Annotated in this window: 103 protein-coding genes, 1 tRNA gene and 1 pseudogene (1 of these 105 cut by a window edge); 53 read left to right on the plus strand and 52 right to left on the minus strand. The window is 60.0% G+C overall.

The genetic code is table 11. From position 1 onward, the window contains the following. Both ACM6J5_RS06465 and ACM6J5_RS06470 read left to right on the plus strand, forming a co-directional pair. A partial coding sequence (locus tag ACM6J5_RS06465; protein ID WP_414928029.1) for an Ig-like domain-containing protein occupies window positions 1–3664 on the plus strand: 3664 nt, incomplete at its 5' end. A gap of 44 nt (window positions 3665–3708) precedes the next feature. Continuing rightward, a complete protein-coding gene (locus ACM6J5_RS06470; RefSeq protein ID WP_150673737.1) occupies window positions 3709–5223 on the plus strand; it encodes a TolC family protein in 1515 nt (504 codons plus the stop codon). Window positions 5224–5249: 26 nt separating this feature from the next. Here the strand turns inward: ACM6J5_RS06470 and ACM6J5_RS06475 are convergent, their stop codons facing one another. Together ACM6J5_RS06475 and ACM6J5_RS06480 are read right to left on the minus strand one after the other, a co-directional pair. Next, complete coding sequence (locus tag ACM6J5_RS06475; protein ID WP_095945030.1) at window positions 5250–6008, minus strand: slipin family protein; 759 nt, start codon at window positions 6006–6008, stop codon at window positions 5250–5252. A gap of 2 nt (window positions 6009–6010) precedes the next feature. Beyond that, window positions 6011–6544 (minus strand): NfeD family protein, encoded by a 534-nt coding sequence (locus tag ACM6J5_RS06480; RefSeq protein ID WP_414928030.1) that lies wholly within the window; start codon window positions 6542–6544, stop codon window positions 6011–6013. A 197-nt stretch (window positions 6545–6741) separates the two neighbouring features. Between ACM6J5_RS06480 and ACM6J5_RS06485 the strand changes: the two genes are divergently transcribed. Both ACM6J5_RS06485 and ACM6J5_RS06490 read left to right on the plus strand, forming a co-directional pair. Continuing rightward, window positions 6742–7203 (plus strand): aminoacyl-tRNA deacylase, encoded by a 462-nt coding sequence (locus tag ACM6J5_RS06485; RefSeq protein ID WP_095945028.1) that lies wholly within the window; start codon window positions 6742–6744, stop codon window positions 7201–7203. Window positions 7204–7333: 130 nt separating this feature from the next. Beyond that, window positions 7334–7579 (plus strand): DUF2789 domain-containing protein, encoded by a 246-nt coding sequence (locus ACM6J5_RS06490; RefSeq protein WP_095945027.1) that lies wholly within the window; start codon window positions 7334–7336, stop codon window positions 7577–7579. 4 nt (window positions 7580–7583) lie between these two features. On the opposite strand, the gene ACM6J5_RS06495 is transcribed toward ACM6J5_RS06490, so the two are convergent. Both ACM6J5_RS06495 and ACM6J5_RS06500 read right to left on the minus strand, forming a co-directional pair. Then, window positions 7584–7865, minus strand: a complete 282-nt coding sequence (locus tag ACM6J5_RS06495; RefSeq protein ID WP_095945026.1) for a type II toxin-antitoxin system RelE/ParE family toxin — start codon at window positions 7863–7865, stop codon at window positions 7584–7586. Beyond that, window positions 7862–8140 (minus strand): antitoxin of toxin-antitoxin stability system, encoded by a 279-nt coding sequence (locus ACM6J5_RS06500; protein WP_095945025.1) that lies wholly within the window; start codon window positions 8138–8140, stop codon window positions 7862–7864. Before ACM6J5_RS06500 ends, ACM6J5_RS06495 begins: the two co-directional genes overlap by 4 nt. 199 nt (window positions 8141–8339) lie before the next feature. On the opposite strand from ACM6J5_RS06500, the gene ACM6J5_RS06505 reads away from it, so the two are divergent. The 7 genes from ACM6J5_RS06505 (at window position 8340) to ACM6J5_RS06535 (ending at window position 15889) form a co-directional block, all read left to right on the plus strand. Beyond that, window positions 8340–8768 carry a MarR family winged helix-turn-helix transcriptional regulator gene (locus tag ACM6J5_RS06505; RefSeq protein WP_191628414.1) on the plus strand — a complete coding sequence of 143 codons (429 nt, stop codon included), beginning with the start codon at window positions 8340–8342 and terminating at the stop codon, window positions 8766–8768. Further along, window positions 8765–10837 (plus strand): FUSC family protein, encoded by a 2073-nt coding sequence (locus ACM6J5_RS06510; protein WP_414928031.1) that lies wholly within the window; start codon window positions 8765–8767, stop codon window positions 10835–10837. Before ACM6J5_RS06505 ends, ACM6J5_RS06510 begins: the two co-directional genes overlap by 4 nt. Then, window positions 10834–11043, plus strand: coding sequence for a DUF1656 domain-containing protein (locus tag ACM6J5_RS06515; protein WP_007987399.1), 210 nt, complete (start codon window positions 10834–10836; stop codon window positions 11041–11043). The genes ACM6J5_RS06510 and ACM6J5_RS06515 overlap by 4 nt, the downstream gene beginning before the upstream one ends. Then, window positions 11040–11927 carry an efflux RND transporter periplasmic adaptor subunit gene (locus ACM6J5_RS06520; RefSeq protein WP_414928032.1) on the plus strand — a complete coding sequence of 296 codons (888 nt, stop codon included), beginning with the start codon at window positions 11040–11042 and terminating at the stop codon, window positions 11925–11927. The genes ACM6J5_RS06515 and ACM6J5_RS06520 overlap by 4 nt, the downstream gene beginning before the upstream one ends. After that, window positions 11924–13372: an efflux transporter outer membrane subunit gene (locus ACM6J5_RS06525; protein WP_414928033.1), complete on the plus strand. Its 1449-nt coding sequence runs from the start codon at window positions 11924–11926 to the stop codon at window positions 13370–13372. The genes ACM6J5_RS06520 and ACM6J5_RS06525 overlap by 4 nt, the downstream gene beginning before the upstream one ends. A 93-nt stretch (window positions 13373–13465) precedes the next feature. Next, on the plus strand, window positions 13466–14101 hold the full coding sequence (locus ACM6J5_RS06530; RefSeq protein WP_095945020.1) for an NADH:ubiquinone oxidoreductase subunit N: 636 nt from the start codon (window positions 13466–13468) through the stop codon (window positions 14099–14101). Window positions 14102–14383: 282 nt separating this feature from the next. Further along, window positions 14384–15889 (plus strand): YdgA family protein, encoded by a 1506-nt coding sequence (locus ACM6J5_RS06535; RefSeq protein WP_414928034.1) that lies wholly within the window; start codon window positions 14384–14386, stop codon window positions 15887–15889. Between the two features lie 66 nt (window positions 15890–15955). On the opposite strand, the gene ACM6J5_RS06540 is transcribed toward ACM6J5_RS06535, so the two are convergent. After that, a complete protein-coding gene (locus ACM6J5_RS06540) occupies window positions 15956–17485 on the minus strand; it encodes an FAD-dependent oxidoreductase (RefSeq protein ID WP_414928035.1) in 1530 nt (509 codons plus the stop codon). Between the two features lie 139 nt (window positions 17486–17624). On the opposite strand from ACM6J5_RS06540, the gene ACM6J5_RS06545 reads away from it, so the two are divergent. From ACM6J5_RS06545 to ACM6J5_RS06560, 4 genes are all read left to right on the plus strand, one after another. Further along, the gene (locus ACM6J5_RS06545) at window positions 17625–18185 is read left to right on the plus strand and encodes a YbhB/YbcL family Raf kinase inhibitor-like protein (protein WP_414928036.1); all 561 of its coding nucleotides are present in this window, start codon (window positions 17625–17627) and stop codon (window positions 18183–18185) included. Between the two features lie 42 nt (window positions 18186–18227). Then, window positions 18228–18497, plus strand: a complete 270-nt coding sequence (locus ACM6J5_RS06550; protein ID WP_223530029.1) for a hypothetical protein — start codon at window positions 18228–18230, stop codon at window positions 18495–18497. Window positions 18498–18616: 119 nt separating this feature from the next. Next, window positions 18617–18916, plus strand: coding sequence for a type II toxin-antitoxin system Phd/YefM family antitoxin (locus ACM6J5_RS06555; RefSeq protein WP_414928037.1), 300 nt, complete (start codon window positions 18617–18619; stop codon window positions 18914–18916). After that, entirely contained in the window at window positions 18913–19221 is a 309-nt protein-coding gene (locus tag ACM6J5_RS06560; protein WP_414928038.1) for a type II toxin-antitoxin system RelE/ParE family toxin, read from the plus strand. Before ACM6J5_RS06555 ends, ACM6J5_RS06560 begins: the two co-directional genes overlap by 4 nt. 131 nt (window positions 19222–19352) lie before the next feature. Here ACM6J5_RS06560 and ACM6J5_RS06565 read toward each other — a convergent pair whose 3' ends face one another. The 4 genes from ACM6J5_RS06565 to ACM6J5_RS06580 form a co-directional block, all read right to left on the minus strand. Further along, window positions 19353–19682, minus strand: coding sequence for a hypothetical protein (locus ACM6J5_RS06565; protein ID WP_095945016.1), 330 nt, complete (start codon window positions 19680–19682; stop codon window positions 19353–19355). 61 nt (window positions 19683–19743) lie between these two features. Further along, on the minus strand, window positions 19744–20274 hold the full coding sequence (locus ACM6J5_RS06570; RefSeq protein WP_095945015.1) for a DUF5384 family protein: 531 nt from the start codon (window positions 20272–20274) through the stop codon (window positions 19744–19746). 10 nt (window positions 20275–20284) lie between these two features. Continuing rightward, complete coding sequence (locus tag ACM6J5_RS06575; protein ID WP_095945014.1) at window positions 20285–20794, minus strand: hypothetical protein; 510 nt, start codon at window positions 20792–20794, stop codon at window positions 20285–20287. Between the two features lie 251 nt (window positions 20795–21045). Continuing rightward, window positions 21046–21122, minus strand: a tRNA-Arg gene (locus ACM6J5_RS06580). Between the two features lie 349 nt (window positions 21123–21471). Between ACM6J5_RS06580 and gabD the strand changes: the two genes are divergently transcribed. The 3 genes from gabD to ACM6J5_RS06595 all read left to right on the plus strand — a co-directional run bounded on the left by gabD (window position 21472) and on the right by ACM6J5_RS06595 (window position 25723). Continuing rightward, the gene (gabD, locus tag ACM6J5_RS06585; RefSeq protein WP_095945012.1) at window positions 21472–22914 is read left to right on the plus strand and encodes an NADP-dependent succinate-semialdehyde dehydrogenase; all 1443 of its coding nucleotides are present in this window, start codon (window positions 21472–21474) and stop codon (window positions 22912–22914) included. A 184-nt stretch (window positions 22915–23098) separates the two neighbouring features. After that, window positions 23099–24376 (plus strand): 4-aminobutyrate--2-oxoglutarate transaminase, encoded by a 1278-nt coding sequence (gabT, locus tag ACM6J5_RS06590; RefSeq protein WP_007994487.1) that lies wholly within the window; start codon window positions 23099–23101, stop codon window positions 24374–24376. Window positions 24377–24511: 135 nt separating this feature from the next. After that, window positions 24512–25723 (plus strand): response regulator, encoded by a 1212-nt coding sequence (locus ACM6J5_RS06595; protein WP_095945011.1) that lies wholly within the window; start codon window positions 24512–24514, stop codon window positions 25721–25723. 125 nt (window positions 25724–25848) lie between these two features. On the opposite strand, the gene ACM6J5_RS06600 is transcribed toward ACM6J5_RS06595, so the two are convergent. Together ACM6J5_RS06600 and desA are read right to left on the minus strand one after the other, a co-directional pair. Then, window positions 25849–26838 (minus strand): GGDEF domain-containing protein, encoded by a 990-nt coding sequence (locus tag ACM6J5_RS06600; RefSeq protein ID WP_150673729.1) that lies wholly within the window; start codon window positions 26836–26838, stop codon window positions 25849–25851. A gap of 285 nt (window positions 26839–27123) precedes the next feature. After that, complete coding sequence (gene desA, locus ACM6J5_RS06605; protein WP_095945009.1) at window positions 27124–28308, minus strand: delta-9 fatty acid desaturase DesA; 1185 nt, start codon at window positions 28306–28308, stop codon at window positions 27124–27126. 146 nt (window positions 28309–28454) lie between these two features. Here desA and dibA point away from each other — a divergent pair, with 146 nt between their 5' ends. The 6 genes from dibA (at window position 28455) to ACM6J5_RS06635 (ending at window position 34679) form a co-directional block, all read left to right on the plus strand. Then, on the plus strand, window positions 28455–30374 hold the full coding sequence (gene dibA, locus ACM6J5_RS06610; RefSeq protein WP_414928039.1) for a phosphodiesterase DibA: 1920 nt from the start codon (window positions 28455–28457) through the stop codon (window positions 30372–30374). A 185-nt stretch (window positions 30375–30559) separates the two neighbouring features. Then, window positions 30560–30742, plus strand: a complete 183-nt coding sequence (gene oscA, locus ACM6J5_RS06615; RefSeq protein ID WP_007975618.1) for a sulfur starvation response protein OscA — start codon at window positions 30560–30562, stop codon at window positions 30740–30742. Window positions 30743–30810: 68 nt separating this feature from the next. Next, window positions 30811–31824 carry a sulfate ABC transporter substrate-binding protein gene (locus tag ACM6J5_RS06620; RefSeq protein ID WP_150673727.1) on the plus strand — a complete coding sequence of 338 codons (1014 nt, stop codon included), beginning with the start codon at window positions 30811–30813 and terminating at the stop codon, window positions 31822–31824. 161 nt (window positions 31825–31985) lie between these two features. Further along, on the plus strand, window positions 31986–32804 hold the full coding sequence (gene cysT, locus ACM6J5_RS06625; protein ID WP_007972956.1) for a sulfate ABC transporter permease subunit CysT: 819 nt from the start codon (window positions 31986–31988) through the stop codon (window positions 32802–32804). A 12-nt stretch (window positions 32805–32816) separates the two neighbouring features. Beyond that, on the plus strand, window positions 32817–33686 hold the full coding sequence (gene cysW, locus ACM6J5_RS06630) for a sulfate ABC transporter permease subunit CysW (protein ID WP_008045439.1): 870 nt from the start codon (window positions 32817–32819) through the stop codon (window positions 33684–33686). Between the two features lie 3 nt (window positions 33687–33689). Then, window positions 33690–34679: a sulfate/molybdate ABC transporter ATP-binding protein gene (locus ACM6J5_RS06635; protein WP_414928040.1), complete on the plus strand. Its 990-nt coding sequence runs from the start codon at window positions 33690–33692 to the stop codon at window positions 34677–34679. A gap of 89 nt (window positions 34680–34768) precedes the next feature. On the opposite strand, the gene ACM6J5_RS06640 is transcribed toward ACM6J5_RS06635, so the two are convergent. Beyond that, window positions 34769–35287 (minus strand): DUF962 domain-containing protein, encoded by a 519-nt coding sequence (locus ACM6J5_RS06640; RefSeq protein ID WP_095945005.1) that lies wholly within the window; start codon window positions 35285–35287, stop codon window positions 34769–34771. 83 nt (window positions 35288–35370) lie between these two features. Here ACM6J5_RS06640 and ACM6J5_RS06645 point away from each other — a divergent pair, with 83 nt between their 5' ends. From ACM6J5_RS06645 to ACM6J5_RS06655, 3 genes are all read left to right on the plus strand, one after another. Next, the gene (locus ACM6J5_RS06645; protein WP_095945004.1) at window positions 35371–36057 is read left to right on the plus strand and encodes a Crp/Fnr family transcriptional regulator; all 687 of its coding nucleotides are present in this window, start codon (window positions 35371–35373) and stop codon (window positions 36055–36057) included. Window positions 36058–36172: 115 nt separating this feature from the next. Then, window positions 36173–36421 (plus strand): helix-turn-helix domain-containing protein, encoded by a 249-nt coding sequence (locus ACM6J5_RS06650; protein ID WP_095945003.1) that lies wholly within the window; start codon window positions 36173–36175, stop codon window positions 36419–36421. Continuing rightward, complete coding sequence (locus tag ACM6J5_RS06655) at window positions 36414–37646, plus strand: type II toxin-antitoxin system HipA family toxin (protein WP_414928041.1); 1233 nt, start codon at window positions 36414–36416, stop codon at window positions 37644–37646. Before ACM6J5_RS06650 ends, ACM6J5_RS06655 begins: the two co-directional genes overlap by 8 nt. Here ACM6J5_RS06655 and ACM6J5_RS06660 read toward each other — a convergent pair whose 3' ends face one another. Next, window positions 37647–38651: an AraC family transcriptional regulator gene (locus tag ACM6J5_RS06660; RefSeq protein WP_095945001.1), complete on the minus strand. Its 1005-nt coding sequence runs from the start codon at window positions 38649–38651 to the stop codon at window positions 37647–37649. A 100-nt stretch (window positions 38652–38751) separates the two neighbouring features. Here ACM6J5_RS06660 and ACM6J5_RS06665 point away from each other — a divergent pair, with 100 nt between their 5' ends. Beyond that, a complete protein-coding gene (locus ACM6J5_RS06665; protein WP_414928042.1) occupies window positions 38752–39825 on the plus strand; it encodes a fatty acid desaturase in 1074 nt (357 codons plus the stop codon). 131 nt (window positions 39826–39956) lie between these two features. On the opposite strand, the gene ACM6J5_RS06670 is transcribed toward ACM6J5_RS06665, so the two are convergent. The 3 genes from ACM6J5_RS06670 to ACM6J5_RS06680 are packed head-to-tail and all read right to left on the minus strand — an operon-like array spanning window position 39957 to window position 43993. Next, window positions 39957–41567 (minus strand): arylsulfatase, encoded by a 1611-nt coding sequence (locus ACM6J5_RS06670; RefSeq protein ID WP_095944999.1) that lies wholly within the window; start codon window positions 41565–41567, stop codon window positions 39957–39959. A gap of 15 nt (window positions 41568–41582) precedes the next feature. Further along, window positions 41583–42398 (minus strand): ABC transporter ATP-binding protein, encoded by an 816-nt coding sequence (locus ACM6J5_RS06675; protein WP_095944998.1) that lies wholly within the window; start codon window positions 42396–42398, stop codon window positions 41583–41585. Then, window positions 42395–43993, minus strand: coding sequence for an ABC transporter permease (locus ACM6J5_RS06680; RefSeq protein ID WP_414928043.1), 1599 nt, complete (start codon window positions 43991–43993; stop codon window positions 42395–42397). The genes ACM6J5_RS06675 and ACM6J5_RS06680 overlap by 4 nt, the downstream gene beginning before the upstream one ends. A gap of 403 nt (window positions 43994–44396) precedes the next feature. Here ACM6J5_RS06680 and ACM6J5_RS06685 point away from each other — a divergent pair, with 403 nt between their 5' ends. Beyond that, a complete protein-coding gene (locus ACM6J5_RS06685; protein ID WP_414928044.1) occupies window positions 44397–45410 on the plus strand; it encodes an ABC transporter substrate-binding protein in 1014 nt (337 codons plus the stop codon). A 125-nt stretch (window positions 45411–45535) separates the two neighbouring features. On the opposite strand, the gene ACM6J5_RS06690 is transcribed toward ACM6J5_RS06685, so the two are convergent. Beyond that, window positions 45536–46456, minus strand: coding sequence for a LysR family transcriptional regulator (locus ACM6J5_RS06690; RefSeq protein ID WP_150673702.1), 921 nt, complete (start codon window positions 46454–46456; stop codon window positions 45536–45538). Window positions 46457–46639: 183 nt separating this feature from the next. On the opposite strand from ACM6J5_RS06690, the gene ACM6J5_RS06695 reads away from it, so the two are divergent. Then, window positions 46640–47560: a TauD/TfdA dioxygenase family protein gene (locus ACM6J5_RS06695; RefSeq protein ID WP_414928045.1), complete on the plus strand. Its 921-nt coding sequence runs from the start codon at window positions 46640–46642 to the stop codon at window positions 47558–47560. A 133-nt stretch (window positions 47561–47693) separates the two neighbouring features. Next, window positions 47694–50054, plus strand: coding sequence for a TonB-dependent receptor (locus ACM6J5_RS06700; protein ID WP_414928046.1), 2361 nt, complete (start codon window positions 47694–47696; stop codon window positions 50052–50054). A gap of 53 nt (window positions 50055–50107) precedes the next feature. Here the strand turns inward: ACM6J5_RS06700 and ACM6J5_RS06705 are convergent, their stop codons facing one another. Next, window positions 50108–50419, minus strand: coding sequence for a hypothetical protein (locus tag ACM6J5_RS06705; RefSeq protein ID WP_150756841.1), 312 nt, complete (start codon window positions 50417–50419; stop codon window positions 50108–50110). Between the two features lie 374 nt (window positions 50420–50793). On the opposite strand from ACM6J5_RS06705, the gene ACM6J5_RS06710 reads away from it, so the two are divergent. From ACM6J5_RS06710 to ACM6J5_RS06735, 6 genes are all read left to right on the plus strand, one after another. Then, window positions 50794–51603, plus strand: a complete 810-nt coding sequence (locus ACM6J5_RS06710; RefSeq protein ID WP_414928047.1) for an energy transducer TonB — start codon at window positions 50794–50796, stop codon at window positions 51601–51603. A gap of 44 nt (window positions 51604–51647) precedes the next feature. Further along, window positions 51648–52373, plus strand: coding sequence for a MotA/TolQ/ExbB proton channel family protein (locus ACM6J5_RS06715; protein ID WP_150673698.1), 726 nt, complete (start codon window positions 51648–51650; stop codon window positions 52371–52373). 1 nt (window position 52374) lies between these two features. Further along, on the plus strand, window positions 52375–52776 hold the full coding sequence (locus tag ACM6J5_RS06720; protein WP_414928048.1) for an ExbD/TolR family protein: 402 nt from the start codon (window positions 52375–52377) through the stop codon (window positions 52774–52776). 288 nt (window positions 52777–53064) lie between these two features. Next, window positions 53065–53646, plus strand: a complete 582-nt coding sequence (locus ACM6J5_RS06725; RefSeq protein ID WP_095944989.1) for an alpha/beta hydrolase — start codon at window positions 53065–53067, stop codon at window positions 53644–53646. A gap of 55 nt (window positions 53647–53701) precedes the next feature. Further along, window positions 53702–54625: a sigma 54-interacting transcriptional regulator gene (locus tag ACM6J5_RS06730; protein ID WP_095944988.1), complete on the plus strand. Its 924-nt coding sequence runs from the start codon at window positions 53702–53704 to the stop codon at window positions 54623–54625. Window positions 54626–54874: 249 nt separating this feature from the next. Continuing rightward, window positions 54875–55657 carry a MetQ/NlpA family ABC transporter substrate-binding protein gene (locus ACM6J5_RS06735; protein WP_150673696.1) on the plus strand — a complete coding sequence of 261 codons (783 nt, stop codon included), beginning with the start codon at window positions 54875–54877 and terminating at the stop codon, window positions 55655–55657. A gap of 312 nt (window positions 55658–55969) precedes the next feature. Here ACM6J5_RS06735 and ACM6J5_RS06740 read toward each other — a convergent pair whose 3' ends face one another. Next, entirely contained in the window at window positions 55970–57139 is a 1170-nt protein-coding gene (locus ACM6J5_RS06740) for an AAA family ATPase (RefSeq protein WP_095944987.1), read from the minus strand. Between the two features lie 176 nt (window positions 57140–57315). Between ACM6J5_RS06740 and ACM6J5_RS06745 the strand changes: the two genes are divergently transcribed. From ACM6J5_RS06745 to ACM6J5_RS06755, 3 genes are read left to right on the plus strand one after another with little or no spacing between them, the layout of a single operon-like run. Next, on the plus strand, window positions 57316–58419 hold the full coding sequence (locus ACM6J5_RS06745; RefSeq protein ID WP_095944986.1) for an efflux RND transporter periplasmic adaptor subunit: 1104 nt from the start codon (window positions 57316–57318) through the stop codon (window positions 58417–58419). After that, window positions 58416–59480 (plus strand): efflux RND transporter periplasmic adaptor subunit, encoded by a 1065-nt coding sequence (locus ACM6J5_RS06750; RefSeq protein ID WP_095944985.1) that lies wholly within the window; start codon window positions 58416–58418, stop codon window positions 59478–59480. The genes ACM6J5_RS06745 and ACM6J5_RS06750 overlap by 4 nt, the downstream gene beginning before the upstream one ends. Beyond that, the gene (locus ACM6J5_RS06755; RefSeq protein ID WP_150673695.1) at window positions 59477–62527 is read left to right on the plus strand and encodes an efflux RND transporter permease subunit; all 3051 of its coding nucleotides are present in this window, start codon (window positions 59477–59479) and stop codon (window positions 62525–62527) included. The genes ACM6J5_RS06750 and ACM6J5_RS06755 overlap by 4 nt, the downstream gene beginning before the upstream one ends. A 107-nt stretch (window positions 62528–62634) precedes the next feature. On the opposite strand, the gene ACM6J5_RS06760 is transcribed toward ACM6J5_RS06755, so the two are convergent. The 13 genes from ACM6J5_RS06760 to ACM6J5_RS06820 form a co-directional block, all read right to left on the minus strand. Next, a complete protein-coding gene (locus ACM6J5_RS06760; RefSeq protein WP_095944983.1) occupies window positions 62635–63264 on the minus strand; it encodes a class I SAM-dependent methyltransferase in 630 nt (209 codons plus the stop codon). A gap of 184 nt (window positions 63265–63448) precedes the next feature. Continuing rightward, window positions 63449–63805, minus strand: coding sequence for a DUF6124 family protein (locus ACM6J5_RS06765; RefSeq protein ID WP_095944982.1), 357 nt, complete (start codon window positions 63803–63805; stop codon window positions 63449–63451). 471 nt (window positions 63806–64276) lie between these two features. Continuing rightward, window positions 64277–64921 carry a methionine ABC transporter permease gene (locus tag ACM6J5_RS06770; protein WP_095944980.1) on the minus strand — a complete coding sequence of 215 codons (645 nt, stop codon included), beginning with the start codon at window positions 64919–64921 and terminating at the stop codon, window positions 64277–64279. Next, window positions 64911–66032, minus strand: coding sequence for a methionine ABC transporter ATP-binding protein (locus ACM6J5_RS06775; protein WP_414928049.1), 1122 nt, complete (start codon window positions 66030–66032; stop codon window positions 64911–64913). The genes ACM6J5_RS06770 and ACM6J5_RS06775 overlap by 11 nt, the downstream gene beginning before the upstream one ends. Window positions 66033–66034: 2 nt before the next feature. Next, a complete protein-coding gene (locus ACM6J5_RS06780; protein WP_414928050.1) occupies window positions 66035–66844 on the minus strand; it encodes a MetQ/NlpA family ABC transporter substrate-binding protein in 810 nt (269 codons plus the stop codon). A 130-nt stretch (window positions 66845–66974) separates the two neighbouring features. Continuing rightward, on the minus strand, window positions 66975–68333 hold the full coding sequence (locus tag ACM6J5_RS06785; protein WP_095944977.1) for an LLM class flavin-dependent oxidoreductase: 1359 nt from the start codon (window positions 68331–68333) through the stop codon (window positions 66975–66977). After that, entirely contained in the window at window positions 68333–69526 is a 1194-nt protein-coding gene (locus ACM6J5_RS06790) for an SfnB family sulfur acquisition oxidoreductase (RefSeq protein ID WP_414928051.1), read from the minus strand. Before ACM6J5_RS06790 ends, ACM6J5_RS06785 begins: the two co-directional genes overlap by 1 nt. Window positions 69527–69564: 38 nt before the next feature. After that, window positions 69565–70797: an SfnB family sulfur acquisition oxidoreductase gene (locus tag ACM6J5_RS06795; RefSeq protein WP_414928052.1), complete on the minus strand. Its 1233-nt coding sequence runs from the start codon at window positions 70795–70797 to the stop codon at window positions 69565–69567. 223 nt (window positions 70798–71020) lie between these two features. Further along, on the minus strand, window positions 71021–71785 hold the full coding sequence (locus ACM6J5_RS06800) for a hypothetical protein (RefSeq protein ID WP_414928053.1): 765 nt from the start codon (window positions 71783–71785) through the stop codon (window positions 71021–71023). 481 nt (window positions 71786–72266) lie between these two features. Beyond that, entirely contained in the window at window positions 72267–73022 is a 756-nt protein-coding gene (gene tcyN / locus ACM6J5_RS06805; RefSeq protein WP_095946397.1) for an L-cystine ABC transporter ATP-binding protein TcyN, read from the minus strand. 4 nt (window positions 73023–73026) lie between these two features. Next, a complete protein-coding gene (gene tcyL, locus ACM6J5_RS06810) occupies window positions 73027–73692 on the minus strand; it encodes a cystine ABC transporter permease (RefSeq protein WP_046040764.1) in 666 nt (221 codons plus the stop codon). Beyond that, window positions 73692–74492, minus strand: a complete 801-nt coding sequence (tcyJ, locus tag ACM6J5_RS06815; RefSeq protein WP_056726933.1) for a cystine ABC transporter substrate-binding protein — start codon at window positions 74490–74492, stop codon at window positions 73692–73694. The genes tcyL and tcyJ overlap by 1 nt, the downstream gene beginning before the upstream one ends. A gap of 302 nt (window positions 74493–74794) precedes the next feature. Next, window positions 74795–75787: a D-cysteine desulfhydrase gene (locus tag ACM6J5_RS06820; protein WP_095946398.1), complete on the minus strand. Its 993-nt coding sequence runs from the start codon at window positions 75785–75787 to the stop codon at window positions 74795–74797. Window positions 75788–75977: 190 nt separating this feature from the next. Here ACM6J5_RS06820 and epsC point away from each other — a divergent pair, with 190 nt between their 5' ends. Further along, window positions 75978–76904, plus strand: a complete 927-nt coding sequence (gene epsC / locus ACM6J5_RS06825; RefSeq protein ID WP_150673687.1) for a serine O-acetyltransferase EpsC — start codon at window positions 75978–75980, stop codon at window positions 76902–76904. A gap of 371 nt (window positions 76905–77275) precedes the next feature. Continuing rightward, a complete protein-coding gene (betT, locus tag ACM6J5_RS06830) occupies window positions 77276–79231 on the plus strand; it encodes a choline transporter BetT (RefSeq protein WP_414928079.1) in 1956 nt (651 codons plus the stop codon). A 9-nt stretch (window positions 79232–79240) separates the two neighbouring features. Here betT and ACM6J5_RS06835 read toward each other — a convergent pair whose 3' ends face one another. Together ACM6J5_RS06835 and ACM6J5_RS06840 are read right to left on the minus strand one after the other, a co-directional pair. Next, window positions 79241–79501, minus strand: coding sequence for a hypothetical protein (locus ACM6J5_RS06835; protein ID WP_095946417.1), 261 nt, complete (start codon window positions 79499–79501; stop codon window positions 79241–79243). Window positions 79502–79647: 146 nt separating this feature from the next. Beyond that, window positions 79648–80388: an SDR family oxidoreductase gene (locus ACM6J5_RS06840; protein ID WP_414928054.1), complete on the minus strand. Its 741-nt coding sequence runs from the start codon at window positions 80386–80388 to the stop codon at window positions 79648–79650. A gap of 119 nt (window positions 80389–80507) precedes the next feature. Here ACM6J5_RS06840 and ACM6J5_RS06845 point away from each other — a divergent pair, with 119 nt between their 5' ends. Then, window positions 80508–81398: a LysR family transcriptional regulator gene (locus ACM6J5_RS06845; protein WP_414928055.1), complete on the plus strand. Its 891-nt coding sequence runs from the start codon at window positions 80508–80510 to the stop codon at window positions 81396–81398. Window positions 81399–81532: 134 nt separating this feature from the next. Beyond that, window positions 81533–82570, plus strand: coding sequence for an L-glyceraldehyde 3-phosphate reductase (gene mgrA / locus ACM6J5_RS06850; protein ID WP_414928056.1), 1038 nt, complete (start codon window positions 81533–81535; stop codon window positions 82568–82570). Window positions 82571–82699: 129 nt separating this feature from the next. On the opposite strand, the gene tauD is transcribed toward mgrA, so the two are convergent. The 7 genes from tauD to ACM6J5_RS06885 form a co-directional block, all read right to left on the minus strand. After that, window positions 82700–83542 carry a taurine dioxygenase gene (tauD, locus tag ACM6J5_RS06855; RefSeq protein ID WP_150673682.1) on the minus strand — a complete coding sequence of 281 codons (843 nt, stop codon included), beginning with the start codon at window positions 83540–83542 and terminating at the stop codon, window positions 82700–82702. Between the two features lie 144 nt (window positions 83543–83686). Continuing rightward, window positions 83687–84520 carry a taurine ABC transporter permease TauC gene (tauC, locus tag ACM6J5_RS06860; RefSeq protein WP_414928057.1) on the minus strand — a complete coding sequence of 278 codons (834 nt, stop codon included), beginning with the start codon at window positions 84518–84520 and terminating at the stop codon, window positions 83687–83689. Continuing rightward, a complete protein-coding gene (gene tauB / locus ACM6J5_RS06865; protein WP_095942241.1) occupies window positions 84517–85311 on the minus strand; it encodes a taurine ABC transporter ATP-binding subunit in 795 nt (264 codons plus the stop codon). Before tauB ends, tauC begins: the two co-directional genes overlap by 4 nt. Window positions 85312–85326: 15 nt before the next feature. After that, window positions 85327–86304 (minus strand): taurine ABC transporter substrate-binding protein, encoded by a 978-nt coding sequence (gene tauA / locus ACM6J5_RS06870; RefSeq protein WP_414928058.1) that lies wholly within the window; start codon window positions 86302–86304, stop codon window positions 85327–85329. 247 nt (window positions 86305–86551) lie between these two features. Next, a complete protein-coding gene (gene gshA / locus ACM6J5_RS06875; protein WP_414928059.1) occupies window positions 86552–88135 on the minus strand; it encodes a glutamate--cysteine ligase in 1584 nt (527 codons plus the stop codon). Window positions 88136–88422: 287 nt separating this feature from the next. Then, a complete protein-coding gene (locus tag ACM6J5_RS06880) occupies window positions 88423–88806 on the minus strand; it encodes a PaaI family thioesterase (RefSeq protein ID WP_414928060.1) in 384 nt (127 codons plus the stop codon). Next, window positions 88806–91130 carry a Tex family protein gene (locus ACM6J5_RS06885; protein WP_095942245.1) on the minus strand — a complete coding sequence of 775 codons (2325 nt, stop codon included), beginning with the start codon at window positions 91128–91130 and terminating at the stop codon, window positions 88806–88808. The genes ACM6J5_RS06880 and ACM6J5_RS06885 overlap by 1 nt, the downstream gene beginning before the upstream one ends. Before the next feature lie 361 nt (window positions 91131–91491). Here ACM6J5_RS06885 and ompR point away from each other — a divergent pair, with 361 nt between their 5' ends. Together ompR and ACM6J5_RS06895 are read left to right on the plus strand one after the other, a co-directional pair. Beyond that, the gene (gene ompR, locus ACM6J5_RS06890; RefSeq protein WP_046040787.1) at window positions 91492–92232 is read left to right on the plus strand and encodes a two-component system response regulator OmpR; all 741 of its coding nucleotides are present in this window, start codon (window positions 91492–91494) and stop codon (window positions 92230–92232) included. A gap of 115 nt (window positions 92233–92347) precedes the next feature. Further along, the gene (locus tag ACM6J5_RS06895; RefSeq protein WP_095942246.1) at window positions 92348–93661 is read left to right on the plus strand and encodes an ATP-binding protein; all 1314 of its coding nucleotides are present in this window, start codon (window positions 92348–92350) and stop codon (window positions 93659–93661) included. 156 nt (window positions 93662–93817) lie between these two features. Here ACM6J5_RS06895 and rimK read toward each other — a convergent pair whose 3' ends face one another. Together rimK and ACM6J5_RS06905 are read right to left on the minus strand one after the other, a co-directional pair. Further along, on the minus strand, window positions 93818–94723 hold the full coding sequence (gene rimK / locus ACM6J5_RS06900) for a 30S ribosomal protein S6--L-glutamate ligase (RefSeq protein WP_007972871.1): 906 nt from the start codon (window positions 94721–94723) through the stop codon (window positions 93818–93820). After that, window positions 94720–95181, minus strand: coding sequence for an ATP-dependent zinc protease (locus ACM6J5_RS06905; RefSeq protein ID WP_080925313.1), 462 nt, complete (start codon window positions 95179–95181; stop codon window positions 94720–94722). Before ACM6J5_RS06905 ends, rimK begins: the two co-directional genes overlap by 4 nt. A 234-nt stretch (window positions 95182–95415) precedes the next feature. Here ACM6J5_RS06905 and ACM6J5_RS06910 point away from each other — a divergent pair, with 234 nt between their 5' ends. From ACM6J5_RS06910 to ACM6J5_RS06925, 4 genes are all read left to right on the plus strand, one after another. After that, on the plus strand, window positions 95416–95823 hold the full coding sequence (locus ACM6J5_RS06910) for an RNA-binding S4 domain-containing protein (RefSeq protein ID WP_095942247.1): 408 nt from the start codon (window positions 95416–95418) through the stop codon (window positions 95821–95823). Between the two features lie 363 nt (window positions 95824–96186). Further along, window positions 96187–97089 carry an Hsp33 family molecular chaperone HslO gene (gene hslO, locus ACM6J5_RS06915; protein WP_095942248.1) on the plus strand — a complete coding sequence of 301 codons (903 nt, stop codon included), beginning with the start codon at window positions 96187–96189 and terminating at the stop codon, window positions 97087–97089. Window positions 97090–97269: 180 nt separating this feature from the next. Next, on the plus strand, window positions 97270–98811 hold the full coding sequence (locus tag ACM6J5_RS06920) for a phosphoenolpyruvate carboxykinase (RefSeq protein WP_095942249.1): 1542 nt from the start codon (window positions 97270–97272) through the stop codon (window positions 98809–98811). A 315-nt stretch (window positions 98812–99126) separates the two neighbouring features. Beyond that, complete coding sequence (locus tag ACM6J5_RS06925) at window positions 99127–100419, plus strand: hypothetical protein (protein ID WP_172435300.1); 1293 nt, start codon at window positions 99127–99129, stop codon at window positions 100417–100419. A 156-nt stretch (window positions 100420–100575) separates the two neighbouring features. On the opposite strand, the pseudogene ACM6J5_RS06930 reads toward ACM6J5_RS06925, so the two are convergent. The 6 genes and pseudogenes from ACM6J5_RS06930 to ACM6J5_RS06955 form a co-directional block, all read right to left on the minus strand. Then, window positions 100576–101474, minus strand: a pseudogene (locus tag ACM6J5_RS06930) (EamA family transporter). 43 nt (window positions 101475–101517) lie between these two features. Then, window positions 101518–101871 carry a DUF1493 family protein gene (locus ACM6J5_RS06935; RefSeq protein WP_414928061.1) on the minus strand — a complete coding sequence of 118 codons (354 nt, stop codon included), beginning with the start codon at window positions 101869–101871 and terminating at the stop codon, window positions 101518–101520. Further along, a complete protein-coding gene (locus ACM6J5_RS06940; RefSeq protein ID WP_414928062.1) occupies window positions 101868–103145 on the minus strand; it encodes a type II toxin-antitoxin system HipA family toxin in 1278 nt (425 codons plus the stop codon). The genes ACM6J5_RS06935 and ACM6J5_RS06940 overlap by 4 nt, the downstream gene beginning before the upstream one ends. Further along, window positions 103142–103633: a helix-turn-helix domain-containing protein gene (locus ACM6J5_RS06945; RefSeq protein WP_095942253.1), complete on the minus strand. Its 492-nt coding sequence runs from the start codon at window positions 103631–103633 to the stop codon at window positions 103142–103144. The genes ACM6J5_RS06940 and ACM6J5_RS06945 overlap by 4 nt, the downstream gene beginning before the upstream one ends. A 204-nt stretch (window positions 103634–103837) precedes the next feature. Beyond that, window positions 103838–104134 (minus strand): hypothetical protein, encoded by a 297-nt coding sequence (locus ACM6J5_RS06950; RefSeq protein ID WP_414928063.1) that lies wholly within the window; start codon window positions 104132–104134, stop codon window positions 103838–103840. Between the two features lie 403 nt (window positions 104135–104537). After that, window positions 104538–104828, minus strand: a complete 291-nt coding sequence (locus ACM6J5_RS06955) for a hypothetical protein (RefSeq protein WP_095942255.1) — start codon at window positions 104826–104828, stop codon at window positions 104538–104540. A 331-nt stretch (window positions 104829–105159) separates the two neighbouring features. Here ACM6J5_RS06955 and ACM6J5_RS06960 point away from each other — a divergent pair, with 331 nt between their 5' ends. The 3 genes from ACM6J5_RS06960 to ACM6J5_RS06970 all read left to right on the plus strand — a co-directional run bounded on the left by ACM6J5_RS06960 (window position 105160) and on the right by ACM6J5_RS06970 (window position 109146). Continuing rightward, the gene (locus ACM6J5_RS06960) at window positions 105160–107094 is read left to right on the plus strand and encodes an ATP-dependent DNA helicase RecQ (protein WP_414928064.1); all 1935 of its coding nucleotides are present in this window, start codon (window positions 105160–105162) and stop codon (window positions 107092–107094) included. A gap of 232 nt (window positions 107095–107326) precedes the next feature. Beyond that, complete coding sequence (locus ACM6J5_RS06965; protein WP_414928065.1) at window positions 107327–108553, plus strand: 3-hydroxyacyl-CoA dehydrogenase NAD-binding domain-containing protein; 1227 nt, start codon at window positions 107327–107329, stop codon at window positions 108551–108553. A gap of 170 nt (window positions 108554–108723) precedes the next feature. Continuing rightward, the gene (locus ACM6J5_RS06970) at window positions 108724–109146 is read left to right on the plus strand and encodes an acyl-CoA thioesterase (protein ID WP_414928066.1); all 423 of its coding nucleotides are present in this window, start codon (window positions 108724–108726) and stop codon (window positions 109144–109146) included. A 66-nt stretch (window positions 109147–109212) separates the two neighbouring features. Here the strand turns inward: ACM6J5_RS06970 and ACM6J5_RS06975 are convergent, their stop codons facing one another. The 3 genes from ACM6J5_RS06975 to fdhD all read right to left on the minus strand — a co-directional run. Then, on the minus strand, window positions 109213–109701 hold the full coding sequence (locus tag ACM6J5_RS06975) for a glycine zipper domain-containing protein (RefSeq protein ID WP_095942259.1): 489 nt from the start codon (window positions 109699–109701) through the stop codon (window positions 109213–109215). A 326-nt stretch (window positions 109702–110027) separates the two neighbouring features. After that, entirely contained in the window at window positions 110028–112376 is a 2349-nt protein-coding gene (locus tag ACM6J5_RS06980) for an FdhF/YdeP family oxidoreductase (RefSeq protein ID WP_414928067.1), read from the minus strand. Beyond that, window positions 112373–112498, minus strand: the end of a protein-coding gene (gene fdhD / locus ACM6J5_RS06985; RefSeq protein ID WP_095942261.1) for a formate dehydrogenase accessory sulfurtransferase FdhD. The gene runs 714 nt beyond the window's last position; the window shows 126 of its 840 coding nt (coding positions 715–840); its start codon lies beyond the right edge, outside the window; it ends in the stop codon at window positions 112373–112375. Before fdhD ends, ACM6J5_RS06980 begins: the two co-directional genes overlap by 4 nt.

A 112498-nucleotide genomic window follows, 5' to 3' on the forward strand; every position in this document is an offset into this window, starting at 1 on the left:
TAGCGGAACCACGGATTCGAACAACTACACTGTCGACAGCCAACGTCCGACCGCGACCATTGTCATGGTCGATTCAACCCTGAGTGCCGGCGAAACGACGCAGGTAACCATCACCTTCAGTGAAGCCGTGAGCGGTTTCACCAACGCGGATCTGAGTGTTCCCAACGGCACGTTGAGCGCGGTGAGCAGCAGCGACGGCGGCATCACCTGGACAGCAACGTTCACGCCGACCTCCGCGATCAATGATTCGACCAACCTGATCACCCTGGACAACACCGGCGTCACCGACCTGGCGGGCAACACCGGCACCGGCACGACCAACTCCGCCAATTTCACCATCGACACCGTGCTGCCGACCGCCACCATCGTGGTCGCCGACACTGCCCTGAACGTCGGCGAAACTTCGCTGGTGACCATCACCTTCAGCGAGGCGGTGAACGGTTTCAGCAACGCCGACCTGAGTATCGCCAACGGCACCCTGAGCGCGGTGAGCAGCAGCGATGGCGGCGTCACCTGGACGGCAACCTTCACACCGACCGCCAGCATCACTGACGCCACCAACCTGATCATCCTGGACAACAGCGGTGTGCAGAACGCCTCCGGCAACGCGGGCAGCGGTACCACCGATTCGAACAACTTCGCCATCGACACCCAGCGCCCGACCGCCACCATCGTGGTCGCCGACACTGCCCTGAACGTCGGCGAAACCTCGCTGGTGACCATCACCTTCTCCGAGGCGGTGAGCGGTTTCACCAACGCCGACCTGACCATCGACAATGGCACCTTGAGTGCGGTGAGCAGCAGCGACGGTGGCATCACCTGGACGGCTACCCTGACACCGCTGACCGGTATCGCCGACACCAGCAACCTCATCCAGTTCGATAACAGCGGTGTGCAGGATGCGGCGGGCAACACCGGCAGTGGTGTCACGGACTCGAACAACTTTGCGATCGACAGCCAACGCCCGACCGCGACCATTGTCATGGCCGACACCGACCTGCGTCCCGGCGAAACGACCCTGGTGACCATCACCTTCAGCGAAGCGGTCAGCGGTCTGGACAGTTCCGATCTGAGCGTCGCCAATGGCAGCTTGAGCGGGTTGAGCAGCAGCGACGGTGGCGTTACCTGGACCGCGACGTTCACGCCGATCGCCGGCATCACCGACACCACTAATTTCATCATCCTGGACAACGCCAATGTCACCGACGCGGCAGGCAACGCCGGGAGCGGGGTGACCAACTCGGCGAATTACCTGGTGCAAACCAGCGTGCCGACCGCCAGCATCGTGATCGCCGACACCGCGCTCAAGGCTGGCGAAACTTCTCTGGTGACCATCACTTTCAGTGAGGCAGTCGGCGGATTCAGCAACGCCGACCTGACCGTCGCCAACGGTACATTGAGCAACGTCAGCAGCAGCGACGGCGGCATTACCTGGACGGCGACCTTTACGCCAACCTCAAGCGTTACCGACGCCAGTAACCTGATCACGCTCGATAATAGCGGCGTGGCCAATGGGTCGGGTAACGCGGGGTCGGGCACCACCGACTCGAACAGTTTTGCCATCGACACGGTGCTGCCGACCGCCACCATCGTGGTCGCCGACACAGCGCTGAGTACCGGCGAAACCTCATTGGTGACCATTACCTTCAGCGAAGCGGTGAGCGGTTTCGACAACGGTGACTTGACCATCGCAAACGGCACCCTGAGCAATGTCAGTTCCAGCGACGGTGGGATCACCTGGACTGCCACCTTCACCCCGACGGCCGACATCACCGACACCAGCAACACCATCGCGCTGAACTCGGCGGGCGTGCAGGATGTAGCCGGCAACGCCGGCAGCGGCACGGTCAACTCCAATACCTACGCCATTGATACCCAAAGCCCGACCGCCACCATCGTGGTCGCCGACGGTTCGCTGGTGGCCGGTGAATCGTCGCTGGTGACCATCACGTTCTCCGAGGCCGTGAGCGGTTTCGACAACAGTGACTTGACCATTCCCAACGGCACATTGAGTGCCGTGAGCAGCAGCGACGGCGGTGTGACCTGGACAGCGACCTTCACGCCCACCAGCAATGTGAAGGACACGACCAACCTGATCAGCTTGAACAACGCCGGGGTGTTCGACCTGGCGGGCAATGCCGGAACCGGCATCAGCAGCTCGGCTAACTTCACCATCGATACCGTGCTGCCGACGGCCACCATTGTGGTTGCCGATTCGCAACTGGGCATCGGCGAAACCACCACCGTGACCATCACCTTCAGTGAAGCGGTGAGCGGTTTCGACGTATCGGACATCAGCGTTGCCAACGGCGTGTTGTCGAACCTGAGCAGCAGCGACGGCGGCGTGACCTGGACCGCGACCCTGACGCCCACCGCCAATATCAACGACGCAACCAACCTGATCGTGCTCGACACCGGTCGCGTGCAGGACGTTGCCGGCAACGTCGGCGCAAGTATCGCCATCTCCAACAACTACGCGCTCGATGCGACCCGGCCGACGGTGAACATCGTGGTTGCCAACCCGAACCTCGGCATCGGCCAGACCACTACGGTGACCTTCACCTTCAGCGAGGCCGTCAGCAACTTCGATCTGTCCGACCTGAGCGTGACCAACGGCGACCTGAGCAACCTCGGCAGCAGCGATGGCGGCAAGACCTGGACGGCGACGTTCACGCCGACAGCCAATGTCACCGACCCAAGCAACTTCATCGCCCTGGACACCCGCAACGTCACAGATCTGATGGGCAACACGGGCAACACGGTGGCGGTGTCGAACAATTACACCCTCGACAGCGAACTGCCGACCGCCACCGTGGTGATCGCCAATCCGAACCTGGGCGTGGGCCAGACCTCGCAGGTGACCATCACCTTCAGCGAAGCGGTCCGCGGTTTTGATTTGTCCGACATCAGCATTGCCAACGGCACCTTGTCCGACCTGAGCAGCAGCGACGGCGGCAAGACCTGGACCGCGATGCTGACGCCGACGGCCAACGTCAATATCGCCAGCAACGCGATCAGCATCGACCGCGCCGGTATCAGCGATATGGCCGGTAACAGTGGCAGCGGCGTGAGCCAATCCGACAACTTTGTCATCAACACGGTGCCGACCTCATCGGTTGTCGTCGTGACGGTAGACCCCGAGTTCCAAAGCAGCACCCCGGTGACGCTGCCCGATGTGCCCAACGTGCCGCTGCAACCGACCATTTTCACGCCTCCGACGGGCAACCTCACTTCTCCTTTGACCTTCCAGCCGTTGTTCGAGCAACGGGTGATCGGCAACGGTATCCGGCCGTTGGGCGATATTTTCATGAACCACGGGGCATTGACCCCGAGTTTCATCGCACAGGTTTTCAGCAGCACTGACGGCGGTGGCGACGGTTCGGGGAATGGTTTCCTCGGTTTCGGTGGCGGTGACGGCGGTGTATTCAGCACCAGCACGCTGTCGAGCCTGTTCAATCAGGACAGCAGTAGCGAACGCGATTCGTTGAACGCCTTCGGCAGTCAGTCGATCAAGTCCGGCGATGTTTCCCAGGGCCTGCGCGGGGTGTTTGGCGCACCGACCCTGGGTCAGCAATTGCAACAGCTCAAAGACAACGAGCAGCAGCAGGTCGCCAACCTGGCCGCCGCTTTGAAACTGGCCGGTATCAGCGAAATGCAGGCCTGAAGAGAACTTTCACTTTTGATGCGGCACCCAGGGGCGATGCAAGGATGAATAGAAGTCATAAGTTGTTTGGAGCCAGTCTGCTGGCACTGGCGATCAGCGGATGCGCAGTCACCAGTGAGCCGATCGAACGCAGTGTCAGTGAACAGCGGGCCAAAAGTGACCTGCAAAACATGTACAAGGGGCAGGAACCTCTTGGCGGCCCTTTGACCTTGCACCAGGCCATGGCCCGTGCGGTGAAGTACAACCTCGAAGGCCGCTTGAAAATCATGGAGGAAGCCCTGGCCAAGCGTCAGCTCGACCTCGCCAGTTTCGACATGCTGCCGCGCATGGCGCTGGACGCCGGATACGTGGGCCGCAACAACGTCAACGCCTCCAGCAGCCAGAGTGTGCGCACCGGCACACAGTCCCTGGAGCCTTCGACCTCCCAGGACCGCGATCGTGATGTAGCGGACCTGACCATGGTCTGGAACGTGCTCGATTTTGGTGTCAGTTACATCAGCGCCAAGCAGCAGGGCGACCAGCGCCTGATCGTTCAGGAACGCCGGCGCAAGGTGATCAACACCATCGTCCAGGACGTGCGTTCGGCGTATTGGCGGGCGATGGCCGCCGAACGCCTGCTCACGCAGATCGACAGCCTGATGGCGCGGGTTGAAACCGCGCGCAACGACAGCCAGAGCATGAGCCAGCAACGCATTGGCGATCCGGTGCAGGCCCTTGGTTATCAGCGTTCGTTGATCGAAGCGACACGCCAACTGGAAGAACAGCGCCGTGCCTTGTCTTTGGCGAAGACCGAACTGGCGACCCTGATCAACCTGCCGCTGGGGACCGAGCTGACCCTGGCGACTGATAACGGTTATGAAATTCCCGAACTCAAGGTCGATCTGGCCACTCTCGAACAGGAAGCCCTGACCAGCCGCCCGGAACTGCGCGAGCAGGATTACCAGGCCCGCATCAGCGCGGCCGAGACCCGCAAAGCCATGTTGCGCCTGCTGCCCGGCCTGGAGTTTTCCGCTGGCGGACATTACGACAGCAACTCGTTCCTGGTGGAGCAAGGCTGGGCCGATTACGGCGTCAAAGTGACCTGGAACCTGTTCAATGTGATCTCGGCTCCCGCGGCGATCGACGTGGCCAAGGCTGGTGAAGAAGTCGCTACCGCGCGCCGTCAGGCGATGTCGATTGCGGTGCTGGCGCAGTTGTATGTGGCCAATGCCAATTACCGCGAGGCCTTGCGCCAGTTCAAGACCAATCAGCAATTGTCGGACATCGACGGGCAAATCGTCGGTCAGTTGCGCAATCGTCACCAGGCGGACGGCATTGGTGAACTGGATCTGATCCAGGGCGAACTCAACACCTTGCAGGCCGACCTGCGTCGAGACCTGTCGTACGCCGACTTGCGCAACGCCTATGGGCAAATTTTCGCCAGCGCCGGCCTCGATCCGCTGCCGGATCAGGTGCAATCGACGCAAGTCCAGTCGATCGCCACGGCCTTGGCCAACCGCGAAGCGGCTTGGGCGGCGGGTGATATTGCGGTCCCGGTGGCTCATGCCCCGGCGCGTTGATCTGAGGACGCAAACGGCGGAGGCTGTCAGGATTTCGACGACAAATCCGCCATGCCCTTGAGCAACTCGATCGGTAGCGGAAAGACGATGGTCGAGCTCTTGTCGCCAGCAATCGAACTCAGGGTCTGCATGTAGCGCAGTTGCATGGCCCCCGGTTGGCGGCCAAGCATTTCGGCGGCCTGCATGAGTTTTTCCGAGGCCTGCAATTCACCCTCGGCGTGAATCACCTTGGCTCGCCGTTCCCGTTCAGCTTCGGCCTGTTTGGCGATGGCACGGATCATCGATTCGTTGAGGTCCACGTGTTTGATCTCGACGTTGGCGACCTTGATGCCCCAGGCATCGGTCTGGGCGTCGAGTACTTGCTGGATGTCCAGGTTCAAGCGTTCGCGTTCGGCCAGCAGTTCGTCCAGTTCGTGTTTACCCAGCACCGCCCGCAGCGTGGTTTGCGCCAATTGGCTGGTGGCGGCCAGGAAGTCCTCGACCTGGATGATTGCCTTCTGTGGATCGAGTACGCGGAAATACAGCACCGCGTTGACCTTGACCGACACGTTGTCGCGGGTGATCACGTCTTGCGGCGGCACGTCCAGCACCACGGTGCGCAAATCGACCCTGACCATTTGCTGGACCACCGGAATCAGCAGGATCAGGCCAGGGCCCTTTACCTGCCAGAAACGCCCGAGCTGGAACACTACCCCGCGCTCGTACTCGCGCAGGATGCGGAACGTCGACCCCGCCAGTGCGATGATCAACAATAGCAGCGCGACAAGACCCAATTGCAAACCCATGACTATTCTCCGCCCGGCGCCGCGTCAGCCGCGGCCACTTGCAGCAGCAAGCCCTTGCGCCCCACCACCCGTACCTGTTGTCCCGGTTGCAGCGGCGTTGCGCTGAGCACTTGCCATCGTTCTCCTTGCAGATGAACCCAGCCGCCACAGGCGTTGCCGAGCTGTACTGAAATGACCGGCGTTTCGCTGCCGACCAGCCCGGCATCACCGCTGACAGTGTGGCGCGGTCGGGTCTTCAGGGCGTGATACACCAGGTAGATCAGCAACAGTGCGCTGATCAGTCCCAGGCCGATCATCAACGGCACGGGCACTTCGGTATTGGACAGGATCACCGCGCCGATCACGAACATCACGATGCCGCCCAGGCCGATCACGCCGTAATTGGGCAGGGCCGCCTCGGCGATCAGGAACGCGATGCCGAAGGTGATTAACCAGATCCCGATGGGGTTGGGCACCAGCACCACAACCGTGTCGGCGGCGCAGACCGATCCGCTCAACGCCAACAGCAACGCAACTGCACAGCAACGCGTGTTCACTTGACCCTCCGGGAGAGTCTTGGGTAGCTCTGTAGACAGTTTAGTTGACCGGCGAGTTATATGAATTTTGCTCAATTGTCGTCGGTGGCCGATGGGCGGATTTCCCGCCGGAACGCGTCAGCGGGCCTAGACTTTCAGTACCAAAAGAAGTGTTAACCAGCGTCCGTCAGCGGTTGTTGCGGACACGGAGGTGCATCATGCGTATGGCAAGAACCGTGCAGCGAAGCCTGGAAAAGGCTAAATGCGAATATGACATCGTCAGCCACCCACACTCGGCCAGCAGCCTTGAAACGGCGCGGGTCGCAGGTATTCCTGCCGAACGGGTGGCCAAATCGGTGATCCTCGACGATCACCATGGGCATTACCTGATGGCCGTGCTGCCCGCCAGCCGTCACCTGGACCTGAGCAAAGTCCGCAGCAGCGGTGAGTGGCAGGTTTCCCGCGAAAGCAACCTGGCGCACCTGTTCGATGATTGCGAACGCGGCGCCGTACCGGCGCTGGGTGAGTCCTATGGGTTGGAGGTGGTCATCGATCCGCTGCTGACCCGGCAGAAAGACATCTATCTGGAGGCCGGCAACCATGTCAACCTGGTGCGCATGGACATGCCCGAGTTTCTGAAAATGGTGCCCCATGCCGAGGTTCGGGAGTTGAGTCATTGAGTTTTTTTCGTCAGTGCTGACGTCATCGCGAGCAGGCTCGCTCCCACAGGGAGAACGCATTTTCCTGTGGGAGCGAGCCTGCTCGCGATGACCGCGCAGCGGTCCCTAAATTGGTCATCAGGAGTTCGTCATGGAAAGCCCAACCCACAACCTTCCTTCCCTGTTCAAGCAACTCGGCCTGCCGGACGACGCCGAAAGCATCGATAAATTCATCGCCACCCATTCACCGCTCAAACCGGAGTTGCACCTTGCGGATGCATTTTTCTGGAGCCCCAGTCAGGCGGAGCTTCTGCGTGAGGAGATACTTGACGACGCGGATTGGGCGGAGGTGGTGGATCAACTGGATGTGCTGTTGAGGAAGGGGCGGGGGGTGTGAGTCGTCATCGTCCGGGCGGCCACTGTCGGGATGTATGGACCAGGGCGAGTATCCAGATGGCGTCCAGTCCCTGTTCATAAACAATGCGGTAACTCTGATGTGGAATCAGCTCGCGAGTGCCTGAAATGATCCCGGCTGGGCCGCTTTCCGGGTATTGGGCAAGCCGGGATAGCGCATCGCTGAACCGGTTGTCCATGTCGATGGCTGCCTTCGGGTTAACGGCATGCAGGTAATCCCAAATGTCTGCACGGTCCTGTGCTGCTTCTTTCGTCCATATTATTTTCATTCCTGTAGCTCGGCCCGCCTGCGCCTGGCAGCGAACTCTGCTTCGATTTCATCATTTGTCAGCCCGTCGCCGGCGCGCATCGAAGCGCGTGCGGTGTCGACCTTGCGCTGCAGGAATGCTTCGTACTCGCGAGACTCCCGTTGGGTTTGAACAAACTGACGCATCATTTCCCGGACGATCTGCGAGGCGGGGCGATGAGCGGCTTCTGCCTCGGCCATGAACTGTTCACGCAATTCAGACTCAAGTTTCATTGTAAAAACGGCTTGTTTCGACATGGCTGTCTTCTCGATTGTCGTACTGACAAAGTATATACATCTTCAGTATGGAGTCTGGTTCATCCCCTATGGCTTCGCGACGGATGGAAGCCAATATGTTTCAAAACTTGACGGAAAATCCTCTCCAATGCAATATTGATAGTTAGCAAACTAACAGTGTGTATTTCCCCTCGTGCCGAATAACCTCGACGTTCTCCAGATGAACATCAGCAGCGCCATGGTGGTGGCCGCCAGGCATTGGCGCAAAATCTGCCAGACCACGCTGGCCAACTATGGAATCTCCGAAGCCTGCGCCGTTCCGCTGTTGATGATCGGGCGTCTGGGTGAAGGTGTGCGCCAGGTGACGGTGGCCCAGGCAGCAGGGATGGAGAGCCCGTCGCTGGTACGCCTGCTCGATCAGTTGTGCCATGGTGGCTACGTCTGCCGCACCGAAGATGCACAGGACCGCCGCGCCAAATGCCTGAGCCTGACCGACACCGGTCGGGAGCTGGTGCAGGCGGTCGAAGTGGAGCTGGTGCGCTTGCGCCACGAAGTCCTTGAAGGCATTGCCCCGAGTGACCTGGAAGCTACGCTGCGGGTATTGAGAGCATTTGAAGCGGCCACGCCGCCATCGGTGGCCAACTCTTGAACGGATTTTTCTCGGGCATGCCCCCGGCGCGGGACTGGTTCTATGGAGTCCGCACCTTCGCCGCTTCAATGATCGCGCTGTACATCGCCCTGCTCATGCAAATGCCGCGTCCGTACTGGGCGATGGCCACGGTGTACATCGTTTCCAGTCCGTTTCTCGGCCCTACCAGTTCCAAGGCGCTGTACCGGGCGGTCGGCACCTTTATCGGCGCTGCGGCGGCGGTGCTGTTCGTGCCGATGTTCGTGCAAAGTCCTTACGTACTGGTGGTGGTGATTGCGCTGTGGACCGGGACGCTGCTGTTTCTGTCCCTGCATTTGCGCACTGCGAACAACTACGCCTTGATGCTCGCCGGCTACACCTTGCCGTTGATTGCCCTGCCGGTGGTGAACAACCCGCTGGGGGTGTGGGACGTGGCTGAAGCGCGGACCGAAGAAATCTTTCTCGGCATCGCCGTGGCGGCGGTGGTCGGTGCGATGTTCTGGCCCCGGCGTTTGGCGCCGGTGTTCAATGATTCGGTGAACAAATGGTTTACCGATGCATCGACCTACAGCCTGCGCTTCCTCAGCCGCAACGTGCAGCCTGAAGAGGTCAGCGCGTTGCGGGCTTCCATGGTCGCCACGTTCAACTCCCTGGAGTTGATGATCGGCCAGTTGCCCCACGAAGGCTCGCGTCCGCAGACAGTACGCAACACCAAGGAATTGCGCGGACGGATGATTCACCTGCTGCCAGTGATCGATGCCCTCGACGACGCGCTTTATGCCCTGGAACGGCGTACTCCTGAGCTTGTGGACAAATTCGCGCCGTTGCTGGTCGCCACCACCGAATGGCTCGAGCACAAGGATGCCGATCTCGACCGCTGGCAAGCCCTGAAGGATCAATTTGAGGCTCTGCAACCGGCTCCCGAAGCGCTGGATGACCGCAAGCAACTGCTGTTCTCCAACGCCATTTATCGTCTCGGCGAGTGGATCGATTTGTGGCAGGACTGCCGCAGCCTGCAATATGCCATCCAGTGTGAAAGCCAGGACAGCTGGCGCGCGGTGTATCGGCACTGGCGGCTGGGGCGACTGTCTCCATTCCTGGATCGCGGCCTGATGTTTTATTCCGCGGCCTCTACCGTCACCGCGATTATCGTCGCTTCGGTGCTGTGGATTCTGCTCGGCTGGACCGATGGTGGCAGCGCCGTGATTCTGGCGGCGGTAGCGTGCAGTTTCTTTGCCTCGATGGACGACCCGGCACCGCAGATTTACCGGTTCTTTTTCTGGACAGCGATGTCGGTGGTGTTCGCCAGCCTTTATCTGTTTCTGGTGCTGCCCAACCTGCATGACTTTCCGATGCTGGTGCTGGCGTTTGCCGTGCCGTTCATTTGCATCGGCACCCTGACGGTCAAGCCGCAGTTCTACCTGGGCATGCTGCTGACCCTGGTTAACACTTCGTCGTTCATCAGTATTCAGGGCGCTTACGACGCGGACTTCCTCAGTTTCGCCAACTCCAACCTGGCCGGTCCCATGGGGCTGCTGTTCGCGTTCATCTGGACGCTGATCGCCCGGCCGTTCGGTGCCGAACTGGCGGCCAAGCGCCTGACCCGTTTCAGCTGGCGTGACATCGTCAGCCTCTCCGAGCCGGCGACGTTGTCCGAGCATCGGCTTCTGGGTATACGGATGCTCGATCGGTTGATGCAGCATCTGCCGCGCCTGGCCATGACCGGTCAGGACTCCGGCGTGGCGCTGCGGGAAGTGCGGGTGGCGCTGAATCTGTTGGACCTGCTCGCCTATACGCCCCGGGTCCTTGGTGTGCCGCAGGTGCTGCTGCGTCAGGTGGTGGCCGAGGTTGGCGAGTACTTCAAGGCCTGTCTCAAGGCCGGTGAACGCTTGCAGGCACCGAGCCCGTTGCTGATGACCCTCGACCGCACGCGTCGCGCCCTCAGCGGTGCCGGCGATGATGAAACCCGTCGGCATCTGCTGCACGCCCTGAGCGGCCTGCGCCTGGCACTCTTGCCCGGCGTCGAATTCGTCGGTGCCGCCGAGCCCGAAGAACCGCTTCCCCATGGCATTGATGGAGCGCCTTTATGATCGGTGACCTGGATCTGAGCGGGGTGTTCCTGCCCACGCTGCTGGTGCTGATGGGCATTACGTATGTGTTGTACCTGTTGGTGCACGGGGTGCTGACGCGCCTGCACTTTTACCGTCTGGTCTGGCACCGGGCATTGTTCAACGTGGCCCTCTACGCCTTGCTGCTTGGCGCCGTGGACTCACTCAGTCGATACCTGATGACATGAAAAAACCGTTTCTAACCCTGGGTCGCGTGGTGTTGACCCTGCTGATCGTGACCTTCGCCGTTGTCGTGGTCTGGCGCATGGTGATGTATTACATGTTCGCGCCCTGGACCCGCGATGGGCACATCCGTGCCGACATCGTGCAAATCGCGCCGGATGTCTCAGGGCTGATCCAGCAAGTGGAGGTGCGCGACAACCAGCTGGTCAAGCGCGGCCAGGTGCTGTTCAGCATCGATCCGGACCGCTTCAGGCTGGCCCTGCGCCAGGCGAAAGCGGCAGTCGCCGACCGCGAAGAAACCCTGGCCCAGGCCCAGCGTGAGGCCAAGCGGAACAAGGGGCTCGGCAATCTGGTGCCGGGTGAACAATTGGAAGAAAGCCAGTCGAAAGTCGCCCGCGCCCAAGTGGCCTTGATGGAAGCCCAGGTGGCGGTGGACAGCGCGCAGCTCAACCTCGACCGCTCGGTGATCCGCAGCCCCGTGGACGGCTACGTCAACGATCGTGCGCCACGGACCCAGGAGTTCGTCAGCGCCGGGCGTCCGGTGTTGTCGGTGGTCGACAGCAACTCGTTCCATATCGATGGCTATTTCGAAGAAACCAAACTGAACGGCATTCATATCGGCCAAAGCGTCGACATCCGGGTGATCGGCGACAATGCACGCCTGCGCGGGCATGTGGAGAGCATCGTCGCCGGTATCGAAGACCGCGACCGCACCAGCGGCAACAACCTGCTGCCCAACGTCAACCCGGCCTTCAGCTGGGTGCGGCTGGCCCAGCGGATTCCGGTGCGGATCGCCTTCGACGACGTGCCGGAAGATTTCCGCATGATCGCCGGGCGCACCGCTACGGTATCGATCATCGACGATCAGAAGCGGGAGCTGGCGCAATGAGCAAGGCCTCGGGTTTGGCGGTCGCCGGGTTAGGCTTGCTGCTGTCGGCGTGTCAGATGGTTGGGCCGGATTATCATTTGCCTGAGGAGGCGGCTGTCCATCGTCCAGACTTCCAGGGCAATCTGGCGGTCGACGGTAAAACGGTGGTGTCCGCGCCGGTGCCGGCCGATTGGTGGCGCCTGTACAAGGACCCGCGACTTGACCAATTGGTGCAGCAGGCCATGGCCTCCAACACCGACTTGCGCGTGGCGGCGGCCAGTTTGTCGCGGTCTCGTGCGCAGGTTGATGAGGCGCAAGCGGCGGGTGGCTGGAGCGGCGGCGTGCAGATGGGCGCCCAGCGCTTGCAGGAGTCAGGTCAGGCCTTCCTGCTGCCGGAAAAAGTGCCGGTGGCCAACATCGGCGATATCGGCATCAGCGCGTCATACCAGTTCGACCTGTTCGGCACCTTGCAGCGCGGCATCGAAGCGGCCAAGGCCAATGCCGATGCGACGCAGGCCGCCGCCGATACTGCACGCATCACCGTGGTGGCCGACGTGGTTCGCGCTTACACCCAGGTGTGCGCGGCCAATGAAGAGCGGGAAATCGCCCAGCATTCACTCGACCTGCAAGCCCAGAGCACCACGCTGATCCAGCGTCTGCGTGATGCCGGGCGTGGCGACGAAACCCAGGTCACCCGCTCGCAGACCCAATTCAAATCCCTGCGCGCCGACATGCCGCGCTATGAAGCCGCTCGTCAGGCCGGGCTGTATCGCTTGTCGATGTTGCTGGCCAAGCCGGTGGACCAACTGCCGGCCGGCACCGCCACCTGCGACGAGCTGCCAAAAATCGTGCAATTGATCCCGGTGGGCGATGGCGCCGCGTTGCTCAAGCGTCGTCCCGATGTACGGCAGGCCGAGCGTCGGCTGGCGGCCGCGACGGCCGGCATTGGTGTCGCCACGGGTGAGCTGTACCCGAACATCAGCATCGGCGCGACCATCGGTACAGTCGGTATCCTGGATGATCTGGGCGATCCGTCTACCAACCGCTGGGGCTTCGGTCCGTCGCTGACCTGGAACGTGCCGACCAACGGCGCCCGGGCGCGCATCCGCGAAGCCGAAGCGGTGACCCAGGCGACCCTGGCGCATTTCGATGGGGTGGTGCTCAACGCCATTCGCGAGACCCAGACCGGCCTGGCCCAGTACACGGCATTGCTGCAGCGCCGCGACGCACTGGCGGACGCCGAACAATCGGCAAAACTGGCGGCCGACCAGACCCACCGCTTCTTCCAGGCCGGCCGCGCCTCGTTCCTGGCGGACCTGCAGGCCACCCGTACCTACATCGACGTCACGGCGCAACTGGCGGCCGCGAACACCCAGGTTGCCGCCAGTCAGATCGATTTATTCCTCGCCTTGGGCGGCGGATGGGAAAGCGGACGAACGCAAGCGTCGAACTCCGGCAAACCCTGAGGCCGTTGCTATGCTTTGAAGTGTTGGAGGGACGCCCCGTGCGAAGCGTCCTTTCTTCGCACAAGGCTCGCGCAGGTCAGGGGGAAACCAATAATGAAAAACCCTTATGCTCTCGGCTTCTGGTGCGCCATCGTGGCATTGGTGCTGCTGTCGGCCGCCTATTTCTACGGCATCATGCTGGCCCACCAGATCGACAAGGCTCTGGTGTTCCTCGACAGTGCCGTCGCGCTGATTGCGGTGATGTCCATTGCGGTAGTGGCCTGGGCCTCGGTCCAGAACCAACGCATCAAGAAAAGACAACTTGAACAAGGCAAGACCCTGGTCCTGATCTGGGATACCAAGGTGGCGTTGCGTCGTGTCGAAACGGTGTTCGACCGCTATTTCTGGGGCAGTTACTGGCAACCGGGGCGCACCTTTCAGGAAGTCATGGGCGAATTGACCGGCACGCCGCTGGAAAAAAGCCTCGAAAATCTGAAAAAACAATGCCTGGCCCTGGATCGGCAGGTGGCTGATGACGGTCGGCACTGGCTCAGTAATGCCCGGGAACTGGCCGATGTCGCCACGGCCATGGCCCGCGAGCGCTATCAGCTGGACGTCTGCGACCCGCGTGCGGAGGTGACGGGCGGTGCGGTGATCAACCGCGACTTCGAAGTGCTGGTGTACACCTGGACTGCGCGGCTCAAAAGCTTCGATCATCAATTGGATGAGATAGAGGTCCAATACTCTTGAGTTGATATGGGCTGTTCGATCGCCATCGCGAGCAGGCTCGCTCCTACATTGGAATGCATTCCCCTGTAGGAGCGAGCCTGCTCGCGATGGCAATTGCATTGACTGCGAATAACTCCAGCCTCGCGAACACCCTCCAAGACACTCTTTCACCTTTAATCATTGGGCCGTTCGTCGCGCCCGGTGCTAATCTGCTATTCACTTTCAACGCAGTCGAGCCGCAACCCGTCATGGGTTCAGGGAAGACGACCTCACTTTCAACAACGGACATTGAACGGGTCATACATGAATAAATCAGCAGGCGTGCTACTCGCAATTGTTGTTGCAATCGGTGCCATCAGCGCAGGCGGAGCCTGGTTCACCGGCACCAAAATCGAAGGTGTGCTGAACACCTCGATTGCCGATGCCAACAAGGAATTGCAGGCGGCGATGGTCGGTTCCAACGGCACCGCGTCGCTGGAACTGGTGTCGCTGGACCGTCATGTATTCAGCAGCACCGCGCACTATCGCCTGAAGGGCGAAGGCGAAATGTTCGGCGAAGCGCCGGTCGAGTTGCTGTTTGTCGATCACATCGAACACGGCCCGTTGCCGTTCTCGCGCCTGATGTCGCTCAAGTGGCTGCCGGTCCTGGCGACCAGTCACTACGAGCTGGAAAAGACCCCGTTCACCGAAAAGTGGTTTGCCGCCGCCAAGGACAAGTCCCCGCTGACCGGCGTGGTCAATATCGGCTATGACAACGCTACCAATGGCACCTTCGAGTTGCAGCCGTTGGAAATGGCCCTGGATGACAAGTCGAGCATGAAGTTCTCCGGCTTGAGCATGGACGTCGACGCCAGCGCCAAGGCGCAAAAGGTCAAGGCCAACGGCTACATGGACAGCCTGAAGGTGACCACCGTTTCCGAAGACCTGGCGCCGGTGCAGGTTGAGTTGAACGGCCTGACCCTGGCCAGCAACCTGACAAAAAGTACCTACGGTTTCTACACCGGCGAGAACGTCGTTGAACTGGCCAGCGGCAAATCGACCTTCGGCGTCAAGCAGTCGGTGCTGGACTTCAAGAAGTTCGAAATGAAGAACCTGACCGAAGAAAAGGGCAGCAACGTCTCCGGGCGTGCCGATTACAAGGTCGGCGACGTGTCCCTCAACGGCAAGACCATTGGCTCCGGTGCGCTGGCCATGAGCCTGAAGAACCTCGACATTCCGGCCACCCTGTCGTTGATGCAGGTTTACCAGAGCAAGCTGCAGCCGTATGAAAGGGCGGCGGCCGAAGCGGCGGCGGCCGGCCTGCCGGCGCCGGAGCTGAAACTGACCGAAGCCGAAGAAGCGCTGCTCAAGTCCAGCCTGGAAAAACTGCTGGCGGCCGGACCACAAGTGGCCCTGGAAAACCTGTCGTTCAACACCGCCAACGGTGAGAGCCGCGCCAATATGGTGCTGGACCTGACCAAGCCGCAAGCCATCGATCTGCCGACTGATGAACTGGTCAGGCAGCTGATCGCTCTGCTGGACTTCAAACTGCAAGTGTCCAAAGCCATGCTGGTCGATGTGCTCACCGTGCAATCGCAAATCGACGGTCAGACCGACGCCAAGCTGATTGCCGACCAGGCCACCGCCACCGCGGACATGTTCGGCAGCATGGCGGTCGGCAGCCAACTGGCAAAACTGGACGGCAATAACATCGTCACCAACTTGCGTTACGCCAACAATCAGGTGGACTTCAACGGCCAGAAAATGACCGTCGAAGAGTTTGCCAGTTTTGTGATGAGCAAGTTCGCAGATGCCGGTGCCACCGAATAACGGCGACTGCTAACCCTGCAACGCCCGGCCTCTGCATCGCGCAGGGGCCGGGCGTTTTGCTGTCCTCTAGGGAACGTCACGGATCAGGCGCCATGCCTCTTCCCAGGGCAACGGTTGTTTCATTCGCTCGGCGAGCATCGCCATGGCCCGGTCCATCTCGCAGGCCACCGCCGCCGACACCACACCGTTTTTTCCGTACAGGCCTATGAACGGTGGATCGTAAGGGTCGCCCTTGAACTCGACTTCGTCCCAAGCCTCGGCGTGGCCGAGGTAGTCGTAGGTTTTACCGAAATGCCAGGTCCAGAAAAACGGCACGTCGAGGTAATGCTCGTCACCGCCCAGCATGTTGGCTGCGGCGATCCGCGCCTGCTGTTGGGCCAGTCGCCAGTGTTCGATGCGCAGGTGTTGGTGGTTCAGCGGGAACGTTGCAATATCGCCAGCCGCCCAAAGATCGTCTGTCACGCGCATTGTGCCGTCGACACGCAGCGAGTGATCCTGCTCTTGCGGCAACCCGGTAAAGGCCGCAGTGGCTGGCGTGACGCCGATGCCGACCAGCACCAGATCGGCCGCCAAGCGTTGGTCGTTGTCCAGGCGCACGGCTTCGACCTTGTTCGTCCCTTCGATCCGTACCGCATTGCCCCGGGTATGAAACACGACGCCATTGGCTTCATGCCGCGCGCGAATCGCCTTGCCGACCGTGTCACCGAACTGTTTGGCAAACGGCACTTCGTGGCGGGCCAGCACGGTCACGTGCAGGCCAAGCTGGCGCAGGGACGAGGCAGACTCCATGGCAATGAAGCTGTCGCCGATGATCACCACCCGCTGGCCGGCGCTGGCGCTGTCCAGAATCTGTTGCGCATGGGCTTTGGAACGCAGGACGAACACTTGCGGCAGTTCGGCGCCGGGCAGTGTCAACGAATTGGGTACGCCGCCGGTGGCCAGCAGCGCGGCGTCGTATGTCAGTGATCGGCCGTCAGTCAGCCGCAGCGTCCGGTTTGGCGCGTCCAGGCTTGCCACTTCGCCTCGCAGGCGCTCGATCCGCTGCGCGTGGTAAAAATCCTCGTCGCGTAGCGGTGGGACTTCGTGCATCGGCATCTCTCCGGCGATCACGTATTTGCTCAGCGCGGTACGGTCGTATCCGGCATCGGCTTCGCGGTCGATCAACAGCAACCGGCCGCCGAAACCTTTCTCGCGCAAACACGCTGCCGCTGCCGTGCCTGCGGCGCCAGCGCCGACAATGATGAAGGTTCGTGGATCGTCGGCCGGTGGTGGGTGGGCACCTGGCATCGGCTGATCGCCGACCCAGATGTCGCCGTCACGGACTTCGAGGGGATAGCGCTTGAGGCTGTCCAGGGCTGGCGGTTCACACAGCCCGCCATCCTCGACTCGAAACTGCGCCTTGTGCCACGGACAGGTCAGGCGTCCATGACAAATCGCCCCGTCCGCCAGCGGGGCTCCGGCGTGCGGGCATTCGGCCTGATAAGCGCGCAATTGTTCACCAGCCCGCAACAGCAGGATCTTGCTGTCCTGGACCTGCACTTCCAGACCCCGGTCTTCGGGCACATTGGCGACACGCGCAACGCGATGCAGAGTCATGATCGCTCTCCAGACAGACGTTTCACTTATGAGTCTGGTACTTATCGCGAGGTTCAGCCAATTGCCCCTGCCACGGCGTTAACGGTCCGGCTATAGTTTGCACGCCGACGACGGCCCAACACGCACAAGGTGCTCCGGTATGCCCCGATTGACCTCAATGAACCCTTGGCTCGCGGCCTTGGCAGTCGCCCTTTGCGTGCAGTTCCCGGCACAGGCCCAGGAACGTTTCACCCTGAACATTCCCGGGGTTTCCGATGACCGTCTGTTCACGTCGGCCGCCGCCAGCGATTCCGCCGGCTGTGGCGGGCATAACATTTCCCCGGCATTGAACTGGAGCGCCGGCCCGGCAGCCACCCAAAGCTACGCCATCGTCATGCACGACCCGGACGGCCAGAAGGGCCAGGGCATCGATCAGTGGGTGCATTACGGCATCAAGGCCGGCATCCACCAGATCCCGGCCGGCGCCGGGAGCAAACCCGGCCTCGAAGGTGTCGGCGGTACCAACAGCAAAAACACCACCGGCTACATTGGCCCCTGCCCACCCGTTGGCGACAGCGCGCACCACTACATCATCCAGATCTACGCCCTGGACCTGGCCCCGGACGCCTTGCCCGTCGGCCTGACCCGTGCGCAGCTGCTGGAAAAAATCAAAGGCCATGTGCTGAAAAACAGCAGCGTGGTGCGGCGCTATCACCGCTAACCGTTTTCAGGAATAAACTGAAGTGCGCAGCGCTCGGGGAATTTGGCATCCCGACCCGAAAGCGCGCACTATCAGGCCATAGCCGATGCGTTGGAGGATGCCGTGGCAAAAAAAATCGACCGCATCGCCCAAATGCTCAACTGCCCGCAAAAGGGCGAGGAACTGCGGCGAGCGATTACCGAGAGTCGCAAGGATTTTCTGCTGAATCAGCCGGAAGAAGACGTTGTTGAAGACGACGACCTTGAAGAGGAGTTTTTCGAGGACGACGAGGACGATGATGAGTACGACGAGTTCGACTGGACGACAGAGTGAAAAAAAACCGCTTCGGCGGTTTTTTTGTGGGCCAGGACAGCGCCGGTTGGAGACTCGTTGACCCCCGTGTAGGGAATGGAGCACTATAAGGTACTTTTTTTCGTACCTTTGGAGCCGTCATGGAGCAGCTTCTTGCAAGCCGTTCGGTCAGTATCACGGAGCTCAAGCGCAGCCCGAGCACTGTCATCGAGCAAGCTGGTTCCGAGCCTGTTGCCGTGCTCAACCACAATCGCCCTGCCGCCTATCTTTTACCGCACGCGGCCTATCAACAGCTGCTGGATCGGCTACACGCGGCCGAACTTCGTGAAGCCATTGCAGCCAGCCGCAACGATCCGCGTCCGGCCATCGCTGCCGATACCGTGTTTGCCGAGCTTGATGCGCTGATTGATGAGGTAGCAGCCGAGCAAGGCCGTCCATGAGGCAATTGTTTTTCTCTGCATTGGCACGGGACGATCTGCTGCAAGTCGCTCGTTTTATCGCCCGAGACAACCCTGAACGGGCCCGGACGTTTGTGCGCGAGCTACGCACGCAGTGCACGCGATTGATCGATCAACCGAACCTGGGTGTTGCAAGAGACGATTGCGCCAAGGGATTGCGAATGCTCCCCCATGGCCGATATCTGGTTTTCTACTGTTTGATGGACAATGGGATCAAGGTCGAACGTGTGCTGCATAGCGCGAGAGACATTGGCCGGCTGTTTGAAAAAAACAGCATTGATCATTAGGCGCTTAGCCCTTAAACACACACACACACAAAAGCCCCAGATCTTAAGACCTGAGGCTTTCTCGTTTCTACGTATGGCACCCAGGCGAGATTCGAACCCACGTCCCCCTTTCGGAGCCGTACTTGCTAGTGTCAGAGCCCATTAGGGAGAAATTTGGTTGCGCCGCTGACATCATCGATTTTCTTGATGCGAAAGGCTTTCAGGCAGGTTTCGTCGCGGGTGTTGGCGTCAGAGCAAAATTGCTTGATGAAGTCGGCAAAGACCATGTCCTGGCCATTAACGGTGAGGACGCGCTTGTAATATTCACCATTGATGCCCTGGGCTTGACGACTGGTCGTCATCTCCTGGTCCACCACCAGGCGTCCGTGCAGGTCGACAGCTGGAACCTGGGCTTTGGGATCTTCTTTGGAGCAGGCGCTCAGGAGCAGTCCCGCGGCAATCAGCGTACATAAACGCAGCATATGAATTCATCTCTGATAACGGATGCCCCGGACCGGGGTCCGGGGGCGATCGATAGGAAGATTACTCGCCGAACAAGCGGCCGGAACGGTTGACTTCAGCCTTGCCGGAGTCTTCCAGCAGAGACTTGGCACCGGAGGTCACATTGCGTGCCGAGTCGGCTTCAGACTGGATCACATCGGTGCGTGCCGCGCTATCACGCAACTCCGCATCGATGTAGTCGTTGGCGCGTGCGGTGCGCGCGCGCTTGGCCTGCAGTGCCAGGCGGCGCTCTTCCAGCTCCAGTGCGCGCAACTCGTCTTCGAAGCCTTCTTCACGGGTTTGAACACGCTTATGTTCAACTTCTTGTGTCTTGCGCTGCTCCAGGGCCCTTTGTTGCGCCGCTTGCTGTGCCGCCGCCCGCTGCCGACGATCAGCAGCGCTGCGAGCTTCCTCACGTGCCCGGTCGGCTGCCGCCTGGCGCAGGCGTTCGGCCTCAGTGGCTGCTTCAGCCTGTTTGGTTTGCTGTTCGATTTGATACAGATTGTCGAATTGGCCTGCCAATGTCGGCATGGCGAGCAGTGCGAGGACCGAACCCAGAACGATATGTTTCATGTCCGACCCCTTAGCTTTTCTTGGGTTCTGGACAGGTCGCATTCGGCTGAATGCGTGTTTCGTTGGAGATGGTCATCACCATCAGGGAAATTTCGCCAACCTTGAACTCACAAGGGCGACCCACCTGGGCAGAAGTGTAGATCTTGCCGCTTTCCGAATAACCAATCAGCACGCCCGGTACCAGAGTGGTGTCATTGACCATCGAACCCGCCATGGCGCCTGCAGCGCCACCGGCTACACCGCCGACAATGGCCGTGTCGGTGTTTTTAGTGTTGCCCAGTGCGGCACCACCGATCAGACCCAGTACCCCGCCCGCCATCATGGCTGCTTTTTTGTTCTTTTCGTTGCTGACTTTGATCTTGCTCGGCGAGATCGTAAGGATTTTGACAGTTTTAGCTTCCTGCTGAGTGTTGACCTGACTGGCGTCGAACACATCTGCCTGATACTCCTCACCGCTGGTTTGGCAACCAGCAAGAACGGCAGCAATCGAAAGCACCAGGCAGCGTTTTAACATCATCATTTCTAATATCTCTATGAGCGTAAGAAATCCCGAAAGGGACAGTCCATTGTGATTTGAGGCAATGTGCCATCATTTTAATCAAACTCAAGAAGATAAGGCCAAGGAAACTTTGGATTGGGATTGGATAGATCGAATACATCGAGGTAAGGCGATTCAGCAACGGCTGAACGGGGAGGTGTGAAATTCATGAAAACGACACCCACAAAAAAGCCCCAGACCCATAAGGCCTGAGGCTTTCTCGTTACAAGGTATGGTGCACCAGGCGGGATTCGAACCCACGACCCCTGCCTTCGGAGGGCAGTACTCTATCCAGCTGAGCTACTGGTGCAGCGGGCGCCATGATACGCATATGCACTGCGGGCGTCCATGCTGCTGAATCGCCTGCGTTTTTTCAAAGCTGTAACGCGCGTTTGCTACGTTGATCAGAAAAAATAGGCAAAAGCGTCGTTTTCGTTCTTTTTTTCGAACAGGCTATTGTCCTTTACCCCCTTTGATCCTAGGATTCGTTTGAGATTTCAAACGCTCTTGTCTGGGTGCTGAACCGCACGATTTGAATCAGTGCGCTTTTTATGTGCTTCAGCCCGGTGAATGATTTCCCTGACGGCAGCCTATCGAGGCGCCTTTCTACAATCATAATTTGCTCCGCATTCGTTGCGGTGCTGTTAAGGAAAGCCGACATGCAGCTTAAAGACACCCAGTTGTTCCGCCAGCAAGCCTTCATCGATGGCGCGTGGGTTGATGCGGACAATGGTCAGACGATCAAGGTCAACAACCCGGCAACGGGCGAAATTCTGGGCACCGTGCCGAAAATGGGCGCTGCCGAAACCCGCCGTGCGATCGAAGCCGCTGACAAAGCGCTGCCGGCCTGGCGTGCACTGACCGCCAAAGAACGTGCGACCAAGCTGCGTCGCTGGTTCGAGCTGATCATCGAGAACCAGGACGACCTGGCTCGCCTGATGACTCTGGAGCAAGGCAAGCCATTGGCCGAAGCCAAGGGCGAAATCGTTTACGCCGCGTCCTTCATCGAGTGGTTCGCCGAAGAAGCCAAGCGCATCTACGGTGACGTGATTCCGGGCCACCAGCCAGACAAGCGCCTGATCGTGATCAAGCAGCCAATCGGCGTGACCGCTGCCATCACCCCGTGGAACTTCCCGGCCGCGATGATCACCCGTAAAGCCGGCCCGGCCCTGGCCGCCGGTTGCACCATGGTGCTCAAGCCTGCTTCGCAAACTCCGTTTTCCGCCTTCGCCCTGGCCGAACTGGCCCAGCGTGCCGGCATCCCGGCTGGCGTGTTCAGCGTTGTGTCCGGCAGTGCCGGCGACATCGGCAGCGAGCTGACCAGCAACCCGATCGTACGTAAGCTGTCCTTCACCGGTTCGACCGAAATCGGTCGTCAACTGATGTCGGAATGCGCCAAGGACATCAAGAAAGTCTCCCTGGAACTGGGCGGCAACGCGCCGTTCATCGTGTTCGACGACGCGGACCTGGATAAGGCCGTCGAAGGCGCGATCATTTCCAAGTATCGCAACAACGGCCAGACCTGCGTCTGCGCCAACCGCCTGTACATTCAGGATTCGGTCTATGACGCGTTCGCCGAGAAGCTGAAAGTGGCTGTGGCCAAGCTCAAGATCGGCAACGGCCTGGAAGTCGGCACCACCACTGGCCCGCTGATCGACGAAAAAGCCGTGGCCAAGGTGCAAGAGCACATCGCTGATGCGATTTCCAAAGGCGCCACCGTGTTGTCCGGTGGCAAGCCGATGGAAGGCAACTTCTTCGAGCCGACCATCCTGACCAATGTGCCGAACAACGCTGCCGTGGCCAAGGAAGAAACCTTCGGCCCACTGGCTCCGCTGTTCCGCTTCAAAGACGAAGCCGATGTGATCGCGATGTCCAACGACACCGAGTTCGGTCTGGCCTCGTACTTCTATGCTCGTGACCTGGGCCGTGTATTCCGTGTGGCTGAAGCCCTGGAATACGGCATGGTCGGCGTCAATACCGGGTTGATCTCCAACGAAGTCGCGCCGTTCGGCGGCATCAAGGCCTCGGGCCTGGGCCGTGAAGGCTCCAAGTACGGCATCGAAGACTACCTGGAAATCAAATACCTCTGCCTGGGCATCTAAGCCCGGCACGGCATTGCTTCAAGCGCAAAGGGCACGAGAGCGCTGTCCCTTTGCGCCGCTTCAAACCGGAATTTTCTCGGTGACCGGGAACGCCGTGGCAGTCGATCATCGCATGCTGCCGCCGTTGCTCCCCGTCGCTTTATCCTTGAACCACGCCGCCCGATGAGCGGTGAATGAGGAATGTATGAGCAAGACTAACGCTTCTTTGATGGCCCGCCGTACCGCTGCTGTACCACGTGGTGTTGGCCAGATTCACCCGATCTTCGCCGACTCCGCGAAGAACGCGACCGTAACCGACGTTGAAGGTCGTGAGTTCATCGACTTCGCCGGCGGTATCGCCGTGCTGAACACCGGCCACGTGCACCCGAAAGTCATCGCCGCCGTGACCGAGCAGCTGAACAAGCTGACCCACACTTGCTTCCAGGTGCTGGCCTACGAGCCGTACGTGGAAGTGTGCGAAAAAATCAACGCCAAGGTCCCAGGTGATTTCGACAAGAAAACCCTGCTGGTGACCACCGGCTCCGAAGCCGTGGAAAACTCCATCAAGATCGCCCGTGCCGCCACTGGCCGTGCCGGCGTGATCGCCTTCACCGGCGCGTACCACGGTCGCACCATGATGACCCTGGGCCTGACCGGTAAAGTCGTGCCTTACTCGGCCGGCATGGGCCTGATGCCAGGCGGCATCTTCCGCGCGCTGTACCCGAACGAACTGCACGGCGTGAGCATCGACGATTCGATCGCTTCCATCGAACGCATCTTCAAGAACGACGCCGAGCCGAAAGACATCGCCGCGATCATCATTGAGCCGGTTCAGGGCGAAGGCGGTTTCTACGTCGCGCCTAAAGAATTCATGAAGCGACTGCGTGCCCTGTGCGACCAGCACGGCATCCTGCTGATCGCTGACGAAGTACAGACTGGCGCTGGCCGTACCGGCACTTTCTTCGCCATGGAACAGATGGGCGTTGCCGCCGACCTGACCACCTTCGCCAAATCCATCGCTGGCGGCTTCCCGCTGGCCGGTGTGTGCGGCAAGGCCGAATACATGGACGCCATCGCTCCAGGTGGCCTGGGCGGCACCTACGCCGGTAGCCCGATCGCTTGCGCCGCGGCCCTGGCCGTGATGGAAGTGTTCGAAGAAGAACACCTGCTGGATCGTTGCAAGGCTGTTGGCGAGCGTCTGGTTACCGGCCTGAAGGCCATCCAGGCCAAGTACCCGGTGATCGGTGAAGTGCGTGCCCTGGGCGCGATGATCGCGGTCGAGCTGTTCGAAAACGGCGACAGCCACAAGCCGAACGCCGCAGCCGTGGCGTCCGTTGTGGCCAAGGCTCGCGACAAGGGTCTGATCCTGCTGTCCTGCGGCACCTACGGCAACGTTCTGCGCGTCCTGGTACCGCTGACCTCGCCGGACGAGCAACTGGACAAAGGCCTGGCGATCATCGAAGAGTGCTTCTCCGAGCTCTGATCCCTGGTGTGACCTGATCCACAAAAAACCCGCCTCGGCGGGTTTTTTCATGCCCCTTGAAACACATCCCGCGCATTAGCGCTGTATCGAATGGCCAGCATTGGCTAAGGTTCCTGCATTGCCAGGGAGAGCTGTATGACAACTGTCATTTTACCCGCCGTTCCAAGAGTCCTGATTGCCGAGGCCGACCCCTGGTCCCGTGATTTGCTCAAGGAAGTGTTGTTGAACGTACGCTGCGATGCGCGGCTGGATTTGTGCGCCGATGGCCAGCAAGCGCTGGAGCTATTGGCTGCCAACCCCTATGACCTGGTCATCGCCGACTGGGAGTTGCCGGGCGTCGATGGCCTGAATGTCCTGCGCAACGTCCGTCAGCGCAAACGCAATCCGCCCATGCCGTTCATTCTGATGAGCAGTCGCAACGACAGTGCCAGCGTGCGCGAGGCCTTGCCGCTGGTGCCGGCCGCGTACCTGACCAAGCCCCTGAATATGGAAAGCCTGACCCAGCGGTTACAGGGGTTGCTGCTGAACGCTGGCGAAGAAGTCTCGTGCGAAGTGCCGTCGCTGGCGCCGGGCATGACTCTGTCGGTGTTTCTGGAGCGTCGACGGGAATTGGCCGACGGCGCGCCGCTGATGACCGACGTGCAAGTAGCGGTCAAGCGCAGCCTCAATCCCAATGGCCTCGACCTGACGGTGCTGGAAGACGAAATCCGCACCGATCCGCAGGTCACGGCCGTGCTGATCGCCGCTGCCAACAGTGCGGCCCAGCACCACGGCGCCGGTGTGCAGACCCTGTCCCAGGCGCTGCATCGCCTGGGCACGGGGCAGAGCATGAATCTGATTCTCGGCCTGGCGCTCAAGCGCAGTGCCCGGCTCAGTGACCCGCAATTGGCCGACTATGCCGAGCGTAACTGGAACCTGTCATTGCACACCGCCGAATACGCGCGAACCTTGGCGCGTCTGCTTGATCTGGATCAGGAGCGTTGCTATTGCGCCGGCATGTTGCATCGCCTCGGCGATCTGGCGTTGCTGCGCTGTTTGCAGGAGTGGAAACAGGCCGGTGGCGAGCTGGACGAGCAGGAGGAAGTGGGCGAAGCGCTGGTTGAATTTGGCGCGGCCTATGGTTCGGCCCTGCGCACGCGCTGGCGCCTGCCACTGGAGTTGCGGGAGCTGATCGCGGCGGCCTACCAGCTCGGTGGCGGGGTTTACTCCCGCGAAGCGCTGGTGATGAACATGGCGGCGCAGATGGCGCGCCTGACCGAGCATGAGGGCATCGAGGAGCTGGCGAAGAGCCGGACGGCGCGGTTGCTCAAGATTGGCTTGCCGGAGTTGATACGTTTGCGCAAGTAGGAGCAGCCGGTCGACGCTCGATTGCTCGCGATGGAGGTAAGCGATGACGCGTAAAGTCTGAATCACTCTCGTGCCTCAGGTTTTTCGCGAGTAAGCTCGCTCCCACAGGGTTTTGCGATGGCCGCTCAGGCGGTAATAATCCGGTTCTTGCCCTCACGCTTGGCCTGGTACATCGCGGCATCCGCGCGGGAAAACAGGTTCTCCACGTTTTCGTCCGCGGCGGTCAGGCTGGTCAGGCCCTGGCTGACGGTGATGCCGAACGTCTGGCCTTCATGGGTGAAACGCAATCGCTGAATCTGCTGTTGCAAGCGTTCCGCCACTTGCAGGGCCATCTGCGGCGTACAGCCGGGAAACACTGCTGCGAACTCCTCACCGCCAATGCGCCCGAACAGGTCGCCACGGCGCAACGCTGCGCGGCCGCTATCGGCGATGCGTTGCAACACGTTGTCGCCTTCCTGGTGACCATAGGTGTCGTTGATGATTTTGAAGTCATCGATGTCCAGCATCAGGAACGACAGCGGCTCGCCCCGTTGCCGGGCGTGTGCGAACTCGCGGTGGGCGCATTCGAAGAAATGCCGGCGGTTGCTGCTCTGGGTCAGCGCGTCGGTGGTGGCCAGGCGCTGCAGCTCGCGTTCCATTCGCTTCTTGTCGGTGATGTCCTCGGCGATGCCGACGATGATCACCGGTTGCCCCGGCTCGGCCTGGCGGTTGACGTAGCATTTGTCGCTGAGCCAGCGCACCTGCCCGTCGGCGGCAATGATTCGATACTCGCGGTCTTCGACAGCGCCCTTGTCCAGCACTTCGGCCAGGCTGCGTTCGGCGTAGTCCAGGTCGTCAGGGTAAATGCAGTCGCGCCACTGGTTGCAGTCGGCCAGCAGCCGATCGGCCGAACGGCCAAAGATCCGTTCGTAGGCGGGGCTGACGTAAAGCATCTGACGGGTTTCCCAGTCGAATGCCCATAGCACCGCGTTGACGCTCATCAGCAAGGTGTTGAGCAACTGTTCGCGCTCGCTCAGGCGTGCGACTTCGCCTTGGGCGTGCATCAGCGCAATCAGGGTCTGCGCAGCCTCGGGCCCATGTGACGGAGATGAGTCTTGCAGGTTCTTTTGGGCCATCGACACAAATCTCAAAGGGCATTCCGCGTATTAGATAGCGGCCAACACCAAGCCCGCCGGGGATAGCGAAGTGTCTTTGAGATAGGGCTTTTCGGGTGAAGTTCCCGCCTTTTGTGGCGAGGAAGCCGGCTTCCGCCGGGCGGTACTGGCGATGCGTTCTTGCGGCAAAAAAACAATGTGGGAGCGAGCCTGCTCGCGAAAAGGGGGTGCCAGTCAAATCAATATTGACTGACACGCCGCCCGGAGCCGGCTCGCTCCCACAGGTTTTGCGGCTGCGCGCTGCAATCAGACAGCAGCAGGACGCAGGGAGTAGGTCTTCAATTGACCGGCGAAGTCGCGCAGTGACTGAATCCCGCTGGCTTCGGCTTCGTGTACCCAGTCCTTGATGGCCGCCAGCATGTCGTGACCATTTGAGCTGGTCTTGACCCAGATCTGTTGCAGGGCCAGGCGTTTCTCGTAAATTACCTTCAGCGCCTGACTGTGCTCGAGCATGCTCTGGATGCGTACATGGTGCTTGTCATCCAGCAGGCTGGTCTCCCGCGAAAGCAGGCGTTTGGCCCGGTGGAACTGGTGGCGTACCGAGTGATCGACCTTTTCCAGCTCTTGCTTGACCAGCGGGCCGATCACCAATTTGCGGTACTGGGCCATGATCTGGAAGCGGTTGTTGAGGATCGCCATGGCGGTGTCCATGTCCAGGTTGCCCTTGCCTTCGACGCGATGGGCAATCGGCGCAACCCGCTGGACCTTGGCCAGGCGCAGGAAGCTGAAGACTTGAATCCACGCCCAGCCCAGGTCGAATTCCCACTTTTTCACCGACAGTTTTGCCGAGTTAGGGTAGGTGTGATGGTTGTTATGCAGTTCTTCACCGCCAATGAGGATGCCCCAAGGCACCAGGTTGGTCGCCGCATCGCGGCATTCGAAGTTGCGGTAGCCGATGGCATGGCCCAGGCCATTGACCACGCCGGCGGCCCACACCGGGATCCACATCATCTGGATGGCCCAGATGGTGATGCCGATGGTGCCGAACAGCAGCAGGTCGATAACGCCCATGATTGCGATGCCCAGCAGCGGGAAGCGGCTGTAGAGATTGCGCTCGATCCAGTCTTCGGGGCAGTTCTTGCCGTAGATGCGCAGCGTCTCGGGGTTTTCCGCTTCGGCGCGGTACAGCTCGGCGCCTTTGCGCAGCACCGTGGACAAACCCTTGATGACCGGGCTGTGCGGATCATCGACGGTTTCGCATTTGGCGTGATGCTTGCGGTGGATGGCGGTCCACTCGCGGGTGTTCTGCGCCGTGGTCAGCCACAGCCAGAAACGGAAGAAATGTTTAAGGCCCCCATTGAGCTCCAGGGAGCGATGGGCCGAGTAACGATGCAGATAGACCGTGACGGCAATGATCGTGACGTGGGTCATCAGCAGGGTGACTGCTACCAGCGACCAGGGCGACAAGCCAAGAAAACCTTCGTACCACATAGGCTGTAGGGCCCTCGATAAAGAAAAAACAGCCGTTGCATTATCACTAAGCCCACACAGAAAACCAGTCGCCCTTTCAGATAAGAGTGGCTGGATGTGTCTTTCAACTATAATTCCAATCTTTTTGTAGGGACATGGATTGCCGGATGCCTGCCACCTATCGCGATGCCTTGCGTGCAGCGCTGCTCTATCTGTTGCTTTCTGTGGTTTGGCTGCAGATGAGTGGCTATTTATTAAACAGTTTCTTCGATAGCTCTGCCGAGCGACTGCGATGGCAACTGATCAACGGTTATGTTTGGGTACTGTTCAGCGCCGGGTTGATCTTCATTGCCCGGGCGCGGTTGCTGCGATGTCTGGGGATCGGCGCCAAGCTGCGTGAACGTGATGCCGACCGCACGCGCTTGCGCCAGGCGGCGGCCGTGTTCGACTGCACCCGCGAAGGCGTGCTGGTCACCAATCGGGAAGGCGTGATCGTCCATGTGAACCGGGCGTTCATGGAAATCACCGGTTACGGGTGTGAGGACGTGCTGGGGCAGCGGCCCAATCTGTTCAAGTCCGGACGACATTCCCCTGAGTTCTATCAGGTGATGTTTGCCGCGCTCGCCACTGTCGGGGAGTGGAGTGGAGAAATCTGGAACCGGCGCAAAAGCGGCGAGATTTACCCGCAATGGCAAACGATCCGCCTGATCCACGACGATTTCGGCCGGCCGAGCCAATATGTGGCGGTGTTTTCCGACATCAGTGCAATCAAGAACTCCGAACACGAGCTGATGCACCTGGCGCACCACGATCCGCTGACCGACCTGCCGAACCGCCTGCTGTTCACCGACCGCGCCGAACAGGCCCTGGCCTCGGCACAGGTCCACAAGCGTGGCTGCGCGCTGCTGATGATCGACCTCGATCACTTCAAGATGATCAACGACAGCCTCGGGCACACCATTGGCGACCAGTTGCTCAAGGCTGTGGCAGAGCGCCTGGGCGCCATGTTCGGTCCGGGCATCACCCTGGCCAGGCTGGGCGGAGATGAATTCGCCGTGCTTGCCGATAGTTGTCCGCAACTGGTTCAGGCCGCTGCGTTGGCCCAGCGGATCATCGATGGCCTTAAAGAGCCGTTCCTTATTGATGGGCACCAGCTGTCCATCAACACCAGCATCGGCATCAGCCTGTTCCCCAGCGATGCCTTGAGTGTCGAGCAACTGCTGCGTAATGCCGACTCTGCACTGTTCAAGGCCAAAAGCACGGGGCGCAATGATTATGCCCTGTACACCGAAGAGCTGACGGCCCACGCCCAGCAGCGGGTCGAGATCGCTTTCGAATTGCGCCGCGCCCTGGACCAGCAGGAGCTGCGGGTCCATTACCAGCCGGTTCACGACCTCAAGACCCGTCGCTTGATTGGCGTCGAGGCGCTGGTGCGTTGGCAGCACCCGCAGCGGGGCCTGGTGTCGCCGGCGGAATTCATTCCGGTCGCCGAACGAACCGGTCTGATTGCTGAAATCGATGCCTGGGTCATGGCGCAGGCGTGCCGGCAGATGTGTCAGTGGCAGCAGGGCGGGGTGGTGTTGTCGTTCGTCGCGGTCAACGTATCTTCGCGCCTGTTCGCCCGTCGTGAGCTGTACCAGCAAGTGGCGCAAGTCCTGCGCGAAACCGGGCTGGAACCGGCGTTTTTGGAGCTGGAAGTCACTGAAAGCGCGGTGATGGAAGACCCGGAAGTCGCGCTGGAGCAGATGCATCGCCTGCGCGAGCTGGGTGTACGCCTGGCCATCGACGACTTTGGCACCGGTTATTCATCGCTGCTGCGGCTCAAGCGTCTGCCGGTGCAAAAGTTGAAAATCGACCAGGGCTTCGTCGCCGGGTTGCCGTGGGATGAAGATGATGCAGCGATTTCGCGGGTGATCATTGCCCTGGCCCAGAGCATGGGCATGCAGGTGCATGCCGAGGGGATCGAGCAGGTCGAGCAGGCTGCTTTCCTGCTCGAGCAGGGATGTGATCTGGGGCAGGGTTACTGGTTCGGGCGGCCGGTGCCGGCGGCGCAGCTCGATTGGGCTCATGCCCCGGTCATCACCTGATTTACAAAATCCCTGTGGGAGCGAGCTGTTCACCTCAAACCCTTGTTCCTTCAGTTAATCTCTTCTGGTTATATAAACATTCTTAAATAGTCTTTTTAAGAATATCAGTGTCTCTCTAGTATTGCTCTCAAGCCGCAAGCAGTGCCGACACTGCGAGGCAATCTCTCAGTTGAAGGAGCAGCAATATGAGCGCATCCCTGCGTAGCGTCGACGGTCAAGACGAAGCCACCATCCTGCGTGAAATCCAGAGTGCCCTGCGCGATCTGCGCTTTGGTGCCGTGGAAATCACCGTGCACAACGCCCAGGTGGTACAGATCGAGCGCAAGGAAAAATTCCGTTTGCAGCAGCCGGGCAACAAGCCGGGCTGAGGCGAATCAGGCAACGCGATATCCCATAAGAAAAAGCCAACAAACCAAGAATTCCAGGAGCTTTCACCATGTCGTCGATTCGTCATTTCGCTTTGGCCGCCCTGGCCAGCGCCCTTTTTGCCGGTTCCGCCGTTGCCAAGGACTACGAGCTGCTCAACGTGTCGTACGACCCGACCCGCGAGCTGTACCAGGACTACAATGCCGAGTTCATCAAGTTCTGGCAGAAGGACCACGCGGGCGACACCGTGAAGGTCCAGCAATCCCACGGCGGTTCGGGCAAGCAAGGTCGGGCGGTGATCGACGGCCTGCGCGCCGACGTCGTGACCCTGGCCCTGGCCGGTGATATCGACGAAATCGCCAAGCTTGGCAAGTCCCTGCCGGCGGACTGGCAAAAACGCCTGCCGGACGCTAGCACGCCTTACACCTCGACCATCGTGTTCCTGGTGCGCAAGGGCAACCCCAAAGGCATCAAGGACTGGGGCGACCTGATCAAGAATGACGTCTCGGTGATCACGCCGAACCCGAAAACCTCCGGTGGTGCGCGCTGGAACTTCCTCGCGGCGTGGGCCTATGGCCTGAAAGCCAATGGCGGCGACGAAGCCAAGGCCAAGGAATACGTACAGACCCTGTTCAAGCACGTGCCAGTGCTGGACACCGGCGCTCGCGGCTCGACCATTACCTTCGTCAACAACGGTCAGGGCGACGTATTGCTGGCCTGGGAAAACGAAGCCTTCCTGGCCCTGAAAGAAGAGGGCGGGGCCGACAAGTTCGACATCGTCGTGCCTTCGCTGTCGATTCTCGCCGAGCCACCGGTGGCGGTGGTCGACAAAAATGCCGAGAAAAAGGGCAACGAGCAGATCGCCGAGGCCTATCTCAAGCACCTGTACAGCCCGGCCGGCCAGGAAATCGCGGCGAAGAACTTCTATCGTCCACGTGACAAGGATGTGGCCGCCAAGTACGCCCAGCAGTTCCCGAAACTGGAACTGGTGAGCATCGACAAGGACTTCGGCGGCTGGAAAACCGCACAGCCGAAATTCTTCAATGACGGGGGCGTGTTCGACCAGATCTATCAGGCGCAGTAATCCTGATGTCAATTGGCTAAGGTGTTTAACGTGTGGGAGCGAGCCTGCTCGCGAAGACGGTATTTCAGGCGACAGGGATGTTGACTGGTACTCCCCCTTCGCGAGCAGGCTCGCTCCCACATGAATGCACTTGGCAGAACAAAATTTAACCAGGGACTTTTATGTCGCGTCGTATCTCCCCCGTCATACCCGGCTTCGGGCTGACGCTGGGCTACACCTTGGTGTACCTCAGCCTGATTGTGCTCATACCACTGGCGGCGATGTTCGTGCATGCCGCTCAACTCACCTGGGATCAATTCTGGGCAATCATCTCGGCGCCACGGGTGCTGGCCGCGTTGAAGCTCAGCTTCGGCACCGCCCTGTGTGCCGCGATCATCAACGGCATCATCGGCACGCTGTTGGCCTGGGTATTAGTGCGCTATACCTTCCCTGGACGAAAAGTGATCGATGCAATGATCGACTTGCCGTTCGCATTGCCCACGGCGGTGGCCGGTATTGCGCTGACGGCGCTGTACACCCCAACCGGTCTGGTGGGTCAGTTTGCAGCGGATCTGGGTTTCAAGATCGCCTACACCCCTCTGGGCATCACCCTCGCCCTCACTTTTGTGACACTTCCATTCGTAGTACGTACCGTACAGCCAGTATTGGCGGATATTCCCCGTGAAGTGGAAGAAGCGGCAGCGTGCCTGGGGGCAAAACCGTTGCAGGTTTTCCGCCATATCCTGCTGCCGGCACTGCTTCCGGCATGGCTCACCGGTTTCGCCTTGGCCTTTGCCCGCGGGGTCGGCGAGTATGGTTCGGTGATTTTCATCGCCGGCAACATGCCGATGAAAACCGAGATTCTGCCGCTGCTGATCATGGTCAAGCTCGACCAATACGATTACACCGGCGCTACCTCCATTGGTGTACTGATGCTGGTGGTTTCCTTCGTCCTGTTGCTGCTGATCAACTTGTTGCAGCGGCGCATCGAAACCCCATAAGGAGGCGCACCCATGTCCCAATCGTCTATTGCTGCCGCTTCCTCGAACGCTGCCCGTCGTGGCAGTGCGACTTCTCGGCGAATCCTGATCGGCCTTGGCTGGCTGATTTTTGCACTGTTCCTGTTGCTGCCGCTGTTCATCGTGGTGTCCCAGGGTCTGAAGCTCGGCCTCGGGGCGTTTTTCACCGCGATCTTTGAGGCGGACGCGCTATCGGCGCTGAAGCTCACGGTCATCGCCGTGCTGATTTCGGTGCCGCTGAACCTGGTGTTCGGCGTCAGCGCCGCCTGGTGCGTGAGCAAGTACTCGTTCCGCGGCAAGAGCATGCTGGTGACCCTGATCGACCTGCCGTTCTCGGTATCGCCGGTGATCGCCGGCCTGGTCTATGTGCTGATGTTCGGCGCCCAGGGCCTGTTCGGCCCGTGGTTGCAGGACCACGACATCCAGATCGTCTTCGCCCTGCCGGGCATCGTGCTGGCGACGATCTTCGTCACCGTGCCGTTCGTGGCCCGTGAACTGATCCCGCTGATGCAGGAACAAGGCACCCAGGAAGAGGAGGCCGCGCGTCTGCTCGGGGCCAACGGCTGGCAGATGTTCTGGCACGTCACCGTGCCCAACATCAAATGGGGCCTGATCTATGGCGTGGTGTTGTGTACCGCGCGGGCCATGGGGGAATTCGGTGCGGTGTCGGTGGTGTCCGGGCACATTCGCGGGGTGACCAACACCCTGCCGTTGCACGTCGAGATCCTCTACAACGAATACAACCACGTGGCGGCATTCGCCGTGGCGAGCCTGTTGCTGATCCTGGCGCTCTTCATCCTGCTGCTCAAGCAGTGGAGCGAAAACCGTATCAACCGCCTGCGCGCCAGCGCCGCGGAGGAATAATTCATGTCGATCGAAGTGCGTAACGTCAGCAAGAACTTCCATGCCTTCAAGGCGCTGGACAACATCAGCCTGGACATCCAGAGCGGCGAACTCGTCGCCTTGCTCGGTCCGTCGGGTTGCGGCAAGACCACGCTGCTACGGATCATCGCCGGCCTGGAAACCCCGGACCAGGGCAACATCGTGTTCCACGGTGAAGACGTTTCCGGCCACGACGTGCGCGATCGCAACGTCGGTTTCGTGTTCCAGCACTACGCGCTGTTCCGCCACATGACAGTGTTCGACAACGTCGCGTTCGGCCTGCGCATGAAGCCGAAAAGCCAGCGCCCGAGCGAAAGCCAGATCGCAACCAAAGTCCATGAACTGCTGAACATGGTGCAACTGGACTGGTTGTCGGATCGCTACCCGGAGCAACTCTCCGGTGGTCAGCGCCAGCGCATTGCCCTGGCTCGGGCGCTGGCGGTGGAGCCGAAAGTGCTGCTGCTCGACGAACCTTTCGGCGCCCTCGACGCCAAGGTCCGTAAAGAACTGCGCCGCTGGTTGGCGCGTCTGCACGAAGACATCAACCTGACCTCGGTGTTCGTGACCCACGACCAGGAAGAAGCGATGGAAGTCGCCGACCGTATCGTGGTGATGAACAGGGGTGTGATCGAACAGATCGGCTCACCGGGTGACGTCTACGAAAACCCGGCCAGCGATTTCGTCTATCACTTCCTCGGTGATTCGAACCGACTGCACCTGGGCGAAGACAAGCACGTGCTGTTCCGCCCGCACGAGGTGTCGTTGTCACGCCATGAGCTGGAAGATCACCACGCGGCTGAAGTGCGGGATATTCGACCGCTGGGCGCGACGACACGGGTGACGTTGAAGGTCGAAGGGCAGAGCGATCTGATCGAAGCTGAAGTGGTCAAGGATCACGACAGCCTGGTTGGTTTGGCGAAAGGCGAGACGCTGTTCTTCAAGCCGAAGGTCTGGCAGAAGGTTGCGAATATCTAAGGCAAAAGCTTCGCGAGCAGGCTCGCTCCCACAGTGGATTTGTGAACGACGCAAATCAGTGTGGGAGCGAGCCTGCTCGCGATAACTATCTAAACAGCGGCACGCTTCGGATTGACCCGCACCCCACCCGCTCGCGCCTCGATCTGCTCTTTGAGCTCATGCCGCATCCCCAGCATGAACGCCAACTCGGCCACCACAAACAACGGCCCGACAATCAACCCGGTCATGTCATCGACAAATGCCGGTTTGCGCCCTTCGTAGTGATGGCCGACAAACTGGATCGCCCAGCCGATCACGAACATCGCCACGCCACTGCCCAGCCAGACCAGCGTGCTTTGTTGCGCCAGCACCTGACCTGCCCAGACACACAGCCCGAGCAACACCGTCATCAGCACCCCAAGGCGCAGTTCAAGGCGCAGGTAAAACCACGCTGAGGCCAGTGACACCAGCACCGCCGGCGAAAGCCAGCCTCCGGCCCACTGCGGACGTGACAGCAGTACGGCCACGGCCACCACGATCAGCGGAATGCCGATAAAGTGCGAGGCGATGTTGCGCGGGTCACGGTGGTAGGCGGCGTATTGACTGAGGTGGTCGACGAGGCTTTTCATTGTTGTTCTCCTGTGGGGTGATTGATCATGCCCCGGGGTCACTTCCCGCTCTGTCAGCCAGGCGACAATCTCTAGGAGTTTTCATGGATATGCAGGTCTGGCGTCCACGCCTGATGAGCGGTCAGTGGTTCAGCCATTTGCCTGTTTCCCTACAGGATAGCCTGCTGTCGGTGGCCAGGCTGCGGCGCCTGTCGCCGGGGCAGCGGCTGTTCAAGCGTGGCGGTCCGCCCTGCGGCCTGTACGCGGTGCTTGAAGGCGCGGTGCGCGTCGGGGCAGTGAGTGAGCAGGGCAAGGAAGCGTTGCTGAGCCTGGTGGAGCCGCCGCACTGGTTCGGCGAAATCTGCCTGTTCGATGGCCAGCCACGCACCCACGATGCGTACGGCGTGGGCCAGTGCACGCTGCTGCACATTCCTCAGAACACCTTGCTGGCGCTGCTCGACGAGCAACCGCAGCACTGGCGGCAACTGGCGTTGCTGATGAGCCAGAAATTGCGCATGACCTTCATCAACCTCGAACAACTGAGCCTGTTGCCGGCCCCGGCACGGCTGGCGCACCGCTTGCTGATGATCGCCGAAGGCTATGGCGAGACCGCCCCACCGCGTCGCGTCCTGCAGCTGCCCCAGGAGCAGCTTGCCGCCATGTTGTCGCTATCGCGCCAAACCACCAACCAGATCCTCAAGGAGTTACAGGGGCAAGGGATCATCGGGCTGAGTTACGGCGAAATTGAAATCCTCGATGCCGTGCGGTTGCGGGTGCTGGCGATGGTTTGATGTCTGGTAGGGGCGTCAGCAAATGTAGCTGGACTTCAATCATGACATGAACTAAATACAATGCATAATCGTTAAACTGATAAAATATGCACTGTATACGATGCATGGTGGTGAAATGGAAAACCTTGGCAAGCTGATCCGAACGTTACGCAAGGAAAGAAAACTCTCCCAGCAGGCATTGGCACATCAGTACGGAATGAGCCGGGCGACGATCTCCGGCATTGAAAACAACACCCTCTCCGAAATTGGTCTGCGCAAGGTAGAGGCGATCCTCAATGGCTTCGGTTATGAGCTGACTGCCGTGCCGCGACAGTCGAAGCGGCCAACGCTGGATACCCTGAAAAAGGTGGATTTCCATGGATGAGCCGCAGGAGAAGGATCGACTGGCTATCAGCGTTTCCAACAGCGCGGTCGGAGTCCTTGGTCGTGGTCAGTCACCCGTTGATAGCGTGTTTGCCTACGCCGAAAACGCGTCAGAACAAAACGCCGTCTCGTTGACCATGCCGGTGCGGCTGGAGAGTTACGCGTGGGAATCGGGCGTTCCACCGGTTTTTGAAATGAATCTGCCTGAGGGAGCCCTGCGCGATGAATTGACTCGTCGCTTCAGCAAGGCCGTCCGGGGGTTTGACGACTTTTCGATGCTTGCCATCGTCGGCCCGCACCAGCTCGGAAGAGTCGGCATTTCAACGGCCCAGGGTCCGGGCGACCAGCCACCTGAAACCAGCCTGGCGGACCTTCTTGTACATGATGGTGCGCAAGGTCTGTTCGAAGACCTCTTGCAGACCTATGGCCAGTATTCAGGCGTTTCCGGTGTACAGCCGAAGGTACTGGTGCGTGACAGCGCATCAACCATCGATCGGCTGTCCCATCGGGGGGCCACGCATCTGGTCAAAGCCTTTCGTCCTGAGCAATACCCGGAACTCGCTGCCAATGAATACTTCTGCATGCGGGCGGCGTTGCATTCGGGTCTTGAGGTACCGAAGTTTGAACTCAGTGAGCACGGCAAGTTTTTGATCGTTGAACGCTTCGATCTGAATGAAAAAGGTTACCTGGGGTTCGAGGACTTCTGCGTGCTCAATGCCTGGCCATCAAAAGCCAAATACGATGGTTCGTACGAAGGTGCGGCCAAGCAGATCAAGGCGTTTGTTTCCCCGCCTTTGCTCAATCAGGCACTGGAGTCGTTTTTCAAAATCGTCGCGTTGTCATCGGGTCTGAAAAATGGCGACGCGCACCTCAAGAACTTTGGCGTTCTGTACGAAGACTGTGGTGTCGATGCAGCAATCAGCCTGGCACCTGCCTACGACATCATCACCACGTCGGTCTACATCAAGACCGATAGCATGGCGTTGTTACTGGGCGGATCGAAGGCGTGGCCCAAGTACAAGATGCTGATGCGATTTGGCCGCTCCGCCTGCAATTTGACCGAGGGGCGCTGCAACGAATTGCTGCAACAGGTCATCCATGGGATGGCAATGGCGATGGGCGAGATGGGTCAACACATAAAGGCAAACAGTGCCTTTGCCGCAGTTGGAGAGGCAATGCTGGAGCAGTGGAAAGAGGGTATGGCTCGCAGCCTGGTCAAAGGCTGATCAGCGCAACCCATCCCGAAACTGCCCCGGCGTCATACCCGTCCAGCGCTTGAACGCACGACTGAAGCTGCTGGTGTCGGCAAACCCGAGCAGATAACTGATCTCGCTCAACGAACATTGCGGGTCACGCAGGTGCAGCAGCGCGAGGTTTTCGCGGCTTTCGTTGAGCAGCGTGTCGAACCGGTAGCCTTCATCGGCCAGGTGCCGTTGCAGGCTGCGCAAGCTCAGGTGCAGGGCCTTGGCGATGTGTTCGGCGCTCGGTTCGCCTTCGGGCAGTTGTTCTTCAATGGCGTCGCGGACCTTGCGCTCCCACGTCAGTGGCTTGAGTTGCGCCAGGGTGCGCTTGAGCACGGTTTCATTGTGTTCGGCCAGCTCCGGATTGGCATCGTCCAGGTGGCTGTCGAAATCGACGAGGGCGAACTCCAGTCGGTCTTCGTCGGCGCCGAAGTGCACGGGCGAGCGAAAGACTTTATGCCATTGGTGTGCGTCTGCCGGCTCCGGGCGGCGCAGGTAGGTCGCCAGTGGCGCGTAGTCGCGACCCAGGCGATTGCGGCAGGTGCGCACGTAAATCGCCATGAACGCGTCGATGGCTTCGAAGGCAGGAGCCGGGTTGCCTACCGGAATTTTCAGACTGAAACAGTAGCGATCCTCGGCGCGGGTCAGCTCCAGTTCCAGGGCATCGCTGACCACCTGGTGATAACGCACGATGCGCTCGAACACTTCCCGCAGGCTGCCGCTGGCGACCAGCGCATAACCCAGCGCATGGAAAGTGGTCGGGCTGACGAAACGCGAAACCCGCAAACCGATCGCCGGATCGCCGCTGGCCTGCACCGCCAGATTCCACAGGTGCGTGGTGCCAGACAGCGGGTAGCGCGCGTTCGGGTCGTCCATCAGTTGCGGGTCGAGCCCCGCTTGCTGGCACAGGGCGGTGCTGTCGATGCCCAGGGCATCGAGTTGCTTGCGCAGGGCGCGGGTCCAGCTGGCGAGGGAGGTCGGTTCAGTCATGCTGATTGGCGCTTCCGGTCAACAGGTTGGCGTTCTCGGCTACCGCGTTGCGAAGGATCGCAAGGCAGGATGCAACCATCAATAACCAGAGGATGGAAGCATGAGCGGTACTTCTGCAAGCCCCCAGCGACTGAATGCATCACAGCGATCAGCGTATATCCGTGAAGTGGTACTGGCCAAAGGCGTCGAGTTGCGCGAGCGCTATCCGATTCTCAAGCATCAGGACGCCCTCGGTGCAGGCATTCTGACCTTCGCTTTGGCAGGTATGGTGGGTTCGGCGGCGCTCTACATGACCGGGTACATGGCCTGGTGGGCGTGCCTGTTGCTCAACGCCTTTTTCGCCTCGTTGACCCATGAACTGGAACACGACCTGATTCACAGCATGTACTTCCGCAAGCAGAAGGTGCCGCACAACCTGATGATGGGGTTGGTGTGGCTGGCGCGGCCGAGCACCATCAATCCGTGGATTCGCCGCCATCTGCACCTCAATCACCACAAGGTGTCGGGCTCTGAAACCGACATGGAAGAACGCGCCATCACCAACGGTGAACCATGGGGCATCGCGCGATTCTTGATGATTGGCGACAACATGATGTCGTCGTTCATCCGCCTGCTGCGGGCCAAGACCCGGGTGCAAAAGATCAGCATCATCCAGCGCACGCTGAAGGTCTACGCACCGCTGGCACTGATGCATTGGGGCGCCTGGTACGTGTTTCTCGGTTTCCACGCAGCGAACGGCGTAGCACACCTGATGGGCGCGCCGATCGAGTGGTCGGCGACCACGTTGTCGGTGATGCAGGTGATCGACATCGCGGCAGTCGTGATCATCGGCCCGAACGTGTTGCGCACGTTCTGCCTGCACTTCATCAGCTCGAACATGCACTACTACGGTGACGTGGAGCCGGGCAACGTGATGCAGCAGTGCCAGGTGCTGAACGCGTGGTGGTTGTGGCCGTTGCAGGCGTTCTGCTTCAACTTCGGCAGCAGCCACGGGATTCATCATTTTGTGGTGAAGGAGCCGTTCTACATCCGCCAGTTGACTGTGTCGGTGGGGCACAAAGTGATGCGCGAGATGGGTGTGCGGTTCAATGATTTCGGCACGTTTGCGCGGGCTAACCGGTTTGAGCGCAGGGATGAAGTGGCTGCGGAAAAGGTGCGTACAATCGGCGTTTGATTGGCTGTATTTGATGGCCCCATCGCGAGCAAGCTCGCTCCCACAGGGTTTGTTGGTGTGAATGCGATCTTTGCATCACATCGGCCTGTGTGGGAGCGAGCTTGCTCGCGATAGCGGTGGATCAGACAGCATCAATCCGGCTGGAATGGCGACTCACTCAGGATCACCCCAGTCTCATCCACATACCGCTGCCAGTGCTCGATCAAGGCACCGAGCTTGTGCGGTTGGCTCGACGCCAGGTCATGAATCTCCCCTGGATCATTGCCCAGGTCATACAGTTGCCAGGTCGCCGGCCCGACCGGTCCCGGGATGTACACCGCCTTCCATTGCCCTTGTCGAATCGCCCGTCGACCGAACAATTCCCACCCGGTCACGGTGTGCTCGTCATGTACTTGCGCCGTCTCACCCGACAGGAACCCAAGCCACGACTTTCCGCGAACGTCCGCCACGGGCTTGCCGTGCCATTGCTTGCCCGGATGGCGCACGCCGGCAAGATCCAGAATGGTCGGCGTGATGTCCATCACCGTGCCGAAACCGTGGCTGATCTGGCCCTTGAGCGGCAGCTGCGGATAATGCACCAGCGCCGGAACACGGATCCCGCCTTCGGTGGTGAAGGCCTTGAACAACCGCGACGGCGCGGTCGCCACTTGCGCCCAGTTCGGCCCGTACCAGACGTAGGAGTTGGCGCGGCCGATGTTGTCCAGGCTGTTGTCGTAATGCTGGTTGAGATAGGTCAGCAACTGCGGGCCGAATTTCGGGAAGGCTTCGAGCAATGCCCCTTCGGCACCGTTATCGGACATAAACAGAATGAAGGTGTTGTCCAGTTGCCCCTGCTGGCGCAGGTAGTCGACGACCCGCCCGATGTTCCAGTCCATGCGCTCGACCATCGCCGCGTAAACCTCCATGGCCCGCGCGGAGATCTGCCGCTGCTCATCGCTCAGGGCATCCCATTGTGCAGTCAACTGGATCAACGGATGGGGCTCGACATCGGCCTCGATCAGCCCCAGTTTCTTGAGTTTTTCCAGGCGCTCAAGTCGCAGCACTTCAGGGCCGGCGTCATAACGCCCGCGGTATTTTTCCACCACTTCGACCGGCGCCTGCAAAGGCCAGTGCGGCGCGGAAAACGGCAGGTAGGCGAAGAACGGCCGGGTCTGGTCGCGCTCCTTGAGGTATTGCAGCAGCTTGTCGCCAAAGGCATCGGAGGAATAGAAATCCTTGGGCAGTTCATCGATGAATTGGTCGTCTTCGATGTACAGCGCCGGGGTGGATTTCAGCAGCCGTGGCGTTGTTTCATCGTAGGTCGGCTCAAAGCCGTAATGGTTGGCGGCACCGGGCAGCAACGAGAACGAACGCTCGAAACCCCGGGCGTGAGGTGCCAGCTCAGCGGTCAGGCCCAGGTGCCATTTACCGCTCATCAACGTCTGGTAACCCGCCTCGCGCAACAACTCGGGCAGGGCGACCACGCGGTCGTTCAGGTGCCCTTCGTAACCCGGTTTGCCGATCAGGTCCGGGGTCAATGCTTCGGCCATGGTGCCGATGCCTGCGATGTGGTGATCGGTGCCGGTGAGCAGCATCGACCGGGTCGGCGAGCAGGTCGGCGCGGTGTGAAAATCGGTGAGGCGCAAACCGTTGTTGGCCAGTGCATCGAGGTTCGGCGTATTGATTTCGCCACCGAAGGCGCCGATGTCGGAAAAGCCCAGGTCATCGGCCAGGATCACTAGAAAGTTGGGACGTTGCGGCATCAGGCATTTCCTTTTTCAGTAGGCAATGAAGGACAGCGGCAGATCGCGAACCTGCACCGGCACGGGGGGCTGGTAGTGATCGTCGCTGGTGAGTTCGTGCAGCAGTTCTTCGCGCAGCTGGTGGAAGTCGAAACTGCTGCGTTGGCGCGGATGGGGCAGGGCAATGTCGACCACTTGCTTGATCCGCCCCGGACGCGGCTCCATTACCACAACGCGGTCGGCGAGGAAGATCGCTTCCTCGACATCGTGGGTGACCAGCACCGTGGTGATTTTTGCCCGGGCGCGGATCGCCAACAGTTCGTCCTGCATCTGCTGGCGGGTCAGCGCATCGAGGGCGCCGAAGGGCTCGTCCAGCAGCAGAATCCGTGGGCTGGCCACTAGGCCGCGAGCGATGGCCACGCGCTGCGCCATGCCGCCGGAGAGCTGGTGTGGATAGGCGCGGGCGAAGTCGCCCAGGCCCACCAGTTCGATGAAATCATGGATACGCTTGTGCTTTTGCGCAGCGCTCAAAGGCTCGTTGACCAGGCCCAGACCGATGTTGTCGGCCACGCTCAGCCACGGGAACAAGCGGTGTTCCTGGAAGACGATGCCGCGCTCGCCGCCGATGCCGGTGACAGCTTTTCCATCCACGCTGATCTGCCCGCGAAATTGCGTATCGAGGCCCACCAGCAGTCGCAGCAAAGTGGATTTGCCGCAACCGCTGGAGCCGACGATGGCGACGAATTCGCCCTCGGCGATGTCCAGGTTGAATTCGCGGATGGCCTCAAGTGTGAAGCCGTCGACGTCGAAGGTTTTGCCCACGTGATTGAAGCTGACAATCGGTGCGTTCATGCGTGTCTCCAGCGAGTGGCGCGGATTTCCAGGCGTTGGCCAATGAGGTTGAGCAGGGCACCGGTCAGGCCCACCAGCAGCATGCCGGCCATGATCAGGTCCATGCGCAGCAGTTGCTGGGCGCCGATCATCTGGCTGCCGATGCCGCCGTTGGACGGCATGAAATATTCGGCGCCGATGGTGCCGAGCCAGGCGTAGATCAGGCTTAGCCGAAGCCCTGCAAAAATCCCCGGTGCCGCGCCCGGTAGCACCAGTCGACCGAGGCGCTGGCACAGATTCAGGCGCAGCACCTGCGCGGCCTCGTTCAGTTGCGGCGACAGGTGGGCGACGCTGCGTTGGGTGGCGATGAACAGCGGGAAAAAGGCGGCCAGGGCAACGAACACCCACTTGGCCAATTCCCCCAGACCGAACCACGCGGTGAGCAACGGCACCCAGGCGAAAATGGCGATCTGGCGGAGGGCGGCGAGGGTCGGGCCGAGCACGCGTTCACTGGTGCGCGACAACCCCAGCAACAGCCCCAAGGCAAACCCGAGCCCGCCACCGAGCAGCAATCCGCCAAGGGTTCGGCCCAGGCTCAGGGCCATGCCGCCAATCAGCGTGCCGTCGAGCAGGCCATTCCAGGTGGTGTGCAGGACCGCCAGCGGGCTGACCAGAATGTTCGCGTCAATCCATTGCTGATCCGAAGTCAGTTGCCACAACGCCAGGAGCGCCAGTGGCAGCAGCCACGGTTGCAATCGCGGCCAGCCTTGATAACGCGGCCCACGACGGATTTCGGCGGTGGCCGGGTGCGGCCAGTGCACCAGTTTCCTGTCCAGCAGACCGATGCCGCGATCCATCGCCACGCCGATCAAGCCGATCACCACGATGCACACGAACACGATGTCGAGCATGAACAACTGCCGCGCCCAGACCATCAGGTAGCCGATGCCTTCGCTGGAAGCGAGCAGTTCGACAGCGAGCAGTGAAGTCCAGCCGGCGGCCAGCGCGAGGCGCACACCGGCCATGAATGCCGGCAGCGCGGCAGGCAGCACCAGGTGGCAGATCAACAGGTGCCTGGGCAGGCGCAACACGGCGGCGGCTTCGCGCAACTTGGGTTGTGCGTCGCGCACACCGACCAGCGTATGCAGGGTTACCGGCACCACGATGGCCTTGATCAGCACCACCAGTTTCAGCACCTCACCGATGCCGAAAAACACCATGAACAACGGAATCCAGGCCAGGGTCGGGACTTGGGCCAACCCGGCAAAGGTTGGAAATACCAGGCGCTCCAGTCGACGAGTGAAACCCAGTGCCGCACCCAAAACAGCACCCGCGATGATCCCGGCCAGCAAGCCCCAGAACAAGCGCTGAAGACTGATCCACAAATGGCTCCACAACTCGCCTTGGGACAGCTCCAGTGCACTGCTCCAGACAAGGCTCGGTGCCGGCAGGATCTGCTCGCTCATCCAGTGATTGCGGCTGGCGAGCCACCAGAGCGTGAATAGGGTGATGGGTAGCAACCAAGGCAACAGCCGACGACTCAAGCTGGGCCAGAGGCGCTGGTTTTCCAGTGGTGGCGCGGCTAGCGGCAGGCTGAGAAGAGAAACACGGGCCATGAGTGACCTCCGTTGTCGGGTTGCAATAAAGACCTGCTTTTTTGTAGGAGTGAGCCTGCTCGCGATAGCGGTGTGTCAGGCAAAGATGTCTCGATTGACCTTCCGCTATTCGCGAGCAGGCTCGCTCCTACAAGGGTTCAAGGCGTATGCAAAATTGATCTATAAAATTCAAAATCAATACTATTGAGCGATAATAGAAGCCATTTATGGCCTCCCTAAGCCTCCGCATCCAATGCATTCGAAGAATATTTTTGATGCCGTTTGGGCATATCGGCGGAGAGCACCGGATGCGTTGACATAGACCTAAACGATCTAAAAATGTGAATTTATAGTATTTAAGTGTTGGTGAAGATTCAGCCTAGTTTCAGCTCCTCAACGCCCGTTGCCTCAAGGAGCCGCACCCATGAACCTTCCCTTCAAACGTGTCATCAGTCTGTTCGCCACACCGGCCCTGGCGGGCCTGCTGGCTTTCACGGCCAATGCCGGTGAGCTCAAGGAAATCCGCATCGCCGTGCCGGACCTGAGTGCCGGTACCCAGCACAGTGGTGGCGGTGTCGTGGATGTGCTGCGTGATCAACAGATCTTCGAAAAGGCTTTCGCCGATCAAGGCATCAAGATTCAGTGGAGCTTCTTCAAGGGCGCAGGCCCGGTGATTAACGAGGCGTTCGCCAACGGTCAGGTGGACCTGGCCTACCTCGGCGATCTGGCGGCCATCATCGGCAAGTCCAATGGTCTGGATACGCGACTGCTCAGTGCCTCGGCGCGCGGGGTAAAGCATTACCTCGGCGTAGTGCCGGGTTCGGGGATCAAGACCCTGCAGGACCTAAAGGGCAAACGCGTGGCGATCTTCCGTGGCACCGCCAGCCAGTTGTCCTTCGATGCGGCGCTGGCCAGTCAGGGCTTGAGCGAGAAGGACGTGAAAGTCATCAACCTGGACTTCAACGCGGCGGTCGCGGCGCTGGCGGCGAAGCAGATCGATGCGTCGTGGGGCGGTTCCGGGCTGACGGCGTTGCAAGCCAAGGGGCTGGCCGAGTTGCCGCTCAATACCAAGGATCTGGGCGGCGCCGGCAGTGTGCAGGCGGTGCTGATAGGGACCGGGAAGTTTGTCGATGCGCATCCGGAAGCGGTGGCGAAACTGCTCAAGGCCCAACAGCAGGCCGTGGAGTGGCTTACCCAGGACAGCAACAAGGACGCTTACATTCAGTTGGTGTCGGGGCTGGCGAGTTATCCGGCGGTGATCCTCACGCAGGATCTGAAGGATCAGAAGCTGAGCGAGGTTTTCCCCTCGACGCTTGATCCAGTGTTCCTTGGCAAGTTGCAGGATGCGGTGGATTTGGCTTCGCAGCAGAAGCTGATTCGCAAGTCGTTCAAGGTCAGCGATTGGGTGGCGCCGGAGTTGGCGGCGGCGAAGCTCTGAAATTTCTGGCGGTCTTACTGGCCCCATCGCGAGCAGGCTCGCTCCCACAGGGGATCTCTGTCGGACACACAGTTTGTGTACGACTCAAATCCAATGTGGGAGCGAGCCTGCTCGCGATGGGGCCATCAAACCGCGACGCTGATCTGCTGCCTGTCCACCGCCACCAACGTCTCGATCATCGCCCGCGCCGCCGGCGACAAGCGGAACCCGGTGCGACTGACGATCCCGCACCGCGCATTCATGCTCTCGATGTTCTGCGGCAGATTGCGCCAGTGCAGTAGTGCCAGTGAACCCTGGGCAATGTCTTCAACAAACGCTTCTTCAGTCCCTACGCCAATCGCATTCGATTGCAGTACCACTTTCACCAGCGCCGGGAAATGCTCGGTCTCGATGGTCGGTGAAAAATCCACTCGCCCACTGAGGTTCGCCAGCAGTTTGCGAATGCCCGGCGGAATCATCGTAGTCGCCAGTGGGTAATCGAACATGTCGTTGGTCGACAGGCTCTCCTTGGTCAGCAGCGGGTGCCCGGGTCGGCAGAAAAACACACCGCGCTTGGGCGTCAGGGCCTGGGTCTGAAAGTTCGGGTCGGACTCGAAATGGCGGATGTCGGCGATGAAAAATTCGATCTCCTCACGGCTCAGGGCGCGGCTGAGTTTCTCCCAGTTATCCACCTCGAAACAGGTGCGCACTTTCGGATGCGCATTGATGAATTGCGCCACTGCATCCGGCACCAGTTTCACCGCAGGTGCCGGGCCGCAACCGAAGCGCAGTTCACCGGCATCGAGCTTGGTCATCTGCGTCACTTCGGCATTCAAGAGGGCCGCGCCTTGTACCAGGCTGCGGGCATGTTGCAGCACCACCAGACCTTCGGGGGTGGGGCGCAAGTCCTTGTTGCCACGGTCCACCAAAACGCAGCCGAACTCGTGTTCGAGCCCCTGAATGCTGCGGCTGAAGGCAGGCTGGGTAATGCCCATGGCCTCGGCCGCGCGCACGAAACTGCGGTGCTCGTCGAGGGCGATGAAGTAACGCAACTGGCGAAGATCCATATGCTTTTCCGGCATCCTAAAAATAGCTCGAAGGCATTTGCGACGAGGGTTGACTGAGGTTTTAAATGCAACCTCTTATTCCGTCAACGAAGCATTCTGATATCTATTAGATCTAAATAGAATATAGATAGAGCAGTGTTTCGCGGCCGGTTCAACCGTAAGCAGTCTGATGAGGGTCTACCCATGAGCAATGCCGCTTTCGCAGTACAACCCGCTGTTCACGCGCTTGAAATCCATCCGGTGGCCGGTCGCATCGGTGCCGAAATCCGTGGCGTACAGCTTTCGGGCGAACTGGATGCCGCCACTGTTGAAGCCATTCAACAGGCACTGCTGCAATACAAAGTGATCTTCTTCCGCGAGCAGACCCAGCTCGACGATCAGCGCCAGGAGGCGTTCGCCCACCTGCTCGGCGAGCCGGTGGCACACCCGACCGTACCAGTGCGCGAAGGCACGCGTTTTCTGCTGGAACTGGACGGTGCCGAAGGCCAGCGAGCCAGCTCCTGGCACACCGACGTGACCTTCGTCGAGGCCTACCCCAAAGCCTCGATCCTGCGCTCGGTGGTGGCGCCGGCTTTCGGTGGCGACACCCTGTGGGCCAATACCGCCACTGCCTATGAAGGGTTGTCGGTGGAGCTGCGTGAGCTGGCCGACAAACTGGTCGCCGTGCACAGCAACGAATACGACTACGCCGGCACCCGGCCTGACGTCTCTGCCGAGAAGCTGGAGCGCTATCGCAAGATCTTCACCTCGACCGTCTACGAGACCGAACACCCGGTGGTCCGCGTGCACCCGGTCAGCGGTGAGAAGAGCCTGTTGCTGGGGCATTTCGTCAAACGCATCAAGGGCTATTCCCAGGCCGATTCGGCGCACCTGTTCGGCTTGCTGCAAAGCCATGTGATCCGCCAGGAAAACATCGTGCGCTGGCGCTGGAAGGCTGGCGATGTGGCGATCTGGGACAACCGCTCCACCCAGCATTACGCGGTGGATGACTACGGGACCCAGGACCGCATCGTGCGCCGGGTAACGCTCAAGGGCGAGGTGGCGGTGGGTGTGAACGGGCAGGTCAGCCAGACGGTGAAAGGGCCGGATATCGACGGCGTCTGACCTGACGCTATCGCGAGCAGGCTCGCTCCCACAGGGGATTTGTGGCGTACACAAAACCAATGTGGGAGCCAGCCTGCTGGCGATGGCGGCCAATCAAGCAATTCAGAATTCTTTTGATCGGGAACCCCGCCTTATGAGTCCGTTGCACGTCGCTTCAACCTCTTCACCCCAACGGCTCAAACGCCTGCCCCTGGCCTTGTTGCTGGCAGGCAGCGCCAGTTGGACCCAAGGCTATGCGGCAGAAAGCGCTACCCCGCAAACCACACCCACTAAAACCGCCACGGCCGACAGCGCGCAACTGGAAACCGTGACGGTTACCACTCGCCGCCGCGAAGAAAGTTCGCAGGATGTGCCGACGCCGATGAGCGTGGTCAGCGGCCAGACCCTGGAAACCCAGCGGGTCTATCGCATCCAGGATCTGCAGCAGCTGGTACCCAGTGTCAACGTCGCCTACATGCATGCGCGTCAGTCCAGTGTGTCGATCCGTGGCCTGGGCAACAACCCGGCCAGCGATGGCCTGGAAGGCAGTGTCGGCCTGTACATCGACAACGTTTACCTCGGCCGCCCCGGCATGGCCGTATTCGACCTGATGGACATCGAGCAGCTCGAAGTGCTGCGCGGTCCGCAAGGCACCTTGTTCGGCAAGAACACCACCGCTGGCGTGATCAATATCAGCACCCGCGCGCCGACCTTTACCCCTGAGCGCAGCATCGAATCTTCGGTGGGCGAAGACGGATACTTCCAGACCAAGGGCACGATTTCCGGCCCGCTGAATGACGAACTGGCCGGACGCTTTTCTGCGTATCGCACCCGCAGCGACGGTGACATCAAGAACGAGTTCGACGGCCACGAGTTAAACGGCGGCTCGCGCGATGGCTTCCGTGGCCAGTTGCTGTTCAAGCCCAACGAGTCATTCAGCCTGCGCTGGATCGGCGACTACAACGAAGAAGATTCCAGCGCCGGCACTCGTGTGTTGTTCAACACCGGGCCAACCATCAATGGCACCAATCTTTACCAGCGCCGGGCCAATGCGGCGGGCGCGACACTGGTCGACGGCACGCACCGCAAGGTCAACCTGAACAACGACCAGCACGTCACCGTGCATCAGGGCGGCACGTCGGTCGAGGCCAACTGGACACTGCCAAGCGACTTCACACTGACCTCTATCAGCTCTTATCGCTGGTGGAATTTCACCCCGCGCAACGATGATGGTCTGGACGTTTCCACCTTCTTCAATGCTGGGGTTTCGGTGGAGGATAAGCAGTATTCACAGGAGTTTCGCCTGGCGTCGCCTACCGGTGGATTCTTCGATTACGTGCTCGGCGCCTATTACTTCGGTTCCGATCTGGACAACACATCCTTCGCCTTTTACGGCCCGCAAGCGGACATCTGGAACGGCACGCCTAACGGCGCTTTGAACAACATCGATAGTGTTGGCAACGGTCATATCGAAACCAACAGCTTTGCGCTGTTCGCCCAAGGCACCTGGCACCTGACCGAACGCCTGGATTTCACCGCCGGCCTGCGCGGCACCTATGAAGAGAAAAACGCCAGGGTGACCCGTGATGCACCGGTGGGTGGTGCAGCGGTCAGCGGTGCGGCGGCTGCGGCACGACGTGCTCGCGCCGGCGTCTTCGATTCCGGCGAATTGAATCAGTACAGCTCCAGTCCCTCGGGCTTGCTGAACCTCAGTTACCGCCTCACCGACGACCTGCTCACTTACGCCACGTTGTCCCATGGCGAAAAATCCGGCGGGGTCAATCTGGCCGTCGGCACGGCGCCGGTGGCCGGTGCCGATTCGCTGCTGATCGGCACCGAGCGCGCCAATAACGCGGAACTCGGTTTCAAGAGCACCCTGTGGGACCGCCGCCTGCAACTCAACGCCAACCTGTTCTGGACCCAGGTCAACGGCTACCAGACCAACGCCTTCGACGACGTCAATCGCGTGCAATACCTGACCAACGCCGGCTCCGTGCGCTCCCGTGGCGTGGAGTTCGAAAGCACCCTGATCCCGCTGCGTGGCCTGACGTTGAACATCAACGGCTCGTACAACGACGTCAGCTACCTCTCGTACAAGGACGCGCCGTGCCCGCCGGAAGTCAGCCTGGCGCCAGGCGCTCCAGCATCCTGCGACCTCAGCGGCCATCAAGTGGTGGGTGCTTCGAAATGGATCGGCAACGCCAACGGCGAATACAAATGGAACCTGAACAACGGCTTTGAAGAGTACGTCACCGCCAGCTATGCGTTCCGCTCCAAAGCGGTGGGCACGGTGGAAGATTCCGACTTCGGGCAGATCCCGAGTTATGCGGTGGTCAACCTCTCCACCGGCCTTCGCGGCGACTTCAACCAAGGGCAGTGGGACGTTTCGTTGTGGCTGAAAAACGCCTTCGACAAAACCTATTACACGACGCTGTGGACGGCCGCGAACGGCGGGTATGAAGGCCTGCTTGGCACGCCTCGGACATTGGGTCTGACCGGTCGATATGACTTTTGAACGGCACAAAAAAACCTGCGGCTTTCCGGGGAAAACCGCAGGAGGAAATCGCCTCAGTTGCCGGTGATCAATACGCAGGTTTGGGCTTTACAACCCTTGCCGGTACTCAGTGAAACGAACCTGATGACCGCTTCGGGTGTGGAGGTGGAAAAGGTGAGGGTTGCGTCTTTGAAGTCCTGGGTCTGAAAGCGCTCATCCGGCAATACGACACCTTTCCATTTTCCCTGGAAGACGTTGATCGGGTAGCTGGTCTTGTTTCTGATCTCGAGTTCAATCGCTCCCGTGTCCTTGGGGGTGGCCGCAAAAATCGAGAGTGGCGCCAGTAACAGCGCCATGCAGATCAATGGCCGGGTAGTGAATGTCATGGGTACTCATCCTGAGTTGATTGATTGGTGTGGGTACATCGCTTGTCGTTCTAAAACGGGCGGTGGCGCTTTAGCAATGTTGCGGTTGTAAGGGGGCATGTGCGTTTGCCGAAAGCGGCCAAAAAGCATGCCTGCCGAGAATATTTTCCATGCCTTGTAAGCATGTGGTTGCAGGCCCCTGGCCAGACGCCTTGCGGAATCAGGCGTGCAGCCATTCGAGCATTTCTGTTATTCGTTTTGGTTCTATTTTCAACTTTAAAAATTACTTTCGGGGATAAGCGTGCCGGCCAATGATTCACCCAGCGACCTGTCGTGTGGGGGATGTTGAGCACGATGTTTCGCTAATCCGCAAAGAGACCGCATGGAGTTAAACAATGGGCAATGTCCAGATCGCCGCCGGTGCACATGAAGTGCTGTGGCGCCAGGCGCCCGGTGGTGAGTTGGTCGACCTCGGCCGACCGCACCGGGTGCCCTTGGGGCAGTTGCGTTTGCAGCGTTCGCCCAAGGGCATTTTGAGCCGAAGGGAAACGGTCCTGCTCGGCGTGCTGGCGTTGCTGGTGCATGGCGCGGTGATCTATTGGGTCAATCAGCAACCGACCACCGTGCTGCCCATCGTGCCGCCGCAGATTCCGCCGATGACCATCGAGTTCTCGCGTCCGGCGCCACCAGTGGTCGAGCCTCCGCCTCCGCAACCGGTGCAGCCAGTGGTTGAGCCGCCACCGCCCGTGGAAGACGAGTTGGCAGTAAAACCTGCGCCACCTAAACCAGTTCCGAAGCCGAAGCCCGTGGCTAAACCGCTGCCGAAACCGGCACCAAAAGCCGTTGAACAACCACCCGCGCCAGCGAAACCGACAGCGCCTGTCGCCGCCCCGGCACCACCTGCACCGCCGGCGCCCGCACCTGTGACACCAGCCTCGGCCACCGCCGGTTACTTGAAAAACCCGGCACCGCAATACCCCTCGCTGGCCCAGCGTCGCGGCTGGGAAGGCACGGTGTTGTTGCGCGTACATGTGCTGGCCAGCGGCAAGCCCGGCGAGATCCAGCTCCAGAAAAGCAGCGGTCGCGATGCACTCGACGAAGCCGCGCTGAACGCGGTGAAACGCTGGAGTTTCGTGCCGGCCAGGCGAGGTGATGTCGCCCAGGACGGCTGGGTCAGCGTGCCCATCGATTTCAAGATTCATTAAACCGAAACCAAATTCGCGCGAAACGTTTACACGAGGAATACACCATGACGTTACTGGCATCTCCACTTGAATCCATCGAAAGCGCGGTGATCTGGCTGCTGGTGGTTTTTTCCGTCGCGACCTGGGGTCTGGCATTGCTCAAGGGCGTGCAGTTCGTTCGCCTCAAGGCACAGGATCGAAGGTTTCATCAGCAGTTCTGGGCCGCGTCGAGCCTCGACTCGGCAGCCGAGCTGAGCGAAACCCGGCCCGGCGCGGCAGCCCGGGTTGCACAGGCTGGTTATGCGGCAATCCAGGTGGGCGAGGCGCCGCAGGCGGCGGACTTGAGCCAGGCGATCAATCATCAGGATCGTCTGGAGCGTGCCTTGCGTCAGCAGATCGTGCGTGAGCGTCGGTCGCTGGAAACCGGGTTGGCGGTACTGGCGAGCATTGGCAGCACCTCGCCATTCATTGGTTTGTTCGGCACGGTGTGGGGAATCATGGAAGCGTTGAAAGGCATCAGCGCGGCGGGCTCGGCAAGCCTTGAAACGGTCGCCGGGCCGATTGGCGCGGCACTGGTCGCCACCGGCGTGGGGATCGCCGTCGCGGTGCCGGCGGTGCTGGTTTACAACTATTTTTTGCGTCGTTTGAAACTGACGGCGGCGGACCTGGATGACTTCGCCCACGACTTCTACAGCCTGGCGCAGAAGAGTTCGTTCCGTGTACTGATCCACCCGACGGCGCACAAGGCGGCAGCCCAGGGCAATGCGCAGAAAGTGAAGGAGGCGTCCTGACATGGCCTTCTCCACGCAAGACACCGATGAGGTGCTCAGCGAGATCAACGTGACGCCGCTGGTGGATGTGATGTTGGTGCTGCTGGTGGTGTTCATCGTCACCGCGCCGCTGCTGACCAACGCCATTCCGATCAACCTGCCCAAGACCGAAGCGGTGGCGCCGGTGGAACAGAAAGACCCCTTGGTGGTGAGCATCGACGGTACCGGCAAACTGTTTATCAACAAGGACGAGATACAACCGGACTTGCTGGAGTTCAACCTCAAGTCGGCGAAGGCCAAGGACCCCGAGGTGCGCGTGCAGTTGCAGGCAGACGATGGGGTGAATTACGGCGAAGTGGCGCGGGCCATGGCGTCGATCGAGCGGGCAGGGATTACCAAGTTGTCGGTGATTACTGCGCGCTAACGGATTTTCGTTTTCCGGGGCCGTCTCCTTGGCAGGGTGCGGCCCTTTTTTTGCCTCGATTTTCGCAACGCCGCAGTACCCCTGTGGGAGCGAGCCTGCTCGCGATGGCGTCTTCAAATTCAACATCAAAGGTGGCTGATCCACCGCCATCGCGAGCAAGCTCGCTCCCACAGGTCATATGTTTAATATTCGATATAGATCTTAATAAATAGCTTCTTATTCCTTAACGAATATAAATCCTCTCCCTATACTCGACCGGGAACAGACACGCAGCAGGAGAGCTCCCCCATGCGCAACGAATCAATTCGCTACCTGATTGTGCCGGGCTGGCAAGGATCGCCAGAAGATCATTGGCAAAGCCACTGGCAGAACAGCCTGCCGAACAGCGCACGGGTGGAACAGGCCGACTGGTTGACGCCGCGTCGTGAAGACTGGGTCGCGGCGCTGGCCGAGGCGATTGCCGCCGACAGCACGCCGGTGATTCTCATTGCCCACAGCCTGGGTTGCATCACCGTCGCCCATTGGGCCGCGAGCGCTCCCGTGCAGTTTTTGCGTCAAGTGCGCGGCGCCTTGCTCGTCGCGCCAGCCGATGTCGAACGCCCGGCCTGCGCGCCGGCCTTGCGCAATTTCGCGCCGATCCCGACGGATCTGCTGCCGTTCCCCAGCCAGGTTGTCAGCTCCGACAACGACAGCGCCGTCAGTGCACCGCGAGCCCTGGAGCTGGCGCGTCAGTGGGGCGCCGAGGCGGGGATTCTGGCGGGTGCGGGGCATATCAACGTGAAGTCCGGTCACCAGCGTTGGGAGCAGGGTTTTGCCTATCTCTATCGATTGCAAAACCGCATGGAACACCACGCCCTGCGTCGCGCTTGAACACTTTCCTTATTTAACGCCCCCGTCTCCCGGCGGTTTTGGGCGGGAGTCTGCCATGAGCTTTGAAACCTTTGGCCAGCCGCTGCTGACCTTTCCCGATGCGGAAAAAAGTCCCCTGAGCATCCGCGCCAAGGCGCTGGTGTTTGTCGATCCACGTTCACGGCAATTACGTGAAGACCTTGAGCAACTGGCCACGCGTTCAGTGTCAGTGCTTATCCGTGGCGAAACCGGCACCGGCAAGGAATTGCTGGCCCGCCATATCCACCGCGCCAGTGATCGCGGCGGGTTGTTCGTGTCGGTCAACTGCGGCGCCATCAGCCCGACCTACGCCGACGCCGAGTTGTTCGGCTATGCGGCGGGCAGCTACAGCGGCTCGGCGAGCAGTCGTGCCGGGTGGTTCGGTTCGGCCAACGGCGGCACGCTGTACCTGGACGAAATCGGCGACCTGCCGCTGCCGATCCAGACCAAACTGCTCGCTGCGCTGGAAAACCACGAAGTCACCCGCGTCGGTGCCCATCAGCCGAGCCCGGTGGATGTACGGCTGGTGGCGGCCACCAGCATCGATCTGGCCCAGGCGGTTGCCGCCGGAAAATTCCATGAACGGCTCTATCACTACCTCAGCGAAGGCCAGCTCGAACTGCCGGCACTGCGCGAACGCACGGGGGACATCCTGTCGCTGGCCGAATACTTCCTCGGGATCTACAGCCAGCGTCTCGGCCTGCCAGTGCCACTGATCAGCGAAGCGGCGCAGCTTGTGCTGGAGCGCCACAGTTGGCCGGGCAATACCCGGGAGCTGGAAAACATCATTCACTTTGCGCTGCTGGTGAGTACGGGCGACGAGATTTTGCCGGAACATTTGAATTTGCCGGATACAGGCTTGGGACAGCTTGAACAGCAGCTCAAGCAGATTATCGGCAATGGTTCGGCCGATGAAAAAGCGGCTTTGAAGCGATTGATAGCCGACGCGGGACTCCTGTAGGAGCGAGCCTGCTCGCGATGGACGTCAACGATGACGCGGCGCACTGAATGTACGCGTTGCCCTTGCGACCATCGCGAGCAGGCTCGCACAGCTGTATGAACAAAATGGAATATGAAGCTGAATAAACGTTATTGTTCGGGAATAAAAAATCCCGGTATTGTCCGCTTCACGCCAGCGATAGCACTTCACTGGCACTCTCATATTCAAGCCGTCGCCACAAGCGACTGTGATTTTCGATAAGGACACTGCATGAAAAAGGTTCTGTTGTTCACCGCACTGGCGGCTGCCCTGACCACGGGCCTGGCCCAGGCTGGCGAGAAACTGGTGGTTGCCGCGACCCCGGTGCCACACGCCGAGATTCTCGAGCTGATCAAGCCAACCCTCGCCAAAGAAGGCGTGGACCTGGAAATCAAGGTTTTCACCGACTACGTTCAGCCGAACGTGCAGGTCGACCAGAAGCGTCTGGACGCCAACTACTTCCAGACCCTGCCGTACCTCAAGAGCTTCAACGAAGGCAAAGGCACTCACCTGGAAACCGTGATCGGTGTTCACGTTGAACCCTTCGGTGGCTACTCGAAGAAAGTCAAAACCCTGGCTGAGTTGAAAGACGGCGCGACCATTGCCATCCCGAACGAAGGCAGCAACAGCGGCCGTGCCCTGATCCTGCTGCAGAAGGCTGGCCTGATCGAGTTGAAAGACCCGAAAAATGCCGTGTCGACCCCGAAAGACATTGCCAAGAACCCGCACAACTTCAAGTTCAAGGAACTCGAATCGGCCATGTTGCCGCGTGTGCTGGATCAGGTTGACCTGGACATGATCAACACCAACTACGCGCTGGAAGCGGGCCTGAACCCGGCGAAAGACGCGCTGATCATTGAAGGTGCCGATTCGCCTTACGTGAACTACCTGGTGGCCCGTCCGGACAACAAGGACAGCGTTGCCATCCAGAAACTGGCCAAGGCCCTGACCAGCCCGCAAGTGAAAGCATTCATCGAGAAAAAGTACAGCGGCGCGGTACTGCCGGCGTTCTGATTCGCGAAGCAAACCCCCTCAAGATTTCCCGCGCCGACGGCTGATTTAGCGTCGGCGTCTTTTTTTGCGATGGATTGCTCAGGCTGGCTTGGCCTTCAAGGCCCTGCGCAACGCCATCAAGAGCTTCAGAATGTCCTGCGGATGAAGCCGTTGCGGCGGTTGTATGTCTGCCATGTTCTCGTCCTTGTGAGGTTTGGCCGGGAGTCTGGCCAAAAGTGGTTCGTCCTTGGAGCGGTGTTTCGAAAAAAAGATCCTTCCTACGGCGCAAGGGAAAATAGACGTCTTCCATTGCCCCGGCAAATCAGGCGCTGCTTAATCCGGCCAATACCACGCTGGCTCATCCAGAATCCGCTGACCGACAATCCCGGTTTGCCCGAGATTCTTCTCCAGCACGATGCAATTGCACTCCGGGTCTTCCTGCAATGCAGAAATCAAGCGCCTGGCGTGGGAAACCACCCACACCTGACACTGCTCTGAAACGCGGATGATCAAGCGCGCCAGCGCCGGAAGCAGGTCCGGGTGCAGGCTGGTTTCCGGCTCGTTCAGCACCATCAGTGTCGGCGGCCGTGGCGTCAGCAGCGCCGCGACCAGCAGCAGGTAACGCAAGGTTCCGTCCGACAACTCGGCGGCCGACAGCGGCCGCAACAAACCTTCCTGAAAAAATTCGATGGCGAAGCGCCCGCCGGGCAGAGGTTCGATGTTCAGTCGCGCGCCGGGGAAGGCGTCGCTGATCGCCGCCCGCAAGGCCTCGGGGTCGCCAATTTCGATGATCGTCTGCAAGGCCGCCGCCAGGTCACGACCGTCATGGTGCAATACGGGCGTGCGGGTACCGAGTTGCGGCTGGCGAACCGGTGCGTCGGCGTCACTGCGAAAGTGATCGTAGAAACGCCAGCGACGAATAAATTCACGCAGTTGCATGACTTCCGGCGTGGTGCGAAAGCTGCCGACCTGATCAAACAGGCTGTCGAAATCCGGCGTGTGTTGGGCCAGCACTTCCCATTGGCGACCGTCCCGCGCACGGACCATCGGGCCATTGCGATCCACCAGCAGGCTGGCAGGACGGTACACGGCTCCGGCCCAGATACATTCTCGTTTGATCTCGGGGTCCAGCGAAAAGTACGTGATGTGATCCGGCTGCGGCATCGGCAGTCCCAGTGCGATCGCGTAGCTGAAGTCTTCACCGGAAAAGCCCAGGCGCAAACGCATGGGCGATTGACGGACGCTGCCTTCAACCTGAACTTCACCATTACGCATGCGCCGGGAGAGGGTTTCCGGCCCGGCCCAGAAGGTCGAATCCAGGCCTCCTTCACGGGCCAGGGCATTGACCACGCCGCCCTGGGCGGTTTCCGCCAGCAGGCGCAGCGCACGGTACAGGTTGGACTTGCCGCTGCCGTTGGGGCCGGTGATCAGATTCAACCGGCCCAGCGGGATCACCAGTTTGTTGATCGAGCGGTAATTGGCCACCGCGAGGGTCGTGAGCATGTGGATTCCTGAGGAGTGATCGACCGGAGGTCATTGTCAGACATGCACAGGCGTCTATGGCAAGTGTTTGAGGGCTAAAAGGGTGCGAACTTTTTCTTCATAAGACGCTCGTGCAAGGTTTAGATCCTGTTCTAAGCTCTCTGTCGTGTTGTACATGAAAAGGCCAAGGAGTTTGCATGGTGGTTCCCGGATTGAAAGTAGTAATGGCCTTGAGTGTCGTCACCCTGCTGACGGCTTGCGACGAGAAAAAGCCCGTGCAGGAATACCTGCCACGGGTGTTCGTGCAAGTCGTCAAGCCGGCGGATTACGCGGCCTCGGTTACCCTCACCGGTGATATCCAGGCACGGATACAGACGGAGCTGTCTTTTCGTGTGGGTGGCAAGATCATCCAGCGTTCGGTTGATGTCGGTGATCGAGTGACCGCCAGGCAAGTGCTGGCCCGGCTCGACCCCAAGGATTTGCAGACCAATGTCGATTCGGCCCAGGCGCAAGTCATCGCCGAACAGGCGCGGGTGACGCAGAGTGCGGCGGCGTTCGTGCGTCAGCAAAAATTGCTGCCCAAGGGCTACACCAGCCAGAGCGAATACGACTCGGCCCAGGCCGCCTTGCACAGCAGCCAAAGTGCCTTGAGCGCCGCCCAGGCGCAGTTGGCCAATGCCAAGGATCAATTGAGCTATACGGCGCTGATCGCCGACGCCCCGGGGATCATTACCGAGCGCCAGGCGGAAGTCGGCCAGGTGGTGCAGGCGACCATGCCGGTCTTCAGCCTGGCCCGTGACGGCGACCGGGATGCGGTGTTCAACGTCTATGAATCACTGCTGGCCGAGAAGCCGAAAGATCAAACCATCGTCCTCAGCCTGCTCGACAACCCGGCGATCAAGACCACCGGCACCGTGCGCGAAGTCACCCCCTCGGTGTCGGCGCAATCGGGAACCGTGCAGGTCAAGGTCGGTCTCGACAAACTGCCCGACGGCATGCAATTGGGCTCGGTGGTGAGTGCCACGGCCAGGGGATCGGGCAAGTCGGTCATCGAGTTGCCGTGGTCGGCACTGACCAAGAACATCAGTGAGCCTGCTGTGTGGATTGTCGACGACAAGGGCAAGGCCCAATTGCATTCGGTCACGGTCAGTCGCTACCTGACCGGCAAGGTCATCATCAGCGACGGATTGAAGGACGGGGACAAAGTCATCATCGCAGGCGGACAACTCTTGCACCCGGACATGGAAGTCGAAATTGCCGAAAACACTTACAAGGATCTGACGTGGGGAGCCAAGCCATGAAGCCTTTATGGGCGTTGTCCATCGGGCTGGTGCTGAGCGCCTGTTCCAAAAGCGAGCCACCGCCGGCGCCGGTACGGCCGGTGCTGTCGATCAAGGTTCAGGCCTTGAGCGAAGAGGACCTGGGCCGCTTCGCCGGCAGTATCCAGGCGCGCTATGAAACCGATACCGGGTTCCGCGTGGGCGGGCGAATCGCCAGCCGTAACGTCGATGTCGGCACCGAGGTGCAGAAGGGCACATTGCTCGCCACCCTCGATCCTTCGGATCAACAGAACCAATTGCGCTCGGCCCAGGGCGATCTGGCGAAAATCCAGGCGCAACTGATCAACGCCAAGGCCACGGCCCAACGCCAGCAAGCCTTGTTTGACCGAGGGGTCGGCGCCCAAGCGCAACTCGACGAGGCTAACACGGACCTGAAAACCACCCAGGCCTCCCTCGATCAGGCTCGCGCAGCCGTCAACCAGAGCAAGGACCAACTGGGCTACACCGAGCTGCGCGCCGACCATAAAGCCGTGGTCACCCAGTGGAGTGCCGAGGCCGGGCAAGTGGTGTCGGCCGGTCAGCAAGTGGTGACCCTGGCGCAACCGGATATCAAGGAAGCGGTGATCGACCTGCCCGATACCCTGGTCGATCAACTGCCCAGCGATGTGGTGTTTCTGGTCGCTGCGCAGCTGGATCCGAGCATCAACACCACCGCCATCATCCGCGAAATCGAGCCTCAGGCTCAAAGCGCCACACGCACCCGTCGTGCCCGCCTGACCCTGGCCGAAACGCCAGAGGGCTTTCGTCTGGGGACGGCCATCAGCGTCACCCTGAGCTCGGCGATCAAGCCGCGCATCGAGTTGCCTGTCACCGCGCTACAGGAGGTCGATGGCAAGCCACGGATCTGGGTGATCGATGCACAGAGTAAAACCGTTTCTCCCCGTGAAATCACCGTGATCAGCCGTACCGACAGCACCGTGGTGCTGGCCGGCGGCGTGAAGAACGGCGAACGGGTGGTCAGTGCCGGTGTGAACAGCCTCAAGCCGGGGCAACAAGTGAAAATCGACGAGGACAGTCAATGAAAGGGCCTTTCAACCTCTCGGAATGGGCCCTCAAGCATCAGTCGTTCATCTGGTATCTGATGTTCGTCGCATTGCTGATGGGTGTGTTCTCGTACTTCAACCTGGGGCGCGAAGAAGACCCTTCGTTCACCATCAAGACCATGGTGATCCAGAGTAAATGGCCGGGGGCGACCCAGGAGGAAACCCTCAAGCAGATCACCGACCGGATCGAGAAAAAGCTCGAAGAGCTCGACTCCCTCGACTATGTGAAAAGCTACACGCGCCCCGGTGAGTCCACGGTGTACGTGTACCTGCGCGACACCACCAGTGCCAAGGACATTCCGGAAATCTGGTACCAGGTGCGCAAGAAGATCAACGACATCAAATACCAGTTCCCGCAGGGCATACAGGGGCCGTCGTTCAACGACGAGTTCGGTGACGTCTTCGGCTCGATCTACGCTTTCACCGCCGACGGTTTGACCCTGCGTCAGTTGCGCGATTACGTGGAACAGGCGCGCATGGAAATTCGCGGCGTGCCGGGGCTGGGCAAGATCGAAATGGTCGGCCAGCAGGACGAAGTGCTGTACCTGAACTTTTCCACGCGCAAACTCGCAGCGCTGGGCATCGATGAGCGTCAGGTGGTGCAGAGCCTGCAATCTCAGAACGCCGTGACCCCGGCGGGTGTCATCGAGGCCGGGCCGGAGCGGATTTCGGTGCGCACTTCAGGGAAGTTCGCTTCGGAGAAAGACCTGGCCGAGGTCAACCTCAAGCTCAACGATCGCTACTATCGTCTGGCCGACATTGCCGAAATCAGTCGCGGCTATGTCGATCCGGCCTCGCCGGAATTCCGCTATAACGGCAAACAGGCCATCGGCCTGGCGATCGCCATGCAGAAGGGTGGCAACGTCCAGGCGTTCGGCAAGGCTTTGCACACCCGTATCGACCAGTTGACCGCCGACCTGCCGGTGGGTGTCGGCATTTACAACGTTTCCGACCAGGCCGTAGTGGTGGAAGAGGCCGTCGGCGGCTTTACCAGCGCGCTGTTCGAGGCGGTGGTGATCGTGCTGCTGGTCAGTTTCGTCAGCCTTGGCGTGCGCGCCGGGCTGGTGGTGGCGTGCTCGATCCCGTTGGTGCTGGCGATGGTGTTCGTGTTCATGGAATACAGCGGCATCACCATGCAGCGGATTTCCCTCGGTGCACTTATCATCGCCCTCGGCCTGCTGGTGGACGATGCGATGATCACCGTGGAAATGATGGTCACGCGCCTGGAAATGGGCGAGACCAAGGAGCAGGCGGCGACCTTCGCCTACACCTCCACGGCGTTCCCGATGCTCACCGGTACGCTGGTCACGGTGGCGGGCTTTGTGCCAATCGGCTTGAACGCCAGCTCCGCCGGTGAATACACCTACACCCTGTTTGCGGTGATTGCCTGTGCGATGCTGGTGTCATGGGTGGTGGCGGTTCTGTTTGCGCCGGTGATCGGCGTGCACATTCTCAGTACCAATGTGAAACCCCATGAAGGCGAACCCGGGCGCATCGGCAAGGCGTTCAACGGCGGGCTGCTGTGGTGCATGCGCAATCGCTGGTGGGCCATCGGCATCACCGTGCTGTGCTTTGTACTGGCGGTGTTCAGCATGCGCTACGTGCAGAACCAGTTCTTCCCGTCTTCGGATCGCCCGGAAATCCTGGTGGACCTGAACCTGCCGCAAAACGCCTCGCTCGACGAAACCCGCCGGGCCGTCGATCGTCTCGAAGCCACGCTCAAGGACGATCCGGACATCGTGCGCTGGAGCACCTACGTCGGTCAGGGCGCGATCCGTTTCTACCTGCCACTGGACCAACAACTGCAAAACCCCTTCTACGCGCAGTTGGTGATCGTCAGCAAAGGCCATACCCGTGAAGCCATGATGCAGAAGCTTCGCGAGCGCTTGCGCAACGACTTCGTCGGCATCGGCAGTTATGTCCAGGCACTGGAAATGGGCCCGCCGGTAGGGCGTCCGATCCAGTACCGGGTCAGCGGCAAGGACATCGACCAGGTGCGCCGGCATGCCATCGACCTGGCCACGGAGCTGGACAAGAACCCGCACGTTGGCGAGATCATCTACGACTGGAACGAGCCGGGCAAAGTCCTGCGTATCGACATCGCCCAGGACAAGGCGCGGCAACTGGGGCTGTCTTCCGAGGATGTGGCCAACCTGATGAACGGCATTGTCAGCGGCCAGACGGTGACCCAGGTCGATGACGACATTTACCTGATCAACGTGGTCGGTCGCGCGGTGGATTCCGAACGCGGTACACCGGAAACCCTGCAGAACCTGCAGATCGTCACGCCGAGCGGTACGTCGATTCCATTGCTGGCGTTCGCCACGGTGCGCTACGAACTGGAGCAGCCGCTGGTGTGGCGTAGGGATCGCTTGCCGACCATTACCATCAAGGCGGCAATACGCGACGAGATCCAGCCGACCGACCTGGTGAAAATCCTCAAGCCGTCCATCGACGCTTTCGCAGCCAAACTGCCGGCGGGCTACAAGGTCGCCACCGGTGGTACGGTGGAGGAAAGCGGCAAGGCCCAGGGCCCGATTGCCAAGGTGGTGCCGCTGATGCTGTTCATGATGGCGACCTTCCTGATGATCCAGCTGCACAGCGTGCAGAAGCTGTTCCTGGTGGCCAGCGTTGCGCCGCTGGGGCTGATCGGCGTGGTGATCGCGCTGGTGCCGACGGGCACGCCTATGGGCTTCGTGGCGATCCTCGGGATTCTGGCGCTGATTGGTATCATCATCCGTAACTCGGTGATCCTGGTGACCCAGATCGAAGAGTACGAGCACAAGGGCTACGCGCCGTGGGATGCGGTGGTGCAGGCCACCGAACATCGACGTCGGCCGATCCTGCTGACCGCCGCGGCGGCGAGCATGGGGATGATCCCGATTGCCCGGGAAGTGTTCTGGGGGCCGATGGCCTACGCCATGATCGGCGGGATCGTCATCGCCACCTTGCTGACGCTGCTGTTTTTACCGGCGCTGTATGTGGCCTGGTACAAGATTCGCGAGCCGAAGAAAGAGGCGCAGTAAGGGCGAGCGCTTCGCGCTCATCGCGAGCAGGCTCGCTCCCACAGGGGTTATGTGAACGCCGAGATCCAATGTGGGAGCGAGCTTGCTCGCGATGGCGTCCGAATTGACTACACAGCCTTACGCCAGACACTCGCCAACCAAGGCTGCTGCTCCCGCGGCAGCCCGGCCGGCCGGTAGTAATGCTCCAGTTCGACAAACCCCGCCTCGATCAACAAATGCTGCCAGGCAACCAGGTCGTGGTACGACCCATAACGCGGCCCGTTCCAGCCTTCCTGATTCTCGCCACGAGGATTGGAACTGAACAACACCCCACCCGGTTTCAGCGCTCCCCACAATTGCTTCAACACCCGCGGCAATTCCTGACGCGGAACATGAAACAGCACCGCGTTGGCAAAAATCCCGTCGAAACGCTCGGCCGGCAGATCAAGCTTCAGGAAGTCCTGCTGCCACACCTCGCAACCGCTGTCCTCACGGGCCATCTGTGCGAATTTTTCCGAACCGTCGAGGCCGACCGCCTTGTGGCCCATACGGGTGAACGTCTGCAGATCACGACCCGGCCCGCAGCCAAAGTCGAGAATGTCGAAAGGCGCCTCGCCCTGAATGTGCCGCAGCAGGGCATCGATATTCTGGCTGACATCGTGATCGCGCGTGCCCTCGCGAAAGTCTTCGGCGACCGCATTGTAATGGCCGAGGGTCGTGGAGGTGATCTGTTCGAGGTCGTCGGGCGTCTGTTTCATCGTCGGGCTGCGCAGGCAATTTGGATTCACAGAATATACGCCATGAGGCCTGGGGCTGCTGCGCAGCCCATCGCGAGCAGGCTCGCACACACTGATTCGCGCCGTGCATAAATTTTGTGTGCGCTGAGGATCAACTGTGGGAGCGAGCCTGCTCGCGAAGGCGATATCACTGACAACAGAAGATTCAGCCCTTTTTCATCCCCAAACACTCAATGGAGTGATCCACCATCGCCTTGGCAATCTCCAGCAAATGCCAGATCGAGTACACCATCGCCCGCTCGGCGCCCTTGAGTTGATCGCCACACTGATACGCGGTGACCGAAGCACAACGCAGCAGGTCGGCGACATAGAGCTGGGTGTCTTCAAAACTCACGTCTTTGCTGACGTTGTAGAAGCGCATTTCATCGGGGGGTGTGGGTTGCTTGCCGGTGAGGTGGAAATCGATGGCTCGGTAGAGCGCGGAACGATCCCTGAGCAAATCGTCGGTGACGGTTTCGTTGGAGGGACTTTCGGGAGGTGGATCGGGAACGGGTTTCTTCATTGGTAAAACTCCTGACTATAAGTTGGAGCCAACCGATTTCGCGACTAAACGAATAGGGGGTGGCGGCTGCACACAGGTTAGTCGACCGGCCGCCAGGCAAAACCGGCGCACCACGAGGGTGCCCTGCGCACAGCCACCATAAAATTCAGGCAATAAATAACACCTGAAAAAAGGTGACGCTGTGCGCCCGACGCGGATCCGGGCGACTAAACCCGATCACTGATGAGCAGTGACGGACCGAGACTAGCCACGGAATTCGGCAGGCGCAAGCGAGCGAAATGATCTAGGAAATGTCCTGCAAAAGAAAGGGAACGAGCCTGCAAAATCGCTGATTTTCCTGTACGAAATATCATCAAGATCGCCACTCGTGTAGGAGCGAGCTTGCTCGCGAAAAACCTGAGGGCGCCACGGGGAATCTGGTTTCCCGCGTTATCGTTGACCTCCATCGCGAGCGGGCTCGCTCCTACAGGGCTAGCGCTTGTTCAACCCCCGCGCCAACCGGTCCCCACCTAACTGAACCACCGCCACCACCGCCACCAGCAACACAATCACCGTCAACATGATCTGGCTATCAAAGCGCTGATACCCATACCGATAGGCAATGTCCCCCAGTCCACCGGCGCCAATCGCCCCGGCCATGGCCGACGAATTGATCATGGTCACCAAGGTAATCGTGAACCCGCCAACAATCCCCGGCAGCGCCTCAGGCAACAACACATGCCAGACGATGTGCCAACGCCGGCAACCCATGGCTTGCGCCGCTTCAATCAATCCATGATCGACCTCGCGCAAGCTGACTTCGGCAATGCGTGCAAAGAAAGGAGTAGCAGCGATGGTCAACGGCACCACGGCCGCCCACACGCCGTAGGTGGTGCCGACGATGAGCCGAGTGAACGGAATCAGCGCCACCATCAAAATCAGAAACGGAATCGAGCGGAACAAATTCACGAACGCACCCAGTGCGCGGTTCAGCGCCGGGGCTTCGTAGATGCCGCCCCTGGAGCTGGTGACCAGGATCACCGCCAGCGGAATGCCCGCCAACAGCGCGATCAACGACGACACACCGACCATCAGGAACGTGTCGATGAAACCCTGCAGCAAGCGATCAAACCACATAGCCCAGCACCTCCACCTGTTGCGCCCAATGACCGGCGCGTTGACGCAACTCTTCGGCACCGAGCGTCGAGCCGGTCACCGCCAGCAGCAGTTGCCCGAGGGCATGGCCCTGAATCCGCTCCACGCCGCCTTGCAGCAATCGCACACGGCCTCCAAGGGCGCTGAACAATGCCGCCAGGTCCGGTTCGTCGTGTTGGCTGCCGGTGAACTGCAGGCGCAAGACCACGGCGGTGTCCGGGGACTGTGGCTGCGCCTGCAAACGACTTTGCAGCTCTTTGGGCAATGCGTGTTGCAACGGCGCCAGCAATGTCTTGCTGACCTCGTGCTGCGGATCGCCGAACACTTCCCACACCGGCCCTTGCTCGGCGATACGTCCGTGCTCCAGGACAACCACGCGATCACAGATCCCACGGATCACCGCCATCTCATGGGTGATCAAAACGATGGTCAGGCCCAGGCGCTGATTGATCTCGCGCAGCAGGCCGAGGATCGACTGCGTGGTCTCCGGGTCGAGCGCCGAGGTGGCTTCGTCGCACAACAGGATTTGCGGGTCATGCACCAGCGCCCGGGCAATGCCCACGCGCTGTTTCTGCCCGCCGGACAACTGCGCCGGGTAAGCCTTGTGTTTGGCTTGCAGGCCGACCAGCTCCAGCAGTTCACGGACCTTCTGTTCGCGTTGTTCCTTGGGCACACCGGCGACTTTCAGCGGCAGCTCGACGTTCTGCCAAACGGTCTTGGCCGACATCAGGTTGAAGTGCTGGAAGATCATGCCGATGCGCCGACGCAGCGCCACCAGGCGGTCTTCGTCGAACTCGCCGATGTCCACTTGGTCGATCAGCACTCGGCCGCTGCTCGGTTGTTCCAGGCGATTGATGGTGCGGATCAGCGACGACTTGCCGGCGCCGCTGCGACCGATGATACCGAACACTTCGCCGCGCCGGATCGCCAGGTCGATGCCGTGCAACGCGGCCACCGGGCCTTGCTGGCCGTTGTAGGTTTTGCCCAGATTGATGAAGCGCACATGAGCGCGATTGAGCTCGGGATGCAGCTCGGTTTGTTCAGCACGTAGAGGCTCTGGAAGCTCCAGTCGCCGTTGAATGGCGGCGCTCATGTTCAGCTTTCCCAACCGGCTTGATAGAGCTTGCCGTGAGCCTTGTCCAGTGCGGCGCGTACAGCGGGTGAGTGCTGGTAGATGTCGACGAACCTGATCAGGCGCGGGTCGGTTTTGCTCTTGGGCTGGATCACGAACTGAATCACGTATTCCTTGTGATCGAGGCCGTCGAACAGCAGCGCGGAGCCCGCGTCGAAGGTTTTCGACAAGCGAATGTAGGCCGGGTAGCCCTGCACCAGATCGGCATCGTCATAGGCGCGAACCAGTTGCACGGCTTCGACCTGGAGGATCTTGATGTGCTTCGGGTTGGCGATGATGTCTTCTTCTGTGGCCTTGTAGCCGACGCCGGGCTTGAGCGTGATCAGACCGGCCTTGGCCAGCAGTTGCAAGCCACGACCGCTGTTGATCGGATCGTTGGCGATGGCCACGCTGGCGCCTTGCGGCAGTTCGTCGAAGCCTTTGTATTTCTTCGAGTAGAGGCCGACGTTGTTGATGATGCCGGGTGCGAACGGTACCAGGTCGAAACCCGAAGCGGCCTTGGCGTTTTCCAGGAACGGGATGTGCTGGAAGTAGTTCACGTCGATGTCGCCTGAAGCCAGGCTGACGTTCGGTGCAATCCAGTCGCTGAACTCCACCAGTTCGACTTTCAGGCCTTGTTTGCCAGCTTCTTCGACGGCCGCTTCAAGGGGAATGGCGAAGGCGGCGGTGGTGCCGATTTTCAGTGGGGCGTCGGCTGCGAAGGTCACCGAACTGAACAGGCCGAGGGCCAGGGCCAGTGCTTTGACTGGGTGGGAGAGGTCGTTCTTTTTCATGATGAGTTATCCAGTCAGTGCATTAAGTTTGTGGTGTCTGTTCGGGCCTCATCGCGAGCAGGCTCGCTCCTACAGGGGGTTTTGAGAACGCCAGAGATCTACTGTAGGAGCGAGCCTGCTCGCGATGCTTTTAGCGTCGGAAGGCCGAGCCGGTATGTTGCTCAGGCAAAAACGCCTCTCGCTGAAACAGCTTTTCGCGCAAGGTGCCGCCGTCGTACGCCGTCTTGTACGAGCCCCGCCGCTGCAACTCGGGGATCACGAGCTCGATGAAATCCACATAGCTTTCCGGCGTGACGATGCGGGTCAGGTTGAAGCCATCCAGCCCGGTTTCGGCGATCCACGACTCCAGCTCATCCGCCACTTGCTGCGGCGAACCGACCACAGTGATGTAGCGACCGCCGAGGGCGTGTTGTTCCAGCAGTTTGCGTCGCGTCCAGTCGTTGTTTTGCAGGTGCCTGGTGGCGGACTGGATCGCATTGCTCTTCACGTACTGAATCGGCTCGTCGATTTCATATTGGGAAAAATCGATCCCGGTGGACGCCGAGAAGTGCGCCACGCCGGCTTCGGCACTGGCGTAGCTCAAGTATTCGGCGTGCTTGGCCCAGGCCAGCTCTTCCGTGGCGCCAACGATCACGTTCAGGCCCATGAACACCTTGATGTCCTCGGGATTGCGCCCGGCGGAGGCGGCGCTGGCGCGCACCTTGTCCACCTGAGCCTTGGTCGATGCCTTGGTCTGGCCGCTGATGAACACGCACTCGGCATGTCGCCCGGCGAACAGCAAACCGCGATCCGAACTGCCGGCCTGGAACAGCACCGGCGTGCGCTGCGGCGAAGGTTCACACAGGTGATAACCCTCAACCTGATAGAACTCGCCCTTGTGCTCGACCTTGTGCACTTTGTCCGGCTGCGCGTAGATCCGTTGCTGCGGATCGTTGAGCACCGCGCCGTTTTCCCAACTGCCTTCCAGGAGTTTGTAGAGCACCTCCAGGTACTCGTCGGCCTGGTCATAGCGGCGGTCATGCTCGACCTGTTCGCTCAGGCCCATGGCCTTGGCGGCGCTGTCGAGATAGCCGGTGACGATGTTCCAGCCGACTCGCCCACGGCTCAGGTGATCCAGCGTCGACAGGCGGCGGGCGAACAGATACGGCGCTTCGTAGGTGAGGTTGGCGGTCAGGCCAAAACCGAGGTTTTTCGTTACCGCCGCCATCGCTGAAACAAGCAACAGCGGGTCGTTGACCGGCAACTGGATCGACTCTTTCAACGGCACGTCCACCGAGTTCTGGTAGACGTCGTAGACCCCGACGATGTCAGCAATGAACAGACCGTCGAACAGCCCGCGCTCCAGAAGCTGCGCCAGTTCGGTCCAATATTCGATCGTGTTGTAGCGGGTGGACGTGTCGCGCGGGTGCGTCCACAAGCCGTGGTTGATGTGCCCGATGCAATTCATGTTGAACGCGTTGAGCAGGATTTTCTTTTTCGCGGCGGTCATCAAATGGTCCCCCGCAGTGGCGGGTTTTCATCGTTGAGGTAGTAATTGCCCACCGCGTGATACTTCCAGCGCACCGGGTCGTGCAGGGTGTGCACCCGGGCGTTGCGCCAGTGGCGGTCGAGGCCGTGTTCGATCAGGGTTGCCTGGCTGCCGGCCAGTTCGAACAGCGTGCTGCCGGCGGCCAGGGAGATTTCGGTGCTGAGGGCGCGGGCTTCGGCGACGGCAATCGACGCAGCCGCGACGGTCTCGGCCTGGGTGTCGGCCTGGGCCTTGTCGAGGTATTCACCGGCACGCTCCAGCAGCGCCTCGGCGGCGTGCAGGCGAATGCTCAAGTGGCCGAAGCTCTTGAGGGTCAGCGGATCGTCCGTGGCTTTTTCGTGGGTGGCGTCGATCCACGGCCGGGTTTTGGTGCGCACGAAATGCAGCGCATCTTCATACGCGGCGCGGGCGATGCCGGTGTCGATGGCGGCATGGAGAATCTGCGCCAGCGGGCCAACCGGGGTCGGGCGTTCGAAAGCGCTCTGAAAGGGGATGACGTCTTCGGCGGCGACGTAGACATCTTCGAACACCACCGAACCGCTACCGGTGGTGCGCTGGCCGAAGCCGCTCCAGTCGTCGATCACGCTCAGGCCCTTGCTGTCGCGCGGGACGAACGCCAGTTGCTGCACGCCGTTTTCATCCACCACCGAGGTGGGAATGCGCTGGGCGTAGATCGCGCCCGTGGCGTAGAACTTGCGGCCATTGATGCGATAGCCGCTGGCGTCGCGAGTCAGGCTGGTGACGCGATCGTGTGCGGTTTTAGTGCCGAGTTCGGCCAACGCATTGCCGAAGCGCTGACCGGCCAAAACCTCGGCGTACAGGCGTTGCTTTTGCTCGTGGCTGCCGTTCACCCGCAGTACTTCGAGGGCATAGAAATGGTTCTGTGGGATCTGCCCAAGGGAGCCGTCGGCCCGGGCGATCAAGGCGATGACCTTGGCCAGGGTGACGTTGGAAACACCGGCGCCGCCGAATTCCTTTGGCACGCTGATGCCCCACAGGCCCGAGCGGGAAAACACCTCCAGTTCCGGGTGTGGCAAACGGCGTTCGCGGTCGCGTGTGGCGCTGTCGCGCTTGAAGTCTTCGGCAAGGTCGCTGGCGACGATCAGGGCTTGTTCATCGCTGGTGATGACCGCGACGGGGTGAGAACTTGTCATGTGTTTCTCCAGAGCTCTGGTAAAAAGTGTTCTGGTCGTCAGATCCAGGAATGGCGATTAGGCAGCGTGCCATTGAGGCGGTAGGCGCCGACCGCGTGATACTTCCAGCGCACCGGGTCGTGCAGGGTGTGTACCCGGGCGTTGCGCCAGTGGCGGTCGAGGTTGAATTCGGCGAGGGTCGCGCGGCTGCCGGCCAGCTCGAAGAGCTTTTCGCTGGCCAGCAATGAAATCTCGGTGGTCAGCACTTTGGCTTCGGCCACGGCAATCGAGGCGCGGGCGGCGGACTCGACGGTGAAGGGTGCGGCGCTGACGTCATCGAGCACTTGCCCGGCCTTGCGCAGCAGCGCTTCGGCGGCGTGCAGTTCGATTTTCAACTTGCCGATATCGGCGATCACGTACAGGTCATCGCTGGCCCGCTCGACCTTGGCGTCGATCCACGGCCGGGCGCGGGTTTTCACGAAGTCGATGGCGTCGTCGATGGCGCCTCGGGCGATACCGGCGTCGATGGCCGCTTGAATCAGTTGCGAGACGGCACCCTGGATGTTCGGCGTGTCGTTGATCCGCCAGTTATCCACCACCCATTCAGGATCGACCTGCACGTTGTTGAGCAAAATCGTGCCGCTGGCGGTGGTGCGCTGACCAAACCCGGACCAGTCATCGACGATGCGCAATCCCGGTGTGCCGCGCCGGACGAACGCCAACACTTGTTTGCCATCGTCGTTCAGCGCTTTGACCGCGACCCAATGGGCGAACAGTGCGCCAGTGGAATAGAACTTCTGGCCATTGAGGACGCCGTCTGCGGTGATGCGTGCCTTCAGTTCCAGGGTATTTTTGGTGCCGCGTTCCGGCCCGGCATTGCCGATGCGCCAGCCATCCAGGACGCTTTTGAACAGTTGTTTTTTCTGCGCTTCGGTGGCGCTGCCGAGCACCAGGTTGAGAATGCCGAACTGGTTTTGCGGGATCTGCCCAAGCGCCGGGTCCGCCGCGGAAATGATCGCGAAGACCTCGGCCAGGGTGACGAACGAAACCTGCGGGCCGCCGTACTCGCGGGGGATGGAAATACTGCCCAGGCCGCTGCGGGTGAACTGTTCTATTTCAGACCACGGGAGCTTGCGCTGCCGGTCACGTTTGGCTGCTTGCAGGCGGGCGACTTGCGCCAGTTCGTGGGCCGCGTTGATGGCTTGAGCATCGTTGCGCAGGACTTTTGCGGGCAACAACAGCGGGGCGATGTCCAGATCACTCTGGACGTTTGCATCTGCCAGACTGGACATCAGTGCCGCTCCTTGGCTGCACGCAATGCCCTGGCGATCTGCACTGGGGTGATTGTGTTCCGGACCATACCTACCTCACATCTTATGGAAGCGCCGCTTGTGGCAGCGCATGAAATCAAGGATGTCCGGTGGTCCGGTTTATATACCCTAAACGTGTATAAATATTTTATGAACTAACTTTTAGGAATATAGATAGAAGGATGATTCCACCGCAGAGGCCTTTTCATCGTCTACGGGGTTCGGCAGCCTTGAGGGGTTGTTTCTTCGGGACTTTCAGATAGGTATTTGCACATCCGATTTTCAGCGTACGGGCCGGCGCCCAGCGGGAGTTGTTGCCCACCCGGTCGAGAATGCAGTACGTCACTTCCAGCCGCAGGTCTTCGCCAGCTTCGAGGATGATGGCCGGCGGTATCCAGACCTGAATCGGCTGACCCACATCGGCGCACTTGAGCCGTGGCAGGTCCATGCGCACATCGCCCCAGCGCAGGGTGATTTCGTCGTCCACGGCCATGTTCAGGTACGGCTCGATGGTCAAGGGAACACCGCGTTTGACCTGGCTCGGGTTGACCCCCTGACGGCGAATCGCCTCGGGAATGCTCACCGGTGCCAGGCACTGGTTTTCATCGCCGCACAGCGCGGAAGGTTGGCCGCCCGGACAGTCGAGTTTGACCTGCAAGTTTCGGCTGGCCGAAATCACCGCATCTCGACCTACCTGCATGACCCGGTAGTGAAGGCGCGAGGTACCGTTGGCGACAAAGCTTTCAGGCACCCGCAGTTGTACCGGTTGGCCGACGTCGCTGGCTGTCAGCACGCGGGAGGCCACGTAGCAGTTGTCCCAGAACAGTTCGATCAGGTCGCCTTCGTCCATGGCGGGGTAAGGCGCCACATCGATCAGCAGGTGCGCCGCGCAAGTGACGTTGATACCGGTCTTGTTGGTTTGCGCCAGGGTCGGGGCCACAAGCCCGGATTTGTTCGAGGTGCTTTTCATGAAGTCTCCTTGAAGTCTTGCAACGAAGTCCGTTTCTGGGAAATCAAAAACTAAGTATCGAACAGCAAAACCATTCATTACTTTTAATTGAAATAATGAGTTTGGCGGGAAGAGTGACGTTGGTCGAAGACTAGATAAGAGTCAGGGGGGAGAGGTGTCAATGAGATTTATTAGTTATGAGTGAAGTGTGCTGTTATTCAGAAAGTTCCTACGGTGCCTAGTAAGTAAACCATGCCGGTGTGTCGAACTTTTCCGCTGAAAGTGGCTAAAAGTGGGAGGCTTGGTGTGCGTGGTTGACCGAGTGCTGCGAAAGGAACCAGATTGGGAGAAAGGGATTAATTGTAGTGGTGCATATATATGTACCGCGCATGCGTACAAAATATGTATGTCGAATGGATGGGGTTAGTTTGGTATTGGTAAAGTATTTTTTGCGATGGTGTCACTTCCGTCCATGGAAGATGGCCATTGTTGAGCAGGGTTGTTAGTTATGGCTGTTGTTCAGGAACTTGCTTAGGAATTGTTTTGTCCGCTCTTCTTTCGGGTTGGCAAACAACGCCTTCGCTTCGCCTTGCTCGACGATCACACCCTTGTCGAAAAACACCACACGGTTGGCCACGTCCCGGGCAAAGCCCATTTCATGGGTAACGATCACCATGGTGCGCTTCTCTTCGGCCAGGCCGCGGATGGTCGCCAACACCTCGCCCACTAACTCCGGGTCGAGGGCCGAGGTCGGCTCATCGAACAAGATCACTTCCGGCTCCATCGCCAGCGCCCGGGCAATCGCCACGCGCTGTTGCTGGCCACCGGAGAGGCGACGCGGGTAGGCGTCCTCCTTGCCCGCCAGACCGACCTTGGCCAACAGTTTTTTACCCAGGGCCACGGCGTCGTCGCGCGGTGTCTTCTTGACCACGATCGGGCCTTCGATGACGTTTTCCAGGGCGGTGCGGTGAGGGAACAGGTTGAAGTTCTGGAACACAAAACCTACGTGCTGGCGCAAACGCCGCACCAGGCTCTGTTGCTGGTTCAGGGGGCGGCTGGTATCGACTTCGATATCGCCGACCTTGATCCGGCCACTGGTGGGTTCTTCCAGAAAATTCAAGCAGCGCAGGAAGGTGGTCTTGCCCGAACCGCTGGGGCCGATGATCGCGACCACCTCGCCTTCCTTGACCTCAAGATCGATGCCGTTGAGCACGACTTGACCCTTGAACTGCTTTGTCAGTTTTTCCACGACAATCATCGGGTCAGGACTCCTGGTCGTGCCGATTGACCCGCGCTTCCAACTGGTTCTGCAGGTGCGAAAGCACCGTGGCCAGGACCCAGTAGATCAGTGCGGCGGCAAGATACATGGTGAAGATTTCGAAGGTGCGAGCGGTGATCAACTGCGCCTGACGGAACAGTTCCGGCACCTGGATGGTAGCGGCCAGCGCGGTGTCCTTGACCAGCGAAATGAAGCTGTTGCCCAGTGGCGGCAATGCGGTGCGCATCGCCTGCGGCAAGATGGCCCGGCGCAGGGTCTGCGCGCGGGTCATGCCGATACTGGCAGCCGCTTCCCACTGGCCGCGTTCGATGGAGCTGATCGCGGCACGCAGGATTTCACAGGCGTAGGCGGCCATGTTCAGCGAGAAGCCAATCAGGGCCGCCGGCAGCGGATCCAGTTCCAGACCCAATTGCGGCAAGCCGTAATAGATCACGAACAGTTGCACCAGCAACGGCGTGCCGCGAAAGAACGACACGTAGATGCGAGCGATCCAGCTCACCAGTTTGAAGCGCGAAAGGCGCATCAGCGCCAGACCGAAGCCCATCACCAGGCCGAAGAACATCCCGCCCAGGCTGAGAATGACCGTGTAATACGCGCCCTTGAGCAGAAAGGGCGCGGAGTCCAGTGCGAGTTGGAAAGCTTCTCCCATTATTGAGTGACGTCAGCGTTGAAGTATTTTTCCGAGAGCTTTTTCAGGGTGCCATCGGCGCGCAGCTTATCGATTGCCTTGTTCACCGCGGCCAGCAGTTCAGGCTCGCCTTTGCGCAGGGCAATGCCGGCTTCCTGACGGGAGAACGCATCACCGGCAGCGGTGGTGTCCTTGGCCTTCTTGGCGTATTCCAGCGCGGCCAGGCGGTCGATCAGAATGGCGTCGATACGGCCGACACGCAGGTCCTGGAACTTGGTCGGATCATCTTCGTAGGTGCGGATGTCAGCGGTCGGCACATTGGCCTTGACCCACTCTTCGTAGTTGGTGCCCAGGCCTACACCGACTTTCTTGCCAGACAGGTCGGCGGCGGACTTGATGTTCAGCTCGGCGGCCTTTTTCGTCAGCACCAGCGCCTGAATCCCGGAAACGGTGTAGGGCTCGGAGAAGTCATACTTCTTCTTGCGCTCTTCGGAGATGGTCACCTGGTTGATGACTGCGTCCAGGCGCTTGGATTCCAGGGCCGCGAGGATGCCGTCCCATTTGGTGGGTTGCAGCTTGACCTTCACGCCCAGCTCTTTGGCCAGGGCTTCAGAGAACTCGACTTCGAAGCCGGTCAGTTTGCCGTCGGCGTCGACGAAACTGAACGGTGGGTAGGTGCCTTCCAGGCCGACGTTGATCACGCCTTTGTCCTTGATTTGTTGCAACTGCTCACCGGCAACCGCCTGGCCAATCAGGCCGGCGCTCAGTGCCAGGCCCAGCGAACCCACCAGCAGATTGCGACGTAGTGCGGAAAAATTCATGACAAGCCCCTGTGTTTTCTTATGGAAGACGCTTTTGTGAAAATTTGGCGAAATCGGGAATTAAGCGACAGCGCTATCCTGCCTTAAAGCAGCGTATGCGTCTCTCGGGAAATTCGCCTGTAGCGTGACTATATGATGGCGTTTTTAGATTGGAAAATAATAATTAATCTTCTGGTTATTCCACTTTGGAATAGCTTGCGTTTTTACTGTAGGAGCGTGCTTGCACGCGATGGACGTCAACGATAACGCTGGCAACCTGACACCCCGCGGTGCCCTGTCGTCCATCGCGAGCAAGCTCGCTCCTACAGGAAATCCTTGTAGGCAAACAGTGCCGGTGCCCCGCCGGTGTGCAGGAAGATAATCGGCCCCTCGTCGAAACGCTGACGCCCGATCCCGTCCAGCAAACCCGCCATGGCCTTGCCAGTGTAGACCGGGTCCAGCAGCAAGCCTTCCTGACTCGCCAGCAGCTTCACCGCCGCCAGTGTGCCGGCATTCGGCTCGCCATAACGGGGGGCGAAATACTCATCCCACAACTCGACTTTGAAAGCGTCCGGCAGGCTGACGCCCAGCAACTCGGCGGTGCGTTCGGCCAAGCCTTGAACCTTTGGCCGCTGATCTTCATCGCTGCGCGAAACCGTCACACCGATTACTGGCAGATCCGGCAATGCTTCACTCAAAGCCAGTGCCAGGCCGCTGTGGGTACCGGCGCTGCCCGAAGCCAGGACCACGGCGGCGAACTTCAGGCCGGTGTCCTTGATCTGTTCGGCCAGTTCCAGCCCGGCGCGCACGTAGCCCAGTGCGCCCAGCGCATTGGAGCCACCGATCGGCACCAGGTACGGCTTCTTGCCGTTGCTGCGCAGTCGGTTGGCCAGGGCTTGCAGTTGCTCGTCTGCGTTGTCGAGGTTTTCCACCAGTTCGACCTTGGCATCGAACAGGTCGAGCAGCAGCCGGTTGCCGTTGCCGGTGTAATTGCTGTCGTCAGTGCCGAGAGGATTTTCCAGAAGGGCTACGCAGCCCAGACCCAACTTGGCGGCAATGGCGGCTGTCTGGCGTACGTGGTTCGATTGCAGCGCGCCCGCCGTGATCAAGGTGTCGGCACCCTGGGCCAAGGCATCGGCGGCCAGGTATTCGAGTTTGCGCAGCTTGTTGCCGCCCATTGCCAGCGGCGTCAGGTCATCGCGCTTGACGTACACATCGCGGCCCAGCCAGGTCGACAGGCGTTCGAGCTTTTCCAGGGCGGTGGGCTGACCGAGCAGGTCGAGGCGGTTAAAGCGGGCGAGCTGTTGTTTGATCATGAGTCCGTACTGGCGGTTGAAGATCTCAGGACTATAGGCACGCCAAAAAGCCGAGGCAACCGCCAATCGCTTATAGCCAATCGAACTGAGCACAGCACTATTGGTTCTTAATTTGCCTCGCGACCCTTGCCGTAAAGTAATCGCCGTCAGTGCGGTCAGACAGTCCGACCGCCCGTGAGGAGTTTTTACCGTGAGTGAGCGTTCCAGCCATTGGCAACTGCAAACCATCGTCAGCCAGCTGCGCACGGCACGTGAACAGTGGCGTGCACAAAACGGCCGGGCCACCGGCGAGCAGGGCGGTCGCGAATTGCCTTCCCGCGCAGCCATGGCAGACATTCTCGAAGCCCTGTGCGGTGCGTTGTTCCCGATGCGCCTGGGGCCGGTTGACCTGCGCGAAGAGAGCGAAGACTTCTACGTCGGTCACACGCTCGATGTGGCGCTGAATGCGCTGCTGGCCCAGGCGCGCCTCGAATTGCGTTATGCCGCTCGCCACAGTGCCCAGGCCGAGACGGAAGTCGAAGCCAAAACCATTCAGATCATCCAGGACTTCGCCCTTGCTTTGCCTGGGTTGCGCAGCCTGCTGGACACCGATGTGTTGGCCGCTTATCACGGCGACCCGGCGGCCCGTAGTGTCGATGAAGTGCTGTTGTGCTACCCGGGGATTCTGGCGGTGATTCACCATCGTCTGGCCCACCATTTGTACCGTGCCGGGTTGCCGCTGCTGGCGCGGATCAGTGCGGAAATCGCTCACTCGGCCACCGGCATCGACATACATCCCGGTGCGCAGATCGGCCGCAGTTTCTTCATCGACCACGGGACGGGTGTGGTGATTGGCGAGACGGCGATCATCGGCGAGCGCGTGCGGATTTATCAGGCGGTGACTTTGGGCGCCAAGCGCTTCCCGGCGGACGAAGACGGTCAGTTGCAGAAAGGCCAGCCACGGCACCCGATTGTCGAGGATGACGTGGTGATTTATGCCGGGGCGACGATTCTCGGGCGGATCACCATCGGCCAGGGCTCGACCATTGGCGGTAACGTCTGGCTGACCCGCAGCGTGCCGGCGGGCAGCAACCTGACCCAGGCGAATCTGCAGTTGGATGATGGGGCGCAGAAGTAAGATTCGGAATCTTCGCTGACAGTTCTGGCCTCATCGCGAGCAGGCTCGCTCCCACAGGGTTTTCCGTCGATCACAGCCTTTGTGTTCAACCCGATCCACTGTAGGAGCGAGCCTGCTCGCGAAGCTTTTAAATCCTACGTATTTCCTCCCTTGAGCTAGCGTAAGAACATCACCGCCGAGCCCTGCGATTAGTCCTTAGCCCCCTATCCATGTTTAACTTGAACGTTCATTCAAGTTAAACCGGCGGTTCGCTGCCCGCTCACAACAGGAGGCTTGCCTTTGCTGAGTCCGATTTCTACAGCCACGTTTTACCCCTTCGAGGTGCACCGAACATGAGTGCATCGTCCATCCCTCCAAGCGGCCTGATCCGCATGAATCCGCCGGTATTCTGGTTCTCGGCGAGTTTCATTCTGTTGTTTGGTGTCGTTGTCATCGCCATGCCCGAACAAGCCGGTGCCTGGTTGCTGGCGGCGCAAAACTGGGCGGCCAATACGGTCGGCTGGTATTACCTGCTGGCGATGACCCTGTATCTGGTCTTCGTGGTGGTCACCGCCTTGTCCGGCTACGGCAAGATCAAGCTCGGTGCCGACCACGACGAACCCGAATTCAGCTATCTGTCCTGGGCCGGCATGCTGTTCGCCGCCGGGATCAGCATCACCCTGTTTTTCTTTTGCGTGTCCGAGCCGCTGACCCACATGCTGCAACCGCCCCAAGGCGAGGCCGGTACGGCGGATGCGGCGCGTCAGGCGATGCAGATTCTGTTTTTGCACTGGGGCCTGCATGGCTGGGGCGTGTTCGCCTTTGTCGGCATGGCGCTGGCCTACTTCGCCTACCGGCATAACCTGCCTCTGGCCCTGCGTTCGGCGCTGTACCCGCTGATCGGCAAGCGCATCAACGGCCCCATCGGTTATGCGGTGGACGGCTTCGGCATCATCGCCACGGTGTTCGGCCTCGGTGCCGACATGGGCTTCGGTGTGTTGCACCTCAACTCGGGCCTGGACTACCTGTTCGGCATCGCCCACACCCAATGGATTCAGGTCGGCCTGATCACCCTGATGATGGGGGCTGCGATCATCGTTGCCGTATCCGGCGTCGACAAGGGCGTGCGGGTGATGTCCGACATCAACATGCTGCTGGCCTGTGCGCTGCTGCTGTTCGTGTTGTTCGCCGGCCCCACGCAGCACTTGCTCAATACCCTGATCCAGAACCTCGGCGATTACCTCGGCGCCTTGCCGATGAAGAGCTTCGACCTCTACGCCTACGACAAACCCAGCGACTGGCTGGGCGGCTGGACGGTGTTCTACTGGGCCTGGTGGATTGCTTGGTCGCCGTTCGTGGGCCTGTTCATCGCACGGATTTCCCGTGGCCGCACCATCCGTGAATTCGTCTTCGGCGTATTGCTGATCCCGCTCGGCTTCACCCTGGCGTGGATGTCGATCTTCGGCAACAGTGCCATCGATCAGGTGCTCAACCATGGCATGAGCGCGCTCGGCATGTCGGCCATCGATAATCCGTCGATGACGCTCTATCTGCTGCTGGAAACCTACCCGTGGAGCAAAACCGTCATTGCGGTCACGGTGTTCATCAGCTTCGTGTTCTTCGTCACCTCCGCCGACTCCGGCACCGTGGTGCTGTCGACGCTGTCCGCCAAGGGCGGCAACCCGGATGAAGACGGGCCGAAATGGCTGCGAGTGTTCTGGGGCGCGATGACCGCATTGGTGACCAGCGCGCTGCTGTTTTCCGGCAGCATCGATGCGTTGAAGTCGGCGGTGGTCCTGACCTCGCTGCCGTTCTCGCTGATCTTGCTGTTGATGATGTGGGGGCTGCACAAAGCGTTTTATCTGGAATCGCAGAAGCAGATTGCGCAGATGCATTCCTTGGCACCGGTGTCCGGCTCGCGGCGGGGTGGTTGGCGTCAGCGTTTGAGTCAGGCGGTGCATTTCCCGTCGCGGGATGAGGTCTATCGCTTCCTCGACACGACGGTGCGTCCGGCGATTGAAGAGGTGTCTGCGGTGTTCCGCGAAAAAGGCTTGCACGTGGCCCTGCACCCGGACCCGGCCCATGACAGTGTCAGCCTGGAAATCGGTCATGGCGATCAGCATCCGTTCGTTTATCAGGTGCAGATGCGCGGCTATTTCACGCCATCGTTTGCCCGTGGCGGCATGGGTTCCAAGCAACTCAACAATCGCCGCTACTACCGGGCTGAAGTGCATTTGAGTGAGGGAAGTCAGGATTACGACCTGGTGGGCTACACCAAGGAGCAGATCATCAACGACATCCTCGACCAGTACGAGCGGCACATGCAGTTTCTGCATCTTGTGCGCTGATCAAGGCCTTCACGTTTCGGTGGTCAACACCATGAACAACACCAGCGCCGCCACCGGGACACCGAACACGGCGCTACCGACCACCAGTTCGGTGCTCAAAGGCTGGCCGGCATGCACGATGCCGACTGCGCCATTGATCAGCGTCAGCGCCAGCCACAGCACGATAAAACTGTAGGCCAGGGTCTGGCGGGTGAAGCCGATGTTCTCGCCGATGTAGAGCATCAGCGCCAGGAGGATCAGGCCGAAGGTGATGATGATGGTGGTGTGCATGGTGGGCTCTGCCTTCAGATGTGTGCTGCCATCGAGGCCGCTATCGCGAGCAGGCTCGCTCCTACAAAGTAGATTTGTGTACACCAGATCATTGTGGGAGCGAGCCTGCTCGCGATAGGGTCACTGCGGTATTTGTCTGAGCATAGTTAAACCAATCCACCATTGACCCGCAAAATCTGCCCATTGACCCAAGTCGAATCCGGCCCGGCGAGGAAGGACACGACTCGGGCAATGTCTTCTGGCTGACCCAGGCGTTCCAGCGGCGCCATCTTCGCGAAACTCTGAATCTGCTCCTCACTCTTGCCGTGCAAAAACAGCTCAGTCGCTACCGGCCCCGGGGCCACCGCATTGACGGTGATGTTGCGCCCGCGCATTTCTTTGGCGAACACCTGGGTCAGGGATTCCACCGCCGCTTTGCTGGCGATGTACACCGCATAGCCCGGCAGGTTGATGCCGACGGTGCTGCTGGAGAAGTTGATGATCCGGCCACCGCTGTTCAGGCGGGTCGCCGCTTCACGCAGGGTATTGAAGGTGCCGCGGGCGTGGATGTTGAAGGTCTGCTCGAACAGTTCGTCGCTGTGTTGCGCCAGCGGCAGGACCTTGAGGATGCCGGCGTTGTTCACCAGCACATCGACCTTGCCGAACTGGGTTTCAACCTCGTCGAACATCCGGCGCACGTCATCGGCATTGGCCACGTCAGCCTTGATCGCTATGGCTTGGTGACCGGCCTGACGCAGCTCCACCACCAGTCTCGAGGCTTCGGTGGCGCTGCTGGCGTAGTTGATGGCAACGGCGAAACCTTCGCTGGCCAGTTGTTTGGCGATGACCGCGCCGATGCCGCGGGAGGCGCCGGTCACGATGGCAACTTTCGGAGTTTGATGAGTCATGTTGGTGTTCCTGTTGACGGGTGTGAAGCCAATTTCACATGTTTACTCAGGTCGATAAATGCACGAGAGTTGCCTTGACTGTTCAATAACCGCCAACAATCGAGCGCCTGGAGTGAGCTGTGGACCAAGTCAAAGCGATGAAGGTTTTTGTGCGGATCTACGAGCGCAGCAGCTTCACGCAGGCTGCCGATGACCTGAACCTGCCACGCGCGACACTGACCCACACCTTGAATCAGTTCGAGGCCTGGCTGGGTACGCGTTTGCTGGAGCGCAGCACGCGTAAAGTGCGCCCGACGCTGGATGGCGAGGCGTACTACCTGCGTTGCGTGCAACTGCTGGCAGAGCTGGAAGAGGCGGAGTTGGCGTTTCGCGGCGTGGCGCCTAAGGGGCGGCTGCGGGTGGACTTGCATGGGACATTGGCCAAGCACTTCGTGATCCCGGCATTGCCGCAATTCATGGCGCGTTATCCCGACATTGAGCTGTCCATCAGCGAGGCTGACCGCCAGGTCGACCTGATCACCGAAGGTATCGATTGCGTGTTGCGCGCAGGAACATTGGGTGACTCCACGCTGATCGGCAAACGTGTCGCCAACCTGCGTCAGATCACCTGCGCCAGCCCCGCCTATTTGCGCCAATACGGCGAACCGAAAAGCCTTGCCGACCTGAGCCGGCACCGTGCGGTGAACTACGTTTCACGCACGACGGCCAAGTTGTTCCCGTTTGAATTCATGGTGGACGGTGAACTCAAGGAAGTGGCCATCGACGGCGCGGTCTCGGTGTTCGGCGCAGAAATCTACGCTGCCTCGGCGATTGCCGGGCTGGGCCTGATCCAGTGCCCGCACTACCGAATGGAAACGCAAATTGCCCAAGGGTTGATCAAGGAAATCCTCACAGACACCCCTCCGCCATCAATGCCGGTTTCAGTGCTGTACCCGCACAACCGACACATGTCGCCCCGGGTCCGGGTGTTTGTGGACTGGTTGGGGGAGGTGTTTGCGGGGGAGCGGTAGTGTGTTGGCGGGGAAATACATGAAACGTTTCAGCCATTAGTCGAATCAGGGGTTTTCTGACGTTTGTCCGGGCGTATGCTGGGCGACTGGCGAAGCAGTCGATACCAGATTCAAGACCGACAAGAGAGGATTCGATGACTTACACCGCTGCCGAAAACCGCTACGACTCCATCCCCTACCGCCGCGTGGGCCGCAGCGGGCTGGTGCTGCCGGCGTTGTCATTGGGCCTGTGGCACAACTTCGGCGACAGTACGCCGATCGATACCCAGCGCGCGTTGTTGCGAACGGCATTCGACCTGGGCATCAACCACTTCGACCTGGCCAACAACTATGGCCCGCCGTACGGCAGCGCCGAGATCAACTTCGGCCGTTTACTGCGTGAAGACTTCAAGCAGTACCGCGACGAACTGATCATTTCCAGCAAGGCCGGTTGGGACATGTGGCCTGGTCCATACGGTCAGGGCGGCGGTTCGCGCAAGTACGTGCTGGCCAGCCTCGACCAGAGCCTGCAGCGCCTGGGCGTGGACTACGTCGACATCTTTTACTCCCACCGTTTTGACCCGGACACCCCACTGGAAGAAACCGCCAGCGCACTCGCCACCGCAGTGCAGCAGGGCAAGGCGCTGTACATCGGCATCTCGTCCTATTCCGGGGTGAAAACCCGCGAAATGGCGGCGTTGCTCAAAGAATGGAAGGTGCCGCTGCTGATTCACCAGCCGGCCTACAACCTGCTCAATCGCTGGGTGGAAAAAGACCTGCTCGATACCACTGACGAACTCGGCACCGGTGTGATTGCCTTCACGCCACTGGCCCAGGGTTTGCTGACCGACAAATACCTCAACGGCGTGCCGACGGATGCGCGGGTCAACCGTCCGGGCGGTGGTTCGTTGCAGGCGTCGCACTTGTCCGAGGCCAACATTGCCCAGGTGCGGGCACTCAACGAAATCGCCAGGCGTCGCGGCCAGAGCCTGGCGCAACTGGCGCTGGCCTGGACCCTGCGCGATCCTCGGGTCACTTCGGCCTTGATTGGCGCGAGCCGGCCGGAGCAGATCATCGAGAACGTCGGGGCGCTGAAGAACCTGAGCTTCAGTGCGCAGGAACTGGCGGAGATTGACCGGTTTGCCCAAGAGGGCGGGATCAATCTTTGGGAGAAGCCTTCGACGGCTGAGTAATTTGCCGGCGTCTGTTCCGCCCCCATCGCGAGCAGGCTCGCTCCCACATTGGATCTGCGTCAAGCACATACCCTGTGGGAGCGAGCCTGCTCGCGAAGGGGCCGGATCGGCCAACAAAAAAATCAGAGTTCAGCGAAAAAACGGCACATCCCCCAACACCGTCGCCCGCTGCATCACCCGCCGCGCCGGTCGGTAATCGTCCACCGCGTAATGCTGGGTCACGCGGTTGTCCCAGAATGCAATATCGTCCTGCTGCCAGCGCCAGCGAATGGTGAACTCCGGCCGCGTTGAATGGGCGAACAGGAACTTCAGAATCGCCTCGCCTTCGGTTTCCGACAGCTCGTTGATCTTCGAGGTGAAACCTTCGTTGACGAACAGCGAGCGGCGCCCGCTCACCGGGTGTGTGCGGATCACCGGGTGTGACAACGGTGGATTCTTGCGCCGTGCTTCTTCCCACTGGGCCAGCGCCTCGGGCGTGTTGCCGTAGCGCTCCAGCGGGAACGAACGGGTGAAATCGTGGGTGGCGGTCAGCCCTTCAAGCAAGGCTTTGAGCGGCGTCGACAGGGCTTCATACGCCGCAATCCCGCTGGCCCACAACGTGTCGCCGCCAAACTCCGGCAGCAGCTTGGCACTGAGCACCGCGCCCATGGCCGGGGTCGGCAGGAAGGTGACGTCGGTGTGCCAGATCGCGTTATCGCGCACGTCGGTGATGGCGGTGTCGAGGATCAGTACTTCGGGTTGCTCCGGCACATTCGGGTAGATCGGGTGAATGTGCAGGTCGCCGAAATTCGCGGCGAATCGCGCCTGTTGCTGTGGCGTGATCGGCTGGTCGCGAAAGAACAGGACCTGATGCTTGAGCAGGGCCTGCTCGATAGCGTCGCGTTGTTCCGCACTCAGCGGCTGGCTGATGTCGACGCCGCTGATCTGTGCGCCGAGGGCGGAGCTTAGGGGGACGATGGTCAGGTGGCTCATGGTGGTTCTCTTCAATCCGCAGGTGCCAACTGTAGGAGCGAGCTTGCTCGCGATGGTCGTTAACGATAACGCGTGTTTACTGGCTAAACGCGGCGCTCTTGAGTCCATCGCGAGCAAGCTCGCTCCTACAGGGGTGTTCAATATTCAGTGATTTTGGCCGTGCCACGGCACCAGCTTGCGTTGCAGGGCACGCAGGCCCAACTCCATCGCGAAGGCGATCAGTGCGATCACCAGAATCCCCAGCACCACCACATCGGTGACCAAAAACTGCGCGGCCGATTGCACCATGAAGCCCAAACCGCTGGTGGCCGCGATCAGTTCGGCGGCGACCAGTGTCGACCAACCCACGCCGAGGCCAATGCGCACACCGGTCAGAATGTCCGGTAAGGCACTCGGCAAAATGACGTGGCGAATCAACTGCACACGCGTTGCGCCCAGCGACTGCGCGGCACGCAATTTGGCCGGGTCGACCGTGCGCACGCCGGTGGCGGTGGCGATGGCAATCGGGGCGAAGATCGCCAGGTAGATCAGCAGCACTTTGGACAATTCACCGATGCCGCACCAGATCACGATCAGTGGCAGATAAGCCAGCGGCGGAATCGGTCGGTAGAACTCGATCAGCGGGTCGAGCACACCACGGGCGATACGGTTGGCACCGATGGCGATGCCCACCGGTACGGCGGTGAGAATCGCAAAGCCCAGGCCCAGGCCGATACGGCTCAGACTCGCGCCCAGGTGCTGCCACAGGGTTGAATCCATATAACCCGAGGTCGCCAGCAGCCCGCCTTTTTGCAGCACGGCGGAGGGCGGCGGCAGGAACAGCGGCTCGATCAAGCCGGTCGCCGTCACGGCCCACCAAATAGCAACGAGAACGACCAGCGTCAGCACACTGATCCAGCGAGTGCTCAAACGCCGACTTGCCGCAATCACGGCTGAGCCTGGCGTTATCGCTGCGACGGGAATTTCGTAACTGCTCATGCGCGCTCCTGCCGCTGGGCGGCGCTGCGTTGGGAGAACACTTTGGCGAGTACGTGTTCGCGGGTTTCGATAAAACGCGGGTCCGACTTGATCGAGCGAGCCGATTCACCGGCGGCATAACGCTGACCGAAATCGAGGCTCAGGCGCTCAACGATTTGCCCAGGGTTGGGCGCCAACAGAATCAGGTCGGTGGCCAGGAACACGGCTTCTTCGATGTCGTGGGTAATCAGGAACACCGGTTTGGCGGTGCGTTGCCAGACCTGCAGCAACAGCTCCTGCATCTGCTCGCGGGTGAAGGCGTCGAGGGCACCGAAAGGTTCGTCCATCAGCAACACGCGCGGGTTGGCGGCGAGGGCGCGGGCCAGGCCGACACGCTGCTTCTGGCCGCCCGAAAGCTGCCAGATGCGGCGCTGTTCAAAACCGGAAAGATCAACCAGGGCGAGCATTTCCCTGGCGCGAGCTTCGCGTTTGTCCCGGGCGATACCGGCCAGCTCAAGGCCGAACCCGACGTTGGCCAGCACGTCTTGCCACGGCAGCAGCGCGTCGTCCTGGAACACCACGCCGCGCTCGGCGCTCGGGCCTTTGACGGGCACGCCGTCGAGGGTGATGCGCCCGGCGCTGGGTTCGACGAAACCGGCAATCAGGTTCAACAGCGAAGTCTTGCCACTGCCGGACGGGCCGAGGGCGACCAGCAATTGCCGGGGCCCCAGGTTCAGGGAGATATCCGCCAACACCGGTTCCGGGCTGCCGGGATACTGTGCGCTGATGCGCTCCAGCTGTAGCAAGGCCATCGCTTTGACTCCCGATCAGTGGGTGATGAATTTGGCGCTGACGTACGGCGCGTAGTCCGGCAGCACGGCTTCGACCTTGCCTTGTTCCTTGAGGAACGCCGCGGTGTCGGTGATGGCCTTGGTGGTCGGCACGCCGAGGCTGAGCACTTGGTCAGCCGCCAGCGGGTAGACGTTGCCTTGTAGCAGCAGCGGAATGTCGCTGGCCTTGGCACCCGACAGTTTTACCAGCTTGTCGACGTTGCCCTGGTTGGCGAGCCAGGCTTGCGGGTCTTTGCGGTAATCGGCGTAGGCATCGAGGGTCACTTTGGCGAACGCGGTGACGATCTCCGGGTGCTTCTCGGCGAAATCCTTGCGCACGATCCAGGCGTCGAAGGTCGGTGCGCCGAACTTGGCCAGCTCGCCGGAGGTGATCAGTACCTTGCCATTTTCCTTGGCGACCCCGAGGGCCGGATCCCATACGTACGTGGCGTCGATGTCACCGCGCTTCCAGGCGGCAATGATCGCGGGTGGAGCCAGGTTGAGAACGGTGACTTTCGACGGGTCGATGTTCCAGTGTTTCAGCGCGGCGAGCAGGCTGTAGTGGCCGGTGGATACAAACGGCACGGCGATCTTCTTGCCGATCAGGTCTTGCGGGGTCTTGATCCCGGAACCGTCGCGGGCGACCAGGGCTTCGGCGGCGCCGATCTGGGTGGCGATGAGGAAAGTTTCCACTGGCACTTTACGGGTGATCGCAGCGGTCAGGGGGCTGGAGCCGAGATAGCCGATCTGCACGTCGCCCGAGGCGATGGCGGCGATGATGTCGGCACCGTTGTCGAATTTTCGCCAGCTGATGTCGGCCTTGGTGGCCTTTTCGTAAGCACCGTCAGCCTGGGCGACTTTCGCCGGGTCGACGGTGGTCTGGTAGGCGACGGTGAAGTCGGCCGCCTGGACAAAAAAGCTCGCGGTTGCCAAGGAAGCGGCCGCCAGCAAGCGAAGAGGGAAAGTCAGTTTCATCAGAAAGCTCCTTGTCAGGCGACCGAGCGTCGGCGTGAGAAAGAGACTAAATGATCTAAGAATTCGAAAATAAATAACTTTTTCGAATTAGCTTATGAGAGGAATATTCCAAGAGCGACCGCTTTGCGGTCAATCGCCAGCAGGCTGGCTCCCACAGGGTTCAAGGGTGTTCACACAATTGTGCGACACTGAAAATCCACTGTGGGCGCTAGCCTGCTAGCGATAAGGTCCGCAGGACCTTCGAGGATCAGTTGCTGATCGCCAGAATGCTCGCCTGGTACGCCCCGACAAACACATCGAAATCACCGACTTCGTTCTGCTCCAGTTCAGCCTGCTCAGCCAGCGACGAACGCGCCCGCTGTTCAAACTTCGCCTGTTCCTCAGCCGGCAACGGTTCGCTACGGAAGAACTCGGCGTGGGCCTGGCTCTGGCGCAGGGAGAACTGGGCGAAGCTTTCATTGTGCTCGGCCATCGCCGCCAATACCTGGGCCGACGGTGTCAGGGACGGGTCCAGGACCTTGGCCATCTGGGTGTCCAGCGCCTTGCTGTGGGCATCACCGCCATGGCTCTGGTCGAGCATCGCCGCCAGAGGCGCGATTTTTTCCAGCAGCTCGCCGGCCCATTCCTTCAGGTCAACCGGCTGGCCGTCCCGTTGCAGTTGCAGGCCCGGGCGACGACCTTCCTTGACCACGCTAAGGAAGTTCGAGGTCGCGTTGCCGCAACTGGTGTTGGTCAGCAGTGGGCTGTCATTGAGCGCGCAGTACAGCAGGAACGCATCGAGGAAGCGCGACTCGGTAAGGTCGATGCCCATCGGCAGGAACGGGTTGATGTCCAGGCAACGTACTTCGACGTACTGGATGCCACGGGCCATCAGCGCCTGGATAGGGCGCTCGCCGGTGTAGGTCACGCGTTTCGGACGGATGTTGGAGTAGTACTCGTTTTCGATCTGCAGGATGTTGGTGTTGAGCTGCACCCACTCGCCATCCTGGTGGGTGCCGACTTCGACGTACGGCGCATACGGCGTGGCCACCGCTTTGCGCAGGCTGTCGGTGTAGCTGTTCAGATCGTTGTAGCACGGCGTCAGGCCGGCCTGGGCGTTGCTCTGGTAACCCAGGTCACTCATGCGCAGGCTGGTGGCGTACGGCAGGTACAGGGTTTGCGGGTCCAGTTGTTCCAACTGGTGCGAGCGACCGCGCAGGAAGCCGGCGTCCAGTGCCGGTGAAGCACCGAACAGGTACATCAGCAGCCAGCTGTAGCGGCGGAAGTTGCGGATCAGCGCGATGTAGGACGACGACTGGAAATCGCGGTCGGTGCCGACAAAGCCTTCGGCCTGCTTGAGCAACGGCCAGAGTTTTTCCGGCAGGGAAAAGTTGTAGTGGATGCCGGCAATGCACTGCATGGTCTTGCCGTAACGCAGGGCCAGGCCCTTGCGGTACACGTACTTGAGCTGCCCGATATTGGACGTGCCGTAATAGGCGATCGGGATGTCTTCCTCGGCCGGCAACGGGCACGGCATCGATGGGCTCCACAGATACTCGTTGCCGAGCTTGCTGTAGGCAAAGCGGTGAATGCTGTCCAGGCTCGCCAACGTATCGGCAGGATCGGGCAGGGCCGGGGTGATGAACTCCAGCAGCGACTCGGAATAGTCGGTGGTGATCTGTTCATTGGTCAGCGCGGAACCCAATTCTTCCGGGTGCGGCGTTTGCGCCAGGCGACCTTCATCGGTCACGCGCAGGCATTCACGTTCGATGCCGTGAAGGCACTGTTCGAGCAGAGAGAGGTTAGCGCGCTCGCCGAGCAGAGCCAGGCGGCGGTTGAGAAGTTCGCTCAAGTTGGATTCCTTCACGCGTCAGTCGCCCCAATATGGGGGTGGGCAAGACGGTCTACAAGGGTGAAGTTAAAACTGGCGTTTTCGCCTGGTTTTGGCGCCGCACAGGCCTCATGCCGATCGGTCAGGAATTGCACAATCCCTGTGGGAGCGAGCCTGCTCGCGAAGAGGGAGTATCAGTCAGCATCGACCTCGACTGGCACATCGCCTTCGCGAGCAGGCTCGCTCCCACAGGAAACTCCGACGCTGCGGTCACAACGCCGAAATTAACTCAAAATGATGACGAGTAGCTACAGGACAGCGAACGTGCCTTGTGCTTTTGCGACCAGTTTGTCGCCCTGCACCACATCGGCCTCGACCACCAATGTGCGGCGACCCGGGTGGATCACCCGCGCCGTGCACATCACCTCGCCGTTTGAGACGGCGCGGATGTAGTTGATCTTGCACTCGATGGTTGCGCTCTGCTGGTCAAAGCCGTGGGTACTGGAGCAGGCCAGCCCCATGGCAATGTCCACCAGGCTGAACAAGGCCCCGCCGTGCAGCTTGCCGCCGCGATTGCGCAGTTCGGGCTCCAGCGCCAGGGCGACTTGCGCCACCCCGGTTTCCAGACTGTGCAAGCGGCAGCCCAGCAGCTTGAAAAACGCGCTTTCGGTCAGCCCGGCGGGAATGTCCATCAGCGTTTCTTCAACTGCTTGGCGTTGGCGAAAAGCGAAGCCATGGCGTTGTTGCTCGGAGCCGCTGCGGTGGTTTCCTTGCGTGGTGCGGTGTTCTGGGACTGGCGCGGCGCCGACCCCGGACGCGCACCACGAGCGCCGTCGATTTTCTCGCCCGGTGTGTCGCTCATGCGCATCGACAGGCCCACGCGTTTACGCGGGATGTCGACTTCCATGACCTTCACTTTCACCACGTCACCGGCCTTCACCGCTTCGCGAGGATCCTTGATGAATTTCTCCGAAAGCGCGGAGATGTGCACCAAGCCGTCCTGATGCACGCCGATATCGACGAAGGCACCGAAGTTGGTCACGTTGGTCACCACGCCTTCGAGGATCATGCCCAGCTGCAGGTCCTTGAGGTCTTCGACGCCTTCCTGGAACTCGGCGGTCTTGAACTCGGGACGCGGGTCACGTCCAGGCTTTTCAAGCTCTTGCAGGATGTCGGTGACCGTCGGCAGACCGAAGGTTTCATCGGTGTACTTCTTCGGGTCGAGACGCTTGAGGAACGTGGCATCGCCAATCAGCGAGCGGATGTCACGGTCGGTTTCGGCGGCGATGCGCTGAACCAGCGGATAGGCTTCCGGGTGAACGGCCGACGAGTCCAGCGGGTTTTCGCCGTTCATGACGCGCAGGAATCCGGCGGCCTGTTCGAAGGTTTTCTCGCCCAGGCGCGCGACTTTCTTCAGTGCCGCGCGAGTCTTGAACGCACCGTGCTCGTCGCGGTGGCTGACGATGTTCTGCGCCAGGGTCGCGTTGAGGCCGGAGATCCGTGCCAGCAGCGCTACGGACGCGGTGTTCACATCCACGCCGACGGCGTTCACGCAGTCCTCGACCACCGCATCCAGGCCACGGGCCAGTTTCAGTTGCGACACGTCGTGCTGGTACTGGCCGACACCGATGGATTTCGGATCGATCTTCACAAGCTCGGCCAGCGGGTCTTGCAGGCGACGGGCAATCGACACGGCGCCACGGATCGACACGTCGAGGTCCGGGAATTCCTTGGAGGCCAGCTCCGATGCCGAGTAAACCGATGCACCGGCCTCGGAAACCATGACCTTGGTCATCTTCATGGCCGGGTATTTTTTGATCAGTTCAGCGGCCAGCTTGTCGGTCTCGCGGCTGGCAGTACCGTTGCCGATGGCGATCAGGTCCACCGAGTGCTTGGCGCACAGGGCGGCGAGCACGGCGAGGGTCTGGTCCCACTTGTTGTGCGGCACGTGCGGGTAAACCGTGGCGTGATCCAGCAGCTTGCCGGTGGAGTCGACCACGGCGACCTTGCAACCGGTACGCAGGCCCGGGTCGAGGCCCAAAGTGGCGCGCGGGCCGGCCGGGGCCGACAGCAGCAGGTCGTGCAGGTTGTGGGCGAATACGTTGATCGCTTCGGTTTCCGCGCCATCGCGCAGCTCGCCCAGCAGATCGGTCTCCAGGTGGGTGTAGAGCTTGACCTTCCAGGTCCAGCGCACCACTTCGCCCAGCCATTTGTCGGCGGCGCGGTTCTGGTTCTGGATGCCGAATTGCTGGCCGATCATGCCTTCGCACGGGTGCATGGTGCCCGGCAGTTCGTCGCCGACTTTCAGCGCGGAGCTGAGGATGCCTTCGTTACGGCCACGGAAAATCGCCAGCGCGCGGTGCGACGGCATGCTTTTGAGCGGTTCGTCGTGTTCGAAATAGTCGCGGAACTTGGCGCCTTCCTCTTCCTTGCCGGCGATCACGCGGGCACTGAGGGTGGCTTCCTGCTTGAGGTAGTTGCGCAGCTTGTCCAAGAGGCCTGCGTCTTCGGCGAAGCGTTCCATCAGGATGTACTTGGCGCCTTCGAGGGCGGCCTTCACATCGGCCACGCCTTTTTGCGCATCGATGAAGCGTGCGGCTTCGGTTTCCGGGCTCAGGGACGGGTCGTTGAACAGGCCGTCGGCCAGCTCGCCGAGGCCGGCTTCCAGGGCGATCTGGCCCTTGGTGCGGCGCTTCTGCTTGTACGGCAGGTACAAGTCTTCGAGACGGGTCTTGGTGTCGGCGAGTTTGATGTCGCGTTCAAGTGCAGGGGTCAGCTTGCCCTGCTCCTGGATGCTGGCGAGGATGCTGGTACGCCGTTCGTCGAGTTCTCGCAGATAGCGCAGGCGCTCTTCCAGATGACGCAACTGGATGTCATCGAGGCTGCCGGTCACTTCTTTCCGGTAACGGGCGATGAAGGGAACGGTAGAGCCTTCATCGAGTAGCGCGACGGCCGCTTCGACCTGTTGTGGGCGTACACCGAGTTCCTCGGCGATGCGGCTGTTGATGCTGTCCATAAAACCACCTGACAAATTGTGAAAGCAGGCTCGCAGGCGCAGAGATAGGGCCTTGACGAGTCTGGTTGAGCGGCCTGGCCTGCGCCGCTACCTGGATCAAAAGGTATCCCGTTGACCCGTGAAATCGAACAATTACTGCCGACGCCATGAAAATAAATGGTGTCCGTCTGTAGTACCTGTCTGATGTTGCCTGACACAAAAGGCCGCGCATTATAACCAGCGTTCCGGCATTCGGGGACATCGCGGGTTGCAGGTGCAATGGCCGGTTTTCTGGCGCTAGAGGAAAAATCTGCTAACAATGCACACGGTGCGTATAACGGCAGCTACGCCATAATGCGTGCCGAGATCAAAGGAGCATCCAATGAGCAGCACTGCACAAACTGCTGAAGGCGAAAAAATTCTTATCGTTGACGACGATCCGGGGCTCAGCAGCCTGCTGGAGCGTTTTTTCGTCAGCAAGGGCTACCGCGCCCGCGCCGTACCGAACACTGAGCAAATGGATCGCCTGCTGGCGCGCGAAGTGTTCAACCTGGTCGTCCTCGACCTGATGTTGCCCGGCGAAGACGGCCTGACCGCCTGCCGCCGCCTGCGTAGCGCGAACAACCAGATTCCGATCATCATGCTCACCGCCAAGGGCGACGAACTGAGCCGTATCAAGGGCCTGGAGCTGGGCGCCGACGATTACCTGGCCAAGCCGTTCAACCCCGATGAGCTGATGGCTCGCGTCAAGGCGGTCTTGCGTCGTCAGTCGGCTCCGGTGCCTGGCGCCCCGGGCAGCGAAGACGAAAGCGTGACCTTCGGTGACTACGAGTTGTCCCTGGCCACCCGCGAGCTCAAGCGCGGCGAAGAAGTGCACATGCTCACCACCGGTGAATTCGCTGTGCTCAAGGCCCTGGTAATGAACGCCCGTCAACCGCTGACCCGCGACAAGTTGATGAACCTGGCCCGTGGCCGCGAGTGGGATGCCCTGGAGCGCTCCATCGATGTGCAGATTTCCCGTCTGCGCCGGATGATCGAACCCGATCCGTCCAAACCGCGTTACATCCAGACTGTCTGGGGCGTGGGTTATGTGTTTGTACCGGATGGTACCGCCACCAAGTGATTGGCGATTTGTAGGAGCGGGTCATGCGGACAACGGATCAATCGATCCTGTCCGCAGACTCGCGATCCGCAATATGCGAGCATCGCTCGCTCCTGCAAGTGTTTAACGGTTATCCATGAAAACCCCCGTTTGGTTCCCCCAGAGCTTCTTCTCCCGCACCCTTTGGCTGGTGCTCATCGTCGTACTCTTCTCCAAGGCACTGACCCTGGTTTATCTGCTGATGAACGAAGACGTGCTGGTGGACCGCCAGTACAGCCACGGTGTCGCCCTGACGCTGCGTGCCTATTGGGCTGCCGATGAAGAAAACCGCGGCAAGATCGCCGAGGCCGCGACCCTGATCCGGGTGGTGGGTGCCGGCGTGCCGGAAGGTGAACAGCACTGGCCTTACAGCGAGATCTATCAGCGGCAGATGCAGGCGGAACTGGGTGCCGATACTGAAGTGCGGCTGCGCATGCATTCGCCACCGGCGCTGTGGGTCCGGGCGCCAAGCCTGGGCGATGGATGGTTGAAAGTACCGCTTTATCCCCATCCGTTGCGCGGCCAGAAAATCTGGAACGTGCTGGGCTGGTTCCTCGCAATTGGCCTGCTGTCCACCGCTTCGGCCTGGATCTTCGTCAGCCAGCTCAATCAACCTTTGAAGCGTCTGGTGTATGCCGCGCGGCAACTCGGCCAGGGCCGCAGCGTGCGCCTGCCAATCAGCGATACGCCGAGTGAGATGACCGAGGTTTACCGCGCCTTCAACCAGATGGCCGAAGACGTCGAGCAGGCCGGTCGCGAGCGTGAACTGATGCTGGCGGGGGTTTCCCACGACTTGCGCACGCCGCTGACCCGCTTGCGCCTGTCCCTGGAACTGATGGGCGATCACACCGACCTGACCGATGACATGGTGCGTGACATTGAAGACATGGACGCGATTCTCGATCAGTTCCTGGCGTTCATTCGTGACGGGCGCGACGAGTCGGTGGAAGAGGTTGACCTGAGCGACCTGGTCCGTGAAGTTGCTGCACCGTATAACCAGACCGAAGAAAAAGTGCGATTGCGTCTGGAACCCATCCAGCCGTTCCCATTGCGTCGTGTGTCGATGAAGCGACTGCTGAACAACCTGATCGGCAATGCGTTGCATCATGCCGGTAGCGGTGTGGAGGTAGCAGCGTATGTATCCGGGGACACCAGCGCGCCGTATGTGGTGCTGAGCGTCATGGACCGTGGCGCCGGGATCGATCCTTCGGAGCTGGAGGCGATTTTCAACCCGTTCACCCGGGGTGATCGTGCCCGGGGTGGCAAGGGAACCGGGTTGGGATTGGCAATCGTGAAGCGGATTGCTTCGATGCATGGCGGCAACGTTGAGTTGCGTAACCGCTCGGGCGGAGGGCTGGAAGCGCGGGTGCGGTTGCCGTTGGGGTTGATGCTGCCGCGGGATGCCGTTTAAGGCCGTAGTTCTTCGGTGAGGCAAAGGGCCTCTTCGCGAGCAGGCTCGCTCCCACACTGATTGGCGTTGGATGCTAAATTTGCATCCGCCAACGATCCACTGTGGGAGCGAGCCTGCTCGCGATGGCGGCATCCCTGCCGCCACAAAGCTTGAGGCTTAACCCTTCCCTTTGGTCCGCGTCATATTCGGCCCGCCATTCTTCTCCAGATGCTCGATGATGATCCCTGCCACATTCTTCCCGGTGGTGGTCTCAATCCCCTCAAGCCCCGGTGACGAATTCACTTCCATCACCAACGGCCCGTGATTGGAACGCAGGATATCCACACCCGCCACCGCCAATCCCATGACCTTCGCCGCACGCAACGCCGTCATGCGCTCTTCCGGTGTGATCTTGATCAGGCTCGCGCTGCCACCGCGATGCAGGTTTGAGCGGAATTCGCCGGGCTTGGCCTGGCGCTTCATCGCTGCAATCACCTTGTCGCCGACGACGAAGCAGCGAATGTCCGCACCACCGGCTTCCTTGATGTACTCCTGAACCATGATGTTCTGCTTGAGGCCCATGAACGCCTCGATTACCGACTCTGCCGCCGTCGCGGTTTCGCACAGCACCACGCCGATGCCCTGGGTGCCTTCCAGCACCTTGATCACCAACGGCGCGCCGTTGACCATTTCGATCAGGTCGGGAATGTCATCGGGGGAGTGGGCAAACCCGGTAACCGGCAAGCCGATCCCGCGCCGGGACAGCAATTGCAGCGAGCGCAGCTTGTCCCGCGAACGGGCAATGGCCACCGATTCGTTAAGCGGGAACACCCCCATCATTTCGAACTGACGCAGCACGGCGCAGCCATAAAAGGTCACGGATGCACCGATCCGTGGGATCACCGCATCGAAACCCTCCAGCGGTTTGCCGCGGTAGTGGATCTGCGGCTTGTGGCTGGCGATGTTCATGTAGGCGCGCAAGGTGTCGACCACCACCATTTCATGGCCACGCTCGGTACCGGCTTCGACCAGACGACGGGTGGAATACAGACGCGGATTCCGCGACAGCACAGCGATCTTCATGCAACACCTGTGGAGGAGGTAGATACCGGGAACACCGGCTTGTCTTGTACATACTTGATGCCCGGATTGACCACCAACTGGCCGTGGATCAGGGCTTTGGAACCGAGCAACAGGCGATAACGCATGGACTTGCGGCAGGCGAGCGTGAACTCGACCCGCCAGACCCGATCACCAAGGGCCAGGGTAGTGCTGATCACGTATCGCACCTGCGCGTGACCGTTTGAGCTTTTAATGGTTTTCATCGTCACCAACGGAGCTTCGCAGCGTCGGTGGCGCAGTTGTACGACGGAACCCAGGTGGGCGGTAAAGCGCACCCACTGCTCACCATCGCGCTCGAACGGCTCGATTTCGGTGGCGTGGAGGCTTGAGGTGCTGGCACCGGTGTCGATTTTTGCCCGAAGGCCGGCGACTCCCAAATCCGGGAGCGCCACCCACTCGCGCAGACCGACAACGGTCAAATGGTCAAATGTCTTCAATAGTGCTCAACCGGTAGAAACCGCTCGGGCCGCATGCGGCCGGATTCGCGGTATTCACGCAGAATAATGATTAAAAGGCGACAGATATCTACGGCCCGGATTTCCAGCCTCGCCAGGAGGTTATGGAATGTCAGCATTGTAATGCGAGCCGGTGAAATTCTTGGTACGTCAGAAACGGTAGTACAGTTCACCAATATTTCAGAATGAGGAAATTCCATGGCACAAAAAAACGAAGAGGACGACAAAGTCCGCCTCGATAAATGGTTGTGGGCTGCACGATTCTACAAAACCCGTGCCCTGGCCAAGGCGGCGATTGAAAGCGGCAAGGTGCATTGCCGGGGCGAGCGCTGCAAGCCGGGTAAAGAGCCGCGTATTGGCGACGAATTTGTGATTCGCACCGGTTTCGAGGAGCGTACGGTGGTAGTCATGGCACTGTCGATCGTTCGTCGTGGCGCACCGCAGGCGCAAACCTTGTATGCCGAAACCCTGGCCAGCATCGCCAAGCGCGAAGAGGCCGCGGCGCAAAGAAAGGCCGGAGCCCTGGGCGTGAGTACCGACGGTAAGCCGAGCAAAAAACAGCGGCGGGATCTGTTCAAGTTTCGTGGCAGCAGTAACGACGACTGATACAGATATTTCTCGGGCGAGTGCCGCGCACTCGCCAGGTTTCACCGTGCCTTCAGGCCAAGACTTGCAATTGACCCGCTGCGCATCCATATCTGTGCCTGGCCAGCAGTGCATCGCATGGACGATATTGCCGCTCGTCGAAAATCACACACAGTCTCTGACCTGTAGGCCATAACCACATTGCCAGCAGTACAGAGCGGGAAACGACCCGGAACCCATCAGCGCCTGTTCCACCTTGCTTGGATCAGGCCCGGATTGTTCATAAAATGCCTTTCATGGCTGAACGTTGCGCACCCGAGGGGTGGCGCAAGGTCAATTTCTTGTTTCCTGTAACCATTTTCACTACTTCAGATACCCAGACCTATGACCGATCACGCGGATAACGACTTCACCCAACGCTTCATCTTCGATGACAGCGACACCCGTGGCGAGCTGGTCTCGTTGGAGCTCAGCTACGCCGAAGTCCTGGCCAAACACGCCTACCCGCAGCCGGTCGCGCAACTGCTCGGCGAGCTGATGGCGGCCGCATCGTTGCTGGTCGGCACGTTGAAATTCGATGGCCTGCTGATTCTGCAGGCACGCTCCGAAGGCCCTATCCCGTTGCTGATGATCGAATGCTCCAGCGAGCGCGACATCCGTGGCCTGGCCCGTTACGAGGCCGACCGCATTGCCCCCGACGCTACCCTGGCTGACCTGATGCCGGACGGCTCGCTGACATTGACAGTCGACCCGAAACGGGGCCAACGCTACCAGGGCGTCGTCGACCTGGATGGCGAAACGTTGTCCGACTGCTTCACCAACTACTTCGTCATGTCCCAGCAGATTGGCACCCGCATCAAGCTCTGCGCCGATGGTCGTCGTGCCCGTGGCCTGTTGCTGCAGCAACTGCCGGCCGACCGTTTGAAAGACGAAGACGAACGCGCCGCCAGCTGGCAGCACATCACCACCCTGGGCGGTACGCTGACTGCCGACGAGCTGTTGAGCCTGGACAATGAAACCGTGCTGCATCGCCTGTACCACGACGAGCAGGTGCGTCTGTTCGATGTGCAGAAGCTGCGCTTCCGTTGCAGCTGCTCGCGCGAACGTTCGGCCAATGCGCTGGTCAGTCTGGGTATGGAAGACGCGCAGCAATTGGTGGTCGAACACGGTGGCAACATCGAAATCGATTGCCAGTTCTGCAACCAGCGCTACCTGTTTGACGCGGCCGATGTCACTCAATTGTTCGCCGGCGCGGGTATCGAGACGCCGTCAGATACCCGTCACTAAAACGGTTCAGCGCAGGTAAATTCACTGCCTTGCGCCGGATTAACGCCGTTACGACAGGAGGGGCCTACTCTTTTTGGGCTTTTCTGGCATAATCCGGCCCACTTTTTTCGCGGTAGTAGTGCACGACTTTCTACTACAAAAACGTTTGGAGCACTCGGCCACTGGCCGACGGGGAACCTCATGACGCAAGCCAACAATGCCGTGTACACCGATCTGAGTGTTGATGATCTGGTTAAAGAAGCCCTCAACCGCGGTGAAGGCGAGCTTGCCGATACCGGCGCACTGGTTGTTCGTACCGGTCACCGTACCGGCCGTTCGCCAGTCGACCGTTTCATCGTTGAAGAGCCAAGCACCCAGGCCGCCATCGCCTGGGGCCCGATCAACCGCAAGTTCCCGGCCGACAAGTTCGACGCCCTGTGGGCTCGCGTTGAGGCATTCAACAACGCGCAAGAGCATTTCGTTTCCCACGTGCATGTAGGTGCGGCTTCCGAGCACTACCTGGCCGTGAAGATGACCACCCAGACTGCCTGGCAGAACCTGTTCGGCCGTTGCCTGTTCATCAACCCTGCTCAGTACAACCCGGCGGGTCGTGACGAGTGGCAGGTCCTCAACGTTGCCAACTTCGAGTGCGTGCCAGAGCGTGACGGCACCAACTCCGACGGCTGCGTGATCCTCAACTTCGCACAGAAGAAAGTGCTGATCGCCGGCATGCGTTACGCCGGTGAAATGAAGAAAGCCATGTTCTCGGTGCAGAACTTCCTGCTGCCGGCTGCCGACGTACTGCCAATGCACTGCGCCGCCAACATCGGCGAAGAAGGCGACGTGACCCTGTTCTTCGGTCTGTCCGGCACTGGTAAAACCACCCTGTCGGCCGACGAAAGCCGTTACCTGATCGGTGACGACGAACACGGCTGGGGCGAAGGCGTTGTGTTCAACATCGAAGGCGGTTGCTATGCCAAGTGCATCGACCTGTCCGAGAAGAACGAGCCGGTTATCTGGAAAGCCATCAAGCACGGCGCGGTATTGGAAAACGTCGTTATCGACGACGCCAAGCACGCCGACTACGCCGATGTCAGCCTGACCCAGAACAGCCGCGCCGCCTACCCGCTGGAGCACGTTGCCAAGCGTTCCGAGAAGAACCTCGGTGGCGAGCCGAACGCTGTGATCTTCCTGACCTGCGACCTGACCGGCGTGCTGCCGCCAGTGTCGATCCTCAACGAAGAACAAGCGGCCTACCACTTCCTGTCCGGTTACACCGCGCTGGTCGGTTCGACCGAAATGGGTTCGGGCAGCGGCATCAAGTCGACCTTCTCCACCTGCTTCGGCGCACCGTTCTTCCCGCGTCCGGCCGGCGAATACGCTGAGCTGCTGATCAAGCGCATCCGCGGCTTCGGCTCCAAGGTCTACCTGGTCAACACCGGCTGGACCGGCGGTGGCTACGGCGTCGGCAAACGCTTCAACATCCCGACCACCCGTGCGGTGATCGCCGCGATCCAGAGCGGCGCGCTGATCGGTGCCGAGACCGAGCACCTGGACACCATCAACCTCGACGTGCCAGTGGCCGTACCGGGCGTTGAGACTGGCCTGCTGAACCCACGCAACACCTGGGCCGACGTAGCCGCCTACGACGAAGCCGCCAAAGCACTGGCCGGCCTGTTCATCGAGAACTTCAAGAAGTTCGAAGTGAGCGACGCGATCAAGGCTGCTGGTCCAAAGTTGTAATTTGACTATAGTGCTACCTCGAATGAGGTAAATACTGAAAGTAATTAAGCGCCCAATGCTTGCATTGGGCGTTTTTTTTACTTGTATTTTTAACTTTCTCTGTGAGTTCCTGTTTTTTTTTGATGTTTTTTTTGAACGAGGATTTCATCCGTCGTTATGCCAGAAGCTTATTACTTTTTGCACTTGTACTAATAGTAAAATGATCTTGTTTTTTGCTTTTTTACTGTAAGAACTGACAGTAGACGGTGTTCGGTAGTCCGCCTCTAATTCTATGGCGTCCCAATTTCGGGGCAATGTGAATTTGAGGTGATGGAAATGAGTGATTTAAAAGCTAATAGTTTTTTTAGATCTGGGGATATCGACAAGGATTATGGTGAGGATGGCATTTGTCGACTTCATACGGATGGTTTTTTTCAATCCATGGCAGAGGGCAAGAATGGCTATCAAAATTACTACTACGTTGCTGGTTTTACCGGGTATAGGCGGTACTTCTTAGCTCGGATTACAGCAGATGGCAAGGTTGATAGCACATTTGGCTCTGGCGGAATTATTGGTGAATTTACGCCGGGGTTGTCCGCGCAAGTTTTTAGCGTAGCGGTACAAAAAGATGGAAAAGTTCTTGTTTCGGGTACTGAAAATTCCACATCAGCAGCATTAGCAAGGTTCAATATGGATGGCACCCCTGATATTAGTTTCGGAGTAAACGGGGTGAAAGTATTGGATTATATTCAGGATCAACATGTTGACCAAAAACCATCCACTACCGAAAGCGAGGCCCGGTATGCTGGGGCGACTGGCCAATCGAATATGGTTTTGCTGCCGGATGGGAAAATACTGCTTGCTCATTCTAACAAGGTAGAAAAGCGTCACCAGCTCATTCGACTTGAAGCCAATGGAAATCTCGATCTCAGCTTTCAAGGTACAGGGTTCGCGGAAATTACTGTGCCGGAGCCTTGGAGAATGTTTCAAGTAACTGGTTTAGGTATACAAAAAACGGGGGAGTATGAAAGAGTGGTTGTTTGTGGGTGCTGCAATAGAACCAACGAGGAACAGACTGACCTGTTCAATGCGGGATTTTTTAAGCGCTTTTATTTGGATGGTAATGAGGATACGACATTTAATGGCAGTGGCCTTCTCTTGGCCGAGAAAAAAAATGTGGAAATCTGGGGGCTTACCATCCAGTCAGATGGAATGATTTTGGGGGTCGGCAGAACTCGACCCCCGGGTTTTCCTCCAGTTCCTAGTGATGCTCCGTCGGAAGGGGTAATTGTCAGGCTAAATGAAAATGGAGCTTTGGATATGGAGAAATATTATCCAAAGTCTTTTGAGTTAGAGTGGTATTCGGGGAGTGTACAAAAAGATGGAAAAATAGTTGTGGCTGGTATTTGGTATAGGGAACCAGGGGGGACCGACGGTGTTGTGGGACGCTTCCATGAAAACGGCGATGCAGATCCTGTGTTTGGCAGTGGTTTAGATGGGGTTGTGAGGTTCCCTTATCGTGGCCGAGGCGAGCGTCTTGCGATGCAAGATAAAGATTTTATTCTTGTTGGAGGGACAATTTATGACGGTACTGATAGTTATGCGGCTGTATTGCGATTTCGAACTTGAAACTCAGTGAATATAGAGGCTTATGCGTTTTAGTCATTTAACTCTAGAAAGTCCGCGCCTTCAGAGCGCGGACTGCACTAATTTTCAGTTGATAATCTGCTGCGGGGCGCTGGCCTCGGTCCATTAAATACCGCAGGAAGCGAGTGGAGTTCCGTCTCAGGCCTTCAAGTGCAGCACAAACGCCCCGACCAACACCAGCACAACCCCCAGCACCTGCACCTTCGCCAACCGTTCCTTGAAAAACACATACCCCAGAATCGCCGCAATCCCGCCCGACAGTGTGTTGATCACCGTCACTGTCACTGTCACCGTCACCGTCACCGTCACCGTCACCGTCACCACCGACACCGAGCCGGCCACCGCACCCCAGGCAAACGATGAAACACCGCTGAGGTTCATCAGGCTCGTACCCGTCAACGTCAGGCAGTTTTTCAGCGGCGGAATTTTCAGGCCATCCTCGATCCTGAGGACGATCACCACCAACACCATCAAGCCGACTAGGTAAGCCAGCCAGAGCATCGTCACCGGCCCAAGCGCCGGCAGGACGAAGCGGCCCTGCAGCCAGAAACTGGCGCCGTAGAACAGCACTGCCAGCAAGGCGTAGGCAATGGAACTGCTCGCCTGCGTGGTGTGCAGGACTTTCGGGTCCGAGTGAATGCTCGACAGCACCACCCCAAGCACGCAGAGTGCGATACACAACAGCTGGATCAGGTTGATGTGCTCGCCACCGGCCCAAGACAGCAGCGTGGAGACCACGCCATAGGACGTCACCAAGGGAGCGACGATAGAAGCCTTGCCGAGGGCGAAAGCCTTGGACAACGCCAGGGCTCCGGATAACGGTCAACACAGCCGCGACAAGGCTGATCAACCAGACCTGAAGGGAGGTGGACATGGACCGCAGAATGAATGCAGGGACGGCGATCAGCAGCAGGCTCATGATGGCAAAGCCCAGCGCCTGACCGAAATAAACAGCGCGCTTGACCCCCACCGCTCGGGCATTGAGCCCCACCAGAAAATCCGTGCCCCTCCCACAGCAAGGCGGCCAACAACCCCATCAGTACGTCCACACGATGTCTTTATCGTTATGCGCCTTGGACGCTACAAGCCTTCCAGCTCCAGCGTGTCCCAGCGTTGGGCCTTGATGGCCTGGTAGAGCATACCAATGGTCAATGGCACCTTCTCGCCGCGACCCTTGGCCTTCCGCTTTAGATTCACGTCAAAGCCGTCGGGCTGGAAATAGCGATAGCTGTCGAAATCCACGAAATCGATGGCGAAGTGGTCTTCCAGGGTTTCGATCAAATGCCGGGCGTCTGCACCGTTGCAGCCCAGGTCGAAATTGATCGAGGTGCTGAGGTTGATGGTTTTGCGTTCGGGGAAGCCGAGTTCTTCATGCAGCAATTGCATGAGTTGCTGCATCAAGTGGTCGTCCGGGAGGTTGGGGGCGAGGTTCATGACGTAGGCTCCGCTAATCGAAATGCAGGCGCCATATTATCCTGCTCACGTTTCGATAGCCCCAATGCCCCCGCTAGTGTTGGCCATTGGCTGACAACTTCTTTGAAGCTGTCGATGATGTTTTCTGCATCCGCACGACTGACCCGAAAATACTCTGCCACTTCCCGGGCCAGCTCCAGATCCAGTGCGTTATCGGTATCGGTGATGTTGAGCTTCAAGCCGTCGGCATAGGCCACCGGGTTCATGTCATAGGCGGCAGATAATCGCCATCCACGACCCGGATCAAGGATAAAGCCATGGTTACGCAGGTGATCGTCGCTGTTGGAGACCAGGATGTTGAACACAATCCGAGACCACAATTCCCGTAAGTCTGCTTTGGTTTCCGAGCCGTGCTCCATGAGCACTTCAGCCAACTCAAGGTAGCTCGCGCCGACTGAGGCATCGTCACCGTCAATGCGATCAGTCATGGTCATGCCTGAGGCAAAGTGCAGTCGGCCACCCCGTTCAGTGCGGTCGAAGCGCTTGACCATGAAGCAGTGATGATCACTGGCATAGCGTCGGGCGATACCGGTCGCGACTCGCAGACCACAATGATTGGCCAAGGCATTGACCACCAGTTCCCAAGCGCCAATGTCATAGTCATCGCGGGTGCTGGGGAACTTGGCAATCCACAAGTGACCCTGCTCGTCTGCAACGCTGGCTTTGGGGCGGGCGCCACCCAGTGAGCCTCCAGGTGCGATCAGCATTCTCAGCCACTCGCGGCCATCGAGTGAGGTGTTGTCCGGATCGTTTTCCAAAGCGCGGCTTGCTTGCTCCAATGCCCGCAACTCAATGAAGGGTGGGGCGGCCACGCCATCACGATCATCGAGAAAGTTGCCTTGGTCATTGAGTTTGTAGCGGATCGCACCGACCCGATAGAGGTCATGTACGCCTAACAGGAAATCTGACTCGTGGAGCTTGCTGCTTTTGGCAGCCAGGCCGTCGCGGATATCGCGTTCCAGTCGTCGCTTCATCAGTAATTGACCCCACCGATCCGGGCTTGAATCAGCGAACACGCCAAATCGGTTTTGATGTTGCCCCGGGAACTGACGACCTTCATAGAGCCCGATTCGAGGGTCCAGGGGTGTGAAGTTCAACTCGGGATCTGCCAGCGCAGCCTTGTCGTACTCAAATTCGAAGACTTCTGTGGAGCGGGCCTTTCGGGCATGCAGGAAGCCGAGACGTCTGGGTCCACTCAAGGACTCCCAATCGGCATACACCGCAATCTCAGTCATTTCTCACCTGTCGTGGACTTGGTTTTTTTCTTGGTCAATAGATTGGAAAGCGAGTGGGTGTTGAAGGGGTAGTCAGCGGATAGATCTGCTGTGGTGGCACTTTCAATCACTCCAGTGCCTTTTTCAGGTATTGGAGCATTTTTTTTCAATGCACTCGTTCTGCGTGCTCGCTGGCTTGAGCCTGTGGCGGAGGTGGTCCTGGATTTCAGTTGCGCGTCCTGCAGTTGACGGCCCACTTCATCGGATGCCGCGAGTTTGCTCAAGTCTTTTTCCAGACCCAGAACTTGCATGACAGACAGGTAGGCTCCGATGGTCACCCCTGACCCACCTGACTCCAGGGAGCGCAAAGTTGTCAGTGACATGCCCGCCCTCTCGGCGACTTGTTTAGCCGTGAGTTTGCGGCGCAGGCGAGCGAGTTTCAGTCGCTCGCCGAACTCGAAAAGTAGTCTGGAAGCGGCGGGCAAGAGCGGAGCTGTCTTCTTGGCCATATGCCAATATTCCTTCATTAATGCGCTATAACTGCCAGAATAATAGCATTTAAAGGAAAATGTGAGCTGCGGTTGGGACATTGAAAAAGACGCCATTTTCGTGACGCTGATTTCCTTAATGAAGGGATGCTAACTGCCATTATTCCAGCTGTTTTTGTGTTTAAACAGCCAGAATAATGCCACTTGGTACTCTGGTGAATGACGTCAGACTGGCGCTTTCCAGTTCAGCATGCGTTGCTGGGCAACCTTAAGCAGGTCGCAGCCGTCCTGGGTCAGCAGGTAGAGCGCGTGGGTGATGTGTGGGATGTCTTCGAGGTCGCCTTGTTTGAAGCATTGGCAGTGCAGGGTTTGCAGCAAGTCGCTGGAGGCCCGGATGCGCTGGAGGGCGGCTTCGAGGATGTCTTGGGGATTGGCTTCTGTGTCGATGATTAGCGGTGTGGTGTCGGTGAGATTTGTTTGCAGCGGACGGTAGCGATTTGGAAACGGATTAAGAGTTGGCATCAGAGGTACTCGGATTGTTGTTAAGTAACCGCCAGCACCGTGACCAAACGATGGGAGGCGGACTGTGCGCAGGCTTGGTCAACCGAGAACAACAACCCGGCTCGCCCGAGGGCGTCCCGCACACAGCCGCCATAGCAATGCACTACGAGGACATAGATGTCCGCGGCGCGAATGATGGCACACATGTGTGCGTTGTTCTCAGGTGACCAAACCTGATCGCTGATTTTGCAGCGATGGGGAGACAGTAAATGTTCGTTGTTAGTCGCGATAGGCGACTGGGTGTCTTCTTTTGTAGGACCTTGCCGAAGCTTTGATAGGGCGTTGCTGACAGACTTATCCACAAGTGCACTGCGTTATCGTTCTTCGCGATCAGGCTCGCTCCCACAGGCGGTTGTGGTGTTTTTCAGCCGGTGAGCTTCGGCAAGCGCTGTCGGGCGATGTCGAGCAGGTCGTTGCCGTCCTGGGTCAGCAGGTACAGGGCGCCGACGATCTTCGGGATGTCGCTCGCTTCGGCCTGTTTGAAACACGTGCAATAAAGTGTTTCTAGCAGGTCGCTGGCGGCGCGGATGCGTTGTCGGGCGGCGTCGAGGATTTCGAAGGGGTCGGCCTCGGTATCGATGACCAGCACAGGGGTTTCGCTGTAGCGGGTCTTGAGCGGGTGATAGCGGGCTGTCAGCGTGTCGGTTTTTTTCATCGAGTGGGTCCTGTGCGAAATCGGCAAGTGTTCCCGGCAGGCCGAGACACTGATTTCAGCCGCGCCGGAAACTATAGAAGGGCATGGCGGTGCGCGACAAGACGGCTGAAATGGACAGGTTTTGTAGGGGATTTATCGTGTTCCGAGGATAAGGCTTACACACTGTCGGAAGTTTGTGTGACGAAGCCGCTGGCGGTAAAAATGCCTACGGGGTTATCAGTGAATCATCCGCGGTATCATCCTGAATCGTTTTTGCCGCCGACCTTTTCTCGACTCGCTGTGATCGCCGGCTAGGCTTTTGACACCGCAGCGGTCAACGGAGTGACAGCTTATGCACAACACCCTGGAACAGGTTTTCGGTTATCCACAGTTTCGCCCCGGTCAAGAGGCGGCCGTCAGTGCCGTGCTGGCGGGGCGCTCGGCGGCGGCGATTTTTCCCACCGGTTCCGGCAAATCCCTCTGCTACCAATTGCCGGCGCTGTTGCTGCCGCACCTGACGCTGGTGGTCTCGCCGTTGCTGGCGTTGATGCAGGATCAACTGGCGTTCCTGCAACGCCACGGCATCTCGGCGGGCAGTATCGATTCGGCCCAGAGCCGCGATGACGTCAGCGACGTCATGGCCCGGGCAAAATCCGGCGAACTGAAAATTTTGATGATCTCCGTGGAGCGCCTGAAGAACGAGCGCTTCCGGCATTTCTTGCAGCAAGTACCGATTTCACTGCTGGTGGTGGACGAGGCGCACTGCATTTCCGAATGGGGGCATAACTTTCGCCCGGACTACCTCAAGCTTCCCGACTATCAACGCCAGTTCAACATCCCGCAGGTATTGCTGTTGACCGCAACGGCGACGCCGAAGGTCATCGACGACATGCAGGCGAAATTCGCCATCGCCGCCGACGATGTGGTGACCACAGGTTTCTATCGCCCGAACCTCAATTTGCTGGTGGAGCCGGTTCGCGGAGCGGACAAGCGTAGACGCCTGGTCGAGTGGATGAGCCAGCGTCCGGACCAGCCGAGCATTGTCTACGTCACTCTGCAGAAAACAGCGGAGCACATCGCCGAACACCTGAACCGTAATGGCATTCAGGCCGAGGCCTATCACGCCGGGTTGCCCCATGAGCAACGGGAAGCGATCCAGCGTCGCTTCATGGGCGGGCAGTCCAATTGCATCGTCGCCACCATCGCTTTCGGCATGGGCATCGACAAGAGTGACATCCGCAACGTGGTGCATTTCGACCTGCCCAAATCCATCGAAAACTACAGCCAGGAAATCGGCCGCGCCGGGCGTGACGGGCAGCCGTCGGACTGCCTGGTGTTGGCCAACCGCGACAGCCTCAACGTGCTGGAGAACTTCGTCTATGGCGATACGCCCGAGCTGGATGGCATCCGTTGCGTGCTTGACGAGATGCATGCCGCAGCCACTGAAGGGCAGTGGGAGTTTCTGCTGGGGCCGTTGGCCGATCAGAGCAACATTCGCCAGTTGCCGCTCAAGACCTTGTTGGTGCAACTCGAATTGCGCGGGTTGATCGCCCCGCGCTACGCCTACTACGCCGAGTACCGTTTCAAGTATGTGCAGGAGCCCGAGGCGCTATTGGCGCATTTTGAAGGCGAGCGCAGGGATTTTGTCGCGGCGATCATCGAGACTTCCAGCCGCGCCAGGACCTGGGCCACGGTGAATTTCGAGGCGTTGTACGAGCAGCATCGGGCCGAGCGCAGTCGGGTGGTCAAGGCACTGGATTATTTCCAGGAGAAGGGCTGGGTGGAGCTCGAAAGCAAGCAGATGACCGAGGTCTACAGCGTGCTGCAAAGCGGGATCGACAACGTCACGTTGAGCGAGGAACTGCACGGCTATTTCACTCGGCATGAGCGCACCGAGGTTGCGCGGATTCACGCGATGCTTGACCTGTTCGCCACCGACCGTTGCCTGGGTTATCGCCTGGCCGAGTATTTTGGCGACCACAATGCCCCGCAGCAATGCGGGCATTGTTCGGTGTGTCATGGGCAAGTGGCGCGGCTACCGGCACCACCGGAGTTGCCGGCGCTTGTGGATAAGAATTTCGAGTCGCTGTGTGGCGGTTTTATCCACAGGCACGAGCAGCACACGGGCAACGTCCCCTCGGCTGAACGCGTGACACGGTTCCTGTGCGGGATCAGCGTGCCGCTGTTCACCAAGCTCAAGGCGCGGTCGATTCCCGGGTTTGCGGCGCTGGAAGATTATCCGTATGCCGGGGTGCGGGAGTGGGCCGAGCAACATCTACCTGGTTGAAACACGGTCAGTGTAGGAGCGAGCCTGCTCGCGATGAGGCCGGCACATTCAACAGTGATGGCGACTGACACACCGCCATCGCGAGCAGGCTCGCTCCCACAGGGATTTGCGGTGCACTCAAAGGGGCACATCCATCCGCTGAATGTTGCTCATCACAGGAATAAATTTCAAAAAAACCCGGTGGCTGACTATGGTGGTGGCTGTCTTCGGATCGCCAACAAGAGAACAAAACATGAGCCAGACACCGTCGAATATTCAGCGCGCCGCCGTCATCGGCGCGGGCACCATGGGCCGTGGCATTGTCATGTGCCTGGCCAACGCCGGGGTGGCCGTGCAGTGGGTCGACAACAATCCGCAAATGCTGGAGCAAGCGCTGGCCACCGTAGCGGACACCTACGCCCACAACGTGCGTCAGGGGCGTATTGATCAGAGCGAAGCCGATGCCCGTGTCGCGCGCGTTACGGCGGCAGAGGGTTATACGGCCATCCGCGATGTCGACCTGGTCATCGAAGCGGTGTACGAAAACCTTGAGCTCAAGCAGAAAATCTTCCGCGAACTCGATGGCCTGCTCAAGCCGGAAGCGATTCTGGCGAGCAATACTTCGGCGCTGGACATCGATGCCATCGCCGCGGCCACACGCCGGCCGCAGCAAGTGCTGGGCCTGCACTTCTTCAGCCCGGCGCACATCATGAAGCTGCTGGAAATCGTCCGTGGCGCGCAGACTGCACCGGCGGTGCTCGACGCGGCGCTGGCGCTCGGCCGGCGCATGGGCAAGGTCAGTGTGGTGGCGGGAAATTGCGACGGTTTCATCGGCAACCGCATGCTCAACACCTATGTGCTCGAAGCGCGAAAAATGCTGCTGGAGGGCGCTTATCCTTACCAGGTGGACGCAGCGCTGCAAGGCTTCGGTTTCGCCATGGGGCCGTTCCGCATGTTCGACGTGGTGGGCGTCGACCTGCAATGGCGCTCGCGCCAGTTATCCGGGATCGGGCAGGACGCACCGGAGGTTCAGGTGGATAACCGTTTGTGTGAGCAGGGACGTTTCGGCCAGAAGAGTGGCAACGGCTTTTATCACTATGAACCGGGCAGTCGTCAGGCCGAACACGATCCGCTGGTCGACGCACTGGTGCTTCAGGTCAGTGAGGAACTGGGGTTCCAGCGCCGCGAGATCGGCCCGGAAGAAATTCTCGAGCGCTGCTTGCTGGCACTGGTCAACGAAGGCGCGAAGATCCTGCAGGAAGGCATCGCCGGGTCGGCTCACGATATCGATCTGGTCTACCTCAACGGTTACGGTTTTCCGGCGGACAAGGGCGGGCCAATGGCATGGGCGGATCAGCAAGGGCTGGCGGACATTCACCGGCGCTTGATGGACCTTGAGACACGTCAGGGCGATCACTGGCAACCGGCGCGGTTGATTAGTGAGCTGGCGGCGGCTGGCAAGGGCTTTGCTGACAAGTGATTGAAGCGGCGCCTGTGAGGGCGCCTTCGCGAGCAGGCTCGCTCCCACAGGTGATCGGGTGAAGACAGCTAGTGCGCCTGGTCGAGATCCAATGTAGGAGCGAGCCTGCTCGCGATGAATACAACGCAGTTTCGCCTTAGACTGGCGAACCCACTCAGGAATCAACGCTGATGCCCCAACGCACCGATTATCCGCACTTCCAGCCCATCACTACCCGCTGGCACGACAACGACGCCTACGGTCACGTGAACAACGTTACCTACTACAGCTTCTTCGATACGGCGGTGAACACTTACCTGATCGAAGTCGGCGGCCTGGATATCCATGACGGTGAGGTGGTGGGGTTCGTGGTGAGTTCTTCCTGTGATTACTTTGCTTCCATTGCTTTCCCGGACCGGATCGAGATTGGTCTGCGGGTAGGCAAGTTGGGCAACAGTTCGGTGCAATACGAACTGGCCGTGTTCAAGCAAGGGGAGGACGAGGCCTGCGCAGCGGGGCGCTTCGTGCATGTGTTTGTCGATCGTGTGTCGAATCAGCCCGTGGCGATTCCTGCAGGATTGCGCGGGGCGCTGGAGCGTCTGGTGGTTCAGTAAGGCAAAAAAAATCGCAGCCCTTGGGCTGCGATTTTTGTAGTACTTACCAGCGAGGCGCTCGAGGCCTTAGTCGCGGTAGTACTTGTGGTGCTTGCGATGGCCATAGGCATGGCCACGGCCCGGATGGCCGCCACGGTAGTAACGACGATCATCACGACCACCATAGTAACGACGATCACCGTCATCATCATGATCGTACTCTTTGCCCATGTAGTTACCCAGCGCGCCACCGGCGCCGCCGCCCGCTGCGGCGCCGATCAGGCTGCCGGTGGTGCCGCCCACGCTGCGGCCGACTACGTTACCGCCGGCTGCACCCAACGCACCGCCAAGGGCTGCTTCGCCACGGCTGTGCTTGTTTGCGCCGACGGCGCTACCACCCGCGCCACCCAGGGCCGCGCCGATGGTGGAACCTGTACTGCCGCCTAACGACTGACCGACGACCGAGCCTAAAACCCCGCCCAATGCGCCGCCTACACCGGCTTCGGTGGTGCCGCCAGCAGACGCGATACCGCTGACCAGGCCAAGGGACAACAAGAGAATCGAGGAGAACTTCATGGAGGAACCTCTAGGGGATGACGGCGCGATCCTGAGGCTCTGGAATGGGCGTGACAATCGAAATCCGACGAATAACACGACCTGTATACAATATTGCAAGTTACTGTTTTTTGGGCGGAACTTAACGTTTTTTTGCAGGTCTTTTACTACTTCGCAAAGGCCGTTTTCATAAGAAAGCGGCCTTTTTTGTGGGCGAAAGGAAAGTGCAGGGTCCGGAGTTTTTGGTGATTGGTCTGGCCCCATCGCGAGCAGGCTCGCTCCTACATTGGAATGCGGTCTCCTGTAGGAGCGAGCCTGCTCGCGATGTGGTCGGCACAGACGAAGCGTTACGCAGACCTGGCCATGATCAACCCGGTCTCACTCGCCGCTTCCAACCGGATCGCCACAAACTTCGATGTCGGCGTATGGCTGCCATCACCGGTGCTTTCCAGCGGCACCAAGGGGTTCACTTCCGGATAGTAGGCCGCCGCCTGCCCGGCCGGGATATCAAACGCCAGCAGTGTGAAGCCTTTCACCCGACGTTCAACACCATCGTCCCAGAGCGAAACGATGTCCGCCTTTTGCCCCGGCTTGAAGCCCAGACGAATGATGTCGGCTTCGTTGACGAACAACACGTCCCGCTGACCCTTCACGCCGCGATAACGGTCGTTGAGGCCATAGATGGTGGTGTTGTACTGATCGTGGGAACGCATCGATTGCATGATCAGGTCCGGCAGTACCCCGGTGGCGCGGGTGCGTTCGTGCACCAGGTCTTTGGGCAGTGCGTTCGAGCGGAAATTGGCCCGGCCCGAAGCGGTGCTCCACTTGCGTGCACCGGCACTGTTGCCCAGGTAGAAACCGCCCGGGTTTTTGATCTTCTCGTTGAAGTCCTTGAAGCCGGGAATGGTCTCGGCGATCAGGTCGCGGATGCGGCTGTAGTCGGCCACCAGCCAGTTCCAGTCCACCGGGTGGCTGCCCAGGGTCGCGGCGGCGATGCCGGCCAGGATCGCCGGCTCCGAGCGCATCTGGTTCGACAGCGCCTGCAGCTGGCCATTGGAGGCGTGGACCATGCTGAACGAGTCTTCGACGGTGATCGCTTGCGGGCCTTCGGCCTGGATATCGATGTCGGTGCGGCCCAGGCACGGCAGGATCAGCGCGTCCTTGCCGTGGGTCAAATGGCTGCGGTTGAGCTTGGTGCTGATCTGCACGGTCAGGTCGCAGTTTTGCAGAGCCTGGAACGTGCGCGGGCTGTCCGGCGTGGCCTGGGCGAAGTTGCCGCCCAGGCCGATGAAGACTTTCGCCCGCCCTTCAGCCATCGCATGAATCGCCTCGACCACGTTGTGGCCGTTTTCGCGTGGCACCTTGAACTGGAAGCGCCGCTCCAGGGCATCGAGGAACGCGACAGGAGGGCGTTCGTTGATGCCCATGGTCCGGTCGCCCTGCACGTTGCTGTGACCACGGACCGGGCATAGGCCTGCACCCGGTCGGCCGATGTTGCCGCGCAGCAACATCAGGTTGGCGATTTCCTGGATGGTCGCCACCGAATGACGGTGTTGGGTGATACCCATAGCCCAGCACATGATGACGTTCTTGCCCTTGGCGTACATGCGCGCCGCCTGCTCGATTTCTATCAGGCTCAGGCCGGACTGTTCGACGATCTGCTCCCACGGGGTGTCGTCGATGACGGCCAGGTAATCCAGCACGTTGACGCTGTGCTCATTGAGGAAGTCGTGGTCGAACACCGCCGGGGCACCGGTTTTCTGCGCATCGCGCTCCCACAGCAGGAGGAATTTCGCCATGCCGCGCATGATCGCCATGTCGCCGCCCAGTGCCGGGCGGAAGAACGCGGTGTTGGTCGGTTTGTCGCCGTTGGTGAGCATTTCGAACGCGTGCTGCGGGTGCTGGAAACGCTCCAGGCCACGCTCTTTCAGCGGGTTGATGCACACCACTTGCGCGCCGCGCTTCACCGCTTCGCGCAATGGTTCGAGCATCCGTGGGTGGTTGGTACCGGGGTTCTGGCCCCAGACGAAAATCGCATCGGCGTGTTCGAAGTCGTCGAAGGTCACGGTGCCTTTGCCGACCCCGACACTTTGCGACATCGCGACACCGCTGGCCTCGTGGCACATGTTCGAGCAGTCGGGGAAGTTGTTGGTGCCGTAGGCGCGCACGAATAGCTGATAGAGGTACGCCGCTTCATTGCTGGCCCGGCCCGAGGTGTAGAACTCGGCCTGATCCGGGCTCGACAGGCCGTTCAGGTGTTTGGCGATCAGCGCGAACGCGGCGTCCCAACTGATCGGCTTGTAGCGATCGGTCTCGGCGTCATAGCTCATCGGCTCGGTCAGGCGGCCCTGATATTCGAGCCAGTAGTCGCTTTGCTCCAGCAAGGACGTGACGCTGTGTTTGGCGAAAAATTTGGCATCGACACGGCGTTTGGTCGCTTCCCAGTTCACCGCCTTGGCGCCGTTCTCGCAGAACATCACCATGCCGCCTTCCCTGGAGTCACCCCAGGCGCAACCAGGGCAGTCGAAGCCGCCGTTCTTGTTGGTCTTGAGCATCATGCGCAGGTTTTTCAGCGCGTTGTCGCTGGTCAGCCAGGCCTGGGCGACGCTGATCAGTGCGCCCCATCCACCGGCCGGGCCTTTGTAGGGCTTATAGCGAGGGACAGGTGTCTGGTCGGCTTGACGGTGTTGACTCACGCTTGTTTCTCCAACGTTGGGCTATAGACCCGCGGTGCATTCTTCTGTGGCAGATGGATGAGATTGAGGTTGTGGCGACGGGCCCATTGCACGGCAAGGCCCGTGGGCGACGACAGGCTGAC

Origin of the sequence: Pseudomonas sp. IT-P74, from assembly GCF_949768175.1 — a bacterium.
Taxonomy (GTDB): domain Bacteria; phylum Pseudomonadota; class Gammaproteobacteria; order Pseudomonadales; family Pseudomonadaceae; genus Aquipseudomonas.

What these genes read in the sequence shown, in the direction of transcription:
- ACM6J5_RS06485 (WP_095945028.1), top strand. Translation starts at nt 6,742, where the DNA reads ATGCGTATGGCAAGAACCGTGCAGCGAAGCCTGGAAAAGGCTAAATGC.
- ACM6J5_RS06770 (WP_095944980.1), bottom strand. Translation starts at nt 64,921, where the DNA reads ATGTGGTTTGATCGCTTGCTGCAGGGTTTCATCGACACGTTCCTGATG.
- ACM6J5_RS06490 (WP_095945027.1), top strand. Translation starts at nt 7,334, where the DNA reads ATGGAAAGCCCAACCCACAACCTTCCTTCCCTGTTCAAGCAACTCGGC.
- ACM6J5_RS06880 (WP_414928060.1), bottom strand. Translation starts at nt 88,806, where the DNA reads ATGGACATTCCCGCCGGGCTGACCGAAAGCGCGTTTTTCAAGCTGCTG.
- ACM6J5_RS06790 (WP_414928051.1), bottom strand. Translation starts at nt 69,526, where the DNA reads ATGACAAGTTCTCACCCCGTCGCGGTCATCACCAGCGATGAACAAGCC.
- ACM6J5_RS06595 (WP_095945011.1), top strand. Translation starts at nt 24,512, where the DNA reads ATGACAACTGTCATTTTACCCGCCGTTCCAAGAGTCCTGATTGCCGAG.
- rimK (WP_007972871.1), bottom strand. Translation starts at nt 94,723, where the DNA reads ATGAAGATCGCTGTGCTGTCGCGGAATCCGCGTCTGTATTCCACCCGT.
- ACM6J5_RS06780 (WP_414928050.1), bottom strand. Translation starts at nt 66,844, where the DNA reads ATGAAAAAGAACGACCTCTCCCACCCAGTCAAAGCACTGGCCCTGGCC.
- ACM6J5_RS06785 (WP_095944977.1), bottom strand. Translation starts at nt 68,333, where the DNA reads ATGACCGCCGCGAAAAAGAAAATCCTGCTCAACGCGTTCAACATGAAT.
- gabT (WP_007994487.1), top strand. Translation starts at nt 23,099, where the DNA reads ATGAGCAAGACTAACGCTTCTTTGATGGCCCGCCGTACCGCTGCTGTA.
- ACM6J5_RS06720 (WP_414928048.1), top strand. Translation starts at nt 52,375, where the DNA reads ATGGCCTTCTCCACGCAAGACACCGATGAGGTGCTCAGCGAGATCAAC.
- ACM6J5_RS06885 (WP_095942245.1), bottom strand. Translation starts at nt 91,130, where the DNA reads ATGGACAGCATCAACAGCCGCATCGCCGAGGAACTCGGTGTACGCCCA.
- oscA (WP_007975618.1), top strand. Translation starts at nt 30,560, where the DNA reads ATGAGCGCATCCCTGCGTAGCGTCGACGGTCAAGACGAAGCCACCATC.
- ACM6J5_RS06540 (WP_414928035.1), bottom strand. Translation starts at nt 17,485, where the DNA reads ATGACTCTGCATCGCGTTGCGCGTGTCGCCAATGTGCCCGAAGACCGG.
- cysT (WP_007972956.1), top strand. Translation starts at nt 31,986, where the DNA reads ATGTCGCGTCGTATCTCCCCCGTCATACCCGGCTTCGGGCTGACGCTG.
- betT (WP_414928079.1), top strand. Translation starts at nt 77,276, where the DNA reads ATGAATCCGCCGGTATTCTGGTTCTCGGCGAGTTTCATTCTGTTGTTT.
- ACM6J5_RS06555 (WP_414928037.1), top strand. Translation starts at nt 18,617, where the DNA reads ATGGAGCAGCTTCTTGCAAGCCGTTCGGTCAGTATCACGGAGCTCAAG.
- ACM6J5_RS06755 (WP_150673695.1), top strand. Translation starts at nt 59,477, where the DNA reads ATGAAAGGGCCTTTCAACCTCTCGGAATGGGCCCTCAAGCATCAGTCG.
- ACM6J5_RS06730 (WP_095944988.1), top strand. Translation starts at nt 53,702, where the DNA reads ATGAGCTTTGAAACCTTTGGCCAGCCGCTGCTGACCTTTCCCGATGCG.
- ACM6J5_RS06955 (WP_095942255.1), bottom strand. Translation starts at nt 104,828, where the DNA reads ATGAAAAAAACCGACACGCTGACAGCCCGCTATCACCCGCTCAAGACC.
- ACM6J5_RS06795 (WP_414928052.1), bottom strand. Translation starts at nt 70,797, where the DNA reads ATGTCCAGTCTGGCAGATGCAAACGTCCAGAGTGATCTGGACATCGCC.
- ACM6J5_RS06750 (WP_095944985.1), top strand. Translation starts at nt 58,416, where the DNA reads ATGAAGCCTTTATGGGCGTTGTCCATCGGGCTGGTGCTGAGCGCCTGT.
- ACM6J5_RS06495 (WP_095945026.1), bottom strand. Translation starts at nt 7,865, where the DNA reads ATGAAAATAATATGGACGAAAGAAGCAGCACAGGACCGTGCAGACATT.
- ACM6J5_RS06530 (WP_095945020.1), top strand. Translation starts at nt 13,466, where the DNA reads ATGAAAAACCCTTATGCTCTCGGCTTCTGGTGCGCCATCGTGGCATTG.
- ACM6J5_RS06675 (WP_095944998.1), bottom strand. Translation starts at nt 42,398, where the DNA reads ATGAACGCACCGATTGTCAGCTTCAATCACGTGGGCAAAACCTTCGAC.
- ACM6J5_RS06645 (WP_095945004.1), top strand. Translation starts at nt 35,371, where the DNA reads ATGGATATGCAGGTCTGGCGTCCACGCCTGATGAGCGGTCAGTGGTTC.
- ACM6J5_RS06725 (WP_095944989.1), top strand. Translation starts at nt 53,065, where the DNA reads ATGCGCAACGAATCAATTCGCTACCTGATTGTGCCGGGCTGGCAAGGA.
- ACM6J5_RS06800 (WP_414928053.1), bottom strand. Translation starts at nt 71,785, where the DNA reads ATGAAAAGCACCTCGAACAAATCCGGGCTTGTGGCCCCGACCCTGGCG.
- ACM6J5_RS06740 (WP_095944987.1), bottom strand. Translation starts at nt 57,139, where the DNA reads ATGCTCACGACCCTCGCGGTGGCCAATTACCGCTCGATCAACAAACTG.
- ACM6J5_RS06940 (WP_414928062.1), bottom strand. Translation starts at nt 103,145, where the DNA reads ATGACTGAGATTGCGGTGTATGCCGATTGGGAGTCCTTGAGTGGACCC.
- gabD (WP_095945012.1), top strand. Translation starts at nt 21,472, where the DNA reads ATGCAGCTTAAAGACACCCAGTTGTTCCGCCAGCAAGCCTTCATCGAT.
- ACM6J5_RS06620 (WP_150673727.1), top strand. Translation starts at nt 30,811, where the DNA reads ATGTCGTCGATTCGTCATTTCGCTTTGGCCGCCCTGGCCAGCGCCCTT.
- ACM6J5_RS06970 (WP_414928066.1), top strand. Translation starts at nt 108,724, where the DNA reads ATGCCCCAACGCACCGATTATCCGCACTTCCAGCCCATCACTACCCGC.
- dibA (WP_414928039.1), top strand. Translation starts at nt 28,455, where the DNA reads ATGCCTGCCACCTATCGCGATGCCTTGCGTGCAGCGCTGCTCTATCTG.
- ACM6J5_RS06745 (WP_095944986.1), top strand. Translation starts at nt 57,316, where the DNA reads ATGGTGGTTCCCGGATTGAAAGTAGTAATGGCCTTGAGTGTCGTCACC.
- ACM6J5_RS06680 (WP_414928043.1), bottom strand. Translation starts at nt 43,993, where the DNA reads ATGGCCCGTGTTTCTCTTCTCAGCCTGCCGCTAGCCGCGCCACCACTG.
- ACM6J5_RS06670 (WP_095944999.1), bottom strand. Translation starts at nt 41,567, where the DNA reads ATGCCGCAACGTCCCAACTTTCTAGTGATCCTGGCCGATGACCTGGGC.
- ACM6J5_RS06840 (WP_414928054.1), bottom strand. Translation starts at nt 80,388, where the DNA reads ATGACTCATCAAACTCCGAAAGTTGCCATCGTGACCGGCGCCTCCCGC.
- ACM6J5_RS06685 (WP_414928044.1), top strand. Translation starts at nt 44,397, where the DNA reads ATGAACCTTCCCTTCAAACGTGTCATCAGTCTGTTCGCCACACCGGCC.
- ACM6J5_RS06965 (WP_414928065.1), top strand. Translation starts at nt 107,327, where the DNA reads ATGAGCCAGACACCGTCGAATATTCAGCGCGCCGCCGTCATCGGCGCG.
- ACM6J5_RS06920 (WP_095942249.1), top strand. Translation starts at nt 97,270, where the DNA reads ATGACGCAAGCCAACAATGCCGTGTACACCGATCTGAGTGTTGATGAT.
- ACM6J5_RS06820 (WP_095946398.1), bottom strand. Translation starts at nt 75,787, where the DNA reads ATGATCAAACAACAGCTCGCCCGCTTTAACCGCCTCGACCTGCTCGGT.
- ACM6J5_RS06475 (WP_095945030.1), bottom strand. Translation starts at nt 6,008, where the DNA reads ATGGGTTTGCAATTGGGTCTTGTCGCGCTGCTATTGTTGATCATCGCA.
- ACM6J5_RS06520 (WP_414928032.1), top strand. Translation starts at nt 11,040, where the DNA reads ATGAAAAAACCGTTTCTAACCCTGGGTCGCGTGGTGTTGACCCTGCTG.
- ACM6J5_RS06945 (WP_095942253.1), bottom strand. Translation starts at nt 103,633, where the DNA reads ATGGCCAAGAAGACAGCTCCGCTCTTGCCCGCCGCTTCCAGACTACTT.
- ACM6J5_RS06690 (WP_150673702.1), bottom strand. Translation starts at nt 46,456, where the DNA reads ATGGATCTTCGCCAGTTGCGTTACTTCATCGCCCTCGACGAGCACCGC.
- ACM6J5_RS06660 (WP_095945001.1), bottom strand. Translation starts at nt 38,651, where the DNA reads ATGACTGAACCGACCTCCCTCGCCAGCTGGACCCGCGCCCTGCGCAAG.
- ACM6J5_RS06635 (WP_414928040.1), top strand. Translation starts at nt 33,690, where the DNA reads ATGTCGATCGAAGTGCGTAACGTCAGCAAGAACTTCCATGCCTTCAAG.
- ompR (WP_046040787.1), top strand. Translation starts at nt 91,492, where the DNA reads ATGAGCAGCACTGCACAAACTGCTGAAGGCGAAAAAATTCTTATCGTT.
- ACM6J5_RS06695 (WP_414928045.1), top strand. Translation starts at nt 46,640, where the DNA reads ATGAGCAATGCCGCTTTCGCAGTACAACCCGCTGTTCACGCGCTTGAA.
- ACM6J5_RS06700 (WP_414928046.1), top strand. Translation starts at nt 47,694, where the DNA reads ATGAGTCCGTTGCACGTCGCTTCAACCTCTTCACCCCAACGGCTCAAA.
- ACM6J5_RS06570 (WP_095945015.1), bottom strand. Translation starts at nt 20,274, where the DNA reads ATGAAACATATCGTTCTGGGTTCGGTCCTCGCACTGCTCGCCATGCCG.
- ACM6J5_RS06575 (WP_095945014.1), bottom strand. Translation starts at nt 20,794, where the DNA reads ATGATGATGTTAAAACGCTGCCTGGTGCTTTCGATTGCTGCCGTTCTT.
- ACM6J5_RS06545 (WP_414928036.1), top strand. Translation starts at nt 17,625, where the DNA reads ATGCCCCGATTGACCTCAATGAACCCTTGGCTCGCGGCCTTGGCAGTC.
- ACM6J5_RS06705 (WP_150756841.1), bottom strand. Translation starts at nt 50,419, where the DNA reads ATGACATTCACTACCCGGCCATTGATCTGCATGGCGCTGTTACTGGCG.
- tcyL (WP_046040764.1), bottom strand. Translation starts at nt 73,692, where the DNA reads ATGGGAGAAGCTTTCCAACTCGCACTGGACTCCGCGCCCTTTCTGCTC.
- ACM6J5_RS06710 (WP_414928047.1), top strand. Translation starts at nt 50,794, where the DNA reads ATGGGCAATGTCCAGATCGCCGCCGGTGCACATGAAGTGCTGTGGCGC.
- ACM6J5_RS06535 (WP_414928034.1), top strand. Translation starts at nt 14,384, where the DNA reads ATGAATAAATCAGCAGGCGTGCTACTCGCAATTGTTGTTGCAATCGGT.
- mgrA (WP_414928056.1), top strand. Translation starts at nt 81,533, where the DNA reads ATGACTTACACCGCTGCCGAAAACCGCTACGACTCCATCCCCTACCGC.
- hslO (WP_095942248.1), top strand. Translation starts at nt 96,187, where the DNA reads ATGACCGATCACGCGGATAACGACTTCACCCAACGCTTCATCTTCGAT.
- tauA (WP_414928058.1), bottom strand. Translation starts at nt 86,304, where the DNA reads ATGAAACTGACTTTCCCTCTTCGCTTGCTGGCGGCCGCTTCCTTGGCA.
- ACM6J5_RS06935 (WP_414928061.1), bottom strand. Translation starts at nt 101,871, where the DNA reads ATGAACCTCGCCCCCAACCTCCCGGACGACCACTTGATGCAGCAACTC.
- ACM6J5_RS06560 (WP_414928038.1), top strand. Translation starts at nt 18,913, where the DNA reads ATGAGGCAATTGTTTTTCTCTGCATTGGCACGGGACGATCTGCTGCAA.
- ACM6J5_RS06960 (WP_414928064.1), top strand. Translation starts at nt 105,160, where the DNA reads ATGCACAACACCCTGGAACAGGTTTTCGGTTATCCACAGTTTCGCCCC.
- tcyJ (WP_056726933.1), bottom strand. Translation starts at nt 74,492, where the DNA reads ATGAATTTTTCCGCACTACGTCGCAATCTGCTGGTGGGTTCGCTGGGC.
- ACM6J5_RS06765 (WP_095944982.1), bottom strand. Translation starts at nt 63,805, where the DNA reads ATGAAGAAACCCGTTCCCGATCCACCTCCCGAAAGTCCCTCCAACGAA.
- ACM6J5_RS06640 (WP_095945005.1), bottom strand. Translation starts at nt 35,287, where the DNA reads ATGAAAAGCCTCGTCGACCACCTCAGTCAATACGCCGCCTACCACCGT.
- tauD (WP_150673682.1), bottom strand. Translation starts at nt 83,542, where the DNA reads ATGAGCCACCTGACCATCGTCCCCCTAAGCTCCGCCCTCGGCGCACAG.
- ACM6J5_RS06835 (WP_095946417.1), bottom strand. Translation starts at nt 79,501, where the DNA reads ATGCACACCACCATCATCATCACCTTCGGCCTGATCCTCCTGGCGCTG.
- ACM6J5_RS06600 (WP_150673729.1), bottom strand. Translation starts at nt 26,838, where the DNA reads ATGGCCCAAAAGAACCTGCAAGACTCATCTCCGTCACATGGGCCCGAG.
- ACM6J5_RS06760 (WP_095944983.1), bottom strand. Translation starts at nt 63,264, where the DNA reads ATGAAACAGACGCCCGACGACCTCGAACAGATCACCTCCACGACCCTC.
- ACM6J5_RS06500 (WP_095945025.1), bottom strand. Translation starts at nt 8,140, where the DNA reads ATGTCGAAACAAGCCGTTTTTACAATGAAACTTGAGTCTGAATTGCGT.
- ACM6J5_RS06975 (WP_095942259.1), bottom strand. Translation starts at nt 109,701, where the DNA reads ATGAAGTTCTCCTCGATTCTCTTGTTGTCCCTTGGCCTGGTCAGCGGT.
- tauC (WP_414928057.1), bottom strand. Translation starts at nt 84,520, where the DNA reads ATGAGCAGTTACGAAATTCCCGTCGCAGCGATAACGCCAGGCTCAGCC.
- ACM6J5_RS06775 (WP_414928049.1), bottom strand. Translation starts at nt 66,032, where the DNA reads ATGAGCGCCGCCATTCAACGGCGACTGGAGCTTCCAGAGCCTCTACGT.
- ACM6J5_RS06525 (WP_414928033.1), top strand. Translation starts at nt 11,924, where the DNA reads ATGAGCAAGGCCTCGGGTTTGGCGGTCGCCGGGTTAGGCTTGCTGCTG.
- ACM6J5_RS06895 (WP_095942246.1), top strand. Translation starts at nt 92,348, where the DNA reads ATGAAAACCCCCGTTTGGTTCCCCCAGAGCTTCTTCTCCCGCACCCTT.
- ACM6J5_RS06735 (WP_150673696.1), top strand. Translation starts at nt 54,875, where the DNA reads ATGAAAAAGGTTCTGTTGTTCACCGCACTGGCGGCTGCCCTGACCACG.
- ACM6J5_RS06650 (WP_095945003.1), top strand. Translation starts at nt 36,173, where the DNA reads ATGGAAAACCTTGGCAAGCTGATCCGAACGTTACGCAAGGAAAGAAAA.
- ACM6J5_RS06655 (WP_414928041.1), top strand. Translation starts at nt 36,414, where the DNA reads ATGGATGAGCCGCAGGAGAAGGATCGACTGGCTATCAGCGTTTCCAAC.
- ACM6J5_RS06665 (WP_414928042.1), top strand. Translation starts at nt 38,752, where the DNA reads ATGAGCGGTACTTCTGCAAGCCCCCAGCGACTGAATGCATCACAGCGA.
- ACM6J5_RS06515 (WP_007987399.1), top strand. Translation starts at nt 10,834, where the DNA reads ATGATCGGTGACCTGGATCTGAGCGGGGTGTTCCTGCCCACGCTGCTG.
- ACM6J5_RS06505 (WP_191628414.1), top strand. Translation starts at nt 8,340, where the DNA reads ATGAACATCAGCAGCGCCATGGTGGTGGCCGCCAGGCATTGGCGCAAA.
- ACM6J5_RS06950 (WP_414928063.1), bottom strand. Translation starts at nt 104,134, where the DNA reads ATGCCAACTCTTAATCCGTTTCCAAATCGCTACCGTCCGCTGCAAACA.
- cysW (WP_008045439.1), top strand. Translation starts at nt 32,817, where the DNA reads ATGTCCCAATCGTCTATTGCTGCCGCTTCCTCGAACGCTGCCCGTCGT.
- ACM6J5_RS06715 (WP_150673698.1), top strand. Translation starts at nt 51,648, where the DNA reads ATGACGTTACTGGCATCTCCACTTGAATCCATCGAAAGCGCGGTGATC.
- desA (WP_095945009.1), bottom strand. Translation starts at nt 28,308, where the DNA reads ATGTGGTACGAAGGTTTTCTTGGCTTGTCGCCCTGGTCGCTGGTAGCA.
- ACM6J5_RS06565 (WP_095945016.1), bottom strand. Translation starts at nt 19,682, where the DNA reads ATGCTGCGTTTATGTACGCTGATTGCCGCGGGACTGCTCCTGAGCGCC.
- ACM6J5_RS06470 (WP_150673737.1), top strand. Translation starts at nt 3,709, where the DNA reads ATGAATAGAAGTCATAAGTTGTTTGGAGCCAGTCTGCTGGCACTGGCG.
- tcyN (WP_095946397.1), bottom strand. Translation starts at nt 73,022, where the DNA reads ATGATTGTCGTGGAAAAACTGACAAAGCAGTTCAAGGGTCAAGTCGTG.
- ACM6J5_RS06910 (WP_095942247.1), top strand. Translation starts at nt 95,416, where the DNA reads ATGGCACAAAAAAACGAAGAGGACGACAAAGTCCGCCTCGATAAATGG.
- ACM6J5_RS06925 (WP_172435300.1), top strand. Translation starts at nt 99,127, where the DNA reads ATGAGTGATTTAAAAGCTAATAGTTTTTTTAGATCTGGGGATATCGAC.
- tauB (WP_095942241.1), bottom strand. Translation starts at nt 85,311, where the DNA reads ATGGCCTTGCTACAGCTGGAGCGCATCAGCGCACAGTATCCCGGCAGC.